The organism is Nocardioides sp. P4_G4 (assembly GCF_056401085.1).
This window is the reverse complement of sequence record NZ_JBFUKA010000002.1, coordinates 1-99,122: the sequence shown is the minus strand read 5'-3', so window position 1 is coordinate 99,122 and position 99,122 is coordinate 1. Positions and strand designations below refer to the sequence as shown.

General features: G+C 71.5%; 101 protein-coding genes and 1 pseudogene. 35 read left to right on the top strand and 67 right to left on the bottom strand.

Translation table 11 applies throughout. The features are described from left to right. Positions 1–620 precede the first annotated feature (620 nt). Together AC1DQF_RS01040 and AC1DQF_RS01035 are read left to right on the top strand one after the other, a co-directional pair. Complete coding sequence (locus AC1DQF_RS01040; RefSeq protein ID WP_477523342.1) at positions 621–2,015, top strand: ELWxxDGT repeat protein; 1,395 nt, start codon at positions 621–623, stop codon at positions 2,013–2,015. A gap of 55 nt (positions 2,016–2,070) precedes the next feature. Next, positions 2,071–3,150, top strand: coding sequence for a TIGR03032 family protein (locus tag AC1DQF_RS01035; RefSeq protein WP_477523341.1), 1,080 nt, complete (start codon positions 2,071–2,073; stop codon positions 3,148–3,150). On the opposite strand, the gene AC1DQF_RS01030 is transcribed toward AC1DQF_RS01035, so the two are convergent. From AC1DQF_RS01030 to AC1DQF_RS01020, 3 genes are all read right to left on the bottom strand, one after another. Beyond that, complete coding sequence (locus AC1DQF_RS01030; protein ID WP_477523347.1) at positions 3,134–4,690, bottom strand: FAD-binding oxidoreductase; 1,557 nt, start codon at positions 4,688–4,690, stop codon at positions 3,134–3,136. The genes AC1DQF_RS01035 and AC1DQF_RS01030 overlap by 17 nt on opposite strands. A 159-nt stretch (positions 4,691–4,849) precedes the next feature. Beyond that, the gene (locus AC1DQF_RS01025; RefSeq protein ID WP_477523340.1) at positions 4,850–5,233 is read right to left on the bottom strand and encodes a VOC family protein; all 384 of its coding nucleotides are present in this window, start codon (positions 5,231–5,233) and stop codon (positions 4,850–4,852) included. A gap of 27 nt (positions 5,234–5,260) precedes the next feature. Then, entirely contained in the window at positions 5,261–5,665 is a 405-nt protein-coding gene (locus tag AC1DQF_RS01020) for a VOC family protein (RefSeq protein WP_477523346.1), read from the bottom strand. Between the two features lie 158 nt (positions 5,666–5,823). On the opposite strand from AC1DQF_RS01020, the gene AC1DQF_RS01015 reads away from it, so the two are divergent. Both AC1DQF_RS01015 and AC1DQF_RS01010 read left to right on the top strand, forming a co-directional pair. Beyond that, positions 5,824–6,657 (top strand): SCO6745 family protein, encoded by an 834-nt coding sequence (locus tag AC1DQF_RS01015; protein ID WP_477523339.1) that lies wholly within the window; start codon positions 5,824–5,826, stop codon positions 6,655–6,657. Positions 6,658–6,802: 145 nt separating this feature from the next. Next, positions 6,803–7,582 (top strand): alpha/beta fold hydrolase, encoded by a 780-nt coding sequence (locus tag AC1DQF_RS01010; RefSeq protein ID WP_477523338.1) that lies wholly within the window; start codon positions 6,803–6,805, stop codon positions 7,580–7,582. Between the two features lie 142 nt (positions 7,583–7,724). Here the strand turns inward: AC1DQF_RS01010 and AC1DQF_RS01005 are convergent, their stop codons facing one another. After that, positions 7,725–8,168: an ester cyclase gene (locus AC1DQF_RS01005; RefSeq protein ID WP_477523337.1), complete on the bottom strand. Its 444-nt coding sequence runs from the start codon at positions 8,166–8,168 to the stop codon at positions 7,725–7,727. 202 nt (positions 8,169–8,370) lie between these two features. Here AC1DQF_RS01005 and AC1DQF_RS01000 point away from each other — a divergent pair, with 202 nt between their 5' ends. Then, a complete protein-coding gene (locus AC1DQF_RS01000; RefSeq protein WP_477523336.1) occupies positions 8,371–8,517 on the top strand; it encodes a hypothetical protein in 147 nt (48 codons plus the stop codon). Between the two features lie 25 nt (positions 8,518–8,542). Here the strand turns inward: AC1DQF_RS01000 and AC1DQF_RS00995 are convergent, their stop codons facing one another. The 5 genes from AC1DQF_RS00995 to AC1DQF_RS00975 are packed head-to-tail and all read right to left on the bottom strand — an operon-like array spanning position 8,543 to position 12,662. After that, a complete protein-coding gene (locus tag AC1DQF_RS00995; protein WP_477523335.1) occupies positions 8,543–9,244 on the bottom strand; it encodes a RibD family protein in 702 nt (233 codons plus the stop codon). Continuing rightward, complete coding sequence (locus AC1DQF_RS00990; RefSeq protein WP_477523334.1) at positions 9,237–10,226, bottom strand: lysylphosphatidylglycerol synthase transmembrane domain-containing protein; 990 nt, start codon at positions 10,224–10,226, stop codon at positions 9,237–9,239. The genes AC1DQF_RS00995 and AC1DQF_RS00990 overlap by 8 nt, the downstream gene beginning before the upstream one ends. Beyond that, positions 10,223–11,284 (bottom strand): glycosyltransferase family 4 protein, encoded by a 1,062-nt coding sequence (locus tag AC1DQF_RS00985; RefSeq protein ID WP_477523333.1) that lies wholly within the window; start codon positions 11,282–11,284, stop codon positions 10,223–10,225. The genes AC1DQF_RS00990 and AC1DQF_RS00985 overlap by 4 nt, the downstream gene beginning before the upstream one ends. Then, positions 11,281–11,676 (bottom strand): 6-pyruvoyl trahydropterin synthase family protein, encoded by a 396-nt coding sequence (locus AC1DQF_RS00980; protein WP_477523332.1) that lies wholly within the window; start codon positions 11,674–11,676, stop codon positions 11,281–11,283. Before AC1DQF_RS00980 ends, AC1DQF_RS00985 begins: the two co-directional genes overlap by 4 nt. Continuing rightward, positions 11,664–12,662, bottom strand: coding sequence for a zinc-dependent alcohol dehydrogenase (locus AC1DQF_RS00975; protein ID WP_477523331.1), 999 nt, complete (start codon positions 12,660–12,662; stop codon positions 11,664–11,666). The genes AC1DQF_RS00980 and AC1DQF_RS00975 overlap by 13 nt, the downstream gene beginning before the upstream one ends. 106 nt (positions 12,663–12,768) lie before the next feature. Between AC1DQF_RS00975 and AC1DQF_RS00970 the strand changes: the two genes are divergently transcribed. From AC1DQF_RS00970 to AC1DQF_RS00960, 3 genes are read left to right on the top strand one after another with little or no spacing between them, the layout of a single operon-like run. Beyond that, positions 12,769–14,460 (top strand): sulfatase-like hydrolase/transferase, encoded by a 1,692-nt coding sequence (locus tag AC1DQF_RS00970; protein WP_477523330.1) that lies wholly within the window; start codon positions 12,769–12,771, stop codon positions 14,458–14,460. A gap of 35 nt (positions 14,461–14,495) precedes the next feature. Next, on the top strand, positions 14,496–15,014 hold the full coding sequence (locus tag AC1DQF_RS00965; RefSeq protein WP_477523329.1) for a sigma-70 family RNA polymerase sigma factor: 519 nt from the start codon (positions 14,496–14,498) through the stop codon (positions 15,012–15,014). Further along, positions 15,011–15,721 (top strand): anti-sigma factor family protein, encoded by a 711-nt coding sequence (locus tag AC1DQF_RS00960; RefSeq protein WP_477523328.1) that lies wholly within the window; start codon positions 15,011–15,013, stop codon positions 15,719–15,721. Before AC1DQF_RS00965 ends, AC1DQF_RS00960 begins: the two co-directional genes overlap by 4 nt. Here AC1DQF_RS00960 and AC1DQF_RS00955 read toward each other — a convergent pair. Next, on the bottom strand, positions 15,710–16,069 hold the full coding sequence (locus tag AC1DQF_RS00955; protein WP_477523327.1) for a hypothetical protein: 360 nt from the start codon (positions 16,067–16,069) through the stop codon (positions 15,710–15,712). The two genes, AC1DQF_RS00960 and AC1DQF_RS00955, sit on opposite strands and share 12 nt — an antisense overlap. A gap of 60 nt (positions 16,070–16,129) precedes the next feature. Continuing rightward, the gene (locus AC1DQF_RS00950) at positions 16,130–17,605 is read right to left on the bottom strand and encodes a CDP-alcohol phosphatidyltransferase family protein (protein ID WP_477523326.1); all 1,476 of its coding nucleotides are present in this window, start codon (positions 17,603–17,605) and stop codon (positions 16,130–16,132) included. A gap of 94 nt (positions 17,606–17,699) precedes the next feature. On the opposite strand from AC1DQF_RS00950, the gene AC1DQF_RS00945 reads away from it, so the two are divergent. After that, complete coding sequence (locus tag AC1DQF_RS00945; RefSeq protein ID WP_477523325.1) at positions 17,700–18,548, top strand: class I SAM-dependent methyltransferase; 849 nt, start codon at positions 17,700–17,702, stop codon at positions 18,546–18,548. Positions 18,549–18,557: 9 nt separating this feature from the next. Further along, positions 18,558–19,091 carry a GNAT family N-acetyltransferase gene (locus tag AC1DQF_RS00940; RefSeq protein WP_477523324.1) on the top strand — a complete coding sequence of 178 codons (534 nt, stop codon included), beginning with the start codon at positions 18,558–18,560 and terminating at the stop codon, positions 19,089–19,091. 46 nt (positions 19,092–19,137) lie between these two features. Here AC1DQF_RS00940 and AC1DQF_RS00935 read toward each other — a convergent pair whose 3' ends face one another. Beyond that, positions 19,138–19,512 carry a nuclear transport factor 2 family protein gene (locus AC1DQF_RS00935; RefSeq protein ID WP_477523323.1) on the bottom strand — a complete coding sequence of 125 codons (375 nt, stop codon included), beginning with the start codon at positions 19,510–19,512 and terminating at the stop codon, positions 19,138–19,140. A gap of 105 nt (positions 19,513–19,617) precedes the next feature. Here AC1DQF_RS00935 and trxA point away from each other — a divergent pair, with 105 nt between their 5' ends. Next, the gene (gene trxA / locus AC1DQF_RS00930; protein ID WP_477523322.1) at positions 19,618–20,283 is read left to right on the top strand and encodes a thioredoxin; all 666 of its coding nucleotides are present in this window, start codon (positions 19,618–19,620) and stop codon (positions 20,281–20,283) included. A 54-nt stretch (positions 20,284–20,337) separates the two neighbouring features. Here trxA and AC1DQF_RS00925 read toward each other — a convergent pair whose 3' ends face one another. Continuing rightward, positions 20,338–21,201 (bottom strand): alpha/beta fold hydrolase, encoded by an 864-nt coding sequence (locus tag AC1DQF_RS00925; protein ID WP_477523321.1) that lies wholly within the window; start codon positions 21,199–21,201, stop codon positions 20,338–20,340. A 66-nt stretch (positions 21,202–21,267) separates the two neighbouring features. On the opposite strand from AC1DQF_RS00925, the gene map reads away from it, so the two are divergent. Both map and AC1DQF_RS00915 read left to right on the top strand, forming a co-directional pair. Next, entirely contained in the window at positions 21,268–22,035 is a 768-nt protein-coding gene (gene map, locus AC1DQF_RS00920) for a type I methionyl aminopeptidase (protein WP_477523320.1), read from the top strand. Positions 22,036–22,041: 6 nt separating this feature from the next. After that, on the top strand, positions 22,042–22,851 hold the full coding sequence (locus tag AC1DQF_RS00915; protein ID WP_477523319.1) for an Fpg/Nei family DNA glycosylase: 810 nt from the start codon (positions 22,042–22,044) through the stop codon (positions 22,849–22,851). A gap of 33 nt (positions 22,852–22,884) precedes the next feature. Here AC1DQF_RS00915 and AC1DQF_RS00910 read toward each other — a convergent pair whose 3' ends face one another. Next, positions 22,885–23,385 (bottom strand): hypothetical protein, encoded by a 501-nt coding sequence (locus AC1DQF_RS00910; protein WP_477523318.1) that lies wholly within the window; start codon positions 23,383–23,385, stop codon positions 22,885–22,887. A 140-nt stretch (positions 23,386–23,525) separates the two neighbouring features. On the opposite strand from AC1DQF_RS00910, the gene AC1DQF_RS00905 reads away from it, so the two are divergent. Genes AC1DQF_RS00905 through AC1DQF_RS00895 form a run of 3 tightly spaced genes read left to right on the top strand, consistent with a single transcriptional unit; the run spans position 23,526 to position 26,870 of the window. Beyond that, positions 23,526–25,028: an arylsulfatase gene (locus AC1DQF_RS00905; protein WP_477523317.1), complete on the top strand. Its 1,503-nt coding sequence runs from the start codon at positions 23,526–23,528 to the stop codon at positions 25,026–25,028. 1 nt (position 25,029) lies between these two features. After that, positions 25,030–25,962, top strand: a complete 933-nt coding sequence (locus AC1DQF_RS00900) for a formylglycine-generating enzyme family protein (RefSeq protein WP_477523316.1) — start codon at positions 25,030–25,032, stop codon at positions 25,960–25,962. Next, entirely contained in the window at positions 25,959–26,870 is a 912-nt protein-coding gene (locus AC1DQF_RS00895) for an HAD family hydrolase (protein WP_477523315.1), read from the top strand. The genes AC1DQF_RS00900 and AC1DQF_RS00895 overlap by 4 nt, the downstream gene beginning before the upstream one ends. Positions 26,871–26,931: 61 nt before the next feature. Here the strand turns inward: AC1DQF_RS00895 and AC1DQF_RS00890 are convergent, their stop codons facing one another. Next, positions 26,932–27,366 (bottom strand): VOC family protein, encoded by a 435-nt coding sequence (locus AC1DQF_RS00890; protein ID WP_477523314.1) that lies wholly within the window; start codon positions 27,364–27,366, stop codon positions 26,932–26,934. Next, positions 27,363–27,911 (bottom strand): AAA family ATPase, encoded by a 549-nt coding sequence (locus AC1DQF_RS00885; RefSeq protein ID WP_477523313.1) that lies wholly within the window; start codon positions 27,909–27,911, stop codon positions 27,363–27,365. Before AC1DQF_RS00885 ends, AC1DQF_RS00890 begins: the two co-directional genes overlap by 4 nt. 128 nt (positions 27,912–28,039) lie before the next feature. On the opposite strand from AC1DQF_RS00885, the gene AC1DQF_RS00880 reads away from it, so the two are divergent. After that, a complete protein-coding gene (locus tag AC1DQF_RS00880) occupies positions 28,040–28,621 on the top strand; it encodes a hypothetical protein (protein WP_477523312.1) in 582 nt (193 codons plus the stop codon). Positions 28,622–28,677: 56 nt separating this feature from the next. Beyond that, a complete protein-coding gene (locus tag AC1DQF_RS00875; protein ID WP_477523311.1) occupies positions 28,678–30,792 on the top strand; it encodes a M3 family metallopeptidase in 2,115 nt (704 codons plus the stop codon). Between the two features lie 21 nt (positions 30,793–30,813). Here AC1DQF_RS00875 and AC1DQF_RS00870 read toward each other — a convergent pair whose 3' ends face one another. Both AC1DQF_RS00870 and AC1DQF_RS00865 read right to left on the bottom strand, forming a co-directional pair. Then, positions 30,814–31,869 (bottom strand): NAD(P)H-binding protein, encoded by a 1,056-nt coding sequence (locus tag AC1DQF_RS00870; protein ID WP_477523310.1) that lies wholly within the window; start codon positions 31,867–31,869, stop codon positions 30,814–30,816. Continuing rightward, complete coding sequence (locus AC1DQF_RS00865; protein WP_477523309.1) at positions 31,869–32,330, bottom strand: SRPBCC family protein; 462 nt, start codon at positions 32,328–32,330, stop codon at positions 31,869–31,871. The genes AC1DQF_RS00870 and AC1DQF_RS00865 overlap by 1 nt, the downstream gene beginning before the upstream one ends. 96 nt (positions 32,331–32,426) lie before the next feature. On the opposite strand from AC1DQF_RS00865, the gene AC1DQF_RS00860 reads away from it, so the two are divergent. After that, entirely contained in the window at positions 32,427–33,056 is a 630-nt protein-coding gene (locus AC1DQF_RS00860) for a sulfotransferase family 2 domain-containing protein (RefSeq protein ID WP_477523308.1), read from the top strand. 7 nt (positions 33,057–33,063) lie between these two features. Here the strand turns inward: AC1DQF_RS00860 and AC1DQF_RS00855 are convergent, their stop codons facing one another. The 3 genes from AC1DQF_RS00855 to AC1DQF_RS00845 form a co-directional block, all read right to left on the bottom strand. Beyond that, positions 33,064–33,726: a sulfotransferase family protein gene (locus AC1DQF_RS00855; RefSeq protein WP_477523307.1), complete on the bottom strand. Its 663-nt coding sequence runs from the start codon at positions 33,724–33,726 to the stop codon at positions 33,064–33,066. Between the two features lie 88 nt (positions 33,727–33,814). Beyond that, the gene (locus AC1DQF_RS00850; RefSeq protein ID WP_477523306.1) at positions 33,815–34,765 is read right to left on the bottom strand and encodes a zinc metalloprotease; all 951 of its coding nucleotides are present in this window, start codon (positions 34,763–34,765) and stop codon (positions 33,815–33,817) included. Between the two features lie 94 nt (positions 34,766–34,859). Continuing rightward, on the bottom strand, positions 34,860–35,429 hold the full coding sequence (locus AC1DQF_RS00845; protein WP_477523305.1) for a flavin reductase family protein: 570 nt from the start codon (positions 35,427–35,429) through the stop codon (positions 34,860–34,862). Positions 35,430–35,493: 64 nt separating this feature from the next. Between AC1DQF_RS00845 and AC1DQF_RS00840 the strand changes: the two genes are divergently transcribed. The 3 genes from AC1DQF_RS00840 to AC1DQF_RS00830 all read left to right on the top strand — a co-directional run bounded on the left by AC1DQF_RS00840 (position 35,494) and on the right by AC1DQF_RS00830 (position 38,117). Continuing rightward, positions 35,494–36,222: a dienelactone hydrolase family protein gene (locus AC1DQF_RS00840; RefSeq protein ID WP_477523304.1), complete on the top strand. Its 729-nt coding sequence runs from the start codon at positions 35,494–35,496 to the stop codon at positions 36,220–36,222. Between the two features lie 10 nt (positions 36,223–36,232). Next, on the top strand, positions 36,233–36,751 hold the full coding sequence (locus tag AC1DQF_RS00835) for a P-loop nucleotide/nucleoside kinase family protein (protein WP_477523303.1): 519 nt from the start codon (positions 36,233–36,235) through the stop codon (positions 36,749–36,751). A gap of 64 nt (positions 36,752–36,815) precedes the next feature. Then, entirely contained in the window at positions 36,816–38,117 is a 1,302-nt protein-coding gene (locus AC1DQF_RS00830; protein ID WP_477523302.1) for an alpha/beta hydrolase fold domain-containing protein, read from the top strand. Here the strand turns inward: AC1DQF_RS00830 and AC1DQF_RS00825 are convergent. After that, positions 38,107–38,442, bottom strand: a complete 336-nt coding sequence (locus AC1DQF_RS00825; protein WP_477523301.1) for a VOC family protein — start codon at positions 38,440–38,442, stop codon at positions 38,107–38,109. The two genes, AC1DQF_RS00830 and AC1DQF_RS00825, sit on opposite strands and share 11 nt — an antisense overlap. A gap of 86 nt (positions 38,443–38,528) precedes the next feature. Then, complete coding sequence (locus AC1DQF_RS00820) at positions 38,529–39,569, bottom strand: S66 family peptidase (protein ID WP_477523300.1); 1,041 nt, start codon at positions 39,567–39,569, stop codon at positions 38,529–38,531. A gap of 20 nt (positions 39,570–39,589) precedes the next feature. On the opposite strand from AC1DQF_RS00820, the gene AC1DQF_RS00815 reads away from it, so the two are divergent. Continuing rightward, the gene (locus AC1DQF_RS00815; protein WP_477523299.1) at positions 39,590–40,297 is read left to right on the top strand and encodes a class I SAM-dependent methyltransferase; all 708 of its coding nucleotides are present in this window, start codon (positions 39,590–39,592) and stop codon (positions 40,295–40,297) included. Here the strand turns inward: AC1DQF_RS00815 and AC1DQF_RS00810 are convergent. The 3 genes from AC1DQF_RS00810 to AC1DQF_RS00800 are packed head-to-tail and all read right to left on the bottom strand — an operon-like array spanning position 40,268 to position 43,347. Next, positions 40,268–41,365 (bottom strand): glucosidase family protein, encoded by a 1,098-nt coding sequence (locus AC1DQF_RS00810; RefSeq protein WP_477523298.1) that lies wholly within the window; start codon positions 41,363–41,365, stop codon positions 40,268–40,270. The two genes, AC1DQF_RS00815 and AC1DQF_RS00810, sit on opposite strands and share 30 nt — an antisense overlap. After that, positions 41,355–42,074: a class I SAM-dependent methyltransferase gene (locus AC1DQF_RS00805; RefSeq protein ID WP_477523297.1), complete on the bottom strand. Its 720-nt coding sequence runs from the start codon at positions 42,072–42,074 to the stop codon at positions 41,355–41,357. Before AC1DQF_RS00805 ends, AC1DQF_RS00810 begins: the two co-directional genes overlap by 11 nt. Continuing rightward, positions 42,061–43,347, bottom strand: coding sequence for a glycosyltransferase family 4 protein (locus tag AC1DQF_RS00800; protein ID WP_477523296.1), 1,287 nt, complete (start codon positions 43,345–43,347; stop codon positions 42,061–42,063). Before AC1DQF_RS00800 ends, AC1DQF_RS00805 begins: the two co-directional genes overlap by 14 nt. A gap of 47 nt (positions 43,348–43,394) precedes the next feature. Between AC1DQF_RS00800 and AC1DQF_RS00795 the strand changes: the two genes are divergently transcribed. Further along, positions 43,395–43,985: a TetR family transcriptional regulator gene (locus tag AC1DQF_RS00795; RefSeq protein WP_477523295.1), complete on the top strand. Its 591-nt coding sequence runs from the start codon at positions 43,395–43,397 to the stop codon at positions 43,983–43,985. A gap of 29 nt (positions 43,986–44,014) precedes the next feature. On the opposite strand, the gene AC1DQF_RS00790 is transcribed toward AC1DQF_RS00795, so the two are convergent. The 7 genes from AC1DQF_RS00790 to AC1DQF_RS00760 form a co-directional block, all read right to left on the bottom strand. Continuing rightward, entirely contained in the window at positions 44,015–45,265 is a 1,251-nt protein-coding gene (locus AC1DQF_RS00790; RefSeq protein ID WP_477523294.1) for an NAD(P)/FAD-dependent oxidoreductase, read from the bottom strand. 1 nt (position 45,266) lies between these two features. Next, positions 45,267–46,244 (bottom strand): NAD(P)/FAD-dependent oxidoreductase, encoded by a 978-nt coding sequence (locus AC1DQF_RS00785; RefSeq protein WP_477523293.1) that lies wholly within the window; start codon positions 46,242–46,244, stop codon positions 45,267–45,269. A gap of 37 nt (positions 46,245–46,281) precedes the next feature. Beyond that, positions 46,282–46,872, bottom strand: coding sequence for a hypothetical protein (locus AC1DQF_RS00780; protein WP_477523292.1), 591 nt, complete (start codon positions 46,870–46,872; stop codon positions 46,282–46,284). 1 nt (position 46,873) lies between these two features. Then, complete coding sequence (locus tag AC1DQF_RS00775) at positions 46,874–47,374, bottom strand: hypothetical protein (protein WP_477523291.1); 501 nt, start codon at positions 47,372–47,374, stop codon at positions 46,874–46,876. 75 nt (positions 47,375–47,449) lie between these two features. Further along, entirely contained in the window at positions 47,450–47,815 is a 366-nt protein-coding gene (locus AC1DQF_RS00770; RefSeq protein WP_477523290.1) for an MmcQ/YjbR family DNA-binding protein, read from the bottom strand. After that, the gene (uvrB, locus tag AC1DQF_RS00765) at positions 47,815–49,941 is read right to left on the bottom strand and encodes an excinuclease ABC subunit UvrB (RefSeq protein ID WP_477523289.1); all 2,127 of its coding nucleotides are present in this window, start codon (positions 49,939–49,941) and stop codon (positions 47,815–47,817) included. Before uvrB ends, AC1DQF_RS00770 begins: the two co-directional genes overlap by 1 nt. A gap of 53 nt (positions 49,942–49,994) precedes the next feature. Further along, positions 49,995–51,212, bottom strand: coding sequence for a Kelch repeat-containing protein (locus tag AC1DQF_RS00760; protein ID WP_477523288.1), 1,218 nt, complete (start codon positions 51,210–51,212; stop codon positions 49,995–49,997). Positions 51,213–51,289: 77 nt separating this feature from the next. Here AC1DQF_RS00760 and AC1DQF_RS00755 point away from each other — a divergent pair, with 77 nt between their 5' ends. Next, complete coding sequence (locus tag AC1DQF_RS00755; RefSeq protein WP_477523287.1) at positions 51,290–52,534, top strand: phospholipase D-like domain-containing protein; 1,245 nt, start codon at positions 51,290–51,292, stop codon at positions 52,532–52,534. Here AC1DQF_RS00755 and AC1DQF_RS00750 read toward each other — a convergent pair. From AC1DQF_RS00750 to AC1DQF_RS00740, 3 genes are all read right to left on the bottom strand, one after another. Beyond that, on the bottom strand, positions 52,494–53,396 hold the full coding sequence (locus AC1DQF_RS00750) for a hypothetical protein (protein WP_477523286.1): 903 nt from the start codon (positions 53,394–53,396) through the stop codon (positions 52,494–52,496). The genes AC1DQF_RS00755 and AC1DQF_RS00750 overlap by 41 nt on opposite strands. Further along, on the bottom strand, positions 53,393–55,111 hold the full coding sequence (locus AC1DQF_RS00745) for an NAD(P)/FAD-dependent oxidoreductase (RefSeq protein ID WP_477523285.1): 1,719 nt from the start codon (positions 55,109–55,111) through the stop codon (positions 53,393–53,395). Before AC1DQF_RS00745 ends, AC1DQF_RS00750 begins: the two co-directional genes overlap by 4 nt. 84 nt (positions 55,112–55,195) lie before the next feature. Beyond that, positions 55,196–56,149 (bottom strand): DNA-3-methyladenine glycosylase family protein, encoded by a 954-nt coding sequence (locus AC1DQF_RS00740; protein ID WP_477523284.1) that lies wholly within the window; start codon positions 56,147–56,149, stop codon positions 55,196–55,198. Positions 56,150–56,199: 50 nt separating this feature from the next. On the opposite strand from AC1DQF_RS00740, the gene AC1DQF_RS00735 reads away from it, so the two are divergent. Continuing rightward, a complete protein-coding gene (locus tag AC1DQF_RS00735) occupies positions 56,200–57,069 on the top strand; it encodes a tryptophan 2,3-dioxygenase (protein ID WP_477523283.1) in 870 nt (289 codons plus the stop codon). Between the two features lies 1 nt (position 57,070). Here AC1DQF_RS00735 and AC1DQF_RS00730 read toward each other — a convergent pair whose 3' ends face one another. After that, entirely contained in the window at positions 57,071–57,694 is a 624-nt protein-coding gene (locus tag AC1DQF_RS00730; protein WP_477523282.1) for a hypothetical protein, read from the bottom strand. A 91-nt stretch (positions 57,695–57,785) separates the two neighbouring features. Between AC1DQF_RS00730 and AC1DQF_RS00725 the strand changes: the two genes are divergently transcribed. Then, positions 57,786–59,297 (top strand): ATP-dependent DNA ligase, encoded by a 1,512-nt coding sequence (locus tag AC1DQF_RS00725; RefSeq protein ID WP_477523281.1) that lies wholly within the window; start codon positions 57,786–57,788, stop codon positions 59,295–59,297. A gap of 18 nt (positions 59,298–59,315) precedes the next feature. Here the strand turns inward: AC1DQF_RS00725 and AC1DQF_RS00720 are convergent, their stop codons facing one another. Continuing rightward, positions 59,316–59,660, bottom strand: a complete 345-nt coding sequence (locus tag AC1DQF_RS00720) for a VOC family protein (protein ID WP_477523280.1) — start codon at positions 59,658–59,660, stop codon at positions 59,316–59,318. Between the two features lie 169 nt (positions 59,661–59,829). Here AC1DQF_RS00720 and AC1DQF_RS00715 point away from each other — a divergent pair, with 169 nt between their 5' ends. Further along, entirely contained in the window at positions 59,830–60,531 is a 702-nt protein-coding gene (locus AC1DQF_RS00715; protein WP_477523279.1) for a class I SAM-dependent methyltransferase, read from the top strand. 100 nt (positions 60,532–60,631) lie between these two features. Here the strand turns inward: AC1DQF_RS00715 and AC1DQF_RS00710 are convergent, their stop codons facing one another. After that, entirely contained in the window at positions 60,632–61,132 is a 501-nt protein-coding gene (locus AC1DQF_RS00710) for a GNAT family N-acetyltransferase (RefSeq protein WP_477523278.1), read from the bottom strand. Between the two features lie 106 nt (positions 61,133–61,238). Between AC1DQF_RS00710 and AC1DQF_RS00705 the strand changes: the two genes are divergently transcribed. Next, positions 61,239–61,934, top strand: coding sequence for a TetR/AcrR family transcriptional regulator (locus AC1DQF_RS00705; RefSeq protein ID WP_477523277.1), 696 nt, complete (start codon positions 61,239–61,241; stop codon positions 61,932–61,934). Between the two features lie 6 nt (positions 61,935–61,940). Here the strand turns inward: AC1DQF_RS00705 and AC1DQF_RS00700 are convergent, their stop codons facing one another. The 16 genes from AC1DQF_RS00700 to AC1DQF_RS00625 all read right to left on the bottom strand — a co-directional run bounded on the left by AC1DQF_RS00700 (position 61,941) and on the right by AC1DQF_RS00625 (position 76,738). After that, complete coding sequence (locus tag AC1DQF_RS00700) at positions 61,941–63,311, bottom strand: dihydrolipoyl dehydrogenase family protein (protein ID WP_477523276.1); 1,371 nt, start codon at positions 63,309–63,311, stop codon at positions 61,941–61,943. A 1-nt stretch (position 63,312) separates the two neighbouring features. Further along, positions 63,313–64,134, bottom strand: a complete 822-nt coding sequence (locus AC1DQF_RS00695; RefSeq protein WP_477523275.1) for a DUF1206 domain-containing protein — start codon at positions 64,132–64,134, stop codon at positions 63,313–63,315. A 65-nt stretch (positions 64,135–64,199) separates the two neighbouring features. Beyond that, positions 64,200–64,607 carry a transcription antitermination factor NusB gene (gene nusB / locus AC1DQF_RS00690; RefSeq protein ID WP_477523274.1) on the bottom strand — a complete coding sequence of 136 codons (408 nt, stop codon included), beginning with the start codon at positions 64,605–64,607 and terminating at the stop codon, positions 64,200–64,202. Between the two features lie 3 nt (positions 64,608–64,610). Continuing rightward, positions 64,611–65,174 (bottom strand): elongation factor P, encoded by a 564-nt coding sequence (gene efp / locus AC1DQF_RS00685; protein ID WP_477523273.1) that lies wholly within the window; start codon positions 65,172–65,174, stop codon positions 64,611–64,613. A 121-nt stretch (positions 65,175–65,295) separates the two neighbouring features. Beyond that, complete coding sequence (locus AC1DQF_RS00680; protein ID WP_477523272.1) at positions 65,296–65,739, bottom strand: type II 3-dehydroquinate dehydratase; 444 nt, start codon at positions 65,737–65,739, stop codon at positions 65,296–65,298. Continuing rightward, a complete protein-coding gene (gene aroB, locus AC1DQF_RS00675; RefSeq protein WP_477523271.1) occupies positions 65,736–66,842 on the bottom strand; it encodes a 3-dehydroquinate synthase in 1,107 nt (368 codons plus the stop codon). The genes AC1DQF_RS00680 and aroB overlap by 4 nt, the downstream gene beginning before the upstream one ends. Further along, positions 66,839–67,348: a shikimate kinase gene (locus tag AC1DQF_RS00670; RefSeq protein ID WP_477523270.1), complete on the bottom strand. Its 510-nt coding sequence runs from the start codon at positions 67,346–67,348 to the stop codon at positions 66,839–66,841. The genes aroB and AC1DQF_RS00670 overlap by 4 nt, the downstream gene beginning before the upstream one ends. Then, positions 67,345–68,523: a chorismate synthase gene (aroC, locus tag AC1DQF_RS00665; protein ID WP_477523269.1), complete on the bottom strand. Its 1,179-nt coding sequence runs from the start codon at positions 68,521–68,523 to the stop codon at positions 67,345–67,347. Before aroC ends, AC1DQF_RS00670 begins: the two co-directional genes overlap by 4 nt. A gap of 56 nt (positions 68,524–68,579) precedes the next feature. Then, positions 68,580–69,326 (bottom strand): prepilin peptidase, encoded by a 747-nt coding sequence (locus AC1DQF_RS00660; protein WP_477523268.1) that lies wholly within the window; start codon positions 69,324–69,326, stop codon positions 68,580–68,582. Beyond that, positions 69,323–70,168 carry a shikimate dehydrogenase gene (locus AC1DQF_RS00655; RefSeq protein WP_477523267.1) on the bottom strand — a complete coding sequence of 282 codons (846 nt, stop codon included), beginning with the start codon at positions 70,166–70,168 and terminating at the stop codon, positions 69,323–69,325. The genes AC1DQF_RS00660 and AC1DQF_RS00655 overlap by 4 nt, the downstream gene beginning before the upstream one ends. Further along, a complete protein-coding gene (gene mltG / locus AC1DQF_RS00650; protein ID WP_477523266.1) occupies positions 70,168–71,364 on the bottom strand; it encodes an endolytic transglycosylase MltG in 1,197 nt (398 codons plus the stop codon). The genes AC1DQF_RS00655 and mltG overlap by 1 nt, the downstream gene beginning before the upstream one ends. Continuing rightward, entirely contained in the window at positions 71,357–71,818 is a 462-nt protein-coding gene (ruvX, locus tag AC1DQF_RS00645) for a Holliday junction resolvase RuvX (RefSeq protein ID WP_477523265.1), read from the bottom strand. The genes mltG and ruvX overlap by 8 nt, the downstream gene beginning before the upstream one ends. A gap of 14 nt (positions 71,819–71,832) precedes the next feature. Continuing rightward, entirely contained in the window at positions 71,833–74,529 is a 2,697-nt protein-coding gene (gene alaS / locus AC1DQF_RS00640; RefSeq protein ID WP_477523264.1) for an alanine--tRNA ligase, read from the bottom strand. Beyond that, positions 74,529–74,837: a DUF6167 family protein gene (locus AC1DQF_RS00635; RefSeq protein ID WP_477523263.1), complete on the bottom strand. Its 309-nt coding sequence runs from the start codon at positions 74,835–74,837 to the stop codon at positions 74,529–74,531. The genes alaS and AC1DQF_RS00635 overlap by 1 nt, the downstream gene beginning before the upstream one ends. Beyond that, positions 74,837–75,367: a hypothetical protein gene (locus AC1DQF_RS00630; RefSeq protein WP_477523262.1), complete on the bottom strand. Its 531-nt coding sequence runs from the start codon at positions 75,365–75,367 to the stop codon at positions 74,837–74,839. Before AC1DQF_RS00630 ends, AC1DQF_RS00635 begins: the two co-directional genes overlap by 1 nt. Before the next feature lie 9 nt (positions 75,368–75,376). Further along, entirely contained in the window at positions 75,377–76,738 is a 1,362-nt protein-coding gene (locus tag AC1DQF_RS00625; RefSeq protein ID WP_477523261.1) for a replication-associated recombination protein A, read from the bottom strand. Positions 76,739–76,978: 240 nt separating this feature from the next. On the opposite strand from AC1DQF_RS00625, the gene AC1DQF_RS00620 reads away from it, so the two are divergent. The 5 genes from AC1DQF_RS00620 (at position 76,979) to AC1DQF_RS00600 (ending at position 82,753) form a co-directional block, all read left to right on the top strand. Next, positions 76,979–78,613, top strand: coding sequence for a peptide ABC transporter substrate-binding protein (locus AC1DQF_RS00620; protein ID WP_477523260.1), 1,635 nt, complete (start codon positions 76,979–76,981; stop codon positions 78,611–78,613). Between the two features lie 85 nt (positions 78,614–78,698). Further along, the gene (locus tag AC1DQF_RS00615) at positions 78,699–79,700 is read left to right on the top strand and encodes an ABC transporter permease (RefSeq protein ID WP_477523259.1); all 1,002 of its coding nucleotides are present in this window, start codon (positions 78,699–78,701) and stop codon (positions 79,698–79,700) included. Further along, positions 79,693–80,682 carry an ABC transporter permease gene (locus AC1DQF_RS00610; RefSeq protein WP_477523258.1) on the top strand — a complete coding sequence of 330 codons (990 nt, stop codon included), beginning with the start codon at positions 79,693–79,695 and terminating at the stop codon, positions 80,680–80,682. Before AC1DQF_RS00615 ends, AC1DQF_RS00610 begins: the two co-directional genes overlap by 8 nt. A 71-nt stretch (positions 80,683–80,753) precedes the next feature. Beyond that, entirely contained in the window at positions 80,754–81,749 is a 996-nt protein-coding gene (locus tag AC1DQF_RS00605; protein ID WP_477523345.1) for an ABC transporter ATP-binding protein, read from the top strand. Further along, a complete protein-coding gene (locus tag AC1DQF_RS00600; RefSeq protein ID WP_477523257.1) occupies positions 81,746–82,753 on the top strand; it encodes an ABC transporter ATP-binding protein in 1,008 nt (335 codons plus the stop codon). The genes AC1DQF_RS00605 and AC1DQF_RS00600 overlap by 4 nt, the downstream gene beginning before the upstream one ends. Positions 82,754–82,827: 74 nt before the next feature. Here the strand turns inward: AC1DQF_RS00600 and AC1DQF_RS00595 are convergent, their stop codons facing one another. From AC1DQF_RS00595 to AC1DQF_RS00560, 8 genes are all read right to left on the bottom strand, one after another. Then, positions 82,828–83,946 carry an ABC transporter ATP-binding protein gene (locus AC1DQF_RS00595; RefSeq protein WP_477523344.1) on the bottom strand — a complete coding sequence of 373 codons (1,119 nt, stop codon included), beginning with the start codon at positions 83,944–83,946 and terminating at the stop codon, positions 82,828–82,830. Positions 83,947–84,149: 203 nt separating this feature from the next. Continuing rightward, positions 84,150–85,235: an ABC transporter ATP-binding protein gene (locus AC1DQF_RS00590; RefSeq protein ID WP_477523256.1), complete on the bottom strand. Its 1,086-nt coding sequence runs from the start codon at positions 85,233–85,235 to the stop codon at positions 84,150–84,152. 14 nt (positions 85,236–85,249) lie between these two features. Then, positions 85,250–86,254, bottom strand: a complete 1,005-nt coding sequence (locus AC1DQF_RS00585; protein WP_477523255.1) for an ABC transporter permease — start codon at positions 86,252–86,254, stop codon at positions 85,250–85,252. Between the two features lie 177 nt (positions 86,255–86,431). After that, the gene (locus tag AC1DQF_RS00580) at positions 86,432–88,189 is read right to left on the bottom strand and encodes an ABC transporter substrate-binding protein (RefSeq protein ID WP_477523254.1); all 1,758 of its coding nucleotides are present in this window, start codon (positions 88,187–88,189) and stop codon (positions 86,432–86,434) included. A 76-nt stretch (positions 88,190–88,265) separates the two neighbouring features. After that, positions 88,266–89,288 carry an ABC transporter permease gene (locus AC1DQF_RS00575; RefSeq protein WP_477523253.1) on the bottom strand — a complete coding sequence of 341 codons (1,023 nt, stop codon included), beginning with the start codon at positions 89,286–89,288 and terminating at the stop codon, positions 88,266–88,268. Between the two features lie 183 nt (positions 89,289–89,471). Then, positions 89,472–91,250, bottom strand: coding sequence for an aspartate--tRNA ligase (aspS, locus tag AC1DQF_RS00570; protein ID WP_477523252.1), 1,779 nt, complete (start codon positions 91,248–91,250; stop codon positions 89,472–89,474). Then, a complete protein-coding gene (gene hisS / locus AC1DQF_RS00565; RefSeq protein WP_477523251.1) occupies positions 91,247–92,653 on the bottom strand; it encodes a histidine--tRNA ligase in 1,407 nt (468 codons plus the stop codon). The genes aspS and hisS overlap by 4 nt, the downstream gene beginning before the upstream one ends. A 22-nt stretch (positions 92,654–92,675) precedes the next feature. Continuing rightward, positions 92,676–93,380, bottom strand: coding sequence for an MBL fold metallo-hydrolase (locus AC1DQF_RS00560; RefSeq protein ID WP_477523250.1), 705 nt, complete (start codon positions 93,378–93,380; stop codon positions 92,676–92,678). Between the two features lie 89 nt (positions 93,381–93,469). Between AC1DQF_RS00560 and AC1DQF_RS00555 the strand changes: the two genes are divergently transcribed. Further along, positions 93,470–94,735 carry a DUF349 domain-containing protein gene (locus AC1DQF_RS00555; RefSeq protein ID WP_477523249.1) on the top strand — a complete coding sequence of 422 codons (1,266 nt, stop codon included), beginning with the start codon at positions 93,470–93,472 and terminating at the stop codon, positions 94,733–94,735. 122 nt (positions 94,736–94,857) lie between these two features. On the opposite strand, the gene AC1DQF_RS00550 is transcribed toward AC1DQF_RS00555, so the two are convergent. From AC1DQF_RS00550 to AC1DQF_RS00535, 4 genes and pseudogenes are all read right to left on the bottom strand, one after another. After that, positions 94,858–95,808, bottom strand: a complete 951-nt coding sequence (locus AC1DQF_RS00550; protein WP_477523248.1) for a hypothetical protein — start codon at positions 95,806–95,808, stop codon at positions 94,858–94,860. Between the two features lie 155 nt (positions 95,809–95,963). After that, positions 95,964–98,192 (bottom strand): RelA/SpoT family protein, encoded by a 2,229-nt coding sequence (locus AC1DQF_RS00545; RefSeq protein ID WP_477523343.1) that lies wholly within the window; start codon positions 98,190–98,192, stop codon positions 95,964–95,966. A 119-nt stretch (positions 98,193–98,311) separates the two neighbouring features. Further along, entirely contained in the window at positions 98,312–98,854 is a 543-nt protein-coding gene (locus AC1DQF_RS00540) for an adenine phosphoribosyltransferase (RefSeq protein WP_477523247.1), read from the bottom strand. Continuing rightward, positions 98,851–99,122: pseudogene (locus AC1DQF_RS00535) on the bottom strand (protein translocase subunit SecF); the annotation flags it as partial. The pseudogene AC1DQF_RS00535 and the gene AC1DQF_RS00540, both read right to left, overlap by 4 nt.

Here is a 99,122-nt window from a genome sequence, read left to right as displayed (position 1 = left end):
CTGACGCCATCGTCCTGACCGCCGAGAACGGTTCCGGCGTCGAGCAGGGCATGAGGTTCCACTGCACGCGTTCCGGGTCAAGGATCACCCGCATCACCTCTACCCAGGTGCGGCCCACTCGTTGACCGTGACCGGGTCCGGGGCCTCACAACGGCCCCACTGCTCCGGTTCGAACGGCAGTGGGTCCCTCGCGGGGTGCTCTAGCGCTACGCGCTGCCTAGCGAACATCGGCCAGTGCCCGCAGTCGTGGTCCAAGGGCGAACCGGGTCCGCGGAGGAGTTCACCCAGTTGCAGGATTGCCCGGCGGTCGAGTCTGGTGCCACGCTTCTAGACAGTCCATCGAGGAGGCTGCGATGAGCGGTCGCCACCGCCGCAGGACGGCGAAGGCCGCCCGAGCTGGGGTGGCTTGGGCCAAGGTGTTGCGTCGTCGTGCCCGCGGTGCTCGAGGCCGACGAGCCGCCTGCGCCGCGACCGCTGCTGTCACCCTTGCCAGCGCCGGAGCGTCCGTAGCTGTCGCAGATCCCGGAGAGTTGGCTGAAACGGTCGAAGCAGCCGCCGCGGGAGCCAACCTGTCCCCAGGACGATGCACAGCGTCCAGTCTGCCCACTCAGATCGTCGACATGGGTGGCACGTCGCTCTTCACCGCCGATGACGGCGTCCACGGTCGCGGACTGTGGACATCGGATGGCACCGAGCGGGGGACGTCCTTGGTCAAGTCGTTCAAGGGCGAGAACGCCGACGCTGGCCCCGAAGAACTGACCCGTCTGGACAGCCTGCTGTTCTTCACGGTGGACGACGGTCTCCACGGGCGGGAGCTGTGGAAGACCGACGGAACCCGGAAGGGCACGGTGCTGGTGAAGGACATCCGGCCGCAGGGTCAGGGCAGCGCACCGTCCCTGTTGACCGCCGTGGGCAACACTCTGTTCTTCACCGCCGACGACGGCATCCGCGCCGGGGCGCTGTGGAAGACGGACGGCACCCTCTCTGGCACGGTCCTAGTCAAGGACATCCAGATCCCTACCGGCGACACCTACAATCCCCCGCCTCCCATGACGGACTTCGCTGGACGATTGTTCTTCACCGGCGACGACGGGATCCATGGAACGGAGCTGTGGAAGTCGGACGGCACCGAAGCAGGCACCCTCATGGTCAAGGACATCAATCCGGGCGCCGTCCAGAGCTACTCCCAGGAACTGACGACCGTGGGGTCCACGCTGTTTTTCAGCGCCGGCCAGGCCCCCATCGGAGAGGAGCTCTGGAAGACCGACGGAACAGAGACCGGCACGGTTCTCGTCAAAGATCTGCCGGAGGACTACTACTACGTCTCTGTCCCGCGGAACTTGACCGAATCAGACGGGATGTTGTTCTACACCGTCGAACACGACACGGGGGCGGCTGGCCTGTGGACGTCGGATGGCACGGAGGCGGGAACCGTGCTGGTGAGGGACTTCGCCGAATACGCCTATCCGCGTGACCTCACCGACGTCGACGGGGCGGTGTTCTTCGCGACCAACGACGGTGTCCACGGCGACGAGCTGTGGAGTTCGGACGGCACTCAGGCGGGGACCATCATGATCAAGGACATCAATGCGAACGACGACTACGGCTACTCCCACAGCTCGCCATCGTCCCTGACCGGCGTCGGAGGACAACTGTTCTTCAGCGCCGACGACGGACGCCGCGGCCGAGAGCTGTGGACGTCAAGCGGCACACCGGCCGGCACCAGGCTGGTCAAGAACATTCGACCAGGTGACGGCAGCGGCAATCCCTCTGCGTTGGCGGGTGTAGGGACAGGCCTGTACTTCTCCGCCACCGACGGCACCCGTGGCTCCGAGCTGTGGAAGTCGGACGGCACCAGGGCCGGAACCGTGCTCGTAAAAGACATCAACAGGCGCCCGGCAGCGTGCGCGGACGACAAGACCGGGGGCCGGCACGACGCGGGTGCGGACCCGCGCCGGACCGCCCCTTCTCGGGAGCGCGGACGGGACGCGGACACTGGGTCGGGTCCGCGTTGACCCCAGGTGTTGAGGGCAACTCGCGGAGCCCCCGGTACGCGCCACGGCGTGAGCCATGAGCCGGTCGGAAACGTCGGGGGCCACTGAGGTCCGGTTCCACCACAGCGCACTGTTCCCGACGGTTCTCGCCGAGATCGGGTGCTCACTGCTGATCTCGACCTATCAGGCGGGACAGCTCGTCGCCGTCGGTGTGGCAGGCGAAGACCTGTCCCTCTCCTTCCGCGCGTTCGATCGCGCCATGGGTGTCGCCGTGGGACCCGACCGGATCGTGGTCGCGTCGAAGGGCCAGATCTGGTCGTTGCCCGACCACTCCGAGCTCGCCCCAGCGATAGCGCCCGCGGGACGGTACGACAAGTGCTGGCTTCCGCGATCCTCGACCGCCACCGGCGAGATCCAGTGCCACGAGGTCGCGTGGGGAACCACTGACTCAGGAGAACCGGACCTGTGGATCGTCAACACGCTGTTCTCCTGCCTGGCCGGGCTGGACCCGCGCTACAACTTCGTGCCGCTTTGGCGACCACGTTTCGTCACCCGGCTGGCCGCGCAGGACCGCTGCCACCTCAACGGGTTGGCGATGCGCGACGGAGCTCCGGCCTTCGTCACCGTCATGGCACTCTCCGACGAACCTGGGGGGTGGCGCAACGCCAAGGAAGGCGGCTCCGTACTCGACGTGGCCTCGGGTGAGGTGGTCACCACGGGTCTTGCCATGCCTCACTCGCCGCGCTGGCACGACGAGGAGCTGTTCGTGCTCAACTCAGGCCTTGGCCGACTCGAGCGCGTCGACCCCGATCAAGGACACCGTGTAGCCATCGCGGCCGTGCCGGGATACGCCCGTGGCCTGGCCCTGCATGGCGGTCTCGCCTTCGTCGGCCTCTCACGGATCCGTGACACCGCGGTCTTCGACGAGACCCCCATCGCTGCCTTCCACGACCAGCTCAAGTGCGGTGTCGGCATCATCGACATCAACACCGGCAACACCATCGCCACCCTGCAGTTCGTCACGGGAGTGGAAGAGATCTTCGACGTGCAGATCAGTCCCGGAACACGTTGCCCCGCGCTGGCTGGCTCGCCCGATGGGGAGGAGGTCTGGTTGCTTCCCGGCCAATCCGACGCGATGCCTACCCGGCCGGGATGACGTACGCCCCTCGGAACAGACCGTTCGGGTCGTACGTGGTGCGCAGCTGGCGAAGCCGGTCGTAGTTGGAGGAGTAGTAGGCCGAGATCGGCCGCGACGGCTCCAGGTAGTTGATGTAGGCGCCGACCGAGGCGGACCCGAACTGCGCGTGCCCTGCCGAGATCCAGCTGTACGTCGATGCCTTCACCGACGCGGTCGGCGGGGCCGTGAAGTCGACCTTCCACTGCACCGAGCCGAGCGCGGTGCGCCAGGGAAATGCGGTGTCCGCGACGGCCTTGCTGGCCAAGGAGCCACCGAACGGCTCCCACAACAGCTCCGTGGTCGAGTTCGTCCTTGCCCGGGCCCGGAGGTAGCCCGAGATCGCGGAGATCTCGGCGCCCGTCAGTGCGCGCCCGAGGACGTCGCTCCCGGAGAGGTACACCTTGCGCGTGAGCCGGCCGGTGGGCTCCAGCTGGCACTGGCTGTCGGTGTACCCCGTGCAACCGGCAACCTGTTGCAGGGCCTGGAGGTGGGTGTACTGCGTGGTCGTACGCGACGTCGGCGCGCGACCGACCGCCGCCACGAGCGCGTCGACCTCGGCCGTCGCCGACGTACCGAGCGCATACACGACGATCCTCGGTGCCACCTGTCCCGAGCCCGTGACCAGGTGCAGCACCGGAAAGCTCGTCCACGGTGCCGCGGCGATCCGCTGCTGCCAGCCGGCGATGACGCGTTCCATGTCCGCGTCGGCCCAGCGCACCGTCGCGTAGCCCACCGTCATCGCGGGACTGGTGGCGAACGTGTACTCGGTCACGACGCCGAAGTTCCCCCCACCGCCGCCACGGCAGGCCCAGAACAGGTCAGGGTTCTGCGTGGCGCTGGCGCGGACCGTGGTGCCGTTCGCGAGGACGACCCTGACTGCCCGGAGCGAGTCGCAGGTGAGTCCGAACTTGCGGTGCTCGAAGCCGATGCCGCCCCCGAGGGTCAGGCCGGAGACCGCCACCGTGGCGCAGGTCCCGGTGGGCACCGTCCGGGCGTACGGCTCCAGGGCGGCGTGGACGGCGTACAGACCGGCGCCGGCGCCGACGACGACGGTGCGGCTGCTGGTGTTGTAGGTGATCGAGCCGAGTCGCCGGAGGTCGAGCTGGATTCCCTGGTCACCACCGGACGCGCCGACGTAGGAATGGCCGCCCGATCGCGGCGCGAACGGGGTCGTGAAAGCGGCGGCGAACTTCGCCGTGGTCGCGACATCGGCCGCGTTCGCCGGTTGGACGACGGCGAGCGGCCGCAGCCCGTCGTAGATCGGATCGAACAGCTGCAGGGCGCTGAAGTAGCCGGCCGCGCTCGGCAGCAGCACCGATCCGGAGAGGGAGGCATCGAGGTTCTGGAAGTCGGCGGTGGTGGGGGCCCCGCGTGCCGCAGCGTTCGCGGCCGGCGGAGCCAGGTCTGCCACGCGGTTGATGGCGACGGCTCCGACCAGGCCTGTCCCCGCCACCAGCAGCGACCGGCGGGTCAGCTCGTGCTGCTCCCACGATCGCTTCTGTCCCGGCGTGTGATGCATGGACACCACCGCCTCCTCACCGGCGCTGGGCGTTGCCACCCACCACCCATCAGAGTCCACTCCACGTTAGGAATGGCTGGGGCAGCCGTCAACGGCGTGAACTGACTAGTGCCCTGATCGCAGGGGCAGGGGCAACAGCAGCCCGCGGAGGTGGGTCACCTACGCGCCGCTGCCGTACGGGCGGGTGAGGATCTCCAGCCAGTGCCCGTCGGGCCCCTCCCAGTAGAGGCCGCGTCCACCGTCCTCGTGGTTGATCGCGTGCGCTCGACGCTTGAACGGGTCGGCCCACCACGTGCGTCCGTCGTCTCGCAAGCGACCCAGGACGAGGTCGAACTCCTCCTCCCCCACGAGGAACGCGTAGTGCTGACCGTGGATCTCGTCATCGCTGTCCATGAAGTCGAGGCTCGCCGCGTTGTCCATCCTCAGCTCGGCGAACGGTCCGTACGCCGTCGCCTCCGGCAGGCCGAGGACCTGGCCGACCTCGCGCGAGGCAGCCCACCGATCCTTCACGAGCACGATGGTGTGGTTCAGCTCGATGCTCATCGGGCACTCCTCCGGTCGCATGGAATTCTAGTCGGCTCCACCGGAAGCACCATGGTCACAATGGGCCGACCATGCCTGCCGATCCCCTTCAGAGGCGATGGCCAACGGGTGACGTGGCTCGTAGATCCCGACCTCCCCACCGCCGGGCAACCGGAAGCGGGTCAGCCGTCCCCAACGCTCCTCGGAGACGTCCTGGGTGAACTCGACGCCCTTCGCCTGCAGCTCCGCCATCGTGGTTTCCAGGTCGTCGCACATGAAGTAGAGCTCGTGCCCGGTCGAGCCCTCGGACGGGTGCACGGCCAGCTCCGCGGGCGGCAGCCTGAAGATGAGCCAGCCGCCTCCGGCGTCGACATTCGGGTGTCCGAGCACGTCGGCGAAGAAGGCGCGATCCGCTTCGGCATCGGTGCTGGAGACGATGACGTGGCTGCCCATGATCACGTCCCGATCCTAGGTGGGCCCACTCGGACCGGGTCCGGCGATGGCTCTGACTACCGTGCTGTCGTACGACGTTGTCGCATCACGGTCGTCTTGTCCGTAGCACTGGAGAGGTCGCTCACGTGGCGGCGCCTCTGCCCTAGGAGATGACACCGATGTCGCACCCGGATCCGGTTGCCCGCCAGCTCTTCGACCTCATCGAGCCGATCGCGCTGGTGAACTTCTTCGCCCGCGAGCCCCACGAGTCGATGGCGGCGCTCGGCCTCCGCACCTACTGGGACGGATACTTCGCGGGACGCTCCGCACCGCTCGGACGGGTGCCGGCCGAAGTGGTCCACGCGGCCTTCTACAGCTTCGCCGACGGCGAGGTGGCTCGACACATTCCCAAGGTCTGGGACACGACCACGCCGGAGGCGGCTCACGCCGCGCGGGAGCAGGGTTGCGGGGCGGCGTTGCGCCGGATCGTGGGTGACCTCATCGGCACGCCGGAGCTCGAGCGCGCCGCCGAGCTCCTCGCCAAGGCATCGACCTTCGCGCCCACCGAGGGACGGATCATGTACGCCGGCCTCCGTGCGCTGCCGATGCCCGAAGAACCCGTGGCCCGCCTCTGGCACGCGGCGAACATGCTTCGCGAGCACCGCGGAGACGGCCACGTCGCGGCCCTGGTGTCGGAGCGGATCGCCGGCACCGAGTCCCACGTGCTCCACGCCCTCGCGATGGGGATCTACCCGGCCGAGTCATTCGGCCGGATCCATCACCTCCCCCAGTCCACGCTGGCTGCCGTCATGAACGGCTTGCGGGACCGCGGCCTCGTCGATGTCTCGGGTCACCTCACCGAGGTCGGCCAGGCGACCAAGGCTCGGATCGAGGACCTGACCGACACCCTCGCGGAGGCGCCGTACGACGGTCTGGAGCCGCCCGAGCTGGACGACCTGATCGCTTCCCTCGAGCCCATCTGCCGAACGCTTCAGGCCGCGGGGTCACGATAGGTCGCCCGTGCGGAGCCCGGCCCGGCCATCGGGACCTCGACCGGTCCTCGTTGCTTCTCAACGTCGTCCGGCTTTGGCCTTCCCCAGGCGAATCACCGAGTCATACCGTGGATCCAGGAGCGTGACCGGTGGTTCGGAGGCTGTCATGAGACAGGCGTGGGAGCGGTTGGTCGTGGGGCCGCGGGAGGCGGATCGATCGGTCCTGCTGCTGCCCGGCGGAGCCAACGCGGCGCGGTCGTTCGACCTCGTGATGGCGGAACCCGCACTGGTCGGTGTCCGCCTCGTGGCCACCACGCTGCCGGGCATGGCCGGCGCCCCCGTGACCGAGGGGTCCGTCCCCGCCATGGCCCGGAGGGCGGGCGAGCTGGCCGAGGAGTACGAGTGCGACGTGGTCGCGGGCTTCTCCCACGGTGCGACCGTGGCCCTGGACATGGTGCTGTCAGGGCACTTCCGTGGCCCGGTGGTGCTCCTGGGGATCAGCCTGACCACGGAGGACGAGGCGCGGTTCTTCCGCGCCGCCGTGCGGACGTCGCAGAAGGTCGGGAGCTGGCCGATGGCCGCCCTGCTTCGGCTCCTGCCCCTGATGGCCAGGACCACCAAGGCACCTCATGCGCACAAGATGGAGCTGATCGAGGACCTCAAGCAGAACAGGGCGCGCGATGCGGTGCGGGTGTGCGGCGAGTACCTCGACTACATCGCCGCGGACCGGGACTTCGCCGCCGAGCTCGCGACCTCCGGCGAGCCCGCGTGGGTGGTCCACGCCGAAAAGGGCGACGGTGGGCTCACCGACGCCGAGCGCGCCACGCTCCGAGCGGCTCCCCACGTCACCCTGGTGACCATCCCGGGCGCCGTGTTCCTCCTCCCGGACGAGGCGCCGCGGCAGACGGCCGCCGCCATCGCGGACGCGCTGGCCCACGCAACCTGACGCGACGGCCTCAGGCGGGAGCCACGTCGCCGACGGGACGAGACACTGCACTTCCTGCGTCCCGGGTAGGTCGAGGCCGCGTCCCACGTGAGTGGACGCGGCCCCTCCGACGGTGAGCCGACGCCGGTTGTGCTGCTGGTCTCTACTGGTGCTGGGATGCCGTCTGCTCGGCCCCGAGGCCGAGCTGAGCCATCATGGATCCTGTGTCGAAGTACGTCGTCTGACTTCGGACCTTCCCATCCTCGAACTCCATGACGTCACAGAGCTGCAGGGTCATCGACCGTCCGGTCGCCGGGATCTCACCCATGCTCGTCACCAAGGTCCCCGTGTGGGTGCCTCGGCCCGTGAACTCGACCACCACGTAATCGCCCGATGCGATCACCCGATCGACCGTCACCGTGCCGTCCGGGAACCCGTCCGCCCACATCGTGTTGTACGCACGTGAGCCTTCGATGCCCTCGAAGGTGTCGCCCGAGCCGACGATGGTGATGGTCGCGTCGGGGGCGGTCGCTTCGGCCATCTCGTCGAAGCTTCGCTCGTTCCACGCCTCGTGCAACCTGCGCGCGAGTGCTGCGTTGTCTGCCATTTGAGCCTCCGCTCTGGCGCCAGCCCGCCATGGTCCACGCTAGTGCCGCGCCCGGTCGGGAGCAACGAGATGGGACGACTCAGTCATGGGAGACGAGAACCGTCCGGTGGAGGTGAACCACATGGTCTTCAGGTCCCGGTACATGCCTTGTGACGAGTGCGGCGCGTCCGTGGACAGGACCGGCCTCCCGCACCGTGAGTGCTTGCCCGAGCGCTTGGCGGACTACCAGATGTTCCGGTTGCGCGGCGATGTCGCACAGCTCGAGACGGGGGTACGCCGCTACCTGGCGACCGCCTCCGGGCGCTTCGAGTGCTGGCTCGCTGCCCGACAGGTCCGCGGCGGGGCCTGACAGCCGATGCGGTCCGCCACGGCCCTCATCCACACGCACCGACGTCGAAACGGTCGGACAGGGCGTAGCGCAGGAGCACCACGTCGCCGATCTGGCGGGTCTCGGCCAGGCGCGCCCGGTGACCGGGATGCCACGGGAACACGCCGTCCCCGACGAACCGGCGGGCCTGCGAGGTGCCCACGAAGAACGGCGCCACCACCAGGTGCAGCTCGTCGGCGGGGCCGCCGGTCAGGAACTGGGTGTGGACCGTGCCCCCGCCCTCGACCATGAGCCGCCGGACGCCGCGGTCGTAGAGGTCCTCGGTCAGCCGACCGACCTCGACCCGCCGGCCCCCGTCGACGACCGTGGCCACCGCCGAGAGCCGGCTGCGAGCCACCGGCACCGCGCGGCTCGCGCAGTAGACGATCTTCTCGCCGTCCCCGGCCACGAAGAAGTTGCTTCCCGCGTCGAGACGGGCGTGCTCGGTGACGGTGACCTTGGTGGGCGACTCGGCCATTCCCCGGTCACGACGCAGCCGGCGCAGGTGCTGGCTGCGCACCAGCAGCCTCGGGTTGTCGGACCGAACGGTGCCGGCTCCGACCAGGATCGCGTCGCACGCGGCCCGGACCTCGTCCACGCGCTCGAGGTCGGCGTCGTTCGACAGCACCAGCCGCTCCTCGGTCGCTCCGCCGAGGTAGCCGTCGAGCGAGATGCTGCAGCTGAGGATCGTGTACGGGCGCTCAGGCATCGACCCTCCCTCCCACGACCAGCCCCGCCGCGGACGTGCGGGGCGGGCTCTCCGCCACCCGCGCCACGGTGCGCCGGTCCGACCCGAGGAGCAGCGCGACCGCCCCCGGCAGGTTCGCGACCAGCACGACGGCGCCGTACGCCACGGCGGCGGCCAGGCCCGTGCCGCTCCCGAGCCCGGCGGCGGCGAACACCCAGGCGGCCATGCCCTCGCGGGGGCCCCAGCCGGCGAGGTTGAGTGGCAGGCCCGCCGCGACGAGGACGAGCACGGCGAGCGGCAGCAGGGTCGAGAGGGGGGCCGTCACGCCGACCGCACGTGCGACGAGCAGGTACGTCGCGACGTGCCCGGCCATCGCCAGCACGGAGGCGACCACCACACCGGGCCACGAGCGGCGTACGAGCAGGCCGAGCCGCACGTCCTCGTGCACGGCCCGGAGCAACCTCCGCCACCACTCCGCGCCGGCGGCCGGCCCCCGCCACGCCACCCGGGCGACCACGGCCGTGACCGCGGCCAGCACCCCCACCACCCACGGCAGCACCGGCCCGACGGGGGACGGCAGGGCCAGCAGCACCGCAGTGGCCACGACCGCCTGCACCGCCTGGCCGGCGAACCGCTCCCAGGCGACGGCGCGCAGGGCGAGACCGGTCGCGCCCGCGGAGCGGCCGTGCACGACTCCCCGGTGGACGTCGCCGAGCACGCCGCCCGGCAGGACGGTGTTGAGGAACTGCGCCCGGTAGCAGGCGACGACGGCCGCGGGAAGGCGGATCGCCACGCCCAGCTCCCGCGCGACCAGGTGCCACCGCCATGCGCACGCGACGGTGGTGAGGACGGCGAGGCCGGCCCCCAGTGCCAGGACCTCGACGTCGAGGGCACGGACCCCGGCGACGACGGGGCCGCCGCCGGTGCGCCCGACCACGAGCGCGAGGATCGCCGACCCGACCAGCCAGCGCCACGGCGTACGGGACCACGACGGCGCTGTCATGCGGCCACCTGTCGGAGCACGCGGGCGACCTCGTCGGTGGTGGTCGTCCAGGTCCCCAGGTCCGCTCGCCGACGTCGGGCGGCGGCCTGCAGGGACCGGCGCAGGGCGGCGTCGGCGAGCCAGCGTCGGAGCGCACCGGCGAGCGCGACGGGGTCACCGGGCGGGACGAGGACGCCCGCAGGCAGGCCGCCGGTCACCGCACCGAGCGCCTCGGGGACACCACCGACGGCGGTGGCCACGACGGGAACGCCCCGGGCCAGGGCCTCCGTGACGACCATCCCGTAGGTCTCCGTCCGGCTGGGCAGGACGAGCAGGTCCGCCCCGTCGTACGCCGCGTCGAGCCCGGCCCCCCGGAGCGGACCGGCCAGCCGGAACCGGTCGGCGAGCCCGAGGGCACCCGCGCTCCCCCGCAGCCGGGCCACGAAGTCCGGGGCCACCGAGTCCGGGCCCACGCACACGCACCGCCACGCGAGGTCGGCGACGTCCGCCAGGGCGGCCAGCAGCACGTCCTGCCCCTTGCCGGGGACCACGGTGCCGACGGACAGGAGGGACGTGCCCTCCGACGTCCCGGACGCCGGGGCCGCCTCGTCGACCCCCGGGTGCGCCACGTGCACGAGCGCAGGGTCGAGGTCGTACGCCGCGAGCAGCCAGTCCCGGCACCACCTGCTCGGGACGACGACCGCCGCCGCGGACCGCACGACCGCGCCCTCGGCCCGGCGGGCGGCCTCGGAGGGGTCGTCGACGCCCACCGGGAGGTGCACCACGAGCACGATGACCAGCCGGTGCGACGCCGGCACGACCAGCTCAGGCAGTCCCGAGGCGAGCAGACCGTCGAGCAGGACGAGCGAGCCGTCGGGCACGGCGGCCAGGGCGGCCTCCACCGCGGCGCGCCCGGTGGCGCTCGACCAGGGCCAGCCGCCGTCCACCTCGACCGTGCGGACAGTCCACCCCGCGCGGTGCAGGCCGTCGGCCAGCCGACGGTCGTAGGTGTTGCCCCCGCTCGGCCGCTGCGGGTCGTGGATCCCCTGCGGCACCAGCAGGTCGACCCGCCCGTTCACAGTGCCCGCTCGAAGCTGGCCCACGCGACGTGGGACTCGTGCAGCGTCACGACGATCGCTCCGACCCGGGGACCGCCTCCGAGGTCGCCGGCCAGGACGGCCTCGGCCAGGCGGTCGGCCACGTGGCGGGCCAGCACCTCGGTGGTGGTGTTGGTCCCCTCGAACAGCGGCTCGTCGTCGAGGTTGCGGTAGGTCAGCCCGGCCACGACCGCGCGCAGCACCGCAGTCGCTCGGCCGATGTCGACGAGGACCCCGTCGTCGTCGAGCGCCTCACCGCGGAACGTCGCGTCCACCACGAAGGTCGCCCCGTGCAGCCGCTGGGCCGGTCCGAAGACCTCCCCACGGAGGCTGTGCGCCACCATCAGGTGGTCGCGGACCGTCACGCCGAACACGACGCGTCCTCGTCGTCGTACGTCACCGCGTGGCACAGGGCGGGCAGCTCGCGCGAGACGAGCCTCGGCATCACGGCCGGCAGCGTCCGGAACGGCGACTCGCCCGTGAGCAGCTCGTCGAACCCGTCGTCCCGGAGCAGGTCGAGGGCCAGCGCCAGGCGTTGTGCCGTCGTACGCCGATCGCGACGGGCCGGTGCCACCCGGCCCACCTGGCTGGCCCGCAGGCTCAACCGGCCGGAGTGGAAGCTGCCGCCGAGCGAGAGCGTGGTGGTCGCGTCGCCGTACCAGCTGAGCTCCAGGACGGTGCCCTCCGGCGCCAGCAGCTCGAGCGAGCGCTGCAGTCCCGCGGAGGTGGCGCTGGTGTGGAGGACCAGGTCGCAGCCGCCCTCCGCCTCATCGGGCGCCGCGAAGCCCACCCCCCACGCCGCCGCCACCGCGGCGCGCCCCGGGTCGACGTCGACGAGCGTCACCGAGGTGCCGGGGACCCGGGCGACCAGCCGGGCCACGCAGCAGCCGAGCAGGCCCGCGCCCACGACGGCCACCCGGTCCCCGACAAGGGGCGGGGCGTCCCACAGGGCGTTGACCGCGGTCTCCACCATGCCGGCCAGCACCGCGCGGGCGACGGGCACCTCGTCGGGCACGACGGTGACCGCCGACGCCGGGACCACGTAGGCCGTCTGGTGCGGGTGCAGGCAGAAGACCGTGCGGCCGCGGAGCCGGGCCGGTCCCCCCTCGACCAGCCCCACGCTGAGGTAGCCGTACTTGACCGGTCCCGGGAAGTCCCCGTCCTGGAAGGGCGCCCGCATCGCGGCGTACTGGCTCGGCGGCACGTGCCCGCCGAAGACGAGCGTCTCGGTCCCCCGGCTCACCGCGCTCCGCAGGGTCCGCACGACCACGTCCTGCGGTCGTGGTTCCGCCAGCGGCGCGCGCCGGATCTCGCCGGTACCCGGCTCGCGGAGCCAGAACGCCCGTGCCTCTCGCTGCATGTCACCCACCTCGACCCCCGGCGTGAACCGGTGGGCTCTCGCCCACGTTCCCACTCGTGAGGCTTCCCGTCTCCCCCAGCTTCCTGACCAGGTGAACGGAGGGACCGTGCCCGAGGTTCAACGCCCTGCCGCGACGCGCCGGACGGCGGTCCTGCCGGTCCTCCTCACCACCCTCGCGACCGTCCTCGTGCTGCTCGCGCTCGCGGTGCCGAACCGGCTCGAGGCGATGGCCCCGGCCGCCTTCGTGCGGCTGCCCGTCGAGCTGCTGGCCTACCTCGCGGTCGTGCTGGTCCTACCGACGCGCTTCGTCCGGGTACGCCGGACCGTCGCCGTCGCGGCCGGCGTCCTGCTGGCGGCGGTCACCGTCTCCAAGCTCCTGGACGTCGGGTTCCTGCAGGCCCTGAACCGGCCCTTCGACCCGCTCATCGACTGGCGCTATGCGGGCTCGCTGGTGGAGACGGTCCGCGGCTCCGCCCAGGGCGCCCTGGGCGACGGGCTGCTGGTCCTGGCCGGGAGCGTCGTCGTCGCGGTGCTCGTGCTGGTGCCGTTGTCGGTCCTGCGGATGACGCGCGTCGCGGTACGGCACCGGGCCGGCACGGGTCGGCTCGTGGGCGCCCTGACCGGCCTCTGGCTCGCGCTCAGCCTGCTCGACGTCCGCGCCGGGGCGGGCCCGGTGGCGTCCGGGGCGACGGCCGGCTACGTGGCCGCCCAGGTCGCCCGGGTCCCGTCGCAGCTCCGCGACCAGCGTGAGTTCGCCCGGGCCGCGGCCACGGACCCGATGCGCGACGTCCCGGCCCACGACCTGCTGACGGCGTTGCGCGGCAAGGACGTGCTGGTCGTCTTCGTCGAGAGCTACGGCCGCGTCGCGGTCGAGGGGTCCAGCGTCTCCCCGGGTGTCGACGCGGTCCTGGACTCCGGGACCCGACGGCTGCGGCGCCAGGGCTTCACCGCGCGCAGCGCCTTCCTCACCTCGCCCACGTTCGGCGCGCTCAGCTGGCTGGCGCACTCGACGCTGCAGTCGGGCCTGTGGGTCGACAGCCAGCAGCGCTACGACCACCTGGTCACCAGCTCCCGGCTGACCCTGACCAGCCTCTTCGAGAGGGCCGGGTGGCGCACGGTCGCGGACGTCCCGGCCAACAACCGCGACTGGCCCCAGGGCTCGTTCTACGGCTTCGACCACGTCTACGACTCCCGCGACGTGGGCTACCGGGGACCCCGGTTCGGCTACCCGACGATGCCCGACCAGTACACCCTCGACGCCTTCCACCGCCTCGAGCTGGCACCGCGCGACCGCGCCCCGGTGATGGCGGAGATCGACCTCCTGTCCAGCCATGCCCCGTGGTCGCGCACGCCGCGGATGCTGCCGCAGCACGCGGTGGGCGACGGGTCGGCGTACGACGGGATGCCGGAGACCCTGGACTCGGAGACCGACATCTGGCCGTCCCCGACGCGGGTCCGGGCGGCGTACGGGCACTCGATCGAGTACTCCCTCGAGTCGGTCGTCTCGTTCCTCACCTCGTACGGCGATCGCGACCTCGTCGTGGTCATGCTCGGCGACCACCAGCCGGCGACCATCGTGTCCGGTGAGGACCCGGGCCACGACGTCCCCGTGTCGGTGATCGCCGGCGATCCCGCGGTCACCGACCGGATCTCCGGGTGGGGCTGGGACGACGGGCTGCGCCCCGCCCCCGATGCGCCCGTGTGGCGGATGGACGCCTTCCGCGACCGGTTCCTCGCGGCGTACGGTCCCGGCGGCCACACTGGGTCCGGGACCACGGGAGCGGCGTTGAACCGGTGACGCACCTCGTGCGTCCTCTCCGGAAGGAGGGTGAGGTGTCCAAGAACGAGGTCGCGCTGATGCAGCAGCTGCACGACGAGCACGCCGACGTGCTCTGGCGCTTCTGCCTGAGCCTGGTGGGCAACGACCGGCCGCACGCCGAGGACGTGGCGCAGGAGACGCTGCTGCGTGCGTGGCGGCACCCCTCGGTGCTCGAGAGCCCCCCGGCCGCCGTCCGCTCGTGGCTGTTCACCGTCGCCCGCAACATCGTCATCGACGACTGGCGCAGCCGCCGCTCGCACCCCGAGACCCCGGTCGCGGAGGTCCCCGAGCAACGGCGCTCGGAGGAGGACGACGCGAGTGACCAACTCCTCCTCTCGTGGGTCGTGGCCGAGGCGCTGACCCATCTCTCGGAGGACCACCGCCGGGTGCTGCTCGAGTGCTACTACGGAGGCCGTCCGGTCGCCGAGGTCGCGCGGCGCCTCGGGATCCCCGAGGGCACGGTCAAGTCCCGCACCCACTACGCGCTCCGCGCGCTGCGGCTCGCTCTCGAGGAGATGGGGGTGAGCGCATGAGCTGCTTGTTCGCCCACGACGACGGCGCCTACGTGCTCGGGGCGCTGAGCCCCGGCGAGCGACTCGAGTTCGAGAGGCACCTGCCGACCTGCGAGGACTGCGGCCGCTCGGTCCGGGCCCTCGCCGGACTGCCCGGGCTCCTGGACCGCGTCGACGCCAGCGTGCTGGAGCACCCCACGGCCGATCCCCCGCTGCCGGCCACGTTGCTGCCGGCCCTCACGCGTGAGGTGGGCCGGGGTCGGCGGCGGCGGGCGTACACGATGGCCGGGCTGGCCGCGGCCGCCGCGGCGGTGGCGGCCCTCAGCGTCCCGGTGGTGGCGAACCTGACCGACGGGAGCGCTTCCCCGACCACACCGAGTGCGGGGGCCAGCGCCTCGCCGGGCGCTGTCGAGACCCGCGCGATGGTGCCGCAGGGGGACGTGCCCATCGAGGCGACCCTGGGCCTGGAGCAGGTCGCGTGGGGCACCCGGCTGCTGCTCACGTGCACCTACGAGCCGACGTCGGTCGAGTACCACCTCCCCGACGAGGTCGACTACCTCCTGTTCGTCCGCACCCGCGAGGGCCGCACCGAGCAGGTGGGCAGCTGGCGCTCGGTCGGCGGCACGACCATGCAGGTCCCGGCCGCCACCTCGGTCGGCCGGGCGGACATCCGGTCCGTGGAGGTGCGCACGACCACCGGCCTCGTGGTGCTGCGGCTACGTGCGTGAGCGCAGCGGGTTGTCGGCCAGCAGGAGCCGGGAGCCCGCCACCACGGCGACCACCTCGGCGACCGCCGCCGTCCAGACCGTCCACCCGGTCCAGACCTCCTGGACCCCGAACAGCCCGACCGTGGCCGCGAGCACGAAGGCCGTGAGCGTCGACAGGCCGAAGCCGACCGCCAGGAACGGCGGGACCCAGTGCCGCCACGCCACCAGCAGCACCGCGATGGCGGCACCACCGACGGCGTTGAGGAGGAAGGCGGGTCCCACGACGTGGGCGTCCCGCATGCCGTCCGACCACAGGTAGAGGTGGACGGCGGCCGACACGAGCACTGCTGCTGCTGCCAGACGACGCATACGATCACCGATCCGTTCGAAGAGGTCCTGTCGGGAGAACGGAGGGCCCGCGCGTCCGGTTCAGCACGCGGCGCCGGTGCTGTCGATGCGTTGGGCGACCACCGCGAACTTGCGCACCCGCCCAGCGGCCATCCAGGCGCTCCAGAGGCGGTGCGAGGCCAGCAGCCGGTCGACGACGTCCTCGCCGACCTCGGCCGAGATCGCCGACCGGTCGGCCTCGAAGGCGTCGGCCAGTGCGTCGGCGACCAGCCGGTGGGAGCGGGTGCACTCGCGCATCCAGCGCACCTGCAGCCCGACGGCCGTCAGCACCGACACCAGCTCGGCCAGCGGGATCGGCCACACGGTGTCGCCGCCGGGCATGGCCCGTCGCTCCCGGGCGGTCAGGGGCCGCCCCTCCTCCACCGTGAGCACGAGGCGTCCGCCGGGGACCAGGGCCGAGGAGACCTCCCGGAGCAGGGCCTGCTTGTCGGGGAAGGCGAGGACCGTCTCCAGCAGGAGCACCACGTCGAAGGCTCCGACGCGCACGGGCGGCACCTCGCCCACCTCGAAGCGGCAGTCCGGGTCGGTGGTCCGGGCGCGCGCCAGCTCGATGGCGTCGGCCTGCCGGTCGACGCCCAGGTAGACGCAGCCCAGCTCGGCGGTGATGAGCCGGCCGGGGCCCGCCACCCCGCAGCAGAGGTCGAGCACGGTGACGCCCGGCCGCACCCCGGCGGTCCGGGCCACCGAGAGGATCTCGCGGCCCGACATGAAGCTCTCCTGCCCGACGAAGTCGCCCGGCGCGTAGGCCGCTGTGCGGGCCCGACGCAGGGCGTCGTCGTACGCCCGGCGCCCCGGCTCCGGCGACGTGGAGCGGCGACGGCGCCACAGCCACCAGACGTCCCGGCCGAAGGACTCGGCCAGCAGGAGGAGGCCGAGGACGAGACCGGCGTACGTCGCCGCGGCCGGTCCCACGTCCGAGGCGGCGAACGTGAGGGCGATCCCCGCGGTCGCCGTCACCACCTTGCGCCAGTAGCGCGCGGGCAGCGGTGCCCGCATCCAGGGCAGCCACCACCCCGCCACCGCGAACAGGTAGCGGGCGGCTCCCATCGCGAGCACCCACGCGCCCGCCGACCGGGCGACGTACACGCTCAGCACGAGCATCAGGAACGCGTCGGCCTCGCCGTCGAGACGACCCCCGAACCGGGAGACGGTGCCCGTCCACCTCGCCACCCGACCGTCCACGGCGTCCAGCGCCAGGGCGACCGTGGCGAGGCCGACGAGGAGGCCCACGGGCGACCGGCCGTTCCACGTGTCCGCCACCATCGCGGCCACGCAGCAGGCGAGGGCCGCCCGGGCGACCGTGACCAGGTCGGCGGGCCCCAGCGACTCGACGTGGTCGCGGGTGGCGGCCCGCGCGGTCGCGACGGCCAGCACGAGCCCGCAGGCGAGACCGACCAACGCACCCCCGGGGCCGACCCCGCCAGCGCCGACGAGCAGGAGGAGCTGGACGACCAGTGCCGTGACACCGGCCGGCAGAGCGTTGCGAACAGCGATCACCGTGGTCCTCCCGCGTCGGCGTCTACCGTGGTGGACGCACGCTGCCGGCGTCCGGTTCACCGGCCCGGTGTGCACGGGCGTGCGGGGAGGTGCGATGGGGACCGAACCCGTCCGGGCCGGGTCGGCCTGGCTGGCACTGCGGGAGCCGGCGGACGCCGAGGCGCGGTCCGGCGAGCTCGTCGAGGCCCTGCGTGCCCGGCTGACCCCCGGCCCGCCCCACAGTGGCCCGGCCCCCGAGGGCCTGGTGGTCCACGACCTCGGGGGTGGCACCGGCTCCACGGCGAGGTGGCTGGCCCCTCGGCTGGCCGGGGGCCAGCGGTGGGTGCTGCACGACCGCGATCCCGACCTGCTCGCGCTCTCCGAGGGGATGGCCCGACCCCGGTCGTCGGACGGCGAGGTCGTCACGGTCGAGACCCGCCTCGGGGACATCACGCGCCTGGCCCCCGGGGACCTGGCCGACGCGTCGCTGGTCACCGCCTCTGCGCTGCTCGACATGTTCACCGAGGTCGAGCTGGCCCGGTTCGTCGCCGGCTGCCTCGGACCGGGGTGCCCGGTCCTCGTCACGCTGAGCGTGGTGGGCGACGTCGAGTTGGCCCCGGACGATCCCCTGGACCCGCGCGTCGTGGCGGCCTTCAACGCCCACCAGCAGCGGGGCACGGCGGGCGGGCGCCTGCTCGGGCCCGCCGCCGCGTCCCGGGCGGTCGATGCCTTCCGTCGGGCGGGACGCGAGGTGGCCGTGCGCCCCAGTCCGTGGCGCCTCGGTCCGGCGAGCGCTGCGCTGGCGACCGAGTGGCTGACCGGGTGGGTCGGGGCGGCCGTCGAGCAGGATCCCGGTCTGGGCGAGGACGCGGCGGCGTACACCCGGCGCCGTCGGGCGCAGCTCGCGTCGGGGTCCCTCGCCGTGACCGTGCACCACCTCGACCTGCTGGCCCTGCCTCGCTAGGGTCGCGACATGCCCGAGCCGGTCGGCGTCCGCCTCGTCCCCCTCGTGCACGAGCACGTGCCCGACCTGGCCGAGCTCACCCGGGACCCCGACTCGCTGCGCTTCACGCGCATCCCCGAGCCACCGCCCGAGGACTTCGCGGCCACGGCGGTCCAGCGGTACGTCGAGGGGCGCGAGACCGGGGAGCGCGAGGCATACGCCCTCGTGGACGAGGCCGGCACGTTCCTCGGTGTCGGCATGCTGCCGGTCATCGAGCGGCAGTCGGCGACGGTGGAGATCGGCTACATCGTGTCCCCCGGAGCGCGCCGTCGCGGCGTGGCGACGCAGGCGTTGTCGCTGCTCACCGACCGGGCCCTGGAGCTGGGTGCGGAGCGCATCGTCCTGCACATCGCCGTGGCCAACCCCGCGTCCCAGGGGGTCGCCGAGCGGTGCGGCTACCACCTGGAGGGCGTGATCAGGTCGGAGTGGTGGAAGCCGGGCGTCCGGGCCGACACGCAGCTGTGGAGCCTGCTGCCGTCCGACCCGCGGCCACCGCGGGACTGACCCCCGACGGAGGACCTCGGGAGCCAGCCGTGCGGTGGGTCCGCTCCTACTTGGTGCCCCAGACGCGTTCCTGCATCGCCGTGTCACCGGCGGACTGGAACTTCACGACCTTCCCGTCGCGGAAGGTCACCACGTCGGCCTGGTCGGCGGTCTCGCCACCGACGGTCACGTTGGTCAGCACCACGACGCGCTCCTCGTCGCCGAGGAAGTACTGCGGACGCGTGGCGAACCCCTTCTCGGCCAGCCTCATCCAGAAGCCGATCACCTCGTCCCTGCCGCGGTAGGTGCCGGACAGCGCGCTGTTGCCCGAGACGATCCACTCGACCTGGTCGTCGAGCTCCGCGCTCGCGCCGTCGATGTCCGACGCGCTGAAGGCCGCGTAGGCCTTCTTGGTCTTCTCGATGTTCTCCTGTCCTGACATGAGCATTCCTGCTTCCCGGCCCCCGTGGGCCTCACCTTCGGACGCTACGTCCGGGTGGGAGGTGGGTCCATAGCGCGTGCGGACCCACCTCCTAGGCTGGTCCGCATGAGTACCCGTGAGCTGACCGCTGACACCTTCGAGGAGACCGTGGTGGGTGGGGGCATCGTCCTCATCGACTTCTGGGCCGAGTGGTGCGGGCCGTGCAAGCAGTTCGGCCCGATCTTCGAGACCGCGTCGGAGAAGCACCCGGACATCGTCTTCGCCAAGGTCGACACCGAGGCCGAGCAGCAGCTGGCCGGCCAGGCCGGCATCTCCTCGATCCCGACCCTGATGCTCTTCCGTGACGGGATCCTGCTCTTCAACCAGGCCGGCGCCCTGCCGCCGCAGGCGCTCGAGGGCGTCATCGAGCAGGCCCGCGAGCTCGACATGGACGCCATCCGCGCCCAGATCGCGGAGGCCGAGGCTCACCCCGAGGAGCTGGACCTCGACACGTTCGCCGCCCAGCACGCCGGCGGCGGCTACGTGCTCGACGTCCGCGAGTCCGAGGAGTACGCCGGTGGCCACGTGCCCGGCGCCGTGCACATCGCCATGAACGACGTCCCGCAGCGGCTGGCCGAGATCCCGACCGACCGTCGCGTCCACGTGATCTGCCAGAGCGGTGGCCGCAGTCGCGCGATCACCGACTACCTCCGGTCCAACGGCGTCGACGCGGTCAACGTGTCCGACGGCACCGCGGGCTGGGCGCAGCGCGGCTGGCCGCTGGACCGCTGACACGACGGCGGAGGCGCGTGGCCGGGGTCGCCCCGTGCGCGCGTCACCTGGGCGTCACCGGTGGGCGTCGAGCCAGGCGATGACGTCGCGGGTGATCTCGTCCCGGTTGGTCTCGTTGAAGACCTCGTGGCGCGCGTCGTCGTAGACGTGCACCGTCACGTCGGCGACCCCCGCGTCGCGGTAGCGCTGCGCGAGCACCCGGACGAGGTCTCCCCCGCCGGCCAGCGGGTCCGCGCCGCCGGACACGACCAGGAGCGGGAGGTCGCTGCGGATGCGGGCCAGCGCCGCCGGGTCGGCCAGCGTCGCGGCGGCGCCGAACAGCGCCGGCACCGTCTCGTCGGGCAGGTCGAAGCCGCACAGCGGGTCCGCGACGTAGGCGTCGACCTCGGCCTCGTCGCGGGAGAGCCACTCGTAGCCGGTGCGCGGCTCGAAGCTGGCGTTGAAGGCCTCGAGCCCCACAGGACCCTCCGCCTGCGCGAGCGCTGCGGCCATCAGGTCGAGGGCGGTCGACCCGGAGAGCACCACGCCGTCGTAGAGGTCGGAGTGGTCGAGCAGCACCGACTGCGCGGCGAAGGAGCCCATCGAGTGGGCGACGAGGAAGAGCGGCACGTCACCGGACGACTGCCGCAGCGAGGCGCCGTACACGGCGACGTCGTCGATCAGCCCGTCGAAGCCGGCGGCCCCGAAGTCGCCCGGCGTCCCGGTGATCGATGCGCCGTGACCGCGGTGGTCGGTGGCGTGCACGACGAACCCGGCGGCGTTGAGGGCGCGGGCCAGGCGCTCGTAGCGCGCCCCGTGCTCGGCGAGGCCGTGGGCGACCTGCACCGCACCGACCGGGTCGGTCACGTCGTCCCAGGTGTAGGTCGTCAGGGCGGTGGCGTCGGACGGGGAGGTGAAGGTCGAGACGGTGGCAGTCATGCGGCCACGCTAGGGCCGTCGTGGGGGCTGCGCGACCCCTGTGGTGCCGCCCCTAGGCTGGCCGGTGTGATCGAGTTGCGCAGTCCCTCCCAGATCGAGCAGATGCGGCCCGCGGGCCGCTTCGTGGCCGAGGTGCTCACCCACCTCTCGGGCGTCGTCGACGTCGGCACGAACCTCCTCGAGGTCGACGAGATGGCCCACGACATGATCCGCGCCCGGGGCGCGGAGTCGTGCTACATCGACTACCACCCGTCGTTCGGTGCCTCCCCGTTCGGCAAGGTGATCTGCACGTCGGTCAACGACGCCGTGCTGCACGGTCTCCCCCACGACTACACGCTCGCCGACGGTGACCTCCTGACGCTCGACTTCGCGGTGTCCGTCGACGGATGGGTCGCCGACTCGGCACTGTCCTTCGTCGTGGGTACGCCGCGCGCGGAGGACCTGCGCCTCATCGAGGTCACCGGCCGGGCGCTCGACGCCGGGATCGGTGCGGCCCAGGCCGGCAGCCGGATCGGCGACATCGGCCACGCGATCGGGACGGTGGCCCGCGAGGCCGGGCTCGGCATCAACATGCAGTTCGGCGGGCACGGGGTCGGCCGGACGATGCACGGCGACCCGCACATCGCCAACGACGGCTCGCCCGGCCGGGGCTTCCCGCTGAAGCCCGGCCTGGTGATCGCCATCGAGCCGTGGTTCCTGCACACGACCGACGAGATCTTCACCGACCCCGACGGCTGGACGCTCCGCAGCGCGGACGGCTCCCGCGGCGCGCACATGGAGCACACCATCGCGATCACCGAGGACGGTCCCATCGTCCTGACCGCCCGGGACTGACCCGGCGTGCCCGAGCTGCCGGAGGTCGAGAGCGCGCGTGCCGTCATCGAGGCGGGCGCCCTCGACCGGGAGATCGCCGACGTCGACGACACCGACACCTGGGTCTGCCGGCCGCACTCCCCCGGTGAGGTCCGGGACGCCCTGGTAGGACGACGGCTCACCGCGGCGCGGCGCCGGGGCAAGAGCATGTGGTGCGAGACCACTGGTGACGGGCCGCTGCTGGGGATCCACCTCGGCATGAGCGGTCGCATCGTGGTCACCGACCGCTCCGGGGCGCCCGTCGAGGGCGGCGACCCGGTGCGCGGGCGGACGGCCACCTCGCCCGACCGGGACCCCGCGTGGGACAGGTTCACGATCCGCTTCGCCGACGGTGGCGAGATGCGCCTCTTCGACAAGCGCCGTCTCGGACGGGTGCGACTCGATCCGGACCTGACACGTCTGGGGCCGGACGCCGCCGAGGTGGGGGTCGCGGAGTTCCGCGAGCGCGTCGGCCGGGGCACGACAGCGGTCAAGGCGCGGCTGCTCGACCAGTCGGTGATTGCGGGGGTGGGCAACCTGCTCGCGGACGAGACGCTCTGGCAGGCCTCGCTGGACCCGCGTCGCCGGGTGGACACCCTCGACCACGACACCCTCACGGCGCTGCACGCGTCGCTGAGGAAGGCCACCAGGGCCGCGATCCGTCTGGGGGGCGTGCACACGGGCGAGGTCATCGAGCACCGCTCCGCGAGCGGGCACTGCCCACGGTGCGGTGCGCCGATGCAGCGGGCCACCGTCGGTGGGCGGACGACGTGGTTCTGCTCCCAGGAGCAGGGCTGAGGGTCCCCCTCGTCGTCGGCTCCATGCGGCTGCTCACCGGTTCCAGAGCCCGAAGGGTCGCAGCAGCGCCTCGGCCCCGAGCTCGAGGTGCCGGGCGTCGGCACGCTCATGGCAGGGGGCCCAGCTGATGTCGGGCGCGAGCCGGACGACGGCGTCCCGCGCCCAGTGCTTGGCCCGCTCGGCCCGCCCGGCGCGCAGGCGCTCCAGCCGTGCCTCGACCCATGCGGGGTCTGCGAGGGCCCGGTCGAGCGCCGCCTCACCGAAACCGGACACCGCTCCCTGGCCGGTGCGGTAGACCGACAGCCGTCCGTAGAGGCCCTGGGGCCGGCCGCCACCGCCGCGCTCGCCGGCCATGCCGACGTACCGGATGCGGTGGGTGTCGCGCTCGCGGAAGAGGTAGACGCCGGGCAGGCGCGGGGCGTGCGGCAGGGCCTCGGCGAAGGGTGCCCACGGCGACCACTCCGCGAGGTCCTCGACCTTGCGGTAGGCCTCCAGCCTCGCGGCCGTGTCGTGGGGGGTCTCGAGATCGCTCATGGACGCACTGTGGCGCGGGGCACCGACATCGCGTCCGCCTCATCACCAGCGGATGAGGTCACCGCTCCGGCGCCGGTCCTACGGTGCTGGCACGGTCGGCCGGAGAGGTGTCGACGCCCGTACGTCCCGAGGAGCAGCCCGTGTCCGACAAGCCGAACATCCTCATCATCTGGGGCGACGACATCGGCATCAGCAACCTGAGCTGCTACAGCGACGGGCTGATGGGCTACCGGACACCCCACATCGACCGGATCGCCGACGAGGGGGTGCGCTTCACCGACTACTACGGCGAGCAGAGCTGTACGGCGGGCCGCGCAGCCTTCATGACCGGCCAGAACCCGTACCGCACCGGGCTGACCAAGGTCGGCATGCCCGGGGCGGACATCGGGCTGCGTGCCGAGGACCCGACGATCGCGACCGCGCTGAGGTCCCTCGGCTACACGACCGGGCAGTTCGGCAAGAACCACTTCGGTGACCGGGACGAGTTCCTGCCCACCGCTCACGGCTTTGACGAGTTCTTCGGCAACCTCTACCACCTCAACGCCGAGGAGGAGCCGGAGCTCTACGACTACCCCTCGGAGGAGGAGTTCCCGAACTTCCGCAAGAACTTCGGCCCCCGCGGCGTCATCCACTCCTGGGCGAACCCCGACGGCACCCAGCGGATCGAGGACACCGGTCCGCTCACCAAGGAGCGGATGAAGACCATCGACGACGACGAGGTCGTGCCGGAGGCGCTGCGCTTCATGGGCGACGCCCAGGAGAGCGACACACCCTTCTTCGTCTGGCTCAACACCACCCACATGCACTTCCGCACCCATGTCAAGGACGGCAGCCGAGGGCGGGCCGGCCGGTGGCAGTCGGAGTACCACGACACGATGTGCGACCACGACGACCTGGTCGGACGGGTCCTCGACCACCTCGACGAGCGCGGCCTGGCCGACAACACCATCGTCATGTACTCCACCGACAACGGGCCGCACATGAACAGCTGGCCGGACGCCGGGATGACGCCGTTCCGCAGCGAGAAGAACACCAACTGGGAGGGCGCCTACCGGGTGCCTGCGATGGTGCGCTGGCCGGGCCACATCCCGGCGGGCGAGGTCCGCACCGGGATCGTCAGTCACGCCGACTGGTTCGTCACGCTGCTCGCCGCGGCGGGTGACACCGACGTCGCCGAGCGGCTCCGGGCGGGCACCGACCTGGCGGGCACGACGTACAAGGTGCACCTCGACGGGCTCGACCAGCTCGGCTACGTCACGGGCGCGACCGACGAGAGCCCGCGCAAGTACTTCTTCTACGTCTCCGACGACGGCGACCTGACCGCGCTGAGGTACGACAACTGGAAGTTCGTCTTCCTGGAGCAGCGCTCCAGAGGCACGCTGAACATCTGGGCCGAGCCCTTCACCGAGCTGCGCTTTCCCAAGCTCTTCAACCTGAGGACCGACCCGTACGAACGGGCGGACGTCACGTCGAACACCTACTACGACTGGGTGCTCGACCATGCCTGGGCCTTCGTCCCGGCCCAGGCGTACGTAGCGCAGATGATCCAGAGCCTCCTTGACTTCCCACGTCGCCAGGAGCCGGCCAGCTTCAACCTGGACAGGCTGATGGAGAAGCTCAAGGCCGGGATCGGGAGCAGCTGAGGTGCAGGTCGACCTGCCCGGTGGGACCTTCACCATGGGCTCCGACCACCACTACCCCGAGGAGGCGCCGACCCACCGGGTGCGGGTCGATGCCTTCTCGATCGACGCCACCGCGGTGACCAACGCGGAGTACGCCGCCTTCGTCGCCGCCACGGGGTACGTCACGGTCGCCGAGCGCGACCCCGATCCCGCCGACTACCCGGACGCGCCCCCGGAGAACCTCCAGCCGGGGTCGATGGTCTTCACGCCCACCCGCGGACCGGTCGACCTGCGTCACCTCAGCCAGTGGTGGCGGTGGAAGCCCGGCGCGTCGTGGCAGCACCCGCGGGGTCCGCGGAGCTCGATCGACGCGGTGCAGGACCACCCCGTGGTGCACGTCGCCCACGAGGACGCGCAGGAGTACGCCGCCTGGGTCGGCGCCTCGCTCCCGACCGAGGCCGAGTGGGAGTACGCCGCGCGGGGTGGCCTCGAGGGGGCGGTCTTCACGTGGGGCGACGAGGCCCGGCCGGGCGGCCGAATCCTGGCCAACACCTGGGACGGGCCGGACTTCCCCTGGCGCAGCACCGGCGAGAGCGGATTCCAGCGCACCGCCCCGGTCGGCAGCTTCCCGCCCAACGGCTACGGCCTCTTCGACATGGCCGGCAACGTCTGGGAGTGGACCCAGGACTGGTGGACCGAGCGCCACCCCGACGAGGTGGACAAGCCCTGCTGCCTGCCCAGCAACCCCCGGGGCGGAGACCTCGGGCAGAGCTACGACCCCGCCCAGCCGCAGTTCCCCATCGGCCGCAAGGTGGTCAAGGGCGGCTCGCACCTGTGCGCCGACACCTACTGCCTGCGCTACCGACCCGCGGCGAGGCGACCCCAGATGATCGACACCGGCACCAGTCACCAGGGCTTCCGCTGCGTACGGCGCGGCGACGGGAGCACGCCGTGAGTCCCGAGACCCTGCCGTCCTGGCGTCCCGGGGCGACCCGCGACGCCGTGCTCGCCTTCCTGGACTCGGCCGGGTCCGTGCCGCTCGAGCAGCGGGTGGCCTGTTTCGACAACGACGGCACCCTGTGGTGCGAGAAGCCGAACTACCCCCAGTTCGAGTTCTTCGTCGACACCCTCCAGACCGCCGTCCGGGCCGACCTGGGCCTGTCCACCAGGCCGGAGTTCGCCGCGCTGCTGACCGGCGACCGGGCGGCCATCGGCGAGCTCGGTCTGGAGCGGATCGCGCTCGCCCTCACCGGCCTCTTCCAGGGCGTCGCGCCCGAGGAGTTCACGGTCCGGGTCCGCGAGTTCCTCTCCCGAGCCGCGCACCCGACCCTGGGTCGCCCGCTGCGCGCCACCACCTACCTGCCGATGCTCGAGCTGCTCGCCCAGCTGCGGCGGCTGGACTTCACCGTCTGCATCGTCACCGGCGGCGGGACCGAGTTCGTCCGAGCGGTCAGCCAGGAGCTGTACGGCGTACCGCCCGAGGCCGTGGTCGGCAGCCTGATCGACTACGACTTCGTCCCCGCCACGCCCGGTTCCGGCCCGACGCTGGCGCGGGCCGACCGGTTGGTCGGCGTCGCCAACGAGGGTGCCGCCAAGGTCACCCACATCCAGACCCAGCTCGGCCGACGCCCGATCCTGGCCGCCGGCAACTCGGGCGGGGACCGGGAGATGCTCGAGTGGGCAGCGGCAGCCGACGGCCCCTCGCTGGCGCTGCTCGTCGACCACGACGACACGGAGCGGGAGTTCTCCTACGTCAGCCGGGCGGAGAGCTTCACCGAGCCGGAGCTGATCACCGACGTCGGTGCGCGACTCGGGTGGACCGTCGTCAGCATGGCCGACGACTGGGGTGAGGTCTTCGCGTAGGCGGCGGCTCCGCCACCCGTGGGCAGACCTCGGACACGAGGGTGGTCCCACGCACGGGAGCTCAGTCGAGGCAGAACTCGTTGCCCTCGACGTCCTGCATGACCAGGCACGACTCGTTGTCCTCGTCGGCGAGCAGGAGCTGCACGCGTACGGCGCCCAGCGCCTCCAGCCGCGCGCCCTCGGCCTCGAGGGTGGCCAGGCGCTCCTCCCCCACCAGCCCGGTGCCGGCACGTACGTCGAGGTGGACCCGGTTCTTGACCACCTTGCCCTCGGGGACGCGCTGGAAGAACAGCCGCGGGCCGACCCCCGTGGGGTCGACGCACGCGAACCACGCCCCCTGCTGCTCGGGCGGCAGCGAGTGGTCGTGGTCCTCCCACGTCGCGAAGCCCTCCGGCACAGGAGGCGCGACGTACCCGAGGACCTCGCACCAGAAACGGCCCACGCGCCCCGGCTCCGCGCAGTCGAAGGTGACCTGGAACTGCTTCACGGTCGTCATCGCGCCACCCTAGGGTGCATCGCCGCAGCCGCGGCGTCGCGGATCTCCCGCGCGACCGCTCGGACGTCCTGGGACACGGTGTCGACGACGAGGTCTGCGGCCGGCCGGAGCCAGGCGAGAGCCGCTTCGTAGTCCTCGACGTGCGCGTGACGCCACGGCCGGATGCGCTCCGGCTCGACATCGTCGGCGTCGATGCGCGCGTGCAGGGTGTCCGCGTCGGCATCGAGCACGACGTGGAATACCTCGTGACCCAGCTGGCCAAGACCCCGGGAGAGCTCGTGCCAGTAGTCCTCGACCAGGACGGTCTGGGCTGCGACGAGGTCCTGCCCGGTGACCTGGATGATCTCGTCGGCCACCAGTGGGACGAGGCGACGCCACGAGGGGTACTGCTGGAAGTCCGTCACGGCGTGGTCGGGGAGGTTGTTGGCGAGCATGTAGCCGACCCACTCGGGGTCGAACTGCCGCCACCGCTCCCCGTCCGCGACGAGTGCGGAGCTGGTGGTGGTCTTGCCGACCCCGAACGTCCCGTTGAGCCACACGATCATGGCCGGACGCTACGACACCACCCGACCACCCGACGGCAGCGTCCGATTCCATCGAAGGACCTGGGTCGTGCACCACATCCTCCAGTCCCGAAGGGGTGAGAGTGAGGACGTCGGGTTACTGTCGAGGAATGACTGACCTTGAGCTCGACACTGCTGACCAGATCGAGCAAGAGGAGGACGTGACCGGTCCGCCGACCGAGGACACGCGCGCGGCTTGGGCCGAGGCGGCCCGCCCGATCCTGATCAAGGCGGCCCAGCGCTACCGCGCGCTGGTGAGCTACAAGGACCTCGCCGCGCAGATGCAGGAGGCCACGGGCATCACGACCCGCCAGCCCATGCAGCACTGGATGGCCGACGTCCTGCACCGGGTGGCCAGCGACTGCGCCGAGCGCAACGAGCCCAACCTCGCGTCCCTCGCGGTCAACGCGCAGGGCAGCGTCGGGGCGGCGTACGCCTCGACCGTGCTGGACACCCAGGGCGATGAGATCGGTGACTCCGACGACCACGCGGCGCGCGAACGACTCGCCTGCCACACCCACTTCGACGCCGCGGACCTGCCGGCCGACGGCGGCGTGCCGACCCTGACCGAGAAGGTCAGCGCCGCGCGGACCCGGGCCCGCAAGGCCTCCGCCCTGGCCCGCCCCATCGACACGTGCCCGGACTGCTTCATGGCGCTGCCCGCCACGAAGGTCTGCGACAACTGCGCCTGAGCGACTCCCCTGCGCGGGGGTGACGCCGCGCGTCCGTCCTTTGCTTGGATGGGCTCATGACCAACTCCCTCCTGAGCCCGTCCACGCTCGCGTTCGCGCTGCCGGACTACGCCCACCTGTCCGACGCCGACTACCGCGAGGCGATCGAGCAGGGCATGACCGAGCACCTCGCGGAGCTCGACGGGATCGCGACCGACGACTCCCCGGCCACCGTGTCGAACGTCCTCGAGGCGTGGGAGCGGTCCGGTGCCCTGCTCAACCGGGCGATGAACGCCTTCTGGGTGGCCAAGTCCGCCGACACCAACGACGCGCGGGACGCGATCGAGGAGGACATGGCGCCCCGGTTGGCTCAGCACTCCGACGCGATCCTCCTCGACGCGCGGCTCTACGGCCGCCTCACGTCCCTGGCCGCCCGGCGTGACGCCGGCGAGGTGACCCTCGACGAGCAGGAGGCGCACCTGCTCACCGAACGGCTCAAGGACTTCGAGCGCGGCGGCATCGCCCTGTCCGAGGATAAGCAGTCCCGGCTGCGCGAGCTCAACACCGAGCTGGCGACCCTGTCCACCCGCTTCGACCAGATGCTGGTGGCCGGGCGCAACGCCGCCGCCGTCCTGGTCACCGACGAGTCCGAGCTCGACGGCCTCGACGAGGGACAGACGGCCGGCGCCCGCGAGGCCGCCCACGCCGCCGGCCACGACGGCTGGCTGCTCACCATCACCAACACCACCGGCCAGCCGGTCCTCGGGTCGCTCACCCATCGCCCGACCCGCGAGCGTGTCTTCCGTGCCAGCGCCGGGCGTGGCCTGGGCACCCCCGGCGACCCGGACTCCGACTCCGCCACCAGCTCCGCCATCGAGGCCGACTCCGCAACCGACTCCGACTCCGACACAGACACCCGCGAGGTGCTGCTCACCATGGCGCACCTGCGCCACGAGCGCGCGCTGTTGCTCGGCTACCCGCACCACGCGGCGTACGCCGCCGAGGACGGCTGCGCGGGCAGCACGGAGGCCGTCAACGAGATCCTCGGTCGCCTCGGCCCCGCGGCGTACGGACTGGTGCGCGCCCGCGGCAAGCAGCTCCAGGCCCACCTCGACGCCACCGAGCCGGGCGCCACCCTCGAGCCCTGGGACTGGGCCTACGTCGACGGACAGCTGCGCCGCGAGGAGGCCGAGCTCGACCCCGGCGCCCTGCGCCCCTACCTCGAGTTCGACCGGGTGCTCACCGAGGGCGTCTTCGCGGCCGCAACCGCGCTCTACGGCATCACGTTCCACCGGCGTGAGGACCTCGTCGGCTACACCGACGTGGCCCGGGTCTACGAGGTGCGCGAGGAGGACGGCAGCCACCTCGGTGTGGCCGTCATCGACCCCTACACCCGGCCCACCAAGCAGGGGGGCGCCTGGATGACGAGCATCGTCGACCAGAGCCACCTGCTCGACGACGCCCCGGTCGTCACCAACACGTGCAACTTCCCCCCGCCGGCTCCCGGCGCCCCGAGCCTGTTGTCGTGGGACAACGTGATCACGCTCTTCCACGAGTTCGGCCACGACCTGCACGGGCTGCTGTCCGACGTCCGCTTCCCGTCCCGCTCGGGGACGGCGGTGCCGCGCGACTTCGTGGAGTTCCCCAGCCAGGTCAACGAGATCTGGGCCTTCGAGCCCACGCTGCTCGCCCGGTACGCCGTCCACCACGAGACCGGTGAGCCGATGCCGGCCGCCTGGGTGGAGCAGCTGCTCGGCACGTCCGGCAAGGAGACCTACCGGTACGCCGAGCTGCTGAGCGCGATGCTGCTCGACCAGGCGTGGCACCAGACCCCCGCCGACCAGCTGCCGACCGACCCGGCCGACGTCGAGGCCTTCGAGCTGGCGGCCCTCGAGCGCGCGGGCGTGCGCTACGCCCCGGTGCCGCCGCGCTACCGCTCGGCGTACTTCCACCACATCTTCGGCGGTGGCTACTCCGCGGCCTACTACTCCTACCTGTGGTCGGAGATCATGGACGCCGACACGGTGGCCTGGTTCGGCGAGCAGGGCGGCATGGGCCGCGAGGCGGGTGAGCACTTCCGCCGGACCCTGCTCGGGCCCGGCGGCTCGGTCGACGCCATGGAGTCCTACCGCCGCTTCCGTGGCGGCGACCCGGACCTGGCCCACCTGCTGCGCCGCATCGGCGCCGAGTAGGCACGGGCGCCGAGCCGGGGCTCAGTCGGTCAGCTGGCGGAGCCGGTGCCAGGCGAGACTGGCGCCGGCCCGCACGCTGCGCGGCGCACGCAGGGCTTCGAGGACCGGCGCGCGCTGGCGGGTCCAGTCGGGGTCGCTCGGCAGCGGGGCCTCGGCCGTGCCCATCTCGGCGCGCACCGAGCGGTGCATGGCCTCGCGGACGCCGAGCAGCCGGCCGCCGTCGGCGGGCACCCACGTCGCCTCGGGGCGACAGACCATGTCGTGGTGCAGCGACTCGACGAGGGCGTTCACCGTCCAGAACGGCGCCTGGACGAGCCCGGCGGTGCCCGTGGCCGCGACCTGCGTCGGGATCATCGCGACCGGCACCCGGATGCGCAGCAACCGGGCGGCGCGCGCGTAGGCCGCCAGCAGCCGCGGGTAGCGCAGCACGTCGGGACCACCGATGTCGACCGCACCGGTCAGGGTCGAGCCGGGCTCGAGCGCCTCGACGAGGGCACGCACCGCGTCGGTGGCCGCGATCGGCTGCACCCGCGAGCGCAGCCACAGCGGGATCGGCTGGAGGACGAGCAGGGTGCCGATCTGGCGGATCACCTCGAACGACGTCGAACCGGCCCCGATGACGACGCCGGCGCGCAGCGCGACCGACGACGCCGAGGAGGACAGCAGCTCCTCCTCGACCTCGAGGCGCGACGTGATGTGCTCCGAGAGCTCGTCACGCGGCACCTCGGGCACGAGGCCGGAGAGGTAGACGATCCGGGAGACGCCCGCGGCGTCGACGCCGCGGCGTACGGTCTCGGCCCCGATGCGGTCCTTGTCGGAGAATCCGCGCGAGCTCAGCGAGTGCACGAGGTAGCAGACCGCGTCCACGTCCTCGAGCGCCACGGCGACGTCGTCGGCGTCCGCGACGTCACAGCGCACCCAGTCGACCCGGTGGCCCCACGAGAAGCGCTCCGGGGTGGGTTGGCGCGACGACGCGGCGGTGACGAGGTAGCCGCGGTCGAGGAGCTCGGGGACGAGCCGCGAGCCGATGTAGCCGGTGGCCCCGAGGACGAGGACCCGGCGGGAGGAGGGAGCCATCACTCGCCCAGGTGGCGCAGCATGTTGGAGGCGAAGCGACGACCCATGGCGGCGACCACGCCGTGCATCACCGTCTCGACGGGGATCCGCGAGACCCGCGGCAGCGGCAGGTCGCACCAGATCTCCAGGTCGATGGCCACGTGGGTCCCGGTGCCGTCGGGTCGCAGGAGGTACTCCCCCTCCACGCCGGTGCGCTCGTCGGGACGCTCGGGGTCGTGCTCGAACGTGATCCGGGTCGGCTCGTCGAACGTCATCACCTCGGTGAAGACGGGAGCCACGGTGGCGCTCATCACCGGGATGTGGGTCAGGTTCCACGTCCAGTGCTTGCCGTCCACGTCGATGCGCTTGAGGTACGGCGTCAGCTTCGTCAGGAGCACCGGGTCGGTGAGGACGTCCCACACCTGGTCCGGGGAGGAGCGCAGGGTGGCTTCGGACTTGTTGCGGGCACGGAAGCGGTTCACCCGGCAAGCCTAGGCGGCGGGTCTGCACGCACCGACGGTCCGCCCCGCCGCCACCGGTCGTCCGGGCAGCGTGCTCCCGTCGTCTAGCCTGCTCGGGTGCTCATCTCCGACGACCGCCGGATGCTCTTCGTCCACATCCCCAAGACGGGTGGGGCGTCGGTCGAGCAGCTGCTCCGCGAGGCCTGCCCCGACGCGCGCACGGTCGGCAGGCAGCGGCACGCGCGGCTCCAGCGGATCCTGCGCGACGAGCCGGGCCTGGCCGGCTACTGGTCGTTCGGCTTCGTGCGCAACCCGTGGTCGCGGATGGTGTCGTGGTACTCGATGATCGACACCTGGAACCACCGCTGGGGGCCGGCCTCCGGGCGGCCGCAGGACGGCCAGTGGGGCTCGACGCGCGACGGCAACCCGCTCTGGCGGGCGGTCGCGGCGTACGCCGACTTCGACGAGTTCGTCCTGCGCGGCACCGCCGAGCACGACCGCCTCGCCATGCCGCAGGTCGACTACCTCGTCGGCGACGGGGTCCGCGCCGACTTCATCGGCCGCACCGAGCACCTGGCCGAGGACATCGCCACCATCCAGCGCCGGCTGGACATGCCCGCGATCGAGCTGCCGCACCGCAACGCCCGCTCCAGCGGGTCGTGGCGCGACTACTACACCCCGCAGACGCGGGAGCGGGTGGCCGAGGTCTACGCCAAGGACGTCGCGGAGTTCGACTACCGCTTCTGAGGCCCGGTCACCGTCCCCGCGGCGGTACGACGAGCCGGGTGCCGCGGGCTCCCGACCAGACGCCGGTCTCCTGCAGCCGCGTCCACACGGCGTACTCGGGGGCGAAGAAGTCGACCAGCGCGGCACGCGTGGACTCGGTCAGGTCGGGGTCCGCCGGGGGCGAGACGTTGCGCCGGTCGAACGCGACGTCCGCGCCGAGCCGGGACCGGAACCACGACTGCCAGGCGTCGGGGCGCTCCACGGCGAGCACCCGGTCGACCTCGACCTCGTCGCCGATCGTGAGGAACTGCCCCGGCCGGCCACGCGGGGTCGGCGCGTCGCGATCGCCCTCGACGTAGAGCCGGGCGAACTCCTCGAAGGACAGGTCCGAGCTGTCGGCGCCGGGCCGGTGCCGCTCCGCCTCGGGTCGGGCCCGGTAGCGCCACCACGACTCCAGCCAGCGCACCGGGTCGCGGAACATCGTGACCAGCTCGTAGGACTCGCGGTCGTGGCCGTCGGCGGCCAGGCGCGGCGCGATCCGCCGGGTGTAGCCGGACGCGCCGAGGTGCTTGAGGCCGGGCGGCCGGTCGATGACCAGCTCGGCGTGGGGGGCGAGCGCGGCCTCGAGCGAGGTCGAGGCGCACTTGGGCATGGCCAGCAGCACGAATCCGTGCCGCGGGAACGCCATCATGGGGCCGGATCCTTCCAGACCACGCGACCGCGGCGCCGACCGGTGCAGCACCGGTCGACGCCGCGGTCAGGCAGCAGGGGCTGAGCCGTCAGCCGTTGCCGCCGGCCCGGAACGCCTGCCAGGCGTCGCTCATGCGGGCCGACTGGCCCTCGGTGAACATGTCCATGCAGAAGTCCTCGGTGTAGTCCATGAAGTTGTGGATCGGGTCGAGACCGGGCGAGCGCTCACACGTGTCCGTGTCCTCCGCGTCGCAGTAGAACTGCGGGTAGGCCTCCCGCGGAGTGTCGGCCACACCGTCGTTGGACGCGCTGCACCCGCCTTTGAAGGTGTGCTCGAGCATCATCCAGTGCCCGACCTCGTGGGTGAGCGTGTCGCCCTCGTTGTAGGGCGCCGCGGTGCCGCCCGGCATGGACTCGTCGAGGACGACGACCCCATCGATGTAGTCACGACCGTTGTTGTATCCCTTGGGGAAGTAGGCCCAGCCGAGGAGGCCGCCACCGATGTCGGCGGCGTAGACGTTGAGGGTCTCGGAGTCGCCCACGTGGAGCGCCGCCTTCATGTCGCGCTCGGTCTTGCCGGGGGCGACGTTGGCCCACGCATCGTTGGTGACGAAGTTGACGTCCTGGCTGAGCGCGAAGCGGAAGGGCGTATCGGCGGCGTCCGGAGAGGTCGCGCCGGAGTACGCGTCGTTCAGGACGTCGATCTGCGCGTCGACCATGGAGGTGAGGCGGGTCCGGTCCGCTGCAGTCGGCTCGGAGTCGGTGATGACGTGGAAGACCGTGTCGATCGTGACGGAGCCCGGATCAAGCGACGGCAGGTCCTTGATGACGCCGTACTGCTTGGCCTGCTTCTCGCTGTACAGGGCCGGCTCCTGGACGTTCGCGCCCGCCTTCACGCGGGCGGCGGACGAACCGGTGTCGCAGGCGACGGGGCCGTCGAAGGCCACACCGGCGACGGCGGGCGTCGCCGCAAACCCCAACGGGGCGAGGGAGAGGACACCGGCGACGGCAGCCGACCGGAGGAGACTCGTGGAACGCATGGGCGGGGTGATCCCTTCGAGGGGTGAACGATGGTCCCGTCAACCTAGGCGGGGGTAGCCCGTTCGGGCTACGACCCGGACGGACAAATCTGTGTCAGTCCGTCGTCGTGTAGCGCCCGCGGTGATACACGAGCGGGCGTACGTCGTCGCCGGCGGCGAGATCGACGACCCGCCCGATCACGATGACGTGGTCCCCGGCCTCGTGGATCGCCTCCACCGTGCAGTCGACGTGGCCCACCGTCCCCTCGAGCAGCGGCGACCCCGTCCCGGGCGCCGGGCGCCAGGGCAGACCCGCGAACTTGTCGTCGGACGGTCCGGCCATGCGCTCGGAGACGGAGGCCTGCCCTTCCGCGAGGAGGTTGACGCAGAACGTCCCCGACCGGACGATCGCGGCGTAGGCGCGGGACTGCCGCGTCGGCAGGAACGCCACCAGGGGCGGGTCGAGCGAGACGCTCGTGAAGGACTGACAGGTCATCCCGATCGGGGACTCCCCCGCCATGGTCGTCACCACCGTGACTCCGGAGGCGTAGCGCCCCAGGACCTCGCGGAACCAGCTCGCCTGGGTGCGCGCGGCCTCGCTGTCGACCTCCAGCGTCTCGCCGGGTCGCCACTCGAAGTCGTGCTCGCGGTCGTGCGGGAGGTCCACCCCCTCAGTCTCGCGCACCACTCCTACGCAAGACCGGCCCGGTGCCGTGAGGATGCTGGACAGGGGCGTCACACTGGCCCACATGACCTTCCCGGACGGCTGGACCCGCGGCTCGCACACCCACGACGGCGTCACCCACCCGACGTACCGCAGGGGGACGGGACCGGGAGTCATCGTGATCCACGAGATCCCGGGCCTCACGCCCGAGGTCGCCACGTTCGGCGAGGAGGTCGTGGACGCCGGCTTCACGGTGGTGATGCCGAGCCTCTTCGGCACCGATGGCGCACCGATGTCGCCGCGCACGATGGCGTCGTCGATCGGGCGGGTGTGCGTGAGCCGCGAGTTCACCAGGCTCCGCACCGGAGAGACCACCCCGGTCGCCGGCTGGCTGCGCTCGCTGGCCCGCGACCTGCACTCCGAGCTCGGCGGGCCCGGTGTCGGCGCGCTGGGCATGTGCTTCACCGGCGGCTTCGCGCTCGCGATGGCGGTCGACCCCGCCGTCGCCGCCCCCGTGCTGTGCCAGCCCAGCACCCCGTTCGCCGTGGGTGCCAAGCGGGCCGCCGACGTCAACCTCTCCCCCGGTGACCTCGACGTCGTCAAGGGGCGGTGCGCCGCCGGTCAGCAGGTGATGGGGCTCCGCTACCGGTCCGACCCGGCCGTCGGGAAGCGCTTCGACACCCTCACCCGCGAGCTAGGGGACGCCTTCATCCGCGTCGAGTTCGAGGGCAAGGGGCACTCGACCGTGACCGCGCACCGTCAACAGGAGGGCGTCGACGCCGTGCTCACGTTCTTCGCCGAGCACCTGCGCTGAGGTCCGGGTCGTGACCCTGGTCGTGCTGTCCGGGCTGCCCGGGAGCGGCAAGACGCGGGTGGCCACCGTCCTGGGCCGCGAGCTCGCGTGCGCAGTGGTCTCCGTGGACACCATCGAGCGCGGGCTGCACGACGCCGGCGTCGATCCGGCGCAGCCCGTCGGCCTGGCGGCGTACGCCGTGGCCAACCGGGTCGTGGGCGTCCAGCTGGCCCTGGGGCACACGGTTGTCGCCGACGCGGTCAACGCCCACCCCGAGGCCCGTCAGGCGTGGGTGGACCTCGCGGCCCGGCACGACCGGCCGCTCGTCGTGATCGAGGTGCGGTGCAGCGACGAGGACCTCCACCGCCAGCGGCTCGAGACGCGCGAGCACGAGCTCCGCGAGGTGCCCTGGGAGCGGGTGCAGGCACTGCGCGCGGCGTGGACGCCGTGGCCGGTGCCGACCACGGTCTTGGACACGGCCGGCGAGCCGGAGACGGACGAGGCCGTGGCCACGATCGCCGGCGAGCTGGCCGGCCGATCCCGACCGTGACCCGGTCCTGTGCCCTCGGTCTCATGATGAGAACAGGTTCTACCGCGCCCGATACCATGGGGACGTGAACTTCCTCCGCCGTCAGGTCGTGGTCGCGGCCCTCACCGCCAACGCCCTGCGTCCGCTGACCGGCCGGCGGGCCGGGATCCCCGCCTTCGCGGCCGGCTGGATGTACGGCGAGCTGGCACCGCAGGTGCTGGCCCTCACCGCGGCGGACGCGGCGATCCACCTGTCCCCCCTTCGCCGGGGCCCCCGCAGCCGGATCGGTCTCGTGCTCGCGGCCGCCAGCGCGCTGGGCCTCGCCCACCTCGTGCGGCAGAGCCAGCAGGCCCGGCGCCACGTGGACGAGGCACTCGTCGAGGGACTCGGGGTGGAGTACGTCGAGCAGCTGGACGCGCCGCCCACGCCGGCCGAGCTGGCCACCCCGTGGCGCTCGCTCGTGAACCCGTTCCGGATGGCCGACCCACGGGTCCGCGTCGACAAGGACATCGCCTACTCGACCTACGGACGGCGGGGCCTGCTCGACATCTACCGTCCCGCCGAGGGACAGCTGGCCGACGCCCCGGTGCTCCTCCAGGTGCACGGAGGCGCGTGGATGACCGGTCGCAAGGACCACCAGGCCATCCCGCTCATGCAGCACATGGCGGCGCGGGGCTGGGTCTGCGTCGCCATCAACTACCGCCTCTCTCCGCGGGCTGCGTTCCCGGACCACGTGGTCGACGTCAAGCGCGCCATCGCGTGGATCAAGGAGCACATCGGCGAGTACGGCGGCGACCCCGACTACCTGGTCATCACCGGCGGCTCCGCCGGCGGGCACCTGGCCGCGCTGGCCGCGGTGACCCCCAACGAGCGGGAGTGGCAGCCCGGCTTCGAGGAGGCCGACACCTCTGTGCAGGCGGCCGTCCCGCACTACGGGGTCTACGACTTCGCCGGCTCGACCGGCCTGCGCAGCGCGGTCGGGATGCGCGACGACTTCCTGGCGCCGCGGGTCCTGCAGACGACGTGGGAGAAGGACCCGGAGCTGTTCGAGGCCGCCTCCCCCATCCTGCGGCTCGACGGCGACGAGCCCGACTTCTTCGTCATCCACGGCAGTAGCGACACCCTCGTCGACGTGGGCCAGGCCCGGGCGTTCGTCGACGAGCTGCGCGGGGTCTCGAAGCGCTCCGTGGTGTACGCCGAGCTGCCCGGCGCCCAGCACGCGTTCGACACGTTCCCCTCGATCCGCTCCGCCCACGTGGTCCGCGCCATCGACCGCTACCTCACCTGGCACTGGAACTCGTGGCGCCAGGGCCGCGCGGTCGACGCCGGCGCGGCGCCGGGCGAGGAGCCCGGCACCGACGACCAGGTCGACCCGGCTACGCGCTGATCAGGCCCACGTGGTTGCCGTCGGCGTCCGCCACGATGGCCACCACGGTCTGCCCGCCCACGCTGGTGGCCGGGGAGACCACGGTGCCGCCGGCCTCGACCAGCGTCGCGACGCTCGCTTCGACGTCGTCGGTGGCGTGGTAGGCGGTCGGTCCGACCATGCCGGAGGCGTGGCCGTTCGGGTTGAGGCCGATCTCGAGGCCGTCGAGGTTGAAGCCGACGTAGTAGGGGGTCTCCGTGTGCGGCTCGGCGCCGAAGGCGGTGCGGTAGAAGGCAGTCGCTGCGGCGACGTCCTTCACGGGGATGACGATGGAGCTGACGGTCATGGTTCCTCCTGGGTCCGACCGGGTCTCCCCGGTGCTGGGCTGGCGTCTCGTGGAGTTGACGAGCCGGCGCGCGCCGGTGTGACAGGTCAGCCGAAGTCCGCGACGATCCGGCGCTGCGGGGCGTCCACGGTGACCTCGCCGCCGTACGGCAGCACCACCTGTGGCGAGGTGTGCCCGAAGTCGACGTCCATCACGACCAGCAGGTCCGGCGCGTAGTCGGACGCCGCCCTCAGCACCGCCTCGCGGTACTCGGCGCGACGGGCCGAGGCCTGCTCCGGCCCGGGCGTGTGGTCGTGGTCGCCGACCGGGGGCCTGGCCCACAGCAGGGCGGCGACGACGCCGAGGATGCCGCGCTCTCCCAGGGCCCGCAGGATGCGGAAGCACTCCTCGGGGGCGGGGCGCTCCTCGGACGGCTCGAGCAGCAGCACCGACCCGGCGTACGACTCGCCGGGCATCATCCAACGACCGACCTGCATGGTCTCGGCCACCGACTCGATGCACCCGCCCCAGGTCCGTCCGGTGACCCGGGAGGCCGGCCCCGCCCAGGTCCACGGCTCGGCCGGCACGTCCGGCGGCGACTCGGTGAGTGCCTCCGGCGTGTCCCACCGCAGGCCCACGTCGAAGGTGCGCGGGACCGGGTGGACCTCGTGGGTGCCACCGAAAAGGGCCGCCCGCAGCGAGGCCAGGTGGAGCGGGTCGACCACCGGGCCGGGCCCGAGGTGCACCTGCGTCGAGCCGCCGTACACGGACCCGATGCCGTGGTCCCAGAGCCAGTTGGCGAGGTGCGTGTTGTCGCTGTAGCCCAGGAAGCGCGTGGGGACGGCCGTCATCCGCGCGGCGTCGAGGTGACGCAGCACGGTCACCTGGTCGTCGCCGCCGATGGTCGCCATCACGGCGCTGATCTCCGGGTCCTCGAAGGCGGTCATCAGGTCCTCGGCCCGCTCGTACGGCGACCCCTGCCGCCGCGTGGTGGGGTACTCCACCGGCTCGAGGCCCAGGTCGCGGACCCGCTGGAGCGCCTGCTCGTGGACCGCCGGGAAGTGCGCGGGAGCGCACCAGGACGGGGACAGGATCGCCACGCGGCCTCCGGGCAGAACGGGCGGGGGCAGGATCACGGGATGGCTCATGCGCACTAGTGTCTCCCCGTGTGAGCGACCGCGTGAGCACCCCCGAGGACCCGTCCGCGACCGCGTCTCCTGACCCGCACGGCATGCCGGCCGACCTGCTGGCCCATGCGCGGGCGGCGAAGGGCTTCATGCCCGACGACGAGGGCCTGCTGCTGCACCGGGTGGCCCGCGAGCGGCTGCCGCACGGTCCGGTGCTGGAGGTCGGCACGTACTGCGGCAAGTCCGCGATCTACCTCGGGGCCGCGGCCCGTGAGGTGGGAGGCGTGGTCGTCACCGTCGACCACCACCGCGGGTCCGAGGAGAACCAGGCCGGCTGGGAGCACCACGACACGAGCCTCGTCGACGCGGAGTCCGGTCGGATGGACACCCTGCCCGTGTTCCGCCGGACGATCGAGCGGGCCGGCCTCGAGGACCAGGTGGTCCCGGTCATCGGGCGCTCGACGGCCGTCAGCGCCCTGTGGCGCACTCCCCTGTCGATGCTCTTCATCGACGGCGGGCACGCCGAGGAGCACGCGCAGAACGACTACACCGGATGGGCGCCGTGGCTGATGGCCGGCGGGCTGCTGGTGATCCACGATGTCTTCCCCGACCCGGCCGACGGCGGTCGCCCGCCGTACCACGTGTTCCTGCGCGCGCTCGAGAGCGGCGACTTCGTCGAGGTCGAGGCGCTCGGGTCGGTGCGGGTCCTGCGGCGGACCTCAGGAGACGCCGGCGACCCGGTCCGTTGACTCGCAGCCGCACTCCAGGGCCAGCTCGGCGAAGTCGGGCGCCAGCGAGGTGCCCCGCATGATGTCGGAGCCGGGGCTCTCGGCGGACAGGGCGTCGACGGCCAGCAGGACCGCCGCGGCGGTGTAGGTGGTGTGCTCGACCGGCCAGTTGACGTCGTCGGGAAACACGTAGCCGGTCCAGTACCGGCCCTCCTCGGCACGCAGGTGCTGCATGTCGGCCAACAGCCGCAGGGCCTGGGGCCGGTCCCCGAGGGCGTCCAGGGCCATCACCAGCTCGCAGGTCTCGGCGCCGGTGACCCACGGGTTGCCGGAGACGCACCGGATGCCCAGGCCGGGCTCGACGAAGGTGTCCCAGCGCTCCGCGATGAGGGCGCGACCGGCATCGCCGCGGACCGCGCCGCCCAGCACCGGGTAGTACCAGTCCATCGAGAACTCGGACTTGTCGAGGAACAGGTCGCGGTGCCGGCGCAGCGCGTGGCCGAGGCGACCGCCGGCCAGCTCCCAGCCGGGCTGCGGCTCGTCGAGGAGCTCCGCGATCGCCACCCCGGCGCGCAGGCTCTGGTAGATGCTGGAGGAGCCGGCCAGCAGGGCGTCGGGGTTGATCCGGTCGGGACGCCCGTCGCGCCACTCCTGCGACCACGCGATGCCGCCGAACGGCAGCTGCATGCCCACCACCCAGTCGAGGCCACGCTGCACGACCGGCCACATCCGACGCACGAAGCCCTCGTCGCGGCGTACCAGCCAGTGGTGCCAGACCCCGACGGCGAGGTACGCCGACATGTTGGTCTCGCCGCTGTGGTCCTCGACCTCACCCGCGACGAGCTTCATCGGCCACGAGCCGTCGGGGCGCTGGGTGCGCGCCGCCCAGTCGTAGGCGCGCTCGGCCGCCTCGACCTCCCCACCCACGACGAGGGCCATCGCCGCCTCGACGTGGTTCCAGACGTCGGTGTGCTCGCCGACCGTCCACGGGATCGCGCCGTCCGGCTCCTGCATCGCCGCGATGGAGGCGGCAGTCTGCCGGACCTCGGCCGCGGTCAGGACGTCGGGGTGAGCCGCCTCAGCCTGCATCGGGCTTGCGGAAGTAGAGCACCATGCTCTTGCCGATGACCGGGTCGAGCACCTTGCCGGCGACCCGGAGCGCCTTCGGGTTCTTCATGATCTCCCAGACCAGGAGCCGGTGGTACGCCTTGGCGAGCGGGTGGTCGTCGTTGCGGACGCCGACGGCGCACTTGATCCACCAGTACGGCGCGTGCAGGCCGTGGGCGTAGTCCTTGCCCTCGAAGTCCATCCCGGCCTTCGTGACCTTGTCGACGAGCTCCTTGTCGGTGTAGATCCGGATGTGGCCGCCGGGGGTGTTGTGGTAGTCCTCGGACAGCTTCCAGTTGACGATCTCGGGGAACCACCGCGGCACGCTGACCGCGAGCGTGCCGCCGGGTCGCAGCACCCGCACGAGCTCGTGGATGGCCTGGATGTCGGCCGGGATGTGCTCCAGCACCTCGGCGGCCACGACCCGGTCGAACTCGCCGTCGGCGAAGGGCAGCGACAGTGCGTCGCCCTCCTTGACGTCGGCCTCGGCACCGGCCGGCACCTCGCCGGCGTCGCGCATCGCGGCGAACCACTCGCGCACGGTGGCCAGCTCGTCGGCGTCCTGGTCGAAGGCGATGACGTCGGCGCCGCGCTTGTACATCTCGAACGCGTGGCGACCGGCTCCGCAGCCCATGTCGAGCACGCGCTCCCCCGGACGGAGCCCGAGTCGGTCGAAGTCAACGGTCAGCACGGTGGTCCTCCTGGACGGTGTCGGACGGGGTGGTGGCCTGGTCGGCACGGTAGCTGGCGATGGTGTCCTCGTACGCCGCGGCGGTGGCCTCGGCCACCGCGCGCCAGGTGAAGAGCTGCTGCACGCGGCGGCGGCCCGCCCTCCCCAGCCGCTCGCGGCGCTCGGGATCGTCGAGCAGGGCCGACAGCGCCAGCTCCAGCTCGCCGACGTCGCCGGGCTCGACGAGCACCGCACACTCGCCGTCCTCGCCGACGACCTCGGGGATCGCCCCGGCACGCGAGGCCACCAGCGGGGTCTCGCACGCCATCAGCTCGGCGGTGGGCAGGGAGAATCCCTCGTAGAGGGACGGGACGCAGGCCACCTCGGCCGACCCCATGACCTCGACCAGCTCGGCGTCGCTCACCCCGTTGACGAAGGTGACCGAGTCGGCGATCCCGAGCCGGTCGATGAGCTTCTCGGTGCGCCCACCGGGCTCGGGCCGGGTGACCAGGACCAGGGAGACGTCGCGCTCGGTGCGGAGCTTGGCGAAGGCCTCGAGGAGGGTCGCGATGCCCTTCATCGGGGCGTCGGCGCTGGCCATGGCCAGGATCCGGCCGGGGACGCGCGGTGTCGTGGGCGGCACGAAGCACTCGTCGACGCCGAGCAGCACCGTACGCATCCGCGCGGGGTCGACCCCGAAGTCGCGGGCGATGTCGCGGGCGGAGGTGTCCGAGGGCGTGACGATCGTGCGGGCCTGCCTGGCCACCGCGGCCTGCATCTTCAAGAAGCCGTACCAGCGGCGCAGGCTCAGCTTCTTGCGCAGGGTGGGGGCGGCGGCGATGTCGATGCGGCGGTCGAAGGTGATCGGGTGGTGGATCGTGGTGAGGAGCGGCAGCCCCATCTTCTCGATGTCGAGCATGCCGTAGCCGAGGACCTGGTTGTCGTGGGCGACGTCGAAGTCGTCGAGCCGCTCCCGGAGCACGCGGGCCACGCGGCGGGAGAACGTCTTGGGCTCCGGGAAGCCGGCGGTCCACATGGTGAGGACCTCCTCGACGTCGATCAGGTCGCGGATCTCGCTGGGGCGCGGCGTCCGGAACGGGTCGGGCTCGCGGTAGAGGTCGAGGCTCGGCACCTTGGTCAGCCGCACACCCTCGTCGAGGTCGGGGTAGGGCTGGCCCGAGAAGACCTCGACCTCGTGACCGAGCCGGACGAGCTCGCGGCTCAGGTGCCGGACATAGATCCCCTGGCCGCCACAGTGGGGCTTGCTGCGGTAGGACAGCATGGCGATGCGCACGTGCTGCGACCTTTCTCGAAGTGGAACGTGTTCCTATCATGGCGTACGTGGCCAACGACGACCCGACATCGCCCGTCCAGCGAGAGCGACGTACCCGCATCCTGGACGCCACGATCGCCCTCGCCTCGCGCGGCGGCTTCGAGGCCGTCCAGATGCGCGCGGTGGCCGAGCAGGCGGACGTCGCCCTCGGCACGCTCTACCGGTACTTCCCGTCCAAGATCCACCTGCTCGTCTCCGCCCTGGCGCGGGAGTTCGAGCGTGCCGACGCGTCGATGGCCAGCCACCCGGTCCCCGGCGACACCCCGTCGGACCGCGTGGTCCACGTGCTGCGCACCATGACCCGCGGCCTCCAGGACGACCAGCACCTCACCGAGGCCCTCACCCGGGCGTTCATGTTCGCCGACCGGTCGGCCCGTCACGAGATCAACGCCGTGGGTGCGCTGCTCGTCCGGATCCTCACCCGCGCCATGCGGTCGGACGCCGTGACGCAGGGCGCCCCCACCGACGAGGAGCTGGCGATCGCCCGGGTCGTCGGGGACGTGTGGCTGGCCTCGCTGATGGCCTGGGTGACCGGTCGCAACACCGCCGAGGAGACCTCCGCGCACCTGGAGCGGGCGGTCCGGCTCATCCTGCGCTGAGGGTCGGGTGCGCCGTACGTCCCCCGCCGTCAGCGCAGCGGGTCGAAGGGCACCAGCTCGGGCGGGGTGATGCCGCTGACGATCCCCTGCGCCAGCAGCTTGCCCGTGATCGGACCGAGGAAGATCCCCGACATGGCGTGGCCCCCGGCCACGAACACGCGAGGTGAGCTGGTCGGGCCGATCAGCGGCAGGCCGTCGACGGTGCACGGTCGCGAGCCGACCCACTCGTCGCGTCGGTCGTCGAGGTCCACCCCCCGCAGCAGCGGACGGGCGGCCTCGACGATCGCGTCGATGCGACGGGGGTCCGCTGCCGCGTCGGGGGCGCGGAACTCCATCGTCCCGGCGACGCGGAGCCGAGTCCCCTCGGGCGTCGTCAGGGGGGTGCACGCAACGCGTTGGCTCGGGAAGTAGAGCGGCGCGCGCGGCAGCCTGTCTCCGGAGACGCTGAACGAGTAGCCGCGACCCGCCTGGATCGGTTGCCGCACCCCGAACCGGCGTGCCAGGCCACCCAGCCAGGCTCCGTGGGCGAGCACCACCTGGTCGAACGACTCGCCGGCCTGCCCCTCGGTGCTGAGGACAGCGCCGCCCGCACCGTCGCGCACGTCCGTGACGGTGGCGCCCTCGACGATGCGCCCACCGCGGCGCCGGACGGCGTCGGCGAGGGCCGCGAGGAACACCGGAGGGTTGATGTAGTGCTGGTCGTGGAGCCGTAGCGCGCAACCGATCGCATCGGACAGGGTCGGCTCCGCTGCGCGGGCCTCGGCCCCGGTCAGGACGTCGTACCCCACGTCCTGGCCGGACGCCCGGATGTCCTCGAGCTCCTCGCGCAGTCCCGCGCTCTCCTGCGGCGTGCGGAAGCAGGCGAGGAACGGGTCCGCCGGGTAGGTCCGCGCGTCGACGTCGGCATCGGTGAGCTCGTGGAAGGCGGCCACCGCGGCTCGGTTGACCGGCGCGTAGGCACGCATCCCGGTGGCCCACCGGCGAGCGGTGCTGTGGCGCGCGAACCCGGTCAGGAACCGCAGCAGCTGCGGGTCGGGACGCAGCGGGACGTAGACCGGCGAGGAGGGGTTGAGCACCGCTCGCACCCCGTAGCGCAGGACCGACGGCTCGGGCAGCGGCGCGGTCATCGAGGGGTTGAGCCACCCGGCGTTCCCCCACGAGGAGCCCGCCGCGACGTGCTGGCGGTCGTACACCGTGACGTGGACGTCGTGCTCCTGGAGGAACCAGGCGGTGGAGAGCCCGACGATCCCGGCTCCGACGACGGCGACGCGCGCGGCCATCTCAGGCCTCGCTCGAGTGGCCGGGGAAGACGTGGGCCGTCGGGTCGATCGCCACGGCCGCGTTGTTGACCGCTGTCGCGGCCTCGCCGAAGCCGACGGCGATGAGGCGGACCTTGCCGGGGTACTCGGTGATGTCGCCGGCGGCAAAGACCCGCTCCACGGTGGTGCGCATCGCGCTGTCGACCACGACGTGCCGCTTGTCGGTCTCGAGGCCCCAGGTCTGGAGGGCGCCGAGGTCGGCCACGAATCCCAGGGCGGCCACGACGGCCTGGGCGGGGCGGACGACGGGGTCCTGCCCGTCCACGGTGATCTCGACCTCCGTGACGTGCCCGGCGTCCCCCGCCCCGCCGCGCAGCGCGGTGACCTGGGCCTTGGTGATGATGTCGACGCTGGAGTCGCTCACGGCCTTCACCGTGCGCTCGTGGGCCCGGAAGGCGTCGCGGCGGTGGACGAGGGTGACCGAGTGGGCCATCGGCTCGAGGTGCTGGGCCCAGTCGAAGGCGCTGTCGCCGCCGCCGACGATGACCACGTCCTTGCCGGCGTACGGCGCGAAGGAGGGCACGAAGAACTCGACGCCGCGCCCGACCCAGCCGTCCGCCGCCGGCAGCGGGCGGGGGCTGAACTTGCCGATCCCGGCGGTCACGAGCAGCGCGCCGGCGCTGATCTCGGTGCCGTCGTCGAGCCCGACCACGACGTGCCCCTCGCCGTGCGTCAGCGTCAGGGCCGTCCGGTCGAGGAAGTACTGCGGGTCGGCGGTGGCGGCCTGGGCCACGAGTCCCTCGACGAGGTCCCGGCCCTTGATCGTCGGGAAGCCGGCGACGTCGAGGATCGCCTTCTCCGGGTACATGGCGGTGATCTGGCCGCCGAGCTCGGGCAGGGAGTCGACCACCGCCACGCTCAGGCCGCGGAATCCCGCGTAGTAGGCGGCGTAGAGCCCGGTGGGGCCCGCTCCGATGATGAGCAGATCGACCTCGGGCACCCGGTCACTCCTTCGTCGCCGTCAGGACGCTGACAACCTAGCCGAGCGCGCTGACCCCTGCCACGGTCCATCGGCCGTCCTGGCGGACCAGCGTGACGACGAGCCGGTTGCGCTGGACGCGACGGGCGCCGGTCGCGCCCGAGGTGGTCGCCTGGTTGGCGAAGACCAGCACCTCGGCGCGGGAGTCGGTCGCGGACACCACGGCCGAGGACACGGCGGTGGTCTCCTGGTCGATCCGGTCCCGGACGGTGTCGGCGCGCACCCGCTGCATGGCGGCGGTGTACTGATCGGCGAACGCGGGCGTCATCCCCTCCCGGGTGGCGGCGACGTCGCCGTCGAAGGAGTCGTGGTGGTAGGTCAGCACCCGCTCCCCGGCCCGGGCCGCCACGTCGAGCAGCCGGGCCCGCGCGCCGGCGTCGGTGAGCGCCGGCGCGGTCGCGGACCGCGGGTCGGAGGACTCCCGGGCGTCCGGAACCTGGAGGATCACCAGCGCGGCGAGGACCGCGGCGGTGATCGCGAGCACGGCGGTCAGCCACGGGCTCGCGAGCGCGGAGCGCTCCACGGCGTCGTCCAGCGCGGAGCGCTCCACGGCGTCGTCCGCGGGGGGCGGGGATGTCTCGTCCGGCACGTCAGTTCACGAACCTCAGGCCGTCGGTGAGCCAACGGCCCCCGTCCTCGACGAGGTCGACCTCGATGCGCCACGGGACGGTACGCCGCTCCGTGCCGCCGGCCGCCTCGCTGGTGACCTCGGTGTCCGCGGCGACCAGTGCGGTCGCGGTCCGCTCGGTCCAGCTGCTGAGCCCGACCCGGAGCAGTGTGACGTCGGCCGAGGACTCCCGGCGCCGGGTCTCGGCCCTGATCGTCCTCAGCTGCGGCGCGAACTGACGCCGGAACCGCGGGGTGGTCGCCTTCAGCATCAGTTCCACCTGGGCGTCGATCTCCGTGTGGTCGATGTCGAGGAAGGACCGGACCTGCCCGGCCGCGGCGCGGGTGGCGGCGTCCTGCGCGGCGGCCACCGTGCCCGCCCCGACGGGGGCAGGGGCGTCCCGCTCGCGCAGGGCAGGCGTCACCAGCACGGCGGCCAGGACGAGGACCAGCACCGCGAGCCCGACGTTGACGCGTGCGCTCACGCGTCGCCGCTCGTCGTTCGGGTCATGCACGCATCGTGGCAGGTGGGATGGCAGAACGGGTGGCGCCGGACCGAGTCAGTCGTCCCAGCCATCGGGGCGGACCTTCGCCGGCAGCCTGGAGACCACCAGCCGGTAGGACTCGTCGACGGCCTCGCGCAGCTCGTCGTCGGGGATGGTGCCGACCAGGGACAGGTCGTTCCACCCGCTCCGGCCGATGTAGGCCATCACGGAGGCATCGGCCGGATAGCGGTCGAGCCACTCGTCCGCGACCTCGCGGGTGGTGGCCGCCTTGATCCCGACGCTGTGCCGGCCCAGGAACGCGAAGATCTTGCCGCGCTCCCCCGCGCCCACCTTGTAGACCGGCAGCTCGTGTCCCCACGGGTTGTCCGCCCACGCGCCCGGCTTGGCGGCGCAGTGGGCCTCGAGGTCGGCCGGATCCACTACTTCGTGGCTTCCATCATCTGGCGCAGCTCCTTCTTGAGCTCGTTGATCTCGTCGCGGAGGCGGGCGGCCACCTCGAACTGGAGCTCGGCGGCCGCAGTCTTCATCTGCTCGGTCAGGCCCTGGATGAGCTCGGCGAGGTCGCTCGACGGGATCCCGGCGGTGTCGGGGAGGTCGGAGTGCAGCTTGGACAGCGACGGGGTCGGGGACTTGGCCTTGACCCCTCCTGCGCGGCCCTTCTGGCCCACGTCGGCCCAGGTCTGGAGCAGCTCCTGGGTGTTCTCGTCCTCGCGGGCCAGCATCTCGGTGATGTCGGCGATCTTCTTGCGCAGCGGCGTGGGGTCGATGCCGTGCTCGGTGTTGTAGTCGACCTGGATCTGGCGGCGCCGGTTGGTCTCGTCGATGGCCGACTCCATGGAGGGAGTGATCTTGTCGGCATACATGTGGACCTGGCCGGAGACGTTGCGGGCCGCGCGACCGATCGTCTGAATGAGCGACTTGTCGGAGCGCAGGAAGCCCTCCTTGTCGGCGTCGAGGATCGCCACCAGCGAGACCTCGGGCAGGTCGAGGCCCTCCCGGAGCAGGTTGATGCCGACGAGGACGTCGTACTCCCCGAGCCGCAGGTCACGCAGCAGCTCGATGCGCTTGAGGGTGTCGACCTCGGAGTGCAGGTAGCGGGTGCGGATGCCGGCGTCGAGGAGGTAGTCGGTGAGGTCCTCGGACATCTTCTTGGTCAAGGTGGTGACGAGGACCCGCTCCTCCTTCTCCGAACGGGTGCGGATCTCGTGGATGAGGTCGTCGATCTGGCCCTTGGTCGGCTTCACCACGACCTCGGGGTCGATGAGGCCGGTCGGGCGGATGATCTGCTGGACCGTGTTGTCGACGCCGCCGACCTTGTCGAGCTCGTAGTTGCCGGGCGTGGCCGACAGGTAGATCGTCTGGCCGATCCGCTCCAGGAACTCCTCCCACCGCAGCGGACGGTTGTCCATCGCGCTGGGCAGCCGGAAACCGTGGTCGACGAGGTTGCGCTTGCGGGACATGTCGCCCTCGTACATGCCGCCGATCTGGGGCACCGCGACGTGCGACTCGTCGACGACGAGGACGTAGTCCTCCGCGAAGTAGTCGAGCAGCGTGTTGGGCGCCGACCCGCGGGAGCGACCGTCCATGTGCATCGAGTAGTTCTCGATGCCGGAGCAGGAGCCCACCTGCCGCATCATCTCGACGTCGTACGTCGTGCGCATCCGCAGCCGCTGGGCCTCGAGCAGCTTGCCCTGCCGCTCGAAGGTGGCCAGCTGGTCCTCCAGCTCGAGCTCGATGCCCTTGATCGCCCGCTCCATCCGCTCCGGACCCGCGACGTAGTGGGTGGCCGGGAAGACGTGCAGCTCCTGGTCCTCGGTGATGACCTCGCCGGTGACCGGGTGCAGGGTCATCAACCGCTCGACCTCGTCGCCGAAGAACTCGATCCGGACGGCGAGCTCCTCGTAGACCGGGAAGATCTCGAGGGTGTCGCCACGGACCCGGAACGTGCCGCGCGTGAACGCCATGTCGTTGCGCGTGTACTGGATCTCGACGAGACGGCGCAGGATCGAGTCGCGGTCGTGCTCCTCGCCGACGCGCAGTCGCAGCATCCGGTCGACGTACTCCTGGGGGGTGCCGAGGCCGTAGATGCAGGACACCGTGCTGACCACGATGACGTCGCGCCGGGTCAGCAGGCTGTTGGTCGCGCTGTGCCGCAGGCGCTCGACCTCCTCGTTGATCGAGGAGTCCTTCTCGATGTAGGTGTCCGTCTGGGGGACGTAGGCCTCGGGCTGGTAGTAGTCGTAGTAGGAGACGAAGTACTCCACGGCGTTGTCCGGGAAGAGCTGGCGCAGCTCGTTGGCGAACTGCGCGGCCAGCGTCTTGTTGGGCTGGAGCACCAGCATCGGCCGCTGGAGCTGCTCGGCCACCCACGCGACGGTGGCCGTCTTGCCGGTGCCGGTGGCACCCAGCAGCACGATGTCCTCCTCGCCGCCCTGGATGCGCTGCGTGATCTCCTCGATGGCCGCCGGCTGGTCGCCGGACGGCTGGTAGTCGGAGACGACCTTGAAGGGGGCGACGCGGCGCTCGAGGTCTGTGACTGGACGCATGCGTCGAGCCTACGACCGGGCACCGACAACGGCATCCGCAGCGCGAGCCCCGCTCACCCCTCCGGCGGGGTCCAGAGCCACGCGTCGCCCACCAGCTCGCCCGTCGCCCCGGGCTCGCGCTCCGGGAAGGACTGGCCCGGCCACCGCTGGCCGCCGAACACGAACAGGGCGCGCCCCAGGGCCGCGCTCGAGTCGTCGTACACGTCCTCGCGGCCCTCGAGGGGCGGCACTGTGACGTAGGCGTCGGCGGCGCTGTCGTACACGTGCAGGCGCTGCTGCGAGGCCATCTGGCCCACGCTGTTCGAGATGTCGTACGTCGCCCCGTCCCGGCCCAGGACGCCCACCAGGTCCTGCTGCCGCGGCGACTGCTCGGGAAGGGCGGACCAGGTCCACGTCACCGGGTCGAGCAGCCACCCCGGTGACTCGAGGAAGTGCCCGTTGAGCAGCGGCCCGCGCTCGCTCGCGAGCAGCTGGTAGCCCGCCCCCGGCGCGTCCGGGAGGCGGGTCCAGCGCATCGGTCCCAGGTCGAGGCGGGCCGCGTGCTTGCGGGCGTCGCGGCCCGCGTCCAGGTCGGCCCTCGAGGACCCGACCACCACCAAGGACTCGCCCACCGGCACCACGAAGCGATCGAAGACCGGCGGCAGGGGGTCCGCGGGCAGGGCCTCCCAGGTCCGCGTCGCCGGGTCGTAGCGGGCGTCCACCGACGCGCCCTGCTCGTCGCTGGACGAGTGCACGAGCACGGTGTCGCCCACCGCCACGAGCATCGAGTAGTCGTTGGTCGGTCCGGGCACGGTGCCGTGGTCGATCCACCGGTCCCGGTCCAGGTCGTACTCGAGCAGTCGCGCCGGGGCGTCGCAGCAGGGCCCGGACGCACACCCGTCCAGCAGGAACGCGGAGCCGCCGACCGCGACGGCGGCGCGGTCATGGCGGCGGACACCGAAGGGCGCGGCCGCGATGGGGGTCCAGTGGTCGAGACCCGCGTCGTAGACGGCACCGTCGTCGAGGAGGGGATCCTCCGGTGTCACGCAGTCGGCGTTGGGCGGGCACAGGAGCTCCCACCCCCCGACGACCAGCATCCGGTCCCCCACTCCCACCGTGACGGCGTGGTCGCGCGGGCTGAGCGGCGGATCGGGGAGTCGGGTCCATCCCTCTCCGTGCCCGGACCCGGTGCCCGGCTCGGGCGCCTCCAGGGTGCCGGACCCGCACGCGACCAGGAGGGACGGCAGGAGGAGGGCCAGGAGCGCCGGGGCGACGGATCGAGGAAGGACCACATCCCTCCGACGACGTCGGCGGCGGGGCAGTTCCGTGCGCCGCGACCCCGTTGCCCCGCCGTCGCTAGATTGTCCCCGTGACTGCCGCCCGAGTGCTGACCGTCGTCCGCCGGACGCTGCTGTCGATCTTCGGGTTCCAGGTGCTCCTCGCCATCGCGCTCTCGCTCGTGGACTCCTACCGACGCCGGGGCAAGAAGCCCAAGCCGTTCCCGGTCACGCCGCCCCAGACCGTGGAGGTCGGCGAGGGCACGTTCACGACGTACACCTTCGGCCAGGACCTCTACGACGACATGCTCGCGGCGATCGAGGGCGCGCAGAAGCAGGTGCTCTTCGAGACCTACATCTGGAAGGGCGACGAGGTCGGGGAGCGCTTCAAGGCCGCCCTGGTCGCGGCCGCCGACCGGGGGGTCGAGGTCTACTGCATCTACGACGGCTTCGCCAACCTCGTCGTGTCGCCGCGCTTCCGACGCTTCCCGGCGTCGCTCAAGGTGCTGCGCTACCCGATCTACTCGGCCGGCCTCCGCTTCTGGGACCTGCGGCGCTACGGCCGGGACCACCGCAAGATCCTCGTCGTGGACGAGGAGGTCGGCTTCGTCGGCGGCTACAACATCGGCACCGCGTACGCCACCGAGTGGCGCGACACCCACGTCCGGATCACCGGCCCCGGGGTGTGGGACCTCAAGCGCGCCTTCGCCGACTTCTGGAACCTCAACCGCCGCAAGCGCATCGGCCGCTCGGAGCGCCCGCTGCTGCTGGAGACGGCGTCGGTCTGGGAGCCGCGGATCCGCTTCGCGCGCAACGTGCCGCGGCTGTGGGTCTTCCCGATCCGCTCGATGTACCTCGACGCGATCAACCGCGCCACCCGCAACGTCTGGATGACGCACGCCTACTTCATCCCCGACCAGGACTTCGTGGACGCCCTCCGGGACGCCGCGCGCCGGGGTGTCGACGTGCGCCTGCTGCTGCCGCTGAAGTCCAACCACATCGTGGCGGACTGGATCTCGCGCGGCTACTTCGGCCAGCTCCTGCACGCCGGCGTGCGCATCCTGCGCTTCCGCGACGCGATGGTGCACGCCAAGACCTCCACCATCGACGGCAACTGGTCCACCGTCGGCACCGCGAACGTCGACCGGCTCAGCCTCCAGGGCAACTACGAGATCAACGTCGAGATCATCGACGAGTCGATGGCGTCCGTGCTCGAGGAGATCTTCCTGACCGACCAGTCCAACTCGCTGGAGCTGACGATCGGCGAGTGGGAGGCGCGGGACCTGCACCGCAAGTTCACCGAGTACGTCCTCGCACCGCTGCGTCCCCTGCTCTGACTCCGCCGGGGCTCGCTCCCCCTGCCGTACGCCGCCCGCGCCGGCCGAGCACCAGGATCCAGGCCCCGGCGGCACCGATCCCGGCGAGGCCGAGGACGAAGGCCACGCCGGGCCCGCCCGTCCAGTCCAGCGCGTCGCCGTACCGGAGCAGGGCGACCGTCTCCAGGACGAGGAACGCGACGCCGGTGAGGCCGAGCGGCTGCACCCGGTCCACGTCGTCGATCAGGAAGGCATGGGCGGCGGCCCAGCCCAGGCCGACCAGCCACGCACCCACCGCTCGGGCCGTCAGGTCGGTGAGCGGCCACGGCCATCCGTCCGCGGCCCAGCCCGGTGCCAGCAGCAGGGCCACCCCGCCTGCGAGCAGCGCGGCGGCCAGGACGACGAGCAGCACCCGCAGGCCCCGGGGCAGGGGGTGCAGCGCCGACCGGGGGCCGGGGATCCGCGAGGTCGCCTGCAGCGCGAGGGCGATGAGCATCGCCACCGGCACGCCGGCGTAGATCGCCAACCAGCCCCAGGTCACGAGCCGGGCGCTGGTGGCGAAGCCGGGACCGAGGTGGAACGCGTCGATGTGGACGAGGGTCACCACGAGCGTGAGAGAGGTGAAGACCAGCACCGTCCACACGGTGAGCCGCGCCGTGCCCCACCCCGCCGCCCGGGCCCCGGCGATCTCGAGCACCGCGCTCGACCAGTACGCGGCCCCGAGGAAGACCGCGGTCATCGGCACCTCGATCGTCCAGGCGAACCAGTCGGCGGTGCGCAGCGGGAAGACGGTGAGCTGGAGGCCGGCCAGGAAGACGAGGACCGCGGCCACCACCAGGATCACCCGCATCGGCCGGACGACGGCGAGGTCGCGGCCGGTCACGGTCCCTCCCCCGTCGGGGCGGTGACCGCCGGTGGGGCCACGGGGTGCGCTGCCAGGTAGCCGTGGAGGAGCGCGATCACCGTGGCGCCGTCGCCCACGGCGGTGGCCACCCGCTTGATCGAGCCGGCGCGCACGTCACCGACGGCGAAGACCCCGGGCAGGCTGGTCTCCAGCGGCAGCCTGCCATCGCCCGACGCCGTCGCGCCCGTGGCGGTGTCGGGTCCGGTGCGCACGAAGCCGGCCTCGTCGCGCATGACCTCCTCGGGCAGCCAGGAGGTCCGCGGCATCGACCCGATGAGCACGAAGAGCCCTGCCGCCGGCACCTCCTCCGTCTCGCCCCCGCGCGGGTCCCCGAGGGTCAGGCCGGCCAGGCAGCCGTCGGCCGCGCGACCGCCGCGGACGGCCGACCGGTAGCGGATCGAGACGTTGCGGGTCGCCTCCAGCTGGGCGATGAGGTAGTCCGACATGCTCGCGGCCAGCGACGGTCCCCGGACCAGCAGCGTCACCTGGCGGGCGTAGCGGGCGAGGTGCAGCGCCGCCTGGCCGGCCGAGTTGCCCCCGCCCACGACGTACACGTCGTGGCCCGTCATCGACGGGGCCTCCGAGACGGCGGCACCGTAGTAGACGCCACGGCCCAGGAGCGCCTCGAGCTCGGGGACGTCGAGCCGGCGGTAGTCGACCCCGGTGGCGACGACCACGCTCCGCCCCCGGACGACGCTGCCGTCGGACATCGAGACCGTGCGCACCTCACCCTCGGCGCCCAGGCCCTGGACCTCACGCATGAAGGAGTACTCCGTCCCGAAGGCCCACGCCTGCTGGAAGGAGCGGTAGGCCAGGTGCGCGCCGCTGACGCCCCGCGAGAATCCGGGATAGTTGCGGATCAGCGAGGACGTGCCGGCCTGCCCGCCCACCGCCAGCTGCTCGATCACCAGCGTGGAGAGCCCCTCCGAGGACGCGTAGACGGCCGCGGCCAGGCCGCTCGGCCCGGCTCCGACGACCACGACGTCGTAGACGTGGTCGGCCGGCGGCGGTCGGGTGAGGCCGAAGGCATCGGCGATCTCCAGGTCGGTGGGCGCGACCAGGGTCGTCGGCGGGGAGGTGAAGGCGAGGACGACCACCGGCAGCGCCGGGTCCTCGAGCCCCAGGTCGGCCAGCATCCGCTGGCCCACCTCGGTGCCGGCGTCGTGGAACGCGAGGGGGATGTGGTTGCGGCCGAAGGAGTCGCGCAGGGAGTGGGTGCGCTCGTCGCGCTGCTCGCCGATGAGCCGCACCGCCTCGAAGCCGATCCCCTGGGCAAGGTGCCAGTCGTCGAGGGCGTCGACGAGGGCGCCGTGGAACTCCTCGTCCCGGCGCCGCTCGGGCCGGAGCACGAGCAGCTCGGCATGCCCCTGGGCGATGGCCGAGAACACCGTGGACGTGCTCGCGAAGTCCCCCCAGACCGCGGCGACGACCCGCTTGGCGGCCGGGTGCAGGGCGTAGGCACGTCTCAGGAAGCCGATGCCTTCCCGGTCGCCCGGTCCGTAGCAGGCGATGACCAGGGCCACCTGGCGCCCCCACCGGCGCAGCCCCTCGAGCACCGCACGCGCGTGTGCGTAGTCGGCGCACACGACGACCTCGTAGTCGCCGCCGTAGCGCCTGCGCAGCTCCGAGCCGATCACGTCGCGCGACGCGGGGTCCGTGGTGGCAAGCAGCAGGACAGGGTCGACGTCGTCCATGGCCGCCCCTCCCCGCACCTCCAGTGGTGGCCTCGACGCTACGCGCGACCCCCGGGGTGGGCGCGACCCCATTTCTGGGGGTCGTCAGTGCGTACGACGCCCGGTGGCCCGGGTCGGCAGATGGGTCGGCAAGCTCATCCGCGGCCCCCGTCGCGGCCGCGTCTGCCCGCCGGCGCAGGCCAGCGCGGCCGCCCGTCCCCGCTGCGGCCGGTAGGGCTCCAGCGCCACGGCCATCTCCTCGTCGGTGATGTCGTGGCCGAAGAGCGCCCAGCCCACGTGGTTGGCCAGGTGGTAGTCGCCGAAGCTCACCGCGTCCGGGTCGCCCAGCGCCCGCTGGCGCACCTCGGCGCTGGTCCACACGCCGATCCCCCGCACCGACCGGAGCCGACGGTCGAACTCCTCGGGCGGCGCGTCGACGAGCCGCTCGAGGGAGGGGGCGACCCGGCAGACGGTCACCAGCGCGCGGGACTGGAAGGGCTCCACCCCCAGCCGCAGCCACTCCCACGACGGGATGGCAGCCAGGGTGGCCGGGTCGGGCTGCACGTGCAGGCGCAGCTCACCGACGACGTCCGCGGGCCCGGGGGCGGGCTCGCCGTGGCGCAGCACCAGCTGGCGGAACGCCCCGAAGGCCTGCTTGCCGGTCACCTTCTGCTCCAGGATCGAGGGCACCAGGGCCTCCATCACCCGTCGGCTGGCCCCGAGACGCCAGTGCTGCTGCCGGCGCCACCCCTCGGCCACGGCCGGGTGGAGGGGCTCGAACCCCTGCGGGTCGTCGGCCGCACCGAGCAGCGAGGGCATGGTGTCCAGGACCCACGACGCGCCCGGACCCCACGCCGTTCCGACCACCAGGCCGTCGGCAGGACGGGCCTCCACGCACAGGGTCGCGGGACCGTCCGGGGTGCGGGTCGCGCGCCAGACGCGGCCGCGCAGGTCGGTTCGCTGGGTGGGATCGCCGGCGCCACGGCGCTGCTGGCCGAGGACCGACGCCGCGGCGCACGGCCAGTCCGGCCGCCACTCCCTCGTCAGTGCCTCACCCACACCGCGACGGTAGACGACCGCACCGACCCGGCGAGCGCTACGGTCCTGCCATGGGTGAATCCGACGCCGGCCGGGCCGACAACAAGCGCGAGATCGAGCCGACCATCGAGCGCGACTTCAGCAGCCAGATGTCCTACGGCGACTACCTGCGCCTCGACCTGCTCCTCGCCGCGCAGCGGCCCCAGAGCGACCCGCCGCAGCACGACGAGCTGCTCTTCATCGTCCAGCACCAGACGAGCGAGCTGTGGCTCAAGCTGATGGTCCACGAGCTGCGTTCCGCGCGGGACCTGCTGGCCTCCGACGACCTCGCCCCGGCGCTCAAGCGGCTCGCGCGGGTCAAGCACATCCAGCGGGTGCTGACCGACCAGTGGGCCGTGCTGGCCACGCTCACCCCGAGCGAGTACGCCGAGATCCGGCCCTTCCTGGCCACCTCCTCGGGCTTCCAGTCCGCGCAGTACCGCGAGGTCGAGTTCCTGCTCGGCAACAAGGACGCCGACATGGTCCGCGTCTTCGGCCACGACCCGGGGGCACAGGCCGCGCTGTCGGAGCTGCTCGCCGAGCCGTCGCTCTACGACGAGTTCCTCCGCCTGCTCGCCCGCCAGGGGTACGCCGTGCCGGCCGACGTCCTGGACCGCGACGTCACCGTCGCGCACGCCCTCTCCCCCGGGCTCGTCGACGTCTTCGCGACGGTGTACGCCGCTCCGTCCGAGCACTGGGGCATCTACGAGACGTGCGAGGAGCTGGTCGACGTCGAGGACAACTTCCAGCAGTGGCGCTTCCGTCACCTCCAGGTCGTGCAGCGGACCATCGGCCACAAGATCGGCACCGGTGGCTCGAGCGGCGTCGACTTCCTGCGCCGGGCGCTGGACCTGACGTTCTTCCCCGAGCTGTTCGCGGTGCGCACCCGCGTCGGGGAGTGACCTAGCCGGCCCGCTCGATCGTCGTCACCACGGCGGTGACCGAGGGCGCTCGCGGCGTCGAGGAGAAGCCGAAGCGGCAGGGCGGCTCGACGGGTGCCAGCTCCCCCAGGTCCGCGCCCCGCCACGTCCCGGCGAGGGCGGTCACGGCGTGCGCCGAGGTGGCGCCGTACCACTCCCGACGTCCCTGTCCGGCGGTCCCGCGGGTGCGGACGCCACGCATCGCCATCCGGGCCACCGGGTCCACGAGCGTGCACCACGCAGGTGCCGTGGCCAGCCGGCGCGGCACCAGGCGCAGCAGTCGCCCGACCGGGGTCCGACCACCGAGCGTCAGCTCCAGCGTCAGCGGCCCGCACTCCACCCGCCACCCGGCGGGGGTGTCGCGGACCTCGACGGACGCGATGACGACCTCGTCGAAGGTGTAGGTCGCCGACACGAAGTCCCGCGTCCGCGCGTCGGGAGCGACCAGCACCCGGTGACCCGAGGCGTCCTCCACCATCAGGTCGGCGAACGACCCCCACGGCCCGTCGTCCCAGCGTCCGACCACGACGCGCACGCCGCTCGTGCTGCCGACACCGGCGATCCTGCCGGTGAAACGCTCGCGGACCCTCGGTCGTCTCCCCCACACGTGCCGCATCGTGCCAGTCCACCTGACCACCCCGACCGGACGGCCCCCGCCGGTGAGCCCCGCTGTCGGTGGTCGAGGGCAGGATGGGCGCATGCTCCTCGCCGACCTCGTCGCCACCTCGCAGGCCGTGAGTGCCACCCGCTCCCGCAAGGCCAAGACCGAGTCGCTGGCGGCCGCCCTCCGGCGCGCCGAGCCGGACGAGCTCGAGACCGTGGTCGCCTACCTCGGCGGCACCCTGCGCCAGCGGCGCACCGGACTGGGCTGGCGGGGGGTCAGCGACCTCCCGGCGCCTGCGGACGAGCCGACGCTGACGGTGAGCGAGGTGCACCTGGCCTTCGAGGAGATCAGCCGGATCTCCGGCGCGGGGTCCCAGGCCCTCCGCAAGGCGGCTGTCGCGGACCTCTTCGGTCGTGCGACGAGCGACGAGCAGGCGTGGCTTCGCGGCCTCGTCACCGGCGAGGTCCGGCAGGGCGCGCTCGACGCGCAGGTCCAGGAGGCCGTCGCCGCCGTCGCCGAGGTCCCGTTGCCCGCCGTACGCCGCGGCGCGATGCTCGCCGGCAGCACCCTCGCCGCGGCCGTCGCCGCCTTCCACGGCGGCGAGACGGCTCTGGCCGCCATCGGCCTCGAGGTGGGCCGACCCGTGCTGCCCATGCTGGCCTCGAGCGCCCCCGACGTGGCCGCGGCCCTGGACAAGATGCGCGGCGCACCGGTCGCGATCGACGCCAAGCTGGACGGCATCCGCATCCAGGTGCACCGCGACGGCGACGACGTGCTCGTGGTGACCCGCAGCCTCGACGACATCACCGGTCGACTGCCCGAGGTCGTGGAGATCGCCCGGTCGCTGCACGCCGAGCGCTTCGTCCTCGACGGCGAGGCGCTGGTGCTGGCCGACGACGGTCGCCCGCGACCGTTCCAGGAGACGTCGTCACGCACCGCGCAGGCGGGCGGAGGCGTCGTCGCGCCGTACTTCTTCGACGTCCTGCACGTCGACGGCCGCGACCTCCTCGACGAGCCCGGCCACGTGCGCCTGGCCATCCTCGACGGCCTGGTCCCCGAGCAGCACCGGGTCGGCCGGCTGGTGACCGACGACGTCGCGGCCGCCCAGGAGTTCGTCGACGCCACGCTCGCCGCCGGGCACGAGGGGGTGGTTGTGAAGGACCTCGACGCCCGCTACGAAGCCGGTCGCCGCGGGGCCGGGTGGGTCAAGGTCAAGCCGGTCCACACCCTCGACCTGGTGGTGCTCGCCGTGGAGTGGGGCAGCGGTCGCAGACAGGGCTGGTTGTCCAACATCCACCTCGGCGCCCGGGACCCGGAGGGAGGCTTCGTGATGCTGGGCAAGACCTTCAAGGGCATGACCGACGAGATGCTCGCCTGGCAGACCGAGCGCTTCACCGAGCTGGCCACCTCACCGACGGACCGCAGCGCGTATGTCGTCCACGTCCGCCCCGAACAGGTCGTGGAGGTCGCCTTCGACGGCCTCCAGCGCTCGACCCGCTACCCCGGCGGCGTGGCCCTGCGCTTCGCGCGGGTCCTGCGCTACCGCGAGGACAAGCAGGCACACGAGGCGGACACCATCGAGGACGTGCGCCGGCACCTGGTCTAGGAGCGGCACGCAGGCCTCTCACTCACCCAGGACGCAGAACTCGTTGCCCTCGGGGTCGGCCAGCACGACCCACGGTCGGTCCCCCTGGCCGATGTCCACCCGCCGTGCACCATGAGCGAGCAGACGAGCCACCTCGGCCGCCTGGTCGTCAGGCCGGAAGTCGAGGTGCAGTCGGCTCTTGGCCGTCCTGCCCTCATCGAGCCGGACGAAGTCCAACCCCGGCATCTGGTCCGGCTCGGGGCGTATCTCGAACTCGTCAGCGGAGGAGTGGACGACCACCCAGCCGAGCGCGTCGGCCCACCACTGCCCCAGAGTCGCCGGATCCGTCGAATGGACGATCACCTGTTCCCATTGCAAGGCCACCGGGCGAACCTAGACGTCCAGGAACGTCGGGCACAGTCATTTTCGGTGGGGGCGGCGATCGTCCCGGACTCGACACGCCACCACGTCGCAGACCCGCTGCAGCGCGGTCGCTGTGCCACCCTTGGCCGGGTTGCTTCCGCCCGGAAGCACCCAAGACATGGGGGACGTGATGAGGGCCGACCACTACGACAGCTTCGCCAGGAACTACGCGAGGGAGAACGACTCGGGACTCTTCAACGCGCACTACGCACGACCGGCGATGATCGAGCTGGCCGGGGACGTCCAGGGTCGTCGGGTGCTCGACGCCGGGTGCGGTTCCGGAACCCTGACCGAGGCCCTTCGCGCCCGGGGTGCCCTCGTCACCGGCTTCGACTCCAGCCCGGCGATGCTCGAGCTGGCGCGGGAGCGGCTGGGCGAGGACGTCGACCTGCAGGTGGCCGACATCAGCCTGCCCCTGCCGTTCGCCGACGGTGCCTTCGACGATGTCGTCGCCGCGCTCGTGCTGCACTACCTGGAGGACTGGACGGCACCGCTGTCCGAGCTGCGGCGCGTCCTGAAGCCCGGTGGGCGCCTCCTCCTGTCGGTCAACCACCCCCGCATCCTCGAGTCGAGCGATCCCGGTGCCGACTACTTCGCCGTCACCCAGTACTCCGACGAGTACACCTTCAGCGACGGTCAGACCTGGGAGCTGACGTTCTGGCACCGGCCCTTGCACGCCATGACCGACGCGTTCACCGAGGCCGGCTTCCGCATCGCGAAGATCAGTGAGCCGCCCTTCTCGCCCGACACCCCACGCGAGCTCCTGCCGCCCGGCCTCGGCGACCGCACCGCCTTCATCTGCTTCCTCTTCTTCGTCCTCGAGGCACACTGATGCGGCAGGTCTGACGACCCGGAACCGGCTGGCCCGTCAGCCACGCCTCCACGAGGGGACCGAGCGCCGCCCCGTCCTGGACTCCGTCGTCATGGCGGCGCTACGGGCTCGACGCCACGGCCGTCTCCATGACCCGCTCACGATGTACCCCGTCCGCCATCACGTCGCCCAGCTCACCGGTGTACCGGAAGCCGTGGCGTTCGTAGAGCGCCGCGGCCTGCCCGTTGTTCTCGGCCACGCTGAGCCGCAGCACTCGAGCACCGACGGACCGGGCCCAGTGGACGATCTCACGGACGAGCACGTCTCCGACCCCGTGTCCGCGTGCCTCCGGGGCCACCCACAGCGAGATGAGCTCCACGATCTCGCCGTGGGACGTCGGTACGCCGCTGGCCATGCCGGCACCGCGGTCGTCGAGCACAGCGACCACGTTGTGGGACCCGGGGATGCCCAGGCGGTCACGCCAGCGCTCCTCGGCATCGCCGGCCCCCGACCAGTCTGCGAGTCGGGCCCCGAACGCGTGGGGCGCTTCGCTCAGGGCTGCCAACCGCAGGTGCCGCCACGTCGCCCAGTCATCGGGGGTGAGTACGGAGGTGTCGACCATGCGGCAAGGGTGCTGGACGGTCGCCGGACGCGCCACCGGATTGACGCACGTGCTCCGAGCGTCACAGCCGTGCAACTCCGGGTTGCACACGTCCTACACTTTGGACATGGCGTCCAGCGAGCAGGCACCCCGCGTCGACGGCCGGCGGTCGGCCGCCGCGGCCCGACGCCGGCAGCGTGAGCGCGAGATCCTGGACGCGACCCGAGCCCTCTTCGACGAGCGCGGCGTGCGGGACGCCCAGATCGAGGACATCGCCCAGGCGGTGGGCATCAACCGGGCCATCGTCTACCGGCACTTCACGGGCAAGGAGGAGCTGTTCGCGCTCACCCTCACCGGTTACCTCGACGAGCTGCGCGACGCCCTGGCCGAGGGGTCCGGACGGCAGGGCGACCCCGCCGCACGCCTCACCGCCATCGTCACCGCCTTCGTCGACTACGGGATGACCTACCCGGCCTTCGTCGACTGCGCGCAGACGCTGATGCGGCGTACCGGGCCCGAGCTCCTCGACGAGATCAGCGAGAGCGCGCTCTTCCGCCTTGGCCGCAGCATCTCCGCCTGCCTCTCCGTCCTGTCGGGCGTCATGGACGACGGCGTCGCGTCCGGCGACTTCGAGGTCGCCGACACCAACCTGCTGGCCAACCAGCTCTACGCCAGCGCGCTGGGCGGGCTCCAGCTCGCCCGCGTCGGCATCCTGGTCGGCGAGTCGGCGCCGGGCATCCCGACGGTCGGCTCGGTGTCGCCCGAGCAGGTGCGCGACTTCCTCGTCGCCACCGCCCTCTCGGCCTCGACCCGTCGCGACTGAGCGGCCTCAGAGCCCCAGGTCGTCCAGGGCCGTCATGACCGACCCGTGGTAGGTCGGGAAGGCGAAGTGCATGCGGCGTACGACGGCGGGCGGCACCTCGGCGTGGATGGCCAGCGCCAGCATCGCCACCAGGTCTCCCCCGGTGCGGCCCATCGCCGTCGCGCCCACCAGCACCCCCGAGCCTGCGTCGGCGACGAGCTTGACGTGCCCCTCGTTGCCCACCCCGTCCAGCCACCCGCGGGCCGACCCGCTGAGGTCGGCGAACCCGGTCCGGACGTCCAGCCCCTGCTCGCGAGCCTGCTCCTCCGACAGCCCGACCGAGCCGATCTCGGGGTCGGTGAAGGTCACCCGGCTGACCGCCCGGTAGTCGGCCACCGGTCCGTCCGCACCGAGGATGTCGGCCTTGGCCACCTCGGCCTGGTAGCTGGAGACATGGGTGTAACGGCCGTGCCCGGTGATGTCGCCGATGGCCCACAGCCGATCGCCGGCGCGCATCCGCTCGTCGGTCTCCACGGTGTCGGACGAGGGGTCCAGCCCGACGGCCTCCAGCCCGACGTCGCGGACGTTGTTGCTGCGCCCGGCAGCGACGAGCAGCTGCTCGGCCCGGACCGTCAGGTCACCGGCGGTGAGCACGAAGGAGCCGTCGTGCTCGACCCGCTCGACCTCGACACCGGTGTGCACGGTGATCCCCTCGGCCTCGAAGATCCGGGTGAGCAGGGCGCTCGACTCGGGCTCCTCGGCCGCGATCAGGCGGTCGGAGGCCTCGATGACGGTGACCTCGACTCCGAAGCGGGACAGGGCCTGCGCCATCTCGCAGCCGATCGGGCCACCCCCGAGGACGGCCAGGCTGCGGGGCAGCTCGGTGAGCTGCACGACGTCGCGGTTCGTCCAGTACGGCGTGTCCGCCAGGCCGTCGATCGGCAGGACGAGCGGCTCGGTGCCGGTGTTGAGCACCACCCCGCGCGACGCCTCGAACTGCACCCCCTCGACCTCGACCACGCCCGGGGCGACCAGCCGGCCGTGGCCTCGCACCAGCCGCACACCGGCCTCCTGGACGGCCTTGGCGTTGGCGTCGTCGGTCCAGTCCTTGGTGGCCTCGTCGGTGATGCGGCCCGCGGGGAGCGACCACTCGGGCGAGACGGAGGCCGGGCCGGCGAGCCGGTCGGCCCGGCGGACCATGGCCACGTGGTCCGCGGCCCGGATCATGATCTTGGTGGGCGTGCACCCGTAGAACGGGCACTCGCCGCCGACGAGGTGCATCTCCACCCCGACCGTGTCGAGCCCGGCCTCGGCCAGCTCGGTGGCCAGCTCCTGCCCTCCTGGCCCGAGCCCGAGGACGACGACGTCACACGCGATGCGGCTGCTGACGGTGCCCACGTCAGCGCGAGAGGTGCTTGGCCCGGGCGAAGCAGAACAGGCCGTAGCAGGCGATGCCGATCGCGATCGCGATCAGCAGCACCTGTCCGAACGGCTGCTCCAGGACGGTCTGCAGCGCCTGGTCGAGGCCGCCGGACTTCTTCGCCTCGTGCGTGATCGCGGCGTAGCCGAAGAGTCCACCCACGATCGCGATGGAGACGCCCTTGGCGATGTAGCCCACCTTGCCGAACAGGACGTACGCCGAGCCGTCCTTGCCGGACTGCCCCTGGGCGTCGAGGTGCTCGGTGAACTTCTCGGTCCAGCCGCGGTACACGAGGAAGCCGCCGTAGGCGATGATCGCGAGGCCGATCGCGCCCACGATGAGCTGCCCGCCGGGGAGGTCCATCAGCTTGGCGGTGGTGGAGTCCGTGCCGCCGTTCGACCCCTCGCCCATCGCGACCCTGATCGCGCTCCAGGCCAGCACGCCGTACAGGATCGCCTTGCCGAGCGAGGTGGCCCGCTTGCGCCACCGCTTGGCGTCGTCGGTCTCGTCCTGGTAGCCCATCGCGAACTCGAGCAGGCGCCACACGACGAGGAGCAGCATGCCGACGGCGATCATCCAGATGAGGACGCCGCCCATCGGTTGCTCGGCCAGGGCGTGCAGGGCACCCGAGTTGGAGGCGTTCTCCGACTTGTCACCCAGCGCCAGCTGCGCGGCGAGCCAGGCGACCATCAGGTGGACGATGCCGTAGGCCACCAGCCCGGCCCGGATCGCGTGGTCCAGCCACTCGCTGTGGTGTGCCTGCTGGCCTGCGCGCTCTGCCTTGTCGGTGACCTCTCCCATGCGGGACACACTAGGGCCCGCACCGGGACGACGCCTCACCCGAGTGAGGCGCCGCGCGGCCGGTTTCAGACGAGGTCGGCCTTGTCCCGCACGATGCTGCCGAGCAGGCCGTTGACGAAGCTCGGGGAGTCGTCGGTCGACAGCTCGCGGACGAGGTTCATCGCCTCCGAGACCGCGACGCCGTCGGGCACGTCCTCGACGTAGAGGAGCTCGTAGACACCGAGCCGCAGCACGTTGCGATCGACCGCCGGCATCCGGGTCAGCGTCCACCCCTGGGCATAGGTGGTGAGGAGCTCGTCGATGCGTGCCTGGTGCTCGGCGACGCCGTGGACCAGGACGGAGGTGTAGTCGTTGGTCGGGCCGTCACCCGCCTCGATGGTGCGATCGAGGGCCTCGACCGGCTTCTCGCCGCGCATCTCGGCGGCGTACAGGACGTCCAGTGCACGCTTGCGGGCCTTGCCGCGAGCCGACATGCCTCAGCCCTTGACGCGGCCGAGGTAGGACGAGTCGCGGGTGTCGACCTTGACCTTCTCGCCGCTGGTGATGAAGAGCGGGACCTGGATCTCGTGGCCGGTCTCGAGCGTGGCGGGCTTGGTGCCACCGGTGGACCGGTCGCCCTGGAGGCCCGGGTCGGTGTGGCTGATCAGCAGCTCCACCGAGGCGGGGAGCTCGACGAAGAGCACGCGGCCCTCGTTGGTCGCCACGATGGCGTCCTGGTTCTCGAGCATGAAGTTCTTGGCGCCGCCGACGATCTCGGGCGCGATCTCGATCTGGTCGTACGTCGAGGTGTCCATGAAGACGTACGAGCTGCCGTCGTTGTAGAGGTACTGCATCGTCCGCTTGTCGACGTTGGCCGTCTCGACCTTGGTGCCGGCGTTGAACGTCTTGTCGACCGTCTTGTTGGACTCGACGTTCTTGAGCTTGGTCCGCACGAAGGCCGGGCCCTTGCCGGGCTTCACGTGCTGGAACTCGATGACGGTCCAGAGCTGGCCCTCGATGTTGAGGACCATGCCGTTCTTGAGGTCGTTGGTGGTTGCCATTGTAAGGTCCGGCCTGCCTTCGCCATCGGTTGTCAAGGAGTACGGCGCACGTCGGCGCCGACCGCGAAGTCTATCGAGGCACCCGCGAATCCACGAACCGGCTCGGGTGCCCGGCAGCCGGTCAGGCGGGGCGGGCGATCGCCTCGAGCGCCAGCCGGTAGCCGTCGATGCCCTGGCCGGCCACGGTCAGCACGGCGTGCGGCTCCACGACCGAGTGGTGCCGGAACTCCTCGGGCCGCTGCTTCGGGTCCGAGATGTGCACCTCGACCAGGGGCGCGGTCAGCTGGGCGCAGGCGTCCCAGAGCGCGAGCGAGTAGTGCGTCCACGCCCCGGCGTTGAGGACCACCGCCTGCCCCTCGTCGGCGGCGGCGTTGAGCCAGTCGAGCAGCTCGCCCTCGTGGTTGGTCTGGCGCACGTCGACGTCGAGACCCAGCGCGCGGCCCCAGGCCACGCACTGCTCGGCGAGCTCGGCATGGGTGGTGTGGCCGTAGATCTCGGGCTGGCGGCGGCCGAGGCGCCCGAGGTTCGGGCCGTTGAGCACCAGCACGCTGCGCGCCGAGGTCACCGGTCGCCGCCGATGGCGGTGTACGCCGCCCGGAGGTGCTCCTCGGACGGGCCGGCGAGGACGCGCGGCACCGCGAGGTCGTCGAGGACGACGAAGCGCAGCTGGTCGCCGCGGGACTTCTTGTCGACCTTCATCGCCGCGTGCAGCTCCTCGAAGGACGCGCCGGCGTAGCCCGTCGGCAGCCCGACCCGGCCCAGGACGGTCCGGTGCCGCTCGACCAGTGCCGCGTCGAGGGAGCCTGCCCGGGCGGACAGCTCGGCGACGTAGACGCACCCGATGGCGACGGCCTCACCGTGGCGGACGGCGTACCCGCTGGCCCGCTCGATCGCGTGCGCAAGCGTGTGGCCGTAGTTGAGGACCTCGCGACCCGGGTGGGCCTCGTCGCCCCCGGTCTCGCGCAGGTCGTCGACGACCACGTCGATCTTGACCCGGATGGCCCGCTCCACCAGCTCGCGCAGCACCGCCGAGTCGGCGGACAGGTCGTCGGGGTCGGTGGCCTCCACGAGGTCCAGGATGGCGGGGTCGGCGATGAAGCCGCACTTGACGACCTCCCCGAGGCCGGAGACGAGTTCCTCGCGGGGCAGCGACGTCAGGAGCTGGAGGTCGCACAGCACGCCGGCCGGCTCGTGGAAGGACCCGACCAGGTTCTTGCCGGCGCCGGTGTTGATGCCGGTCTTGCCCCCGACGGCCGCGTCCACCATCCCGAGCACGGTGGTCGGCACGTGCACCACGCGCACGCCGCGCAGCCAGGTCGCCGCCACGAAGCCGCCCAGGTCGGTGGTCGCACCGCCGCCGAAGGTCACCACGGCGTCCGAGCGGGTGAAGCCCCCCTCCCCCAGTGCCTCCCAGCAGTCGGAGGCCACCGGGGCGGTCTTGGCCGCCTCGCCCTCGGGCAGGCCCAGGGCCAGCACGTCGTAGTGGTCGACGAGCGCGTCGACGACGGGCTGCACGAGCTCGCCGAGCTGGCCGGCGTACAGGACTGCGACCCTCTGGACGGACTCGCCGAGCATGCGGGGCAGCCGGTCGGCGAGGCCGTGGCCCACGACCACGTCGTACGGCGACGCGCCGCCGACGTGCAGGACCGTGTCGCCGCTCGTGGTCATGACAGGGCCTCCGTGATCTCGGCCGCGACCTCGTGGGGGGTGCGGTCGTCGGTGTCGACGACCACGGTGGCCACCGACTCGTAGACGGGGGTGCGCTCGTCGAGCAGCGCCTTGATGCGCGAGCGGACGTTGCCGAGCAGCAGCGGGCGACCGACCCCGAGGCCGACGCGCTTGACCGCCTCCGCGAGACCGACACGCAGGAACACGACCCGGTGGCCGTCGAGCGCGGCGCGGGTCGCCGGGTCCAGCACGGCCCCGCCACCCAGCGCGAGGACGCCCTCGTGCTCCGCGAGCGCCTGCGCGACCGCGGCGGCCTCCAGGGCCCGGAAGTGCTCCTCACCGGACTCCACGAAGATGTCGGCGATGGTGCGGCCCTGGGACGCCTCGATGTCGGTGTCGGTGTCGCGGACCGGGAGCCCCCACGCGTCGGCCAGCAGCGCAGCGACGGTGGACTTGCCCGCGCCCATCGGGCCGACGAGCACGACCTTGGGGCCGGGCTCGCTCATCGGAACCTCAGCGTGTCCAGGTAGCTCTCGGCGTTGCGACGGGTCTCGCGCACGGAGTCGCCGCCGAACTTCTCCAGCACGGCGTCCGCGAGCACCAGGGCGACCATGGCCTCGGCGACGATGCCGGCGGCCGGCACGGCGCAGACGTCGGAGCGCTGGTGGTGGGCCACGGCCTCCTCGCCGGTGGCGACGTCGACGGTGCGCAGGGCGCGGGGCACGGTGGCGATCGGCTTCATCGCGGCCCGCACGCGCAGCACCTCGCCGGTGGTCATCCCACCCTCGGTGCCGCCCGAACGGCCCGACGTGCGCCGCAGCCCCTCGGGGGTGGAGATGATCTCGTCGTGGGCCTGCGAGCCCGGGGTGGCGGCCAGGTCGAAGCCGTCGCCGACCTCGACCCCCTTGATGGCCTGGATGCCCATGAGGGCTCCGGCCAGGCGGGCGTCGATCCGGCGGTCCCAGTGGACGTGCGAACCGAGGCCCGGCGGCAGGCCGTGCACGACGACCTCGACGACACCACCGAGGGTGTCCCCGTCCTTGTGCGCCTGGTCGATGCGGGCGACCATCGCGGCGCTGGCCCCGGGGTCGAGGCAGCGCACCGGGTCGGCATCGAGCCGGCCCACGTCGTCGGCGTCGGGCACCGATCCCACCGGGGCGGCGACGCCGCCGAGCTCGACGACATGGCTCACGACCTCGGCGCCGACGGACTGGAACAGGAAGTGGGTGGCCACGCGGCCCAGCGCCACGCGCGCGGCGGTCTCGCGGGCGGAGGCGCGCTCGAGGATGGGGCGGGCCTCGTCGAAGTCGTACTTCTGCATGCCGACCAGGTCGGCGTGGCCGGGACGGGGGCGGGTGAGGGCCGCGTTGCGGGCCATGGCGTCGAGCTCCACCGGGTCCACCGGGTCGGCCGACATCACCTTGTCCCACTTGGGCCACTCGGTGTTGGCGACCTGGAGGGCGATCGGGCCCCCCTGCGTCTCGCCGTGCCGGACTCCTCCGACGAGGGTGACCTCGTCAGCCTCGAACTTCATCCGTGCGCCGCGTCCGTAGCCGAGGCGACGACGCGCCAGGGCGTCGGCGATGTCGTCGGTGGTGACACGGACGTGGGCGGGCATCCCCTCGAGGATGGCGACCAGGGAGGGGCCGTGGGACTCGCCCGCGGTGAGCCAACGCAGCATGCCGGCAGTCTTTCACGCGGTGGTTCGGCGCCGACGCCCCTCCTCGGGCGGCGAGATCAGCCCCAGAGGACGCCGGCCAGCGCCGGTCCCCAGACCAGCCCGACGAGCGCGCCCCCGGCCATGAACGGCCCGAACGGGAAGGCCTGGCGCAGCAGCGCCCGATCGCGGCGTACGACGGCCAGCATCAGGCCCGGGACCGCGAAGGCCACGAAGCCGACCCACACGCCGATCGCGACGGTCCCCCACCCGACCCAGCCGAGCACGAGCCCGACCAGGGCCGCCAGACGCACGTCGCCGAAACCCATGCCCGCCGAACGGACGAACCACAGCACCCAGAAGAACGAGCGGACGGCGACCATCGCCACCAGCGCGCGCACCATCGCGTCGCGCTCCCCCGTGGCCAGCCCGACGACCAGGACGGCGACGGCCGCGGCCAGGGTGGCCGGCAGGACGAGGACGCGGGGCAGGAGCCTGGTGTGCCAGTCGATGTACGACAGGGCCACGGCGACGGGCACGACCGGCACCAGCCAGACCAGGGCCCAGTCCCACCCCGTCGCGGCACCGACCAGCGCTCCGGACACCAGCGACACCACCGCCGCCAGCACCGCCAGGTGCGGCCGGGCGGCGAGGTCGGCGTACAGCGGCTTGGCGTCCTCCGACTCGGGCACCCCAGCCTCCGGCTCGGGCACCTCAGGCTCGGGTGGCGCCGGCTCGGGCACCGCGGCGACCAGGCGGGGCACGAGCAGCCCGAGCCCACCGCACAGCACGGCGGCGACGATCGCGGCCAGGAGCGCGTCGTTCACCTGGCCGCCCGGCCGGACCGCTCGGCGAGCGCCCGCTCGCCCGCCGCTCGCATCGCGGCCACGGGCGCGCCCCGGCCGGTGAAGAGCTCGAACTGGACGGCCGCCTGGTGGATCAGCAGGTCCAGCCCGCTCACCAGCACCCGATCACCGACGGAGGCGGCCAGCGGCGTCGGCCACGGGTGGTAGAGCACGTCGAAGATCACGTCCGCACCGCGGCAGCGCGACACCAGGCGGTGGTCCTGGGCGTCGGCCGGGATGGTGGAGGCCACCAGGTCGACGTCGAGGGGACTCGGGTCGTCGAGCAGGCCGACCACCACCTCGGGCCGTCCGGGATGCCCGGAGAGCGCCTCCTGCGTCTCGGCGGCCCGCGCGGGGTCGCGCACGAGCAGGGCCAGCGAGCGGACGCCGAGGTCGGCCAGGGCCAGACCGACGGAGGTCGCCGTGGCCCCGCCGCCGAGGATCGCGGCGGAGGCGAGGTGGGCCCCGGTGCGCTCGCGGATGGCGGCGATGGCGCCGGGGACGTCGGTGTTGTCGCCGAGGAGACGACCGTCCTCGACCACGATCGTGTTGGCGGCACCGGCGAGACGGGCCCGCTCGGTCAGGTCGTCCACCAGCGCGACGGCCTCACGCTTGAGCGGCATGGTGAGCGACAGCCCGCGCCACTCCGGTCCCAGCCCGTCCAGGAAGTCGCCGAGCCCGCCGGAGCCGACCCGGTGGGCGTCGTACCCCCAGTCCAGGCCGAGCTCCGCGTAGCCCGCTCGGTGCAGCGTCGGCGACAGCGAGTGGTCGATCGGGTCGCCCAGCACGCCGCAACGCCGCGCCCCTCCCCCAGGACTCCCCATCAGCAGGCGTCGGAGGTGGTGCAGTACTCCGTGTACTCGTCCTTGTAGGTGAGGAACTCGTCGTAGGTCTCGGCGAACTTGGTCTCGCCGGTCGCCAGGTTGACCGTCACGTAGTAGTACCAGTCCCCCGGCTCCGGGTTGGCCGCCGCCGCGATGGCGTCGTCGCCCGGCGCCTCGATCGGCGTCGGCGGCAGGCCCGCACGGGTGTAGGTGTTGTACGGCGTGTCCTGCTGGAGCTGGTCGGTGGTCAGCGCCACGCCGAGCTCCTGGTCGAGGCCGTAGTTGACGCTGGCGTCGATCTGCAGCAGGCCGTTGGTGCCGCCCTTGTCCCCGGGACCGTCGAGCCGGTTGAAGATGACCCGCGAGATCTTGGGCATGTCGTCGCCGCGGCCCTCGGCCTCCACCAGCGAGGCGATGGTCATCAGCTCGGCCGGGGTCTTGCCCAGCTCGGCTGCGGCGTCCTCGAGCCCGGCGTCGTCGGCGGCCTGGCGCCACCGGGTGACCATCGCCGCCAGGACGTCGCGGGGCTTGTCCTTCGGACCGATCTCGTACGTCGCGGGGAACAGGTAGCCCTCCGGGTTGCCGCCGGCGTACTCCGGCAGTCCGATGTCCTGGGAGAGCGCCTTGCGCCACTTCGCGGCCCCGAAGTCTGTCTGCTCGCCCAGCAGGGCGACGACGTCCTCCACGCGCATGCCCTCGGGCACGGTGACGGTGCTCTTCACCTGGTTGCCGGGGTCGAGGAGGACCTCGAGCGCGTCGTCGGCGGCCATCTCCTTCTTGAGCCCGTAGAAGCCCACCTGGATGCCGGACGAGTCCGGGTCGGCGGCGGCCGCGTCGAGGAACGCCTGCACCGAGGCGACGACGTTCTTGGCCTTGAGGTTGCGCCCCATCTCGGCGGTGGTGTCACCCTCCTTGACCTCGAAGGTCACCGAGCCCTTGCCGGGCCCGGGGTAGTCCTCGGCGGAGGAGAACTGGTCGGAGACCCAGTCGACGCCGCGGGTGACGCCGACGTAGAAGCCGCCGACCAGCACCGCGAGCGCGACGATCACCGCGAGGCACCCGGAGACGCCCCGCTTCTTGCGGCGCCGGCCGCCCTCGTAGGGCGTGTCCTCGTAGGGCGTCTCGCCGTCCGTGTCCTCCGGACCGGTGTCGTCGGCCTCGACGACCTCGTCGGGGTACTGCTGCTCGTCATTCATCACTGACCTCGACGATCTCTCCGGGCGCGTTGCCACTGGCCCGTTCGGTGTCCAACGCGTGCTGGAGGATCAGGACGGCAGCCGCCTGGTCCACCACGGCACGCCGTGCTGCTCCCTTGCGACCCCGGTCGCGGAGCATGGACTCCGCGGACACCGTGGTCAAGCGCTCATCACACAGCCTCACGGGCACGGGATCAATCTGCCGCGCCAGCCGTCCGGCGAAGTCCCGGACCTTGACCGCCGCGGGTCCCTCGCCACCGGAGAGCGACCGCGGCAGGCCCACGACGACCTCGACGGCCTCCTCCTCGGCGATGATCCTGCGCAAGCGGGACAGGTCGCCCCGTCCACGGCGGACCGTCTCCACGGGCGTGGCCAGGAAGCCGGAGGGGTCGCTGCGCGCCACCCCGATCCGGGCGTCCCCGGGGTCGATGCCGACCCTCACGCCGCTGCGCACGTCCGCCGTCCCCCTCAAACCTGGCCGGTCATCCGGGCGACCTCGCCCGTGACCAGGCCGAGGGCCTCGTCGAGACGGCTCGCGTCGGACCCGCCGCCCTGGGCGACGTCGTCCTTGCCGCCGCCCCGACCGCCGATGAGGCCGCCCACGGTGCGGACCAGCTCGTTGGCGCTGACGCCGCGCTCGCGGCCGGCGTCGTTGACGGCGGCCACGAGCGCCACCTTGCCGTCGGCGACCCCGGCGACGACGACGGCGCCCGCCCGGTCGAGCCTGCTGCGCACGTCGAGCGCCAGGGTGCGGACGTCACCGCCGCCGATGCCCTCGGCCCGGTGCACGACCACGGCGACCCCGTCCACGTCGACCGCCTGGGCGGCGAGCTGGCCACCACCGGCGAGCAGCTGGGACGTGCGCGCCCGGTCGAGCTCCTTCTCGGCGGCGCGCAGTCGCTCGGTGAGGTCCTGGACCCGGCCGACGAGGTCGTCGGGCTGGGTCTTGAGCAGACCCGTCAGCTGGGCGACCACGTCGCGCTCGCGGGCCAGGTAGCCGAAGCCCTCGACCCCGGTCAGCGCCTCGATGCGCCGGTTGCCGGAGCCGACGCTGGCCTCGCCGGTCACCACGACGGTGCCGATCTGGGATGAGTGCTCGACGTGGGTGCCGCCGCAGAGCTCGCGCGACCAGGGACCGCCGATCTCGACCACGCGAACCTTGGTGTTGTCGTAGGTCTCGCCGAAGAGCGCGATCGCGCCCCACTCCTTGGCCTGCTCCAGCGTCATGTACTGCCAGCCCACCGGCAGGTCGGCCCGCAGCGCCTGCTGGGACACCAGCTCGATGTCGCGGACCTGCTCCGGCTTGAGCGCCTGCGTCCAGCCGAAGTCGAGGCGCAGGTAGCCGGGCCGGTTGTAGGAGCCGGCCTGCAGCGCGGTGGGACCGAGCACCTCGCGCAGCGCGGCGTGCACCACGTGGGTGCCCGAGTGCGCCTGGCGGGCACCGGTGCGCCACTCGGGGTCCACCCGGGCGTGCAGCAGCGCGTCGGCGCCGAGCTCGCCCTCGAGGACGCGGACCCGGTGGACGACGAGACCCCGGACGGGTCGTTGGACGTCGAGCACCTCGAGCCGCCCGCCGTCGAAGTCGATCGTGCCGGCGTCGGCCACCTGGCCGCCGGACTCGGCGTAGAACGGCGTGCGGTCCAGGACCAGCTCGCCCACCTCGCCCTGGGCCAGCGTGGGCACGCTGGCGGCGCCGCTGAGCAGCGCCAGGGCGCGGGACTCGGTCTCCAGGGTCTCGTAGGCCAGCCACTCGGTGGGACCGTGGGCGTCGAGGATCCCGCGGTAGAGCCCGGTGTCGGTGTGCCCGCCCTTCTTGGCGCGGGCGTCGGCCTTGGCCCGCTCGCGCTGCTCGGTCATCAGGCCGCGGAAGCCCGGCTCGTCGACGACCAGCCCCTGCTCGGCCGCCATCTCCAGGGTCAGGTCGATCGGGAATCCGAAGGTGTCGTGCAGGGCGAAGGCCCGCTCACCCGACAGGGTCGTGCCGCCGGCCTTCTTCACCTCGCCGGCCGCGAGGTCGAAGATCTGGGTGCCGGCCTGGAGGGTCTTGCGGAACGTCTCCTCCTCGCCGTACGCCACGCGCGCGATGCGCTCCCAGTCCCGTGTCAGGTCGGTGTAGGTCTCGGCCATCCGGTCGCGGCTGACCGGCATGAGCTCTGGGAGCGCGGGGTCGTCGTACCCGAGGAGGCGCATCGAGCGCACGGCACGGCGCAGCAGGCGGCGCAGGACGTAGCCACGGCCCTCGTTGCCCGGCGTCACGCCGTCGCCGATGAGCATCATCGAGGAGCGGACGTGGTCGGCGACCACGCGGAAGCGGACGTCGTCCTCGTGGTTCGCGCCGTACCGCTTGCCGCTCAGCTCCATGGCCCGCTCGATGACCGGGAACATCACGTCGATCTCGTACATGTTCTGCTTGCCCTGGAGGAGGAACGCGACCCGGTCCAGGCCCATCCCGGTGTCGATGTTCTTCTTGGGCAGCGCGCCCGCGATGTCGAAGTCCTCCTTGGACCGCACCGCGCTGAGTTCGTCCTGCATGAACACGAGGTTCCAGAACTCCAGCAGCCGGTCCTCGAGCGTCGTGGGCATGTCCGGGCCCAGCGTCGTGGGGTCGAAGTCGGGACCCCAGTCGGGGCCACGGTCGTAGAGGATCTCCGAGCACGGGCCGCCGGGACCGGGGACGCCCATCGACCAGTAGTTCTCCTTGCGGCCCAGCCGCACGATGCGCTCGTCGGGTAGGCCGGTGATCCTGCGCCAGAGGCCGACGGCCTCGTCGTCGCCGACCAGGACCGACGGGTAGAGGCGGGACTCGTCGAGGCCGAAGCCGCCGTCGGTGACGGGCCTGGTGATCAGCTCCCAGGCCAGCTCGATGGCGCCTTCCTTGAAGTAGTCACCGAAGGAGAAGTTGCCGCACATCTCGAAGAACGTGCCGTGCCGGGTGGTCTTGCCGACGTCCTCGATGTCGGGCGTGCGCACGCACTTCTGGACGCTGGTGGCCCGGGTGTACGGCGGGGTCTCCTGGCCGAGGAAGTAGGGCTTGAAGGGCACCATCCCGGCCGGCACGAAGAGCAGGTTGGGGTCGTCGGCCAGCAGGCTCGCCGAGGGCACGGCCGTGTGCCCGGCCGCCTCGAAGTGCGAGACGAAGCGGCGGCGGATCTCGGACGTGTCCATCAGGAGGGTTCCTCTGGGTCGGTGGTGCTGTCGGTGCTGCTGTCGGTGGGTGAGGTGCGGGGGCTGCCGGCCCTCGGAGCCAGCTCGGGGACGCCATGAGGGACCAGTCCCAGCCGCTCGCGCAGCTCGGTCTCCTTCTCGACCTGCCCGGCGGCGACCTCGTCACGGAACATCCGCGCGCCGACGGCCAGGCCGCTGAGGCGGTCCCGCAGCCCGTCGGCGGTGAGGGACTCGGCCACCCTTCGGGCGCGGGTCAGGGCGTAGGCACCTGCTCCCGCTCCGGCGACGAACCAGAACGTCCTGGCCATCAGGCAGCGTCCCCCTCGTCGCGCGCCTCGGCCATCCGTGCTCGCTCGCGGGCCTGCATGTCGCGCAGGGCGGTCCTGAGGTCGCTGCGCCGCTGCTTGCGCGATCGCTTGACCTCGCGCCTGACCTCGAAGCGGATCCGGTTGCGCGTCTCCGCCGCCAGGGCACGGCGCAGGCCGTGGGCCAGCCCGGCCGCCTTGATGACGCCCTCGCGGGCCACGATGTCGGCGAAGACCGCCCGGTCGACGTGGCCCGGCACCGGGTCGCCCGCCCGGTCACGGCCGGTGTCGTCGTCCTCGCCGTCACCGATCCCCGTGATGACGTACGACGCCTGCTCCACGAGGTGGGGCTCGCGCGTGGTCCCGCTGCTCCCGGGCGAGGCCAGCTGCGCCTCGAGGGCCCTCACCCGGTCGCTGAGGACGGCCTGTCGCCGGCCGGAGCGACGTACGGCGACGGTCAGCAGGAGCACCACCAGCAGCAGGAGCAGCGCCAGGGCGCCTCCTGCTGCCAGCCACATCTGCTCGGAGCTCACCCGTCGACCCTATCGTCCGCGCACGATGCGACGGATTCGCTCCCACCGCTCCTTGACCGCCGCCTCCGCGCCCAACGCCGTCGGGCGGTAGTAGGTCGCATCCTCGACGGCCTCGGGGGCGTACTGCTGCTCGGCCACACCGTAGGGCTCGTCATGGGGATAGACGTACGTCGACCCGTGACCGATCTTCTTGGCCCCGGCGTAGTGGGCGTCGCGCAGGTGCGGGGGCACCTGCCCGATCCGGCCGGCCCGTACGTCGGCACTGGCCGCGTCGACGGCGAGGGTCACGGCGTTGGACTTGGGCGCGACCGCCAGCGCGATGGTGGCCTGGGCCAGGTTGAGCCGCGCCTCGGGCATCCCGATGAGCTGCACCGCCTGGGCGGCCGCCACGGCCGTGGTCAGCGCCGTCGGGTCGGCCAGCCCGATGTCCTCGCTGGCCGAGATGACCAGCCGCCGGGCGATGAAGCGGGGATCCTCACCGGCCTCCATCATCCGGGCCAGGTAGTGCAGGGCGGCATCGGCGTCGGAGCCGCGGATCGACTTGATGAAGGCGCTGATGACGTCGTAGTGCTGGTCGCCCTGGCGGTCGTAGCGCACGGCCGCCTGGTCGACCGCGGTCTCGGCGGTGGACAGGTCGATGTGCGTCTCGGCGGCGGCACCGGCGGCGGCCTCCAGGTAGGTGAGCACCCGACGGGCGTCTCCCCCGGCCAGCCGGACCAGGTGCGCCTTGGCGTCGTCGTCCAGGGTGAAGGCTCCGTCCAGCCCGCGCTCGTCGGCGAGGGCGTGCTCGACCACCTCGGCGACGTCGTCGTCGGTGAGCGACTCCAGGCGCAGCAGCAGGCTGCGCGAGAGCAGCGGGGAGATGACGGAGAAGAACGGGTTCTCCGTGGTCGCCGCGACCAGGGTGACCCACCGGTTCTCCACGCCGGGCAGCAGCGCGTCCTGCTGGGCCTTGCTGAAGCGGTGCACCTCGTCGACGAACAGCACCGTCTCCTGACCGCCTCGGGCCAGCTCGGCGCGTGCCCCGTCGATGGCGGCGCGGACCTCCTTGACGCCGGCGGCGACCGCCGACACCTCGACGAAGCGCCGCTGCGTCTGCTGGCTGACGATGGAGGCGATCGTGGTCTTGCCCGTCCCCGGCGGGCCCCACAGGAGCAGGGACATCGACTTGTCCCCCTCGATGAGCTGGCGCAGCGGCGAGCCCGGCGACCGCAGCTGCGACTGGCCGACGAGCTCGTCGAGGGTGCGCGGACGCATCCGCACCGCCAGCGGTGCCGATGCGTGCAGCGTGTTGTCGGGTCCTGCACCCGCCAGCGATCCCGTGCCCGGGGGGAGACGACCGGAGCCGGGCACCTCGAAGAGTCCGTCCACGACCGTGACAGTAATCCGCGTCGCGACAGCGCCCGTCGGGCCACCCCCGGACGGACTAGTGCTTTACACCAAAGCCCCGCTCGATGCGACGCGCTCACATAACGATCGACTCACGATTGGGGACCCTTTTGGTCTCGCGAGGGGTCATGGCGTGCATCCGGTCGCCTAATGGATGAGGACGAGCCGACGCCACCAGCGACGCCGACCGGCCGACCAACCCTTCTCCCGGAGGACGCGCTCATGAGGCGAACACCGACGTGGCTCATGCTCATCCCGCTCACCGTTCTCGCGCTGGTCCTGGCCAGTTGTTCGAGCGGAGACGACAACGGGGACGGCTCGTCCACGAGCGCACCCGGGGACCAGTCCGCCGGTGGCTCGTTCAGTCTCAACAGCAGCGAGCCCCAGGCGTTCGCCCCGACCAGCAACTGCTACTCCTCCGACTGCACCCAGATCATCAACCTGGTGTGGACGGGTCTGCTGAAGGTGGACCCGGAGACGTCCGAGCAGCAGCTCCAGATGGCCGAGTCGATCGAGTCCAAGGACGGCCAGCACTGGACGATCAAGCTCAAGGACGGCTTCACCTTCCAGAACGGCGAGCCGGTGGACGCCGCGTCCTTCCTCCGGGCGTGGAACTACGCGGCGTACGGCCCCAATGCGACCCAGCTCGGCTTCTTCCTCGCCCGGGTCGAGGGCTACGACGACCTCCAAGGGGACAACCCAAAGGCCAAGGAGCTGTCGGGCATCACGGCGCCCGACGACCTGACCATCAAGATCACTCTGACCGAACCCTTCTCCCAGCTGCCGCTCGTGCTGAGCTTCACTCCCATCGGCGTGCCGATGGCGCAGGCCTGCCTGGACGACATCAAGGCGTGCAACGAGCAGCCGATCGGCAACGGTCCCTACGAGTTCGCCGAGCCGTGGCAGCACAACGACTCCATCACCCTGAAGACGTACGCCGACTACACCGACGACGCGACCGCCGGCCTCGCCGACGAGATCGTCTTCAAGATCTACGCCGACCTCAAGACCGCGTACCGCGACTTCCAGGCCGGCAACCTGGACATCGTGACGCCGGATCCCTCGCAGACCTCGCAGGCCCGCACGGCCTACCCCGACCAGATCCTCGAGGTCGACAACGGGGCCTACAGCTACATGGGCTTCCCGCTTTACGAGAAGGACTTCCAGGACGTCCGCATCCGCCGGGCACTGTCGTTGGCGGTCGACCGGCAGGCCATCATCGACCGCGTCCTGGACGGTCGGTTCACCCCGGCGACCGACGTGATCTCCCCCTTCGTGCCGGGCAGCCGCGACGACGCCTGCACGACCTGCGTCTACGACCCCGAGGAGGCCAAGAAGCTCTGGGACGAGGCCGGGGGGATCCCGGGCAACACGATCAACATCTGGTTCAACAACGACGGTGGTCACGAGGACTGGGTGCAGGCGATGGCCCAGGGGTGGCAGAGCGTCCTCGGCCTGGACTACGAGTTCAAGTCGCAGCCGTTCACCCCCTACCAGGCGGCGCTCGACACCCGCAGCACTGTGGACGGCCCCTACCGCCTCTCGTGGATCCCGGACTACGCGTCCCCGCAGAACTACCTCGATCCGCTCTACGGCCTGGGCAGCACCAACTACGGCGACTGGAAGGGCGCGGAGCACGACAAGTTCCTCCAGCTGCTGGCCAAGGGAGACGCTGCGGCCACGGTGGACGAGGGGCTGCCGTCCTACCAGGCGGCGGCGGACGTGGTGCTCGACTACCAGGTCAACATCCCGCTGTGGTTCGGAAAGACGTTCATCGTCTTCAGCAAGAACGTCGAGAACGTCAAGTACAGCCCCACCGACCAGCTGCTGCTCTCCGGGGTGAGTGTCACCCGGTGAGCGGAAAACCGGGCGCGGACGGGATGGTGCGGTCCGCACCCGTCGTCGTCTCCCGGTCGGCCACCTGCACAGGAAGGGATGGGCCATGGGCCAGTACGCCGTACGTCGGCTGATCCAGTTCATCCCGGTGATGATCGGGACGCTGTTCCTGCTGCATTACCTGACAACGCTTTCCTTCCAGATCAACGGCAATCCCGTGCGCGCGCTCTTCGGGGACCGTCAACCACCACCGGAGACCATCGCGGCCCTGACCCGGGCCTTCGGCCTGGACGACCCGTGCCTCGAACAGCCGGGGAACCCGTGCGTCGGCATGTTCGTCGACCGGATCGGGGGCTACTTCCGCGGTGACTTCGGCGTCGACTTCAACCAGCAGCCGGTCACGGACCTGATCAGGCGCACCGTGGCCATCACGCTGCGGCTCACGTTCCTGGCGATCGTCTTCGAGGCGGTGGTCGGCATCCTCGCCGGTGTCCTGGCCGGTCTACGCAAGGACCGCTTCGCCGACAACCTCGTCCGGATCGGGAGCGTGCTGGCGATCTCGGTCCCGATCTTCGTGCTCGGGGTGCTGGCGCAGATCTTCTTCGGCCTCTACGTCGGCAACTGGGTGAGGGACCGCGGCGCGCCCGGTTGGGTGCAGGCGATCTTCTCCATCTCCTACCAGGCCGACTACCCCTGGGCGAGCCTGGTCGTCCCGGCCATGGTCCTCGGCGCCACGACCCTCGGGATCGTCGCCCGGATGACCCGCACCGGCCTCATCGAGTCCATGCGGTCCGACTACGTCCGGACCGCGCGGGCCAAGGGACTCAGGCCCCGACGGGTGGTCGGCATCCACGCCCTGCGCAACTGCCTGATCCCGGTCGTCACCCTGATCGGCATCGACATCGGGGGGCTGATGGGAGGGGCCCTGGTCACCGAGGGCATCTTCAACATCCCGGGCGTCGGCGGCCTGGTCTTCCGCTCGGTGCGCAACGGGGAGACGCCGATCATCATGGCGGTCGTCCCGCTGCTCGTCCTCGTGTACCTGGTGGCGTCCCTGCTGGTTGACCTGCTCTACGCCGTGCTCGACCCGAGGATCCGCTATGAGTGAGGTCCCCACCCCCGATGCGCCGGCTGCGCTCAGCCCCGGCTCTCCCCACGTCCCCGCCCCACCGGGCTCTCCCGACGCTCCTGCCGCGGTCGCGTCCGGGAGCATCTGGCGTGACGCCTGGCACCAGCTGGTCCGGAACCCGGTGTTCGTCGTCTGCTCGCTGGTGGTGCTGATCGTCATCTCCTGGGCGGCGTTCCCGACGCTGTGGACCGACCTCGGCAAGCTGGAGTGCGACATCAACGTCAACCGCACGCCACCCTCGTGGTTCCCCGGCACCCCGCCCCCCGGCTACGACACGGCTCTGGAGGGCCACCCCCTCGGCACGACGACGCTGGGGTGCGACATGTACTCCCAGATCATCTGGGGAGCACGTCCGTCCATCGTGGTGGCCGTCGTCGTGACCGCGCTGACGGCACTGGTGGGCACGACCCTCGGCCTGGTGGCCGGCTACTACGGCGGCCGGACCGACACCATCATCTCCCGCATCACCGACGTCTTCCTGGGGCTGCCCTTCCTGCTGGGTGCGGTGATCTTCCTGGCCCTCCTGCAGTCGCAGAGCATCTGGGCGGTCATCCTGGTCCTCGTGGTGCTGGGCTGGACCCAGATGACCCGCATCGTGCGCGGCACCACGCTCAGCCTGCGCGACCAGGACTTCGTCGAGGCCGCGCGCGCGATGGGGGCCACGAACCGCCGGATCATCCTGCGGCACATCCTGCCCAACGCACTCGCGCCGATCATCGTGCTGTGCACCATCTACGTCGGGTCCTTCATCGCCGCCGAGGCCACCCTCACCTTCCTCGGGGTCGGGCTCAAACCACCCGAGGTGTCCTGGGGCATCACCATCGCGCAAGGCCAGGACTATGCGGTGGCGGGCTTCCCGCACCTCCTGGTCTTCCCGTGCACCGTGCTGATCGTGACCGTGCTCAGCTTCATCCTCATGGGTGACGCGCTGCGCGATGCACTCGACCCGAAGGGCCGCTGATGTCCGAGTCCGACGTCCTGCAGACCGCCGACCCGACCGGGGAGCGGAAGAGCAGCAAGGCCATCGCCTCGATGCACTTCGACGAGACGGCGCCGCTCCTCGACGTCCAGGACCTCCGGGTCGAGTTCCACACCCACGAGGGGGTGGCCCACGCGGTCAACGGTGTGAGCTTCACCCTCGAGGCCGGTCGGACCCTGGGCATCCTGGGCGAATCCGGGTGCGGCAAGTCCGTCACGGCGCAGGCGATCATGGGGATCCTCGACTCGCCTCCCGCCCGGATCGCGGGGGGACGGGTCCTCCTGTCGGGGGTCGACCTGTTGACCCTCAACGAGGACGACCGTCGCCAGCTCCGCTCCAACCGGATCGGGATGGTGTTCCAGGACGCGCTGAGCGCGCTGAACCCCGTGTTCAAGGTCGGCTGGCAGCTCGGCGAGCTGTTCCGCAAGCACCGGGGCTACACGCGCAGGGAGGCCGACCAGGAAGCCGTCCGCCTCCTCGACCTGGTTGGCATCCCAGCGGCGGCCCAGCGCGTCGACGACTATCCCCACCAGTTCTCGGGCGGCATGCGGCAGCGAGTGATGATCGCGATGGCCCTGGCCCTCGACCCCGACGTCATCATCGCCGACGAGCCCACGACCGCGCTCGACGTCACCGTGCAGGCCCAGATCATGAAGCTCCTGGCCGACCTCCAGGCCGAGCGGAACATGGGGCTGATCCTGATCACGCACGACATCGGGGTGGTGGCCGACGTCGCCGACGACATCTGTGTCATGTACGCCGGTCGCGAGGTCGAGAAGGCCGACGTCTATGCGATCTACGACAGACCCGCTCACCCGTACACCAAGGCCCTCCTGGAGTCGATCCCGCGCATCGACATGAAGGGACACCAGCTCGCCTCGATCCAGGGGCTGCCGCCCAACCTGACCCGGATGCCGTCCGGCTGCGCCTTCCACCCCAGGTGCCGCTTCGCGCGGGAACGCTGCCGTGAGGAGACTCCCCCGCTCTACACCGTGTCCCCCGGTCGACTCAGCGCCTGCCACTTCTTCGAGGAGGTGCTGGAGACATGAGTGAGGTGATCCTGGCCGCGACCGACGTCCGCAAGTACTTCCCGATCACCGCCGGCGTCCTCAAGCACACGGTGGGCCAGGTCCAGGCGGTCGACGGCGTCTCACTGGACCTGCACCGGGGAGAGACCCTGGGGATCGTGGGTGAGTCCGGGTGCGGCAAGTCCACCCTGGCCCGGGTCCTGATGGGCCTCATCCAGGCCACGTCGGGCTCCGTCATGCTCGAGGGCGAGGAGCTGGTCGGCATGAAGGCGAGCCGGCTGCGCCAGATCCGCCGCGACGTGCAGATCATCTTCCAGGACCCCTACTCCTCGCTCGACCCCAGGATGACGGTAGGGAAGATCATCGGCGAGCCGTTCGAGATCCACACGGCGGTGGTCCCCAGGCGTGACCGACGGCGCAAGGTGGAGGAGCTGCTGGAGGTAGTCGGCCTGAGCCCCGAGCACATCAACCGGTATCCGCACCAGTTCTCGGGGGGCCAGCGCCAGCGGATCGGGATCGCCCGGGCCCTGGCCCTGAGCCCGAAGGTGATCATCTGCGACGAGCCCGTCTCGGCCCTCGACATCTCCGTCCAGGCCCAGGTCGTCAACCTGCTGGAGAACCTGCAGTCCGAGCTCGGGCTGTCCTACATCTTCGTCGCCCACGACCTGTCGGTGGTCCGGCACATCTCCGACCGGGTCGGCGTGATGTACCTCGGCAAGATGGTGGAGATCGGCACCGAGGACGAGATCTACGAGCGGCCCACGCACCCGTACACGCAGGCCCTGCTCTCCGCCGTACCGGTCCCCGACCCCAGGATGCGCGGTCGCCGCGAGGAGATCGTGCTCACGGGCGACCTCCCGTCGGCCGCCGACCCACCGTCCGGCTGCCGGTTCCGTACCCGTTGCTGGAAGGCTCAGGACATCTGCGCCGAGCAGGAGCCCGCCCTCGAGGTCCGCCAGGGCGGGGACCACCCGTCGGCCTGTCACTTCGCCGAGATCAAGATCGTCACGCACGCCACGCACTGACGGGCGTCGATGCCGGTCGCGGGTGTGGACCCGGCGACCGGCATCCCGACGAGGTGTGGGAGGTGCCTACCCGGTCAGACGGTCGTGGCCTGCGAGGTCATCCGGCCGGTCTTGACGTCGAACCAGTCCTTCTCGTAGCCGGGGCCGGTCGGGACCAGCACGGCCTCGGGGCCGGCGGACGTCGGGCTGCCCTGGTCGTCGACCCCCAGCAGGCCGGCCGTGACCGGCGTGGCCGGGTGCTGCCCGAGCTCACCGGCGAAGTGGCAGGCCACCTTGTGCCGCGGTCCGACCTGGAGGAGCGGCGGCTCGACCTTGGCACAGATCTCCTGCGCCATCGGGCAGCGGGTGCGGAACCGGCAACCGGAGGGCGGGTTGATCGGGCTGGGGACATCGCCCTCGAGACGGATCCGGTCACGCCGACCGCCGATGGCCGCCTGCTTGACGTCGGGCACGGCCGACAGCAGCGCCTGCGTGTACGGGTGGTACGGCGCGCCGTACAGCGTCTCGCGGTCGGCGATCTCCACGATCTTGCCGAGGTACATCACCGCGACCTCGGGGCAGAAGTGACGCACCACCGCGAGGTCGTGGGCGATGAAGAGGAACGCGATGTCGAACTCCTTCTGCAGGTCCTGCAGAAGGTTGATGACCTGCGCCTGGATCGACACGTCGAGCGCGGAGACCGGCTCGTCGGCCACGAGCAGCTTGGGGTTGAGCGTCAGCGCCCGGGCGATGCCGATGCGCTGGCGCTGTCCGCCGGAGAACTCGTTGGGGTAGCGGTTGTAGTGCTCCGGGTTGAGCCCGACGACCTCGAGCAGCTCCTGGACGCGCGGCAGGACCTTGTTCCGGGGCACGATGTTGTGCACCTGGAGCGGCGCCCCCACGATCGCGCCCACGGTGTGCCGCGGGTTGAGCGAGGTGTAGGGGTCCTGGAAGATCATCTGCACGTCACGACGCAGCGGCTTCATCGCCCGGTTGGACAGCTTCGCCAGGTCCTTGCCCTCGAACATCATCGAGCCGCCGGTGGGCGTGTAGAGGCGCGTGATGAGGCGTCCGGTCGTGGACTTGCCACACCCCGACTCCCCCACCAGGCCAAGCGAGCCACCCCGCGGCACCTGGAAGGAGACGCCGTCGACGGCCTGCACCTGGCCGATCGTGCGCCGCATGAGGCCCGAGGACCTCACCGGGAAGTACATCTTCAGGTCCTCGACCTCGAGCACCGCGGGCGCGTCCGGGTCGAGCCTGCTGGCCACGTGACCCTGGTAGGCGTCCGGGAGGAGGATCTCGTGGTCGCTGTACGCGTCGTGGGGCTCGGTGACCAAGTCGCGCTCACCGGTCTCGGCGGCGTTGGCACCCACCTCGGTGGGCTCGATCTGGGCCTTGGCGTTGGGGTCCTGGGTCATCGGATCTCCTCGACCAGGTCGGGGGCGATCTCCGGGAGGACCTCGGTCCGGTAGATCAGCTCGGGGTTGGGCAGGTGGCAGCGCTTGAGGTGGTTGACACCGGAGGCTGCGGTCAGCTCGGGCAGCTGCGTCGAGCAGAGGTTGCCGGGCACCTTGTCCACGTGGGCGCAGCGCGGGTGGAAGGAGCACCCGGACGGCGGGCTCAGCAGGCTGGGCGGGTTGCCGGGGATCGGGATCAGTCGCGCGTCGGTGCTGGCGGCGACATCCGGGATGCTGGAGAGCAGGCCCCAGGTGTAGGGCATCTCCGGCCGGGTCAGGATCTGCTTGACCGTGCCGTACTCCACGGCCCGGCCGGCGTACATCACAAGCACGTCGTCGGCCGTCTCGGCGATGACGCCGAGGTCGTGGGTGATGATGACGACCGCGGAGTTGAACTCGCGCTGCAGGTCCTGGAGAAGGTCGAGGATCTGGGCCTGCACCGTGACGTCCAGGGCGGTGGTGGGCTCGTCCGCGATGAGCAGCGACGGGTCGTTGACCAGGCCCATCGCGATCATGGCGCGCTGGCGCATGCCCCCGGAGAACTGGTGCGGGAAGTCGTCGACGCGACGGTCCGGCTGCGGGATCCCGACCCGGTCGAGCATCTCGACGGCCTTGCGCCTCGCATCGCGCTTGGACGCGCTCGTGTGGTGCACCATGTAGGCCTCGGCGAGCTGGTCGCCGATCTTGTAGAACGGGTGCAGGGCCGCCAGTGCGTCCTGGAAGATCATCGAGACCTGGTTGCCGCGGAGCTTGCGCATCCGCGCCTCGGAGAGGCCCACAACCTCGGTGCCGGCCACGCGGATGGAGCCGGTGATCTTGCTGGACTTGGCGTCGTGCAGACCGAGGACGGCCAGGCTGGAGACCGACTTGCCGGATCCGGACTCACCCACGATGCCGAGGGTCTTGCCCATCTCGACGGTGTAGCTCAGACCCTTGACGGCCATCACCGGTCCGTCCTGGGTCGGGAAGGTCACCGACAGGTCCTCGACGGCCAGGATCGGCCCCTCGTCCTCGGCGCGCGTGGCCGACGCGGACTGGGTCACTGCGGGAGTCGTTGTCACGAGAGCCTCACCCTCGGGTCGAGGAAGCTGTAGATGATGTCCACGACCAGGTTGGAGATGATCAGGAGTACGGCGCTGAACAGGGCCGTGGCAGCCACCACGGGCAGGTCCTTGAGCTGGACCGCCTGGAGGCTCCAGAAGCCGATGCCGTTGATGTCGAAGATACGTTCGGTGAAGATCGTGCCGGCCAGCAGGGTGCCGAAGTCGATGCCGAAGATGGTGACGACCGGCACCAGCGCAGCGCGCAGGCCGTGCTTGTAGACCACGGTCCGCTCGGGGAGCCCCTTGGCCCTGGCCGTGCGGATGTAGTCCTCGCTCAGGGCCTCGACCATCGACCCACGCGAGTAACGGGTGTACTGCGTGCACCCGAAGATGCCGAGCGCCACCCACGCCAGGAACATCCCGCCGAACCACTTCGCCGGGTTCTCGGTGATCGGGAAGTACCCCGTGTCACTCACGAACGGCGCTTCCCACAGGACCGTGAGGTAGAGCCACGTCAACAGGGCGAAGAGGTAGTACGGGATGGAGCTGAGGAACAGGAAGCTCGAGACCAGCGCCTTGTCCGCGACGCTCCCTCGTCGGCGTGCTGCTGCGACGCCGATCGGGATGCCGAACAGGAGGTAGAGGAACGCGCCGCCGACGGCCACCGAGATGGTGGCGGGCAGGCGCTTGACCAGCTCTTGCGAGACGGGCTGCTTGGTCAGGTAGGAGACGCCCAGGCAGGGGGCGTGGCAGTCGTAGGTCGAGGACGCGATGGTGATCTCGCGGCCGACGAAGACGCCCTTCGCCCACTTGAGGTACTCCTCGTGGACGGGATTGTTGTAGCCGAGGGTCCGCTCGTAGATCTCGATGCGGTCACCGCAACGATTGCTGGTCTCACGGTCACAGATGGTCTGCGCCGGGCTCGAGGGTCCGAACCAGAACAGCAGGAAGATCGCGATCGACACCAGGGTGAGGACGAGCGCACCTGAGATCAACCGCTTGACGAGATAGGCGAACATCTCAGCCTCTCCGGGGGGTGATGGACGTGTGCGGGCTGACGAGTGGGGGCCCCGGTCTGGGACCCCCACCCGTCATCTGTTGCTATGGCAGAACTGTCGTGCGTCGAACGGTGATGCGTGAGCACGGTGGTGCAAGTGAACTACAGGGTTCATCCGATGAACAGCGAGCGCAAGGGCTCACTGCATCACGAAGATGTCCTTGTAGTTCGGGGCACCGAGGGCGCCGTCACCGGACGGGTTGCCGATCTTGGAACCGAAGACGAAGAGGTCGTTGCGGAACGCGGTGGGGATGATCGGGAAGTAGTCCGTCATGATCTCCTCGTCCAGCGCGCCCCAGGCGTCAGCCTGGTCCTCGAGCGGCATCGTGGCGATGTCGTCCATCTTCTTGTCGATCGCCGGCTCCGAGAACTGCGCGGTGTTGTACACGGCGTCGGTCTTGAGGAGCGGCGGGATCATGGTCGAGCCGGCGGGCCAGTCCGAGCACCAGTTGACGCCACGCAGGTTGAGCTGCTTGTTCGTCTTGTTGTCGGGGTCGAGCCACACGTCGTACGGCGAGACCTGGACCGGGATGGCCTTGACCTTGAAGCCGGCCTCCTCGAAGCCCTTGGTGAGCTGCTTCTGACCGGCGACAGCCAGCGGGTCGGTCTCGTAGTAGATCATCGTGATCTGGTAGCCCTCTTCGCCAGCCTCGGCGAGCAGCTCCTTGGCCTTCTCCGGGTTGTAGGTGATCTGCTCACCGTCGACCTGGAAGTCCTTCTTGCCAGCCATGCCGGGGGGCATGACGGAGTTGGCCGGGATGCGGGTGACGCCGGGCACCTCGCCCGTCGCGAACCACATGTCCTCGTACGGGTAGGCGTAGGCCAGGGCCTTGCGCACGTTGATGTCGGTGATCTTGGTGTAGTCCGGCGTCAGCGTGGAGACACACTGCGACGTCTGCTGCACCAGGCGGTCACCCAGGGCGTCGTTGGCCTCGGTGTACTTGTCCGAGCCCAGCGCGGTCGAGATCGCGGTCTGCGAGTCGGTGTTGTCCGACAGCATGATCTGGTCGACCTTGGCCGGGTCCTCGTTGAACTTGAAGACCCACTTGTCGACGTACTGGTGACGGCCCGGGTCGGAGTTCGGGTCCCACTGGTCGTTCTTGACCAGGGTGAGCTCCTGGTTGGGCTGGAAGTCCTCGATCATGTAGGGACCGTTGGACAGCGGGTCCTGGCCGTAGTTCGGCGGCTTGGAGGCGTTGCCGAGCGGAGCCGGGCCCATCGCCATGAAGGCGCCCCAGTAGTCCATGTCCGGGAAGGGGGTCGCCATCTTGATGGTGACGTCCTGGCCGGAGACGGTGATGCCGTCGTACTTCTCACCCTTGGCGGTGTACGGACCGGCGTAGTCCTTGCCGTCCAGGAAGTAGTTCTTGGAGTACTCCGTGCCGGGACCCGACGGGAAGGTGTCGGCGTCGAGCGAGCGCTGCATGCCCCAGGCGACCTCCTCCGCGGTGACGGGCTTGCCGTCCTCCCACTTCGCGTCGTCGCGGATCGTGAAGGTCCACTCCGTGAAGTCGTCGTTCGGGGTGCCCAGGTCGGTGGCGAGGTCGGGGACCAGGAGCGGCTGGCCGTTCTCGTCACGCACGTACTGCGTGAGCGAGCGGTGGGTCAGCGCCTGCTGGATCGAGTTGCCGGTGACGGACCAGCCGTCGGTCGGGTCCAGCGAGTTGGGGCCGGGGTCGCCCGGCAGGTAGACCGTGACGGTCCCACCAGCGGTGGCACCATCGACGTCCGCGGCGGGGCCCTGACGCGTCGCGTCCTTGCCTCCACCCTCCTGCGAACCGAACTCTCGGTCAGTGCCCGAACCGGAGGAGCTGCTGTCGTCGCCCCCGCCGCCACAGGCAGCAAGGGAGAGGAGAGCAACGCCGGCCACGAGCGCGAGCGGCTTGTTCCGCTTCATGCTTCCAGCCTTTCTTATCTGTGATCGTGCCGACGGCAGGTGCTGTCGGCAACGTTCTGCATCGAGGACCGGATGGTCAGCGACGAGTCTTGGGGTCCAGGGCGTCGCGGATCGCGTCGCCGAGGAGGTTGAGGGAGAGCACGAGCAGCACGACGCCGATCAGGGGCTCCCACAGGTAGAGCGGGTACTGCTCGAAGTAGGGGATCGCGAAGCTGATCGTGCGTCCCCACGACGCGCCGTCGGTGACGCCGATCCCGAGGAAGGCCAGGCCGGCCTCGGCGGCCACGAACGCCGGCAGCATCAGCGACACGCTGATGATGATCGGCGCGGCCAGGTTGGGCATGAGCTCCTTGAACAGGATCCGGGACGTCGGCATGCCGAGCACCCGGGCCGCCTGCACGAACTCACGCTCGCGCAGCGACAGCACCTCGCCACGGATCAGGCGGGCCATGCCCATCCAGCCGAACAGCGCCAGGACGGCGACGAGGCTGAACTTCTGGATCGTGGGGTAGTTGTCGCTGGAGTTGAACCGCTCGTTGAGGATCGGCGCGATGGTCAGCGCGGCGAGCAGGAAGGGCACCGTGAGGAACGTGTCCACGAAGAACGACAGGACGCGGTCGACGACGCCGCCGAGGAAGCCGGCGAGGAGTCCGACCACGATGCCGACGACGGTGGCGAAGAGCGTGGCGCCGGCCGCGATGAGCAGCGAGGTGCGGGCGCCGTAGAGCCAGTAGGCGAGGTTGTCGTCCGCGGTGCGGGGCGCGATGCCGAACGGGTGGTCCATGGTGAAGCCGCCGTTGGGCGGGCCGTACTCCGGCTTCGGCATGCCGCCGTTGAGCACGTCGAGGTACTGGCTGGCCAGCACGGTGTCGGTGCTGACGCCGAAGAACTTGCTGATCACGCCGGCGAAGGCGGCGATCAGGATGAAGAACACGATGACGAAGACACAGATCATCGCGATCTTGTCCTTGACGAGCCGGCCCGCGGCGATCCGCATCGGCGACTTGCCGGCGATCTCCTTCGAGGCCTTGCTGTTCGGGTCGACGGTGGTCTCGTCGGTCAACGAGCCCAAGGTCTCGGGTGCAGTCGGCTGCGACATGCTCTCCCTATCTGGCCGGGATGCTGGACCGGATCCTGAGTGATGTGTCCGGGCCGCCCTGACGGGGGGTGTGGGCGGCGCCGAAAGGGGACTCTATGTGACGGATCACGCACAAACGATCACCGACGCGTAACGATCCGGACACGACCCTCGGGCCCGGATCGCCGCAGAATCACCCCAGGATCACTCCTGCGGCGACACATCCTGCGCCGGCTTCGCGTCGACACCGGCCTCCTTGCGCTGTTCTGCGGAGATGGCGGCAGGCGCCGCCGTGAGGGGGTCGTAGCCCCCTCCGGACTTTGGGAACGCGATGACGTCGCGGATGGAGTCGGTGCCCGCCAGGAGCGCGCAGATGCGGTCCATGCCCACCGCGATGCCGCCGTGCGGGGGTGCACCGAACTTGAAGGCGTCGAGCAGGAAGCCGAACTTCTCCTGCGCCTCCTCCTCGCCGAGGCCCATGACCGCGAAGACCCGCTTCTGGACGTCCTCGCGGTGGATCCGGATCGAGCCACCGCCCAGCTCGTTGCCGTTGCAGACGATGTCGTAGGCGTAGGCCAGCGCGCTGCCGGGGTCGGTGTCGAAGGTGTCGGCGAACTCCGGCTTGGGGCCGGTGAAGGCGTGGTGCACGGCCGTCCAGGCTCCCGCACCCACCGCGACGTCGCCGCTCTCGACCGCATCCGAGCTGGGCTCGAACATGGGGGCGTCGACGACCCAGGTGAAGGCGAAGGCGGACTCGTCGATCAGCTCGCCCCGACGTCCGATCTCGAGGCGCGCGGCGCCGAGAAGGGCGCGGCTGGACTTGGCCGGGCCGGCGGCGAAGAAGATGCAGTCGCCCGGCGCGGCGCCGACGTGGGAGGCCAGTCCGGCCTTCTCCTCGTCGGTGATGTTCTTCGAGACCGGACCGGTCAGCTCGCCGTCCTCCTGGACCAGCACGTAGGCCAGGCCCTTGGCGCCTCGCTGCTTGGCCCAGTCCTGCCACGCGTCGAGCTTCTTGCGGGGCTGGCTCGCGCCGCCCGGCATGACGACCGCACCGACGTACGGCGCCTGGAAGACCCGGAACGGGGTGTCCTTGAAGTAGTCGGTGCACTCGACGAGCTCGAGGCCCATGCGCAGGTCGGGCTTGTCGGAGCCGAAGCGACGCATGGCGTCGGCGTACGTCATCCGGGGCAGCGGGCGCGGGATCTCGACGTCGATGAGGCACCACATGGCGGCCAGCACGTCCTCCATCAGCTCCATGACGTCGTCCTGGTCGACGAAGCTCATCTCGATGTCGAGCTGGGTGAACTCCGGCTGGCGGTCGGCGCGGAAGTCCTCGTCGCGGTAGCAGCGCGCGATCTGGTAGTAGCGCTCCATGCCGGCGACCATCAGCAGCTGCTTGAACAGCTGCGGGCTCTGCGGCAGGGCGTACCAGCTGCCCGGCTGGAGGCGCGCGGGCACCAGGAAGTCGCGGGCGCCCTCGGGTGTGGAGCGGGTCAGCGTGGGCGTCTCGATCTCGACGAAGGCGTGGGCGTCGAGCACGTCGCGCGCGGCCTTGTTGATCTTCGAGCGCAGGCGCAGGGCCTCGTTGGGGCCGCTGCGGCGCAGGTCGAGGTAGCGGTGCTTGAGCCGTGCCTCCTCCCCCACGTCGACGTGGTCGTCGATCGGGAAGGGCAGCGGGGCCGCGGCGCTGAGGACCTCGACGTCGTCGGCGATGACCTCGATCTCGCCGGAGGGCAGGCCGGGGTTGGCGTTGCCCTCGGGGCGGGCACTGACCTGGCCGGTGACCTTGATGCAGAACTCGCTGCGCAGGGCGTGCGCGACGGCCTCGTCGCGCACCACGACCTGGACGACGCCGCTGGCCTCGCGGAGGTCCAGGAAGGCCACTCCCCCGTGGTCACGGCGCCGGGCCACCCACCCGGCAAGGGTGACGGTCTGGCCGACGTGCTCGGCGCGCAGGGCGCCGGCGTCATGGGTGCGGATCACGGGTTCTCCTCGGTGTTGATGTCGGTGGTGGAGGTGCGAGCGGAGCGGGCCTCGAGACCCGGGGTGCTGATGCTGGGACGGAGGTCCTCCTGCGGCGGGCTCCAGGCGGCGGGGTCCGCCTCGACCTGGGCGCCGGAGCGGATGTCCTTGACCTGGTGGGTGCCGTCGGCCTGGACGAACCAGACGTACGGGATGCCGCGGCGCTCGGCGTACCGGATCTGCTTGCCGAACTTCGCGGCGTCGGGAGCGACCTCGCAGGCGATGTCGCGGCGGCGCAGGTCGGCGGCCACGGCGCTGCTCGCGGGACGCGAGTCCTCGTCGACGACCGCGACCAGCACGGCGCTGGGCACCGAGCGCGAGGCGGTGAGGCCGGTCCGGGCCAGCAGCGGGACGACGACGCGGCTCACGCCGAGCGAGATGCCGACCCCGGGGTACGTCGTGCGACCGTCGCTGGCCAGCGCGTCGTACCGACCGCCGGAGCAGATGGAGCCCATCGACTCGTAGCCGTCGAGGCGCGTCTCGAAGACGGTGCCCGTGTAGTAGTCCAGCCCGCGGGCGATCGAGAGGTCGGCGGTGACCCGCACCCGGTCGGAGACCAGGTCCGCGCAGCCGCGCACCAGCGCGGAGAGCTCGGCGAGACCCTCGTCCAGCAGCGCGTGCTCGACGCCCAGGGCGCGCACGGCGTCCACGAACCCGTCGTCGTCGGAGCGGATGGTCGCCAGCTGGAGCACGCGGTCGGCGTTCTCGACGGACAGGCCGGCGTCCTGCAGCAGGAGGTCGCGGACCTTGTCGACGGGGAGCTTGTCGAGCTTGTCGACCAGCCGCATGACCTCGTCGGTGTCCCCGTTGTCGGCGCTGATCCCGAGACCGGCGTAGAAGCCCTGGATGAGCTTGCGGTTGTTGACCTGGAGGCGGAAGGCGGGCAGGAAGTCCAGGCGGGTCAGCGCGTCCACCATGACGCGGGTGACCTCGATGTCGTGGTGGAAGGCGAGCGAGTCGCGCCCCACGATGTCGATGTCGGCCTGCGTGAACTCCCGGAAGCGACCCTCCTGGGGGCGCTCGCCGCGCCAGGCGCGCTGGATCTGGTGGCGTCGGAACGGGAAGTCGAGCTTGCCGGCGTTCTCCAGGACGTAGCGGGCGAAGGGGACGGTGAGGTCGAAGTGCAGGCCGAGCCCGGCGTGGCCCTCGGCGGACTCCTCGTGCAGGCGACGCAGGAGGTAGACCTCCTTGGAGGTGTCCCCCTTGCGGAGCAGCTGGTCGAGGGGCTCGACGGCCCGGGTCTCGATGCCCGCGAAGCCGTGCAGCTCGAAGGTGTGGCGCAGGGTGTCGATGACCTGCTGCTCGACGATGCGCTGCGCAGGCAGCAGCTCGGGGAACCCGCTCAGGGGCGTGGGCTTGCTCATGTGTCTCTCGGCCTCGGGTGCTCTACTGGAACGACGGGCCCTGCTCGGCTCCGTGCTGGAGCTCGAGCAGGTAGGGGTTGGTGGCGCGCTCGCGCCCGATGGACGTCTGCTCGCCGTGGCCGGGCAGCACCACGATGTCGTCGGCGAGCGGCAGGACCTTGTGGGTGAGGCTGCGCAGCATGGTGGCGTGGTCGCCGCCGGGGAGGTCGGTTCGCCCGATGGACCCGGCGAAGAGCAGGTCCCCGGAGAACATGACGTCGCTGATGTCCTGCTCGCCGTACGGCGTCCGGAACGTCACCGATCCCTCGGTGTGGCCCGGCGTGTGGTCGACCACGAACCGGAGCCCGGCCAGCTCGATCTCCTGCAGGTCCGACAGCTCACGCACGTCGTCGGGCTCGGCCCACTCGTAGCTGCCGCCGAGCAGCATCGCGGTGGTCTCGCGGCTCATCCCGGCCATCGGGTCGGTGAGCAGGTGCCGGTCGCTCGGATGGATCCACGCGGTGGCGTCGTAGGTGCCGGCGACCGGGGCGACGCACCACATGTGGTCGACGTGACCGTGGGTCACCAGGACCGAGACCGGCTTGAGGCGGTGCTCGCGCACGACCTCGTCCACTCCTGCTGCGGCGTCCTTGCCGGGATCGATGACGACGCACTCGCTGCCGGCGCCGGTGGCCACGACGTAGCAGTTGGTGCCCCAGGGTCCAGCGGGAAAGCCGGCGATGAACACGGGGCAACAGTCCTTGGAGTGAGTCGGGCGGGTACGGCGAGGAGTCAGCCTACCGAGGCCGGTCAGGGGGGTGACTACGATGGGCGACCATGAGCGCCGACAAGCAGTCCTCGCAGGCTTCCGACTGGGGCCGGGTCACCGAGGACGGCACCGTATTCGTCAGGACCGTCGATGGAGAACGCTCCGTGGGGCAGTACCCCGAGGGGACTCCAGAGGAGGCACTGAAGTTCTTCACCGACCGCTACGACGCCCTCGCGTTCGAGGTGCAGCTGCTCGAGCAGCGCATCGGCGCGGGCAAGCTGAGCCCGGAGGAGGCCGCCACCACGGTCAAGGCCCTGCGCGAGCAGGTCGTCGGCGCCAACGCCGTCGGTGACCTCAACGGCCTCGCCGCCCGGCTCGACGCCACCGGCCCCGTCATCGCGAGCCAGCGCGACGCCCGGCGGGCCGAGAAGGCCCAGCGCAGCGCCGAGTCGCGTGCGGAGAAGGACAAGATCGTCTCCGAGGCCGAGAAGCTCGCCGAGAGCAACGACTGGCGCAACGGCGCCAACCGCCTGCGCGACCTCCTCGACCAGTGGAAGGCGCTCCCCCGCCTCGACCGGGCCACGGACGACACCCTGTGGCGCCGCTTCTCGTCCGCGCGGACGACGTACACGCGACGCCGCAAGGCGCACTTCGCCGAGGAGCACGGCCGCCGCGACACCGCCCGTGTCGTCAAGGAGCGGCTCGCGACCGAGGCGGAGGGCCTGGCCACGTCGACCGACTGGGGTCCGACCGCCGGCCGCTACCGCGACCTGATGCGCGAGTGGAAGGCCGCCGGACCGGCGCCCCGCGAGGTCGACGACCAGCTGTGGCAGCGCTTCCGCGGCGCCCAGGACACGTTCTTCGGCGCCCGCGACGCGGCCAACGCCGAGCTGGACCAGGAGTTCGCCGCCAACGCGGAGGTCAAGGAGGCCCTGCTCGTCGAGGCCGAGGCACTCGTGCCGCGGCTGCGCGGCGAGGACGCCGACCTCGAGGCGGTCAAGAAGGCCTTCCGCGACATCGCCGACAAGTGGGACGAGGCCGGCAAGGTCCCCCGCGACCGGATGAAGGACCTCGAGGGTCGCATCCGCAAGGTCGAGCAGGCCATCCGCTCGGTCGAGGACGACCAGTGGAAGCGCTCCGACCCGGAGAAGTCCGCACGCGCCGACGACATGGTCTCCAAGCTCGAGGCCGGCATCGCCGAGACCCAGGCCAAGCTCGACAAGGCGAGGGCAGCCGGCGACGACCGACGGACCAAGGACCTCGAGTCCGAGCTGGCCAACAAGCAGGCCTTCCTCGACATGGCCCGCCGGGCGTCCGAGGAGTTCGGCGCCTGAGGTCCCACCCGTCGCAGGAAACCCCGCCGCGGCGGGGTTTCCTGCACATCGTGGTGGTTGCAAAGGCCACAGACCGTGGGACGAGGCCACACGGTCGTACGCCGAGCCGGCCGAGCGGCCTGTCAGGCGGTGGTGCGCCGTGAGTCAAGGATGGCCCGGATGCGGGCCGCCGTACGAACAGGGTTCTCCAGGTCCGCCCACCCGATACGGATGCACACCCAGCCCGTGAGCTGGCTGATGCGCAGCTCGCGACGCTTCTCCCGCATCAAGAAGTCCTCCAGTGACTCGTTCGGCCGGCGGAACCGCTCGTACTTGATGCGCCCGTCGAACTCGAGGAACACCCCGTGCTTGCGCCAGGCGAAGTCCACACGCGCGATCTGGCGGCCCCTCTCGTCGAGGATCTCGACCTGGGGCTCGGGGCAGGGCAGTCCCTGCTTCCAGCACATGAAGTGCGTCCGGGTCTCCGCGGCGGACTCGTGCCTGCTGTCGGCGAGGCGGAAGATGACCTCGTTGGCCAGCGAGCGTGGCCAGTGCGTCGCCCGGTCGAGCGCCGCCTTCACGTCCTCAGGGGCCGCCGAGGCGATACGCAGCAGACCGTCGACCATGACGAGAGCCTGCTCGACACCGACGACGGTCGGAACCTCGACCGCCGCTCGGAGAGGGGCGGTGACCCGCACTCCGTTGGTCTCGTGAATCTCGTCGTCGGCCAGGATGCCGCGGTGGTTCCAAACACCGGCCTCCCGCCTGCGCGGCTTGCTGTCGGTGCGGGTGACATGGACGACGGAGAGGTCGACGTCCCAGACGGGCGCCCCGAGCTCGACCGCGGCGGAGACGTGGCTCAGCACTGCGGTGGGGTGGGCAGTCAGCAGCACGGCCCGCGCCAGGACCCGGTGTCGATCCGTCTCCGAGAGGTCGCGCCACAGCGGCCCGCCGACGTAGGCGCCCCGACGCACACGGTGCCACGCCCCCGTGCGCACCCTGAGCTGGATGCCCCGGTCCGTGTAGCCCCACGCGATGGCGTGCCGGCGCAGGAACACCGCGTTGGTCAGGTCGATCACTGGTGGCGCGTTCATGCCGCAAGAGGTTCCCGCGCGGCGGATCCCCTACGCCTGCCGCCCGGCGGCTGTGGACGACGTACGACTCCGTGGGTCGTGTGCACGGTTCGTGGCCTTTGCAGCGGCCACGATGAGCAGGAAACCCCGCCGCGGCGGGGATTCCTGCCGGGGCATCAGGACGTGACGCGGTAGGCGTCGAAGACGCCGTTCACCGAGCGGACGGCGCGGAGCACGCTGTCGAGGTGCGAGGCGTCGGCCATCTCGAAGCTGAAGCGGCTCTTGGCCACCCGGTCGCGGGTGGTGGAGAGGGTCGCGCTGAGGATGTTCACGTGGGCGTCCGAGAGCACCATGGTGATGTCGGACAGCAGCCGGGCCCGGTCGAGGGCCTCCACCTGGATGTTGACCAGGAAGGTCGACTGGGACGTGGGCGCCCACTCGACCTCCAGCAGCCGCTCGGGCTGGCTCTCGAGGTTGCCGGCGTTGGTGCAGTCCTTGCGGTGGACCGAGACACCGCCGCCCTTGGTCACGAAGCCCAGGATCGGGTCCGGAGGGACCGGGGTGCAGCACTTGGCCAGCTTGACCCACAGGTCCTCGACGCCCTTGACGATGACTCCGGCGTCGCTGGAGGTCGGCTTGGTGCGGCCGCGGCGGCCCGTGATGGTGACGCCCTCCGCGAGGTCCTCGGCCGCGCCGTCGTCCCCGCCGTGCAGGTCGATGACCCGGCGTACGACGGCCTGGGCACTGAGGTTGCCCTCCCCCACGGCCGCGTAGAGCGCGGAGACGTCGGCGTGGTTGAAGTGCGCGGCGACGAGCGACAGCGACTCGTGCGTCATCAGGCGCTTGAGGGGCAGGCCCTCCTTGCGCATCATCCGCCCGATCTGCTCCTTGCCGCGCTCGATCGCCTCCTCGCGCCGCTCCTTGGTGAACCACTGGCGGATCTTGGAGCGCGCCCGGGGCGACTTGACGAAGTTGAGCCAGTCCCGCGACGGGCCGGCGCCGGCGGCCTTGGAGGTGAACACCTCGACCACGTCGCCGTTGTCGAGGGACGACTCCAGGGGCACCAGGCGTCCGTTGACCCGGGCGCCGATGGTGTGGTGACCGACCTCGGTGTGGACGGCGTAGGCGAAGTCCACGGGGGTCGAGCCCACGGGCAGCGGCATCACGTCGCCGCGGGGGGTGAAGACGTAGACCTGGGCGCGGTTCATCTCGAAGCGCAGCGACTCCAGGAACTCCCCCGGGTCCTCGACCTCGCTCTGCCAGTCCATGAGCTGGCGCAGCCACGACATGTCGTCGAGGTCGCCCGGGCGGTCGGTGTCGACCCCGGCCTTGCCGTCCTCCTTGTACTTCCAGTGCGCCGCGACGCCGTACTCCGCGCGACGGTGCATCGCGAAGGTCCGGATCTGCAGCTCGACGGGCTTGCCCTGCGGGCCGATGACCGTCGTGTGCAGCGACTGGTACATGTTGAACTTCGGCATCGCGACGTAGTCCTTGAAACGTCCCAGGACGGGGTTCCACCGCGAGTGCAGGACACCGAGGACGGAGTAGCAGTCGCGGTCCTCCTCGACGAGGATCCGGATGCCGACCAGGTCGTAGATGTCGGAGAACTCGCGGCCCCCGACGATCATCTTCTGGTAGATCGAGTAGTAGTGCTTGGGCCGTCCGGTGACCTTGGCCTTGATCTTCGCGTCGCGCAGGTCGGACTCGACGCCGGCGATGACCTCGGCGAGGAACTGGTCGCGCGAGGGCGCGCGCTCGGCCACGAGCCGCACGATCTCGTCGTACATCTTGGGGTGCAGGGTCGCGAAGGCGAGGTCCTCGAGCTCCCACTTGAGGGTGTTCATGCCGAGCCGGTGGGCCAGCGGCGCGTAGATGTCGAGGGTCTCGCGGGCCTTGCGCTCCTGCGTCTCGGCCTTGAGGTAGCGCAGCGTGCGCATGTTGTGCAGCCGGTCGGCGAGCTTGATGACCAGCACCCGGATGTCGCGCGACATCGCGACGATCATCTTGCGGATGGTCTCGGCCTGCGCCGAGTCGCCGTACTGCACCTTGTCCAGCTTGGTCACGCCGTCGACCAGCACCGCCACCTCGTCGCCGAAGTCCTTGCGCAGCTGCTCGAGCGTGTACGGCGTGTCCTCGACCGTGTCGTGCAGCAGCGCCGCCACCAGGGTCGGCTCGGTCATGCCGATGTCGGCCAGGATCGTGGTGACCGCGAGCGGGTGGGTGATGTAGGGGTCGCCGCTCTTGCGCATCTGCGAGCCGTGCATCTGCTCCGCCACCCCGTAGGCGCGTTCGAGCAGCGCCAGGTCGGCCTTGGGGTGGTTGGCCCGCACGGCACGGAGGAGCGGCTCGAGCACGGGGTTGCCGGTGGGTGCCTTCGCCCCGATCCGGGCCAGCCGCGACCGCATGCTGCGGGCCGAGACGGGCACGTCCGTGGACCGCTCGCGCGGTACCGGTGTCGTGATCTCCTCGGCCATTCGCCCAGTCTAGTGACGACTCCCCGGGCGCGGTGCGGTGACCGTCACGGTCAGACGGTCATGAGGGCGGTGAGCGGCAGTCCGCCGACGCCGTCACGGCCCGGCAGGAAGCTGAGCTCCATGAGCACCGCGACGCCGACGCACGTGCCGCCGCACCGCTCCACGAGCTCACGCGTCGCCGCCACCGTGCCACCGGTGGCGAGCACGTCGTCGACCAGCAGCACCCGGTCGCCGGGCGCGATGCCGTCGCGGTGCACCTCGAGGGTCGCCTCGCCGTACTCGAGTGAGTAGGACACGGCGTGCGTCGCGCGCGGCAGCTTGCCGGCCTTGCGGACCGGCACGAACCCCGCGCCCAGCTCGAGGGCGACGGGCGCGGCCAGGATGAAGCCGCGGGCCTCCATGCCGACCACCTTGTCCACGGCGACGCCCCCGGCGTCGTCCCGACCGGCCGCGGCCAGCGCGGCCACCACGGACCCGAAGGCCACGTGGTCGGCCAGCAGCGGGGTGATGTCCTTGAACACGACCCCCGCCTCGGGGTAGTCGGGGACGTCGATGATCAGCCGATCGAGGTGGGCACGGGCCTCGCGGCTCACTTCCTGCCCCGCTTCGACCTGGACTGCCTGGTGGGCTGCACGCGGCCCGACGAGGCGCTCTGCCTGACCGGGCCGTGGGCCGGAGGAGCCACCCGCCCCTTGCCCAAGGCCTCCTGGCGCCGCGGCGGGGCCATGACCGGACGGCGCCGCACGGTGCCGTCGGCGTCGACGTTGCGCGGGTCCGGCGGCGGTGCGGCGTTGCGGTCGGCGGCGTTGACCCGGGCGTAGGGGTCGGCGGCCATCTCGCGGCGTCGGGCCGCGGCCCGAC

Excerpts from the sequence above, each read along its gene's own strand:
- AC1DQF_RS01010 (WP_477523338.1), top strand. The coding sequence starts at position 6,803 with ATGAGACAGGCGTGGGAGCGGTTGGTCGTGGGGCCGCGGGAGGCGGAT.
- AC1DQF_RS00840 (WP_477523304.1), top strand. The coding sequence starts at position 35,494 with ATGACCTTCCCGGACGGCTGGACCCGCGGCTCGCACACCCACGACGGC.
- AC1DQF_RS00940 (WP_477523324.1), top strand. The coding sequence starts at position 18,558 with ATGCCCGAGCCGGTCGGCGTCCGCCTCGTCCCCCTCGTGCACGAGCAC.
- AC1DQF_RS00790 (WP_477523294.1), bottom strand. The coding sequence starts at position 45,265 with ATGGCCGCGCGCGTCGCCGTCGTCGGAGCCGGGATCGTCGGGCTCTCC.
- AC1DQF_RS00605 (WP_477523345.1), top strand. The coding sequence starts at position 80,754 with ATGCACTTCGACGAGACGGCGCCGCTCCTCGACGTCCAGGACCTCCGG.
- AC1DQF_RS00545 (WP_477523343.1), bottom strand. The coding sequence starts at position 98,192 with ATGCGGTCGCGGCTGGCCCGGATCGGGGCGAAGGCACCCACCGGCAAC.
- alaS (WP_477523264.1), bottom strand. The coding sequence starts at position 74,529 with ATGGACACGTCCGAGATCCGCCGCCGCTTCGTCTCGCACTTCGAGGCG.
- AC1DQF_RS00555 (WP_477523249.1), top strand. The coding sequence starts at position 93,470 with ATGAGCGCCGACAAGCAGTCCTCGCAGGCTTCCGACTGGGGCCGGGTC.
- mltG (WP_477523266.1), bottom strand. The coding sequence starts at position 71,364 with ATGAATGACGAGCAGCAGTACCCCGACGAGGTCGTCGAGGCCGACGAC.
- trxA (WP_477523322.1), top strand. The coding sequence starts at position 19,618 with ATGAGTACCCGTGAGCTGACCGCTGACACCTTCGAGGAGACCGTGGTG.
- AC1DQF_RS00580 (WP_477523254.1), bottom strand. The coding sequence starts at position 88,189 with ATGAAGCGGAACAAGCCGCTCGCGCTCGTGGCCGGCGTTGCTCTCCTC.
- nusB (WP_477523274.1), bottom strand. The coding sequence starts at position 64,607 with ATGTCGGCTCGCGGCAAGGCCCGCAAGCGTGCACTGGACGTCCTGTAC.
- AC1DQF_RS01015 (WP_477523339.1), top strand. The coding sequence starts at position 5,824 with ATGTCGCACCCGGATCCGGTTGCCCGCCAGCTCTTCGACCTCATCGAG.
- AC1DQF_RS00935 (WP_477523323.1), bottom strand. The coding sequence starts at position 19,512 with ATGTCAGGACAGGAGAACATCGAGAAGACCAAGAAGGCCTACGCGGCC.
- AC1DQF_RS00725 (WP_477523281.1), top strand. The coding sequence starts at position 57,786 with ATGCTCCTCGCCGACCTCGTCGCCACCTCGCAGGCCGTGAGTGCCACC.
- AC1DQF_RS00715 (WP_477523279.1), top strand. The coding sequence starts at position 59,830 with ATGAGGGCCGACCACTACGACAGCTTCGCCAGGAACTACGCGAGGGAG.
- AC1DQF_RS00925 (WP_477523321.1), bottom strand. The coding sequence starts at position 21,201 with ATGACTGCCACCGTCTCGACCTTCACCTCCCCGTCCGACGCCACCGCC.
- AC1DQF_RS00810 (WP_477523298.1), bottom strand. The coding sequence starts at position 41,365 with ATGCAGGCTGAGGCGGCTCACCCCGACGTCCTGACCGCGGCCGAGGTC.
- AC1DQF_RS00745 (WP_477523285.1), bottom strand. The coding sequence starts at position 55,111 with ATGGACGACGTCGACCCTGTCCTGCTGCTTGCCACCACGGACCCCGCG.
- AC1DQF_RS00615 (WP_477523259.1), top strand. The coding sequence starts at position 78,699 with ATGGGCCAGTACGCCGTACGTCGGCTGATCCAGTTCATCCCGGTGATG.
- AC1DQF_RS00850 (WP_477523306.1), bottom strand. The coding sequence starts at position 34,765 with ATGCGTTCCACGAGTCTCCTCCGGTCGGCTGCCGTCGCCGGTGTCCTC.
- AC1DQF_RS00945 (WP_477523325.1), top strand. The coding sequence starts at position 17,700 with ATGGGGACCGAACCCGTCCGGGCCGGGTCGGCCTGGCTGGCACTGCGG.
- AC1DQF_RS01020 (WP_477523346.1), bottom strand. The coding sequence starts at position 5,665 with ATGGGCAGCCACGTCATCGTCTCCAGCACCGATGCCGAAGCGGATCGC.
- AC1DQF_RS00710 (WP_477523278.1), bottom strand. The coding sequence starts at position 61,132 with ATGGTCGACACCTCCGTACTCACCCCCGATGACTGGGCGACGTGGCGG.
- AC1DQF_RS01030 (WP_477523347.1), bottom strand. The coding sequence starts at position 4,690 with ATGCATCACACGCCGGGACAGAAGCGATCGTGGGAGCAGCACGAGCTG.
- AC1DQF_RS00870 (WP_477523310.1), bottom strand. The coding sequence starts at position 31,869 with ATGGCTCCCTCCTCCCGCCGGGTCCTCGTCCTCGGGGCCACCGGCTAC.
- efp (WP_477523273.1), bottom strand. The coding sequence starts at position 65,174 with ATGGCAACCACCAACGACCTCAAGAACGGCATGGTCCTCAACATCGAG.
- uvrB (WP_477523289.1), bottom strand. The coding sequence starts at position 49,941 with ATGCGTCCAGTCACAGACCTCGAGCGCCGCGTCGCCCCCTTCAAGGTC.
- AC1DQF_RS00825 (WP_477523301.1), bottom strand. The coding sequence starts at position 38,442 with ATGACCGTCAGCTCCATCGTCATCCCCGTGAAGGACGTCGCCGCAGCG.
- AC1DQF_RS01005 (WP_477523337.1), bottom strand. The coding sequence starts at position 8,168 with ATGGCAGACAACGCAGCACTCGCGCGCAGGTTGCACGAGGCGTGGAAC.
- AC1DQF_RS00890 (WP_477523314.1), bottom strand. The coding sequence starts at position 27,366 with ATGACGACCGTGAAGCAGTTCCAGGTCACCTTCGACTGCGCGGAGCCG.
- AC1DQF_RS00620 (WP_477523260.1), top strand. The coding sequence starts at position 76,979 with ATGAGGCGAACACCGACGTGGCTCATGCTCATCCCGCTCACCGTTCTC.
- AC1DQF_RS00855 (WP_477523307.1), bottom strand. The coding sequence starts at position 33,726 with ATGATGGCGTTCCCGCGGCACGGATTCGTGCTGCTGGCCATGCCCAAG.
- AC1DQF_RS00875 (WP_477523311.1), top strand. The coding sequence starts at position 28,678 with ATGACCAACTCCCTCCTGAGCCCGTCCACGCTCGCGTTCGCGCTGCCG.
- AC1DQF_RS01035 (WP_477523341.1), top strand. The coding sequence starts at position 2,071 with ATGAGCCGGTCGGAAACGTCGGGGGCCACTGAGGTCCGGTTCCACCAC.
- AC1DQF_RS00575 (WP_477523253.1), bottom strand. The coding sequence starts at position 89,288 with ATGTCGCAGCCGACTGCACCCGAGACCTTGGGCTCGTTGACCGACGAG.
- AC1DQF_RS00655 (WP_477523267.1), bottom strand. The coding sequence starts at position 70,168 with ATGGGGAGTCCTGGGGGAGGGGCGCGGCGTTGCGGCGTGCTGGGCGAC.
- AC1DQF_RS00670 (WP_477523270.1), bottom strand. The coding sequence starts at position 67,348 with ATGAGCGAGCCCGGCCCCAAGGTCGTGCTCGTCGGCCCGATGGGCGCG.
- hisS (WP_477523251.1), bottom strand. The coding sequence starts at position 92,653 with ATGAGCAAGCCCACGCCCCTGAGCGGGTTCCCCGAGCTGCTGCCTGCG.
- AC1DQF_RS00595 (WP_477523344.1), bottom strand. The coding sequence starts at position 83,946 with ATGTACTTCCCGGTGAGGTCCTCGGGCCTCATGCGGCGCACGATCGGC.
- AC1DQF_RS00990 (WP_477523334.1), bottom strand. The coding sequence starts at position 10,226 with ATGACAGCGCCGTCGTGGTCCCGTACGCCGTGGCGCTGGCTGGTCGGG.
- AC1DQF_RS00910 (WP_477523318.1), bottom strand. The coding sequence starts at position 23,385 with ATGAGCGATCTCGAGACCCCCCACGACACGGCCGCGAGGCTGGAGGCC.
- AC1DQF_RS01025 (WP_477523340.1), bottom strand. The coding sequence starts at position 5,233 with ATGAGCATCGAGCTGAACCACACCATCGTGCTCGTGAAGGATCGGTGG.
- aroB (WP_477523271.1), bottom strand. The coding sequence starts at position 66,842 with ATGACCACGAGCGGCGACACGGTCCTGCACGTCGGCGGCGCGTCGCCG.
- AC1DQF_RS00820 (WP_477523300.1), bottom strand. The coding sequence starts at position 39,569 with ATGAGCCATCCCGTGATCCTGCCCCCGCCCGTTCTGCCCGGAGGCCGC.
- AC1DQF_RS00585 (WP_477523255.1), bottom strand. The coding sequence starts at position 86,254 with ATGTTCGCCTATCTCGTCAAGCGGTTGATCTCAGGTGCGCTCGTCCTC.
- AC1DQF_RS00695 (WP_477523275.1), bottom strand. The coding sequence starts at position 64,134 with ATGGGAGAGGTCACCGACAAGGCAGAGCGCGCAGGCCAGCAGGCACAC.
- aroC (WP_477523269.1), bottom strand. The coding sequence starts at position 68,523 with ATGCTGCGTTGGCTCACCGCGGGCGAGTCCCACGGCCCCTCCCTGGTC.
- AC1DQF_RS00955 (WP_477523327.1), bottom strand. The coding sequence starts at position 16,069 with ATGCGTCGTCTGGCAGCAGCAGCAGTGCTCGTGTCGGCCGCCGTCCAC.
- AC1DQF_RS01040 (WP_477523342.1), top strand. The coding sequence starts at position 621 with ATGGGTGGCACGTCGCTCTTCACCGCCGATGACGGCGTCCACGGTCGC.
- AC1DQF_RS00600 (WP_477523257.1), top strand. The coding sequence starts at position 81,746 with ATGAGTGAGGTGATCCTGGCCGCGACCGACGTCCGCAAGTACTTCCCG.
- AC1DQF_RS00885 (WP_477523313.1), bottom strand. The coding sequence starts at position 27,911 with ATGATCGTGTGGCTCAACGGGACGTTCGGGGTCGGCAAGACCACCACC.
- AC1DQF_RS00975 (WP_477523331.1), bottom strand. The coding sequence starts at position 12,662 with ATGCAGCGAGAGGCACGGGCGTTCTGGCTCCGCGAGCCGGGTACCGGC.
- AC1DQF_RS00960 (WP_477523328.1), top strand. The coding sequence starts at position 15,011 with ATGAGCTGCTTGTTCGCCCACGACGACGGCGCCTACGTGCTCGGGGCG.
- AC1DQF_RS00610 (WP_477523258.1), top strand. The coding sequence starts at position 79,693 with ATGAGTGAGGTCCCCACCCCCGATGCGCCGGCTGCGCTCAGCCCCGGC.
- AC1DQF_RS00995 (WP_477523335.1), bottom strand. The coding sequence starts at position 9,244 with ATGCCTGAGCGCCCGTACACGATCCTCAGCTGCAGCATCTCGCTCGAC.
- AC1DQF_RS00880 (WP_477523312.1), top strand. The coding sequence starts at position 28,040 with ATGACTGACCTTGAGCTCGACACTGCTGACCAGATCGAGCAAGAGGAG.
- AC1DQF_RS00735 (WP_477523283.1), top strand. The coding sequence starts at position 56,200 with ATGGGTGAATCCGACGCCGGCCGGGCCGACAACAAGCGCGAGATCGAG.
- AC1DQF_RS00635 (WP_477523263.1), bottom strand. The coding sequence starts at position 74,837 with ATGGCCAGGACGTTCTGGTTCGTCGCCGGAGCGGGAGCAGGTGCCTAC.
- AC1DQF_RS00550 (WP_477523248.1), bottom strand. The coding sequence starts at position 95,808 with ATGAACGCGCCACCAGTGATCGACCTGACCAACGCGGTGTTCCTGCGC.
- AC1DQF_RS00705 (WP_477523277.1), top strand. The coding sequence starts at position 61,239 with ATGGCGTCCAGCGAGCAGGCACCCCGCGTCGACGGCCGGCGGTCGGCC.